Source organism: Silvimonas soli, assembly GCF_030035605.1.
GTDB lineage: Bacteria > Pseudomonadota > Gammaproteobacteria > Burkholderiales > Chitinibacteraceae > Silvimonas > Silvimonas soli.
Window position 1 is genome coordinate 3,402,672 of record NZ_CP106736.1, and the last position, 115,343, is coordinate 3,518,014.

At 57.8% G+C, this 115,343-nt stretch carries 107 protein-coding genes and 1 pseudogene; 61 read left to right on the plus strand and 47 right to left on the minus strand.

What is annotated here, in order from left to right:
* Positions 1-18 precede the first annotated feature (18 nt).
* From N7220_RS15635 to N7220_RS15720, 18 genes are all read left to right on the plus strand, one after another.
* Positions 19-1,266 (plus strand): NAD(P)/FAD-dependent oxidoreductase, encoded by a 1,248-nt coding sequence (locus N7220_RS15635; RefSeq protein ID WP_283148445.1) that lies wholly within the window; start codon positions 19-21, stop codon positions 1,264-1,266.
* Positions 1,267-1,410: 144 nt separating this feature from the next.
* Positions 1,411-2,097, plus strand: a complete 687-nt coding sequence (locus tag N7220_RS15640; RefSeq protein ID WP_308446557.1) for an ABC transporter permease — start codon at positions 1,411-1,413, stop codon at positions 2,095-2,097.
* Positions 2,094-2,807 (plus strand): ABC transporter permease, encoded by a 714-nt coding sequence (locus N7220_RS15645; protein WP_283148447.1) that lies wholly within the window; start codon positions 2,094-2,096, stop codon positions 2,805-2,807. Before N7220_RS15640 ends, N7220_RS15645 begins: the two co-directional genes overlap by 4 nt.
* An 89-nt stretch (positions 2,808-2,896) precedes the next feature.
* Positions 2,897-3,664: an ABC transporter ATP-binding protein gene (locus N7220_RS15650; protein ID WP_283148448.1), complete on the plus strand. Its 768-nt coding sequence runs from the start codon at positions 2,897-2,899 to the stop codon at positions 3,662-3,664.
* A gap of 28 nt (positions 3,665-3,692) precedes the next feature.
* Positions 3,693-4,718, plus strand: coding sequence for a GlxA family transcriptional regulator (locus tag N7220_RS15655; RefSeq protein WP_283148449.1), 1,026 nt, complete (start codon positions 3,693-3,695; stop codon positions 4,716-4,718).
* Positions 4,719-4,997: 279 nt separating this feature from the next.
* On the plus strand, positions 4,998-6,038 hold the full coding sequence (gene aruF / locus N7220_RS15660; RefSeq protein WP_283148450.1) for an arginine/ornithine succinyltransferase subunit alpha: 1,041 nt from the start codon (positions 4,998-5,000) through the stop codon (positions 6,036-6,038).
* A complete protein-coding gene (gene astA / locus N7220_RS15665; protein WP_283148451.1) occupies positions 6,035-7,066 on the plus strand; it encodes an arginine N-succinyltransferase in 1,032 nt (343 codons plus the stop codon). The genes aruF and astA overlap by 4 nt, the downstream gene beginning before the upstream one ends.
* Positions 7,067-7,068: 2 nt before the next feature.
* Complete coding sequence (gene astD, locus N7220_RS15670; RefSeq protein WP_283148452.1) at positions 7,069-8,568, plus strand: succinylglutamate-semialdehyde dehydrogenase; 1,500 nt, start codon at positions 7,069-7,071, stop codon at positions 8,566-8,568.
* Positions 8,565-9,911 carry an N-succinylarginine dihydrolase gene (astB, locus tag N7220_RS15675; protein ID WP_283148453.1) on the plus strand — a complete coding sequence of 449 codons (1,347 nt, stop codon included), beginning with the start codon at positions 8,565-8,567 and terminating at the stop codon, positions 9,909-9,911. The genes astD and astB overlap by 4 nt, the downstream gene beginning before the upstream one ends.
* Positions 9,912-10,000: 89 nt before the next feature.
* Entirely contained in the window at positions 10,001-10,975 is a 975-nt protein-coding gene (astE, locus tag N7220_RS15680; RefSeq protein WP_283148454.1) for a succinylglutamate desuccinylase, read from the plus strand.
* Positions 10,976-11,203: 228 nt separating this feature from the next.
* Entirely contained in the window at positions 11,204-11,962 is a 759-nt protein-coding gene (locus tag N7220_RS15685; protein ID WP_283148455.1) for a dienelactone hydrolase family protein, read from the plus strand.
* A 44-nt stretch (positions 11,963-12,006) separates the two neighbouring features.
* Positions 12,007-12,267: a hypothetical protein gene (locus N7220_RS15690; protein ID WP_283148456.1), complete on the plus strand. Its 261-nt coding sequence runs from the start codon at positions 12,007-12,009 to the stop codon at positions 12,265-12,267.
* Positions 12,268-12,489: 222 nt separating this feature from the next.
* The gene (locus N7220_RS15695) at positions 12,490-13,773 is read left to right on the plus strand and encodes an MASE1 domain-containing protein (RefSeq protein WP_283148457.1); all 1,284 of its coding nucleotides are present in this window, start codon (positions 12,490-12,492) and stop codon (positions 13,771-13,773) included.
* A gap of 3 nt (positions 13,774-13,776) precedes the next feature.
* Entirely contained in the window at positions 13,777-14,595 is an 819-nt protein-coding gene (locus N7220_RS15700; RefSeq protein WP_283148458.1) for an alpha/beta hydrolase, read from the plus strand.
* 684 nt (positions 14,596-15,279) lie between these two features.
* Entirely contained in the window at positions 15,280-15,996 is a 717-nt protein-coding gene (locus N7220_RS15705; protein ID WP_283148459.1) for an ABC transporter permease, read from the plus strand.
* An 81-nt stretch (positions 15,997-16,077) separates the two neighbouring features.
* Positions 16,078-17,028 carry a glycine betaine ABC transporter substrate-binding protein gene (locus N7220_RS15710; protein ID WP_283148460.1) on the plus strand — a complete coding sequence of 317 codons (951 nt, stop codon included), beginning with the start codon at positions 16,078-16,080 and terminating at the stop codon, positions 17,026-17,028.
* Between the two features lies 1 nt (position 17,029).
* Complete coding sequence (locus tag N7220_RS15715; protein WP_283148461.1) at positions 17,030-17,689, plus strand: ABC transporter permease; 660 nt, start codon at positions 17,030-17,032, stop codon at positions 17,687-17,689.
* Entirely contained in the window at positions 17,689-18,831 is a 1,143-nt protein-coding gene (locus tag N7220_RS15720; protein ID WP_283148462.1) for an osmoprotectant ABC transporter ATP-binding protein OsmV, read from the plus strand. The genes N7220_RS15715 and N7220_RS15720 overlap by 1 nt, the downstream gene beginning before the upstream one ends.
* Before the next feature lie 62 nt (positions 18,832-18,893).
* Here the strand turns inward: N7220_RS15720 and N7220_RS15725 are convergent, their stop codons facing one another.
* The 3 genes from N7220_RS15725 to N7220_RS15735 all read right to left on the minus strand — a co-directional run bounded on the left by N7220_RS15725 (position 18,894) and on the right by N7220_RS15735 (position 22,508).
* Positions 18,894-19,292, minus strand: a complete 399-nt coding sequence (locus tag N7220_RS15725; RefSeq protein WP_283148463.1) for a hypothetical protein — start codon at positions 19,290-19,292, stop codon at positions 18,894-18,896.
* 140 nt (positions 19,293-19,432) lie between these two features.
* Positions 19,433-21,472, minus strand: coding sequence for a BCCT family transporter (locus N7220_RS15730; protein WP_283148464.1), 2,040 nt, complete (start codon positions 21,470-21,472; stop codon positions 19,433-19,435).
* Positions 21,473-21,764: 292 nt separating this feature from the next.
* Positions 21,765-22,508, minus strand: a complete 744-nt coding sequence (locus N7220_RS15735) for a YoaK family protein (RefSeq protein WP_283148465.1) — start codon at positions 22,506-22,508, stop codon at positions 21,765-21,767.
* A 240-nt stretch (positions 22,509-22,748) separates the two neighbouring features.
* Here N7220_RS15735 and N7220_RS15740 point away from each other — a divergent pair, with 240 nt between their 5' ends.
* The 4 genes from N7220_RS15740 to N7220_RS15755 are packed head-to-tail and all read left to right on the plus strand — an operon-like array spanning position 22,749 to position 25,384.
* Positions 22,749-23,201 carry a MarR family winged helix-turn-helix transcriptional regulator gene (locus tag N7220_RS15740; protein ID WP_283148466.1) on the plus strand — a complete coding sequence of 151 codons (453 nt, stop codon included), beginning with the start codon at positions 22,749-22,751 and terminating at the stop codon, positions 23,199-23,201.
* A 16-nt stretch (positions 23,202-23,217) separates the two neighbouring features.
* Complete coding sequence (locus N7220_RS15745; protein ID WP_283148467.1) at positions 23,218-23,784, plus strand: isochorismatase family protein; 567 nt, start codon at positions 23,218-23,220, stop codon at positions 23,782-23,784.
* Between the two features lie 2 nt (positions 23,785-23,786).
* Complete coding sequence (locus tag N7220_RS15750) at positions 23,787-24,128, plus strand: hypothetical protein (RefSeq protein WP_283148468.1); 342 nt, start codon at positions 23,787-23,789, stop codon at positions 24,126-24,128.
* Positions 24,125-25,384, plus strand: a complete 1,260-nt coding sequence (locus N7220_RS15755) for an MFS transporter (protein ID WP_283148469.1) — start codon at positions 24,125-24,127, stop codon at positions 25,382-25,384. The genes N7220_RS15750 and N7220_RS15755 overlap by 4 nt, the downstream gene beginning before the upstream one ends.
* A 61-nt stretch (positions 25,385-25,445) precedes the next feature.
* Here N7220_RS15755 and N7220_RS15760 read toward each other — a convergent pair whose 3' ends face one another.
* The gene (locus N7220_RS15760) at positions 25,446-28,157 is read right to left on the minus strand and encodes a bifunctional diguanylate cyclase/phosphodiesterase (RefSeq protein ID WP_283148470.1); all 2,712 of its coding nucleotides are present in this window, start codon (positions 28,155-28,157) and stop codon (positions 25,446-25,448) included.
* Positions 28,158-28,359: 202 nt separating this feature from the next.
* The gene (locus N7220_RS15765; protein WP_283148471.1) at positions 28,360-28,554 is read right to left on the minus strand and encodes a hypothetical protein; all 195 of its coding nucleotides are present in this window, start codon (positions 28,552-28,554) and stop codon (positions 28,360-28,362) included.
* 391 nt (positions 28,555-28,945) lie between these two features.
* Here N7220_RS15765 and N7220_RS15770 point away from each other — a divergent pair, with 391 nt between their 5' ends.
* From N7220_RS15770 to N7220_RS15785, 4 genes are all read left to right on the plus strand, one after another.
* Entirely contained in the window at positions 28,946-29,830 is an 885-nt protein-coding gene (locus tag N7220_RS15770; protein WP_283148472.1) for an AraC family transcriptional regulator, read from the plus strand.
* Positions 29,831-29,952: 122 nt separating this feature from the next.
* Complete coding sequence (locus N7220_RS15775) at positions 29,953-30,882, plus strand: NmrA family NAD(P)-binding protein (protein WP_283148473.1); 930 nt, start codon at positions 29,953-29,955, stop codon at positions 30,880-30,882.
* A 166-nt stretch (positions 30,883-31,048) separates the two neighbouring features.
* A complete protein-coding gene (locus tag N7220_RS15780) occupies positions 31,049-31,630 on the plus strand; it encodes an NAD(P)H-dependent oxidoreductase (protein WP_283148474.1) in 582 nt (193 codons plus the stop codon).
* A gap of 45 nt (positions 31,631-31,675) precedes the next feature.
* Positions 31,676-31,984, plus strand: a complete 309-nt coding sequence (locus tag N7220_RS15785; RefSeq protein ID WP_283148475.1) for a putative quinol monooxygenase — start codon at positions 31,676-31,678, stop codon at positions 31,982-31,984.
* A gap of 60 nt (positions 31,985-32,044) precedes the next feature.
* On the opposite strand, the gene N7220_RS15790 is transcribed toward N7220_RS15785, so the two are convergent.
* Positions 32,045-32,929 carry an AraC family transcriptional regulator gene (locus N7220_RS15790; protein WP_283148476.1) on the minus strand — a complete coding sequence of 295 codons (885 nt, stop codon included), beginning with the start codon at positions 32,927-32,929 and terminating at the stop codon, positions 32,045-32,047.
* A gap of 131 nt (positions 32,930-33,060) precedes the next feature.
* Positions 33,061-33,501, minus strand: coding sequence for an SRPBCC domain-containing protein (locus N7220_RS15795; RefSeq protein ID WP_283148477.1), 441 nt, complete (start codon positions 33,499-33,501; stop codon positions 33,061-33,063).
* A gap of 203 nt (positions 33,502-33,704) precedes the next feature.
* Between N7220_RS15795 and N7220_RS15800 the strand changes: the two genes are divergently transcribed.
* Together N7220_RS15800 and poxB are read left to right on the plus strand one after the other, a co-directional pair.
* The gene (locus N7220_RS15800) at positions 33,705-34,622 is read left to right on the plus strand and encodes a LysR family transcriptional regulator (protein WP_283148478.1); all 918 of its coding nucleotides are present in this window, start codon (positions 33,705-33,707) and stop codon (positions 34,620-34,622) included.
* Between the two features lie 230 nt (positions 34,623-34,852).
* On the plus strand, positions 34,853-36,577 hold the full coding sequence (gene poxB / locus N7220_RS15805; protein ID WP_283148479.1) for a ubiquinone-dependent pyruvate dehydrogenase: 1,725 nt from the start codon (positions 34,853-34,855) through the stop codon (positions 36,575-36,577).
* Positions 36,578-36,623: 46 nt separating this feature from the next.
* Here the strand turns inward: poxB and N7220_RS15810 are convergent, their stop codons facing one another.
* Positions 36,624-38,045, minus strand: a complete 1,422-nt coding sequence (locus N7220_RS15810; protein ID WP_283148480.1) for a carotenoid oxygenase family protein — start codon at positions 38,043-38,045, stop codon at positions 36,624-36,626.
* Between the two features lie 114 nt (positions 38,046-38,159).
* Between N7220_RS15810 and N7220_RS15815 the strand changes: the two genes are divergently transcribed.
* Entirely contained in the window at positions 38,160-38,894 is a 735-nt protein-coding gene (locus tag N7220_RS15815) for a TetR/AcrR family transcriptional regulator (RefSeq protein WP_283148481.1), read from the plus strand.
* A gap of 125 nt (positions 38,895-39,019) precedes the next feature.
* Here the strand turns inward: N7220_RS15815 and N7220_RS15820 are convergent, their stop codons facing one another.
* From N7220_RS15820 to N7220_RS15830, 3 genes are all read right to left on the minus strand, one after another.
* Positions 39,020-41,560: a hypothetical protein gene (locus N7220_RS15820; protein ID WP_283148482.1), complete on the minus strand. Its 2,541-nt coding sequence runs from the start codon at positions 41,558-41,560 to the stop codon at positions 39,020-39,022.
* A gap of 650 nt (positions 41,561-42,210) precedes the next feature.
* On the minus strand, positions 42,211-43,341 hold the full coding sequence (locus N7220_RS15825) for a glycosyltransferase (RefSeq protein ID WP_283148483.1): 1,131 nt from the start codon (positions 43,339-43,341) through the stop codon (positions 42,211-42,213).
* Positions 43,338-44,090 carry a glycosyltransferase family 2 protein gene (locus N7220_RS15830; protein WP_283148484.1) on the minus strand — a complete coding sequence of 251 codons (753 nt, stop codon included), beginning with the start codon at positions 44,088-44,090 and terminating at the stop codon, positions 43,338-43,340. Before N7220_RS15830 ends, N7220_RS15825 begins: the two co-directional genes overlap by 4 nt.
* Positions 44,091-44,396: 306 nt before the next feature.
* Between N7220_RS15830 and N7220_RS15835 the strand changes: the two genes are divergently transcribed.
* The gene (locus tag N7220_RS15835; protein WP_283148485.1) at positions 44,397-45,737 is read left to right on the plus strand and encodes an ATP-binding protein; all 1,341 of its coding nucleotides are present in this window, start codon (positions 44,397-44,399) and stop codon (positions 45,735-45,737) included.
* A gap of 22 nt (positions 45,738-45,759) precedes the next feature.
* Here the strand turns inward: N7220_RS15835 and N7220_RS20845 are convergent, their stop codons facing one another.
* Positions 45,760-46,728: a helix-turn-helix transcriptional regulator gene (locus tag N7220_RS20845; protein WP_283148486.1), complete on the minus strand. Its 969-nt coding sequence runs from the start codon at positions 46,726-46,728 to the stop codon at positions 45,760-45,762.
* Positions 46,729-46,913: 185 nt separating this feature from the next.
* Between N7220_RS20845 and N7220_RS15845 the strand changes: the two genes are divergently transcribed.
* Together N7220_RS15845 and N7220_RS15850 are read left to right on the plus strand one after the other, a co-directional pair.
* The gene (locus tag N7220_RS15845) at positions 46,914-47,723 is read left to right on the plus strand and encodes a ThuA domain-containing protein (protein WP_283148487.1); all 810 of its coding nucleotides are present in this window, start codon (positions 46,914-46,916) and stop codon (positions 47,721-47,723) included.
* Complete coding sequence (locus N7220_RS15850) at positions 47,720-48,793, plus strand: Gfo/Idh/MocA family protein (RefSeq protein ID WP_283148488.1); 1,074 nt, start codon at positions 47,720-47,722, stop codon at positions 48,791-48,793. The genes N7220_RS15845 and N7220_RS15850 overlap by 4 nt, the downstream gene beginning before the upstream one ends.
* Positions 48,794-48,886: 93 nt before the next feature.
* On the opposite strand, the gene N7220_RS15855 is transcribed toward N7220_RS15850, so the two are convergent.
* The 5 genes from N7220_RS15855 to N7220_RS15875 form a co-directional block, all read right to left on the minus strand.
* The gene (locus N7220_RS15855) at positions 48,887-50,488 is read right to left on the minus strand and encodes a carbohydrate-binding protein (RefSeq protein WP_283148489.1); all 1,602 of its coding nucleotides are present in this window, start codon (positions 50,486-50,488) and stop codon (positions 48,887-48,889) included.
* Between the two features lie 253 nt (positions 50,489-50,741).
* Positions 50,742-51,569: a class I SAM-dependent methyltransferase gene (locus N7220_RS15860; RefSeq protein WP_283148490.1), complete on the minus strand. Its 828-nt coding sequence runs from the start codon at positions 51,567-51,569 to the stop codon at positions 50,742-50,744.
* 203 nt (positions 51,570-51,772) lie between these two features.
* A complete protein-coding gene (locus N7220_RS15865) occupies positions 51,773-52,054 on the minus strand; it encodes a DUF427 domain-containing protein (protein ID WP_283148491.1) in 282 nt (93 codons plus the stop codon).
* Positions 52,055-52,128: 74 nt separating this feature from the next.
* The gene (locus N7220_RS15870; protein WP_283148492.1) at positions 52,129-52,656 is read right to left on the minus strand and encodes a lipocalin family protein; all 528 of its coding nucleotides are present in this window, start codon (positions 52,654-52,656) and stop codon (positions 52,129-52,131) included.
* A gap of 42 nt (positions 52,657-52,698) precedes the next feature.
* Entirely contained in the window at positions 52,699-54,069 is a 1,371-nt protein-coding gene (locus tag N7220_RS15875) for an 8-oxoguanine deaminase (protein WP_283148493.1), read from the minus strand.
* A gap of 222 nt (positions 54,070-54,291) precedes the next feature.
* Between N7220_RS15875 and N7220_RS15880 the strand changes: the two genes are divergently transcribed.
* From N7220_RS15880 to fdhD, 5 genes and pseudogenes are all read left to right on the plus strand, one after another.
* Entirely contained in the window at positions 54,292-55,185 is an 894-nt protein-coding gene (locus N7220_RS15880) for an OmpA family protein (protein ID WP_283148494.1), read from the plus strand.
* A 365-nt stretch (positions 55,186-55,550) separates the two neighbouring features.
* Positions 55,551-56,984 (plus strand): annotated as a pseudogene (locus N7220_RS15885) (L-lactate MFS transporter).
* A gap of 177 nt (positions 56,985-57,161) precedes the next feature.
* Positions 57,162-59,435 carry an FdhF/YdeP family oxidoreductase gene (locus N7220_RS15890; protein ID WP_283148495.1) on the plus strand — a complete coding sequence of 758 codons (2,274 nt, stop codon included), beginning with the start codon at positions 57,162-57,164 and terminating at the stop codon, positions 59,433-59,435.
* Positions 59,436-59,445: 10 nt separating this feature from the next.
* The gene (locus tag N7220_RS15895; RefSeq protein WP_283148496.1) at positions 59,446-59,676 is read left to right on the plus strand and encodes a helix-turn-helix domain-containing protein; all 231 of its coding nucleotides are present in this window, start codon (positions 59,446-59,448) and stop codon (positions 59,674-59,676) included.
* A complete protein-coding gene (gene fdhD / locus N7220_RS15900) occupies positions 59,664-60,470 on the plus strand; it encodes a formate dehydrogenase accessory sulfurtransferase FdhD (RefSeq protein ID WP_283148497.1) in 807 nt (268 codons plus the stop codon). Before N7220_RS15895 ends, fdhD begins: the two co-directional genes overlap by 13 nt.
* A 130-nt stretch (positions 60,471-60,600) precedes the next feature.
* On the opposite strand, the gene N7220_RS15905 is transcribed toward fdhD, so the two are convergent.
* The 3 genes from N7220_RS15905 to N7220_RS15915 all read right to left on the minus strand — a co-directional run bounded on the left by N7220_RS15905 (position 60,601) and on the right by N7220_RS15915 (position 63,850).
* Positions 60,601-61,725 (minus strand): ABC transporter substrate-binding protein, encoded by a 1,125-nt coding sequence (locus N7220_RS15905; protein ID WP_283148498.1) that lies wholly within the window; start codon positions 61,723-61,725, stop codon positions 60,601-60,603.
* A 310-nt stretch (positions 61,726-62,035) separates the two neighbouring features.
* On the minus strand, positions 62,036-63,301 hold the full coding sequence (locus tag N7220_RS15910; RefSeq protein ID WP_283148499.1) for a DUF3443 family protein: 1,266 nt from the start codon (positions 63,299-63,301) through the stop codon (positions 62,036-62,038).
* Positions 63,302-63,361: 60 nt separating this feature from the next.
* Positions 63,362-63,850, minus strand: a complete 489-nt coding sequence (locus N7220_RS15915; RefSeq protein WP_283148500.1) for a DUF2844 domain-containing protein — start codon at positions 63,848-63,850, stop codon at positions 63,362-63,364.
* Positions 63,851-64,414: 564 nt separating this feature from the next.
* Between N7220_RS15915 and N7220_RS15920 the strand changes: the two genes are divergently transcribed.
* The 3 genes from N7220_RS15920 to N7220_RS15930 all read left to right on the plus strand — a co-directional run bounded on the left by N7220_RS15920 (position 64,415) and on the right by N7220_RS15930 (position 66,025).
* Positions 64,415-64,615: a hypothetical protein gene (locus N7220_RS15920; RefSeq protein WP_283148501.1), complete on the plus strand. Its 201-nt coding sequence runs from the start codon at positions 64,415-64,417 to the stop codon at positions 64,613-64,615.
* A gap of 131 nt (positions 64,616-64,746) precedes the next feature.
* Positions 64,747-65,253 (plus strand): YaiI/YqxD family protein, encoded by a 507-nt coding sequence (locus N7220_RS15925; protein ID WP_283148502.1) that lies wholly within the window; start codon positions 64,747-64,749, stop codon positions 65,251-65,253.
* A gap of 70 nt (positions 65,254-65,323) precedes the next feature.
* Positions 65,324-66,025 (plus strand): dienelactone hydrolase family protein, encoded by a 702-nt coding sequence (locus tag N7220_RS15930; protein ID WP_283148503.1) that lies wholly within the window; start codon positions 65,324-65,326, stop codon positions 66,023-66,025.
* 63 nt (positions 66,026-66,088) lie between these two features.
* Here N7220_RS15930 and mdtH read toward each other — a convergent pair whose 3' ends face one another.
* Positions 66,089-67,303: a multidrug efflux MFS transporter MdtH gene (gene mdtH, locus N7220_RS15935; RefSeq protein WP_283148504.1), complete on the minus strand. Its 1,215-nt coding sequence runs from the start codon at positions 67,301-67,303 to the stop codon at positions 66,089-66,091.
* Between the two features lie 88 nt (positions 67,304-67,391).
* Complete coding sequence (locus N7220_RS15940) at positions 67,392-67,808, minus strand: YybH family protein (RefSeq protein WP_283148505.1); 417 nt, start codon at positions 67,806-67,808, stop codon at positions 67,392-67,394.
* Positions 67,809-68,023: 215 nt separating this feature from the next.
* On the opposite strand from N7220_RS15940, the gene N7220_RS15945 reads away from it, so the two are divergent.
* Positions 68,024-69,421: an energy transducer TonB gene (locus N7220_RS15945; RefSeq protein WP_283148506.1), complete on the plus strand. Its 1,398-nt coding sequence runs from the start codon at positions 68,024-68,026 to the stop codon at positions 69,419-69,421.
* 437 nt (positions 69,422-69,858) lie between these two features.
* Positions 69,859-70,716 (plus strand): TonB family protein, encoded by an 858-nt coding sequence (locus tag N7220_RS15950; protein ID WP_283148507.1) that lies wholly within the window; start codon positions 69,859-69,861, stop codon positions 70,714-70,716.
* Positions 70,717-70,856: 140 nt separating this feature from the next.
* Here the strand turns inward: N7220_RS15950 and N7220_RS15955 are convergent, their stop codons facing one another.
* The 3 genes from N7220_RS15955 to N7220_RS15965 form a co-directional block, all read right to left on the minus strand.
* Positions 70,857-71,609 (minus strand): SDR family oxidoreductase, encoded by a 753-nt coding sequence (locus tag N7220_RS15955; protein WP_283148508.1) that lies wholly within the window; start codon positions 71,607-71,609, stop codon positions 70,857-70,859.
* A gap of 116 nt (positions 71,610-71,725) precedes the next feature.
* Entirely contained in the window at positions 71,726-72,796 is a 1,071-nt protein-coding gene (locus tag N7220_RS15960) for a cation diffusion facilitator family transporter (RefSeq protein WP_283148509.1), read from the minus strand.
* An 11-nt stretch (positions 72,797-72,807) separates the two neighbouring features.
* Positions 72,808-73,083: a metal-sensing transcriptional repressor gene (locus tag N7220_RS15965; RefSeq protein ID WP_283148510.1), complete on the minus strand. Its 276-nt coding sequence runs from the start codon at positions 73,081-73,083 to the stop codon at positions 72,808-72,810.
* A gap of 167 nt (positions 73,084-73,250) precedes the next feature.
* Here N7220_RS15965 and N7220_RS15970 point away from each other — a divergent pair, with 167 nt between their 5' ends.
* The 7 genes from N7220_RS15970 (at position 73,251) to N7220_RS16000 (ending at position 79,197) form a co-directional block, all read left to right on the plus strand.
* Complete coding sequence (locus N7220_RS15970) at positions 73,251-73,796, plus strand: GbsR/MarR family transcriptional regulator (RefSeq protein WP_283148511.1); 546 nt, start codon at positions 73,251-73,253, stop codon at positions 73,794-73,796.
* Between the two features lie 301 nt (positions 73,797-74,097).
* The gene (locus N7220_RS15975; RefSeq protein ID WP_283148512.1) at positions 74,098-74,331 is read left to right on the plus strand and encodes a hypothetical protein; all 234 of its coding nucleotides are present in this window, start codon (positions 74,098-74,100) and stop codon (positions 74,329-74,331) included.
* Entirely contained in the window at positions 74,315-75,892 is a 1,578-nt protein-coding gene (locus N7220_RS15980) for a cytochrome ubiquinol oxidase subunit I (RefSeq protein ID WP_283148513.1), read from the plus strand. Before N7220_RS15975 ends, N7220_RS15980 begins: the two co-directional genes overlap by 17 nt.
* Positions 75,885-77,024 carry a cytochrome d ubiquinol oxidase subunit II gene (cydB, locus tag N7220_RS15985; RefSeq protein ID WP_283148514.1) on the plus strand — a complete coding sequence of 380 codons (1,140 nt, stop codon included), beginning with the start codon at positions 75,885-75,887 and terminating at the stop codon, positions 77,022-77,024. The genes N7220_RS15980 and cydB overlap by 8 nt, the downstream gene beginning before the upstream one ends.
* Positions 77,025-77,054: 30 nt before the next feature.
* The gene (gene cydX / locus N7220_RS20800; RefSeq protein ID WP_390901509.1) at positions 77,055-77,216 is read left to right on the plus strand and encodes a cytochrome bd-I oxidase subunit CydX; all 162 of its coding nucleotides are present in this window, start codon (positions 77,055-77,057) and stop codon (positions 77,214-77,216) included.
* A gap of 147 nt (positions 77,217-77,363) precedes the next feature.
* Positions 77,364-78,197: an AraC family transcriptional regulator gene (locus N7220_RS15995; protein WP_283148515.1), complete on the plus strand. Its 834-nt coding sequence runs from the start codon at positions 77,364-77,366 to the stop codon at positions 78,195-78,197.
* Positions 78,198-78,456: 259 nt separating this feature from the next.
* Positions 78,457-79,197, plus strand: coding sequence for a substrate-binding periplasmic protein (locus N7220_RS16000; RefSeq protein WP_283148516.1), 741 nt, complete (start codon positions 78,457-78,459; stop codon positions 79,195-79,197).
* A gap of 9 nt (positions 79,198-79,206) precedes the next feature.
* Here the strand turns inward: N7220_RS16000 and N7220_RS16005 are convergent, their stop codons facing one another.
* On the minus strand, positions 79,207-80,796 hold the full coding sequence (locus tag N7220_RS16005; protein ID WP_283148517.1) for an EAL domain-containing protein: 1,590 nt from the start codon (positions 80,794-80,796) through the stop codon (positions 79,207-79,209).
* Positions 80,797-81,171: 375 nt separating this feature from the next.
* On the opposite strand from N7220_RS16005, the gene N7220_RS16010 reads away from it, so the two are divergent.
* Entirely contained in the window at positions 81,172-81,792 is a 621-nt protein-coding gene (locus N7220_RS16010) for a flavin reductase family protein (RefSeq protein WP_283148518.1), read from the plus strand.
* Positions 81,793-81,828: 36 nt separating this feature from the next.
* Here N7220_RS16010 and N7220_RS16015 read toward each other — a convergent pair whose 3' ends face one another.
* From N7220_RS16015 to N7220_RS16025, 3 genes are all read right to left on the minus strand, one after another.
* Positions 81,829-82,515: a DsbA family oxidoreductase gene (locus tag N7220_RS16015; RefSeq protein WP_283148519.1), complete on the minus strand. Its 687-nt coding sequence runs from the start codon at positions 82,513-82,515 to the stop codon at positions 81,829-81,831.
* 566 nt (positions 82,516-83,081) lie between these two features.
* Positions 83,082-83,705 carry a hypothetical protein gene (locus tag N7220_RS16020; RefSeq protein ID WP_283148520.1) on the minus strand — a complete coding sequence of 208 codons (624 nt, stop codon included), beginning with the start codon at positions 83,703-83,705 and terminating at the stop codon, positions 83,082-83,084.
* A 166-nt stretch (positions 83,706-83,871) separates the two neighbouring features.
* Complete coding sequence (locus tag N7220_RS16025; RefSeq protein WP_283148521.1) at positions 83,872-84,930, minus strand: helix-turn-helix transcriptional regulator; 1,059 nt, start codon at positions 84,928-84,930, stop codon at positions 83,872-83,874.
* A gap of 322 nt (positions 84,931-85,252) precedes the next feature.
* On the opposite strand from N7220_RS16025, the gene N7220_RS16030 reads away from it, so the two are divergent.
* Complete coding sequence (locus tag N7220_RS16030; RefSeq protein WP_283148522.1) at positions 85,253-87,274, plus strand: glycoside hydrolase family 3 protein; 2,022 nt, start codon at positions 85,253-85,255, stop codon at positions 87,272-87,274.
* Positions 87,275-87,352: 78 nt separating this feature from the next.
* Here N7220_RS16030 and ppa read toward each other — a convergent pair whose 3' ends face one another.
* A complete protein-coding gene (gene ppa / locus N7220_RS16035; protein WP_283148523.1) occupies positions 87,353-87,877 on the minus strand; it encodes an inorganic diphosphatase in 525 nt (174 codons plus the stop codon).
* Positions 87,878-88,209: 332 nt separating this feature from the next.
* Between ppa and N7220_RS16040 the strand changes: the two genes are divergently transcribed.
* A complete protein-coding gene (locus N7220_RS16040; protein ID WP_283148524.1) occupies positions 88,210-90,885 on the plus strand; it encodes a bifunctional acetate--CoA ligase family protein/GNAT family N-acetyltransferase in 2,676 nt (891 codons plus the stop codon).
* Between the two features lie 425 nt (positions 90,886-91,310).
* Here N7220_RS16040 and N7220_RS16045 read toward each other — a convergent pair whose 3' ends face one another.
* A complete protein-coding gene (locus N7220_RS16045) occupies positions 91,311-92,015 on the minus strand; it encodes a pirin family protein (RefSeq protein ID WP_283148525.1) in 705 nt (234 codons plus the stop codon).
* Positions 92,016-92,125: 110 nt separating this feature from the next.
* On the opposite strand from N7220_RS16045, the gene N7220_RS16050 reads away from it, so the two are divergent.
* Positions 92,126-93,046 carry a LysR family transcriptional regulator gene (locus N7220_RS16050; RefSeq protein WP_283148526.1) on the plus strand — a complete coding sequence of 307 codons (921 nt, stop codon included), beginning with the start codon at positions 92,126-92,128 and terminating at the stop codon, positions 93,044-93,046.
* A 93-nt stretch (positions 93,047-93,139) separates the two neighbouring features.
* On the opposite strand, the gene N7220_RS16055 is transcribed toward N7220_RS16050, so the two are convergent.
* From N7220_RS16055 to N7220_RS16065, 3 genes are all read right to left on the minus strand, one after another.
* A complete protein-coding gene (locus N7220_RS16055; RefSeq protein ID WP_283148527.1) occupies positions 93,140-93,706 on the minus strand; it encodes a YceI family protein in 567 nt (188 codons plus the stop codon).
* A gap of 135 nt (positions 93,707-93,841) precedes the next feature.
* Positions 93,842-94,411 carry a YceI family protein gene (locus tag N7220_RS16060; RefSeq protein ID WP_283148528.1) on the minus strand — a complete coding sequence of 190 codons (570 nt, stop codon included), beginning with the start codon at positions 94,409-94,411 and terminating at the stop codon, positions 93,842-93,844.
* Positions 94,412-94,489: 78 nt separating this feature from the next.
* On the minus strand, positions 94,490-95,026 hold the full coding sequence (locus tag N7220_RS16065; RefSeq protein ID WP_283148529.1) for a cytochrome b: 537 nt from the start codon (positions 95,024-95,026) through the stop codon (positions 94,490-94,492).
* 328 nt (positions 95,027-95,354) lie between these two features.
* Here N7220_RS16065 and N7220_RS16070 point away from each other — a divergent pair, with 328 nt between their 5' ends.
* Entirely contained in the window at positions 95,355-96,002 is a 648-nt protein-coding gene (locus N7220_RS16070) for a carbonic anhydrase (protein ID WP_283148530.1), read from the plus strand.
* A gap of 101 nt (positions 96,003-96,103) precedes the next feature.
* Here the strand turns inward: N7220_RS16070 and N7220_RS16075 are convergent, their stop codons facing one another.
* From N7220_RS16075 to pepN, 4 genes are all read right to left on the minus strand, one after another.
* Positions 96,104-96,907: a Cof-type HAD-IIB family hydrolase gene (locus N7220_RS16075; RefSeq protein ID WP_283148531.1), complete on the minus strand. Its 804-nt coding sequence runs from the start codon at positions 96,905-96,907 to the stop codon at positions 96,104-96,106.
* A 290-nt stretch (positions 96,908-97,197) separates the two neighbouring features.
* Positions 97,198-98,298 (minus strand): alkene reductase, encoded by a 1,101-nt coding sequence (locus N7220_RS16080; RefSeq protein WP_283148532.1) that lies wholly within the window; start codon positions 98,296-98,298, stop codon positions 97,198-97,200.
* A gap of 264 nt (positions 98,299-98,562) precedes the next feature.
* Entirely contained in the window at positions 98,563-99,147 is a 585-nt protein-coding gene (locus N7220_RS16085) for a TetR/AcrR family transcriptional regulator (RefSeq protein WP_283148533.1), read from the minus strand.
* Positions 99,148-99,417: 270 nt separating this feature from the next.
* Entirely contained in the window at positions 99,418-102,057 is a 2,640-nt protein-coding gene (gene pepN, locus N7220_RS16090) for an aminopeptidase N (protein ID WP_283148534.1), read from the minus strand.
* 328 nt (positions 102,058-102,385) lie between these two features.
* Between pepN and N7220_RS16095 the strand changes: the two genes are divergently transcribed.
* Positions 102,386-104,071, plus strand: a complete 1,686-nt coding sequence (locus N7220_RS16095) for a nitrite/sulfite reductase (RefSeq protein ID WP_283148535.1) — start codon at positions 102,386-102,388, stop codon at positions 104,069-104,071.
* On the plus strand, positions 104,064-104,570 hold the full coding sequence (locus tag N7220_RS16100) for a DUF934 domain-containing protein (protein WP_283148536.1): 507 nt from the start codon (positions 104,064-104,066) through the stop codon (positions 104,568-104,570). The genes N7220_RS16095 and N7220_RS16100 overlap by 8 nt, the downstream gene beginning before the upstream one ends.
* Before the next feature lie 201 nt (positions 104,571-104,771).
* Here N7220_RS16100 and N7220_RS16105 read toward each other — a convergent pair whose 3' ends face one another.
* Complete coding sequence (locus N7220_RS16105) at positions 104,772-105,104, minus strand: hypothetical protein (protein WP_283148537.1); 333 nt, start codon at positions 105,102-105,104, stop codon at positions 104,772-104,774.
* A gap of 134 nt (positions 105,105-105,238) precedes the next feature.
* Positions 105,239-105,388, minus strand: a complete 150-nt coding sequence (locus tag N7220_RS16110; protein WP_283148538.1) for a hypothetical protein — start codon at positions 105,386-105,388, stop codon at positions 105,239-105,241.
* 196 nt (positions 105,389-105,584) lie between these two features.
* On the opposite strand from N7220_RS16110, the gene N7220_RS16115 reads away from it, so the two are divergent.
* Together N7220_RS16115 and N7220_RS16120 are read left to right on the plus strand one after the other, a co-directional pair.
* Entirely contained in the window at positions 105,585-107,192 is a 1,608-nt protein-coding gene (locus tag N7220_RS16115; RefSeq protein ID WP_283148539.1) for an MDR family MFS transporter, read from the plus strand.
* Positions 107,185-107,640: a MarR family winged helix-turn-helix transcriptional regulator gene (locus N7220_RS16120; RefSeq protein WP_283148540.1), complete on the plus strand. Its 456-nt coding sequence runs from the start codon at positions 107,185-107,187 to the stop codon at positions 107,638-107,640. Before N7220_RS16115 ends, N7220_RS16120 begins: the two co-directional genes overlap by 8 nt.
* Before the next feature lie 53 nt (positions 107,641-107,693).
* Here the strand turns inward: N7220_RS16120 and N7220_RS16125 are convergent, their stop codons facing one another.
* From N7220_RS16125 to infA, 6 genes are all read right to left on the minus strand, one after another.
* On the minus strand, positions 107,694-108,194 hold the full coding sequence (locus N7220_RS16125) for an MgtC/SapB family protein (RefSeq protein ID WP_283148541.1): 501 nt from the start codon (positions 108,192-108,194) through the stop codon (positions 107,694-107,696).
* Between the two features lie 50 nt (positions 108,195-108,244).
* Entirely contained in the window at positions 108,245-109,105 is an 861-nt protein-coding gene (locus N7220_RS16130) for a sulfate/molybdate ABC transporter ATP-binding protein (protein ID WP_283148542.1), read from the minus strand.
* A complete protein-coding gene (modB, locus tag N7220_RS16135; protein WP_283148543.1) occupies positions 109,102-109,770 on the minus strand; it encodes a molybdate ABC transporter permease subunit in 669 nt (222 codons plus the stop codon). The genes N7220_RS16130 and modB overlap by 4 nt, the downstream gene beginning before the upstream one ends.
* Positions 109,764-110,153 (minus strand): TOBE domain-containing protein, encoded by a 390-nt coding sequence (locus N7220_RS16140; protein ID WP_283148544.1) that lies wholly within the window; start codon positions 110,151-110,153, stop codon positions 109,764-109,766. The genes modB and N7220_RS16140 overlap by 7 nt, the downstream gene beginning before the upstream one ends.
* On the minus strand, positions 110,150-110,941 hold the full coding sequence (gene modA / locus N7220_RS16145) for a molybdate ABC transporter substrate-binding protein (protein WP_283148545.1): 792 nt from the start codon (positions 110,939-110,941) through the stop codon (positions 110,150-110,152). Before modA ends, N7220_RS16140 begins: the two co-directional genes overlap by 4 nt.
* 105 nt (positions 110,942-111,046) lie before the next feature.
* Positions 111,047-111,319, minus strand: coding sequence for a translation initiation factor IF-1 (gene infA / locus N7220_RS16150; RefSeq protein WP_283148546.1), 273 nt, complete (start codon positions 111,317-111,319; stop codon positions 111,047-111,049).
* Between the two features lie 316 nt (positions 111,320-111,635).
* On the opposite strand from infA, the gene N7220_RS16155 reads away from it, so the two are divergent.
* Positions 111,636-112,118, plus strand: a complete 483-nt coding sequence (locus N7220_RS16155) for a MerR family transcriptional regulator (RefSeq protein WP_283148547.1) — start codon at positions 111,636-111,638, stop codon at positions 112,116-112,118.
* On the plus strand, positions 112,030-112,446 hold the full coding sequence (locus N7220_RS16160) for a carboxymuconolactone decarboxylase family protein (protein ID WP_283148548.1): 417 nt from the start codon (positions 112,030-112,032) through the stop codon (positions 112,444-112,446). Before N7220_RS16155 ends, N7220_RS16160 begins: the two co-directional genes overlap by 89 nt.
* Positions 112,447-113,053: 607 nt before the next feature.
* On the opposite strand, the gene N7220_RS16165 is transcribed toward N7220_RS16160, so the two are convergent.
* Positions 113,054-113,899, minus strand: a complete 846-nt coding sequence (locus N7220_RS16165) for a 23S rRNA (adenine(2030)-N(6))-methyltransferase RlmJ (protein WP_283148549.1) — start codon at positions 113,897-113,899, stop codon at positions 113,054-113,056.
* A gap of 117 nt (positions 113,900-114,016) precedes the next feature.
* On the opposite strand from N7220_RS16165, the gene aroA reads away from it, so the two are divergent.
* Complete coding sequence (gene aroA / locus N7220_RS16170; RefSeq protein ID WP_283148550.1) at positions 114,017-115,330, plus strand: 3-phosphoshikimate 1-carboxyvinyltransferase; 1,314 nt, start codon at positions 114,017-114,019, stop codon at positions 115,328-115,330.
* Positions 115,331-115,343 lie beyond the last annotated feature (13 nt).

The following is a 115,343-nucleotide window of genomic DNA, read 5'->3' on the forward strand; positions in this document are numbered from 1 at the left end:
TGCCTTTCGGGTTCAGCCATGAAAGTAGATGTCATCGTCCTTGGCGCCGGCATTGTGGGCGTCTGTACGGCGATTCACCTGCAAGATCGCGGCCGCTCGGTAGCACTGGTAGACCGGCGCGGGCCGGGTGAAGAAACCAGTCATGGCAACGCCGGGCTGATCGAACGCTCTGCCGTCGTGCCTTATGGTTTTCCGCAAGATATGGCGACGGTGCTGCGCTATGCTCGCAATACCTCGACTGAATTACGCTATCACCTGAAAGCATTGCCAGCGATGCTGCCCTGGCTGGCGCGTTACCGGGCTGAATCTACGCCCAAACGCCTGGCGCAAGCCGCTGCTGACATGCTGCCGTTGATTAACGCCAGTGTGGCCGAACACCAAGCGCTGATCGCTCGCGCCGGTGTGCAACATCTGGTGCGTGAACAAGGCTGGCTCGAGGCGTATCGCTCGGCCAATCTGTTTGCACGCGAAACGGCCAACGCTCAGCGTCTGGCCACAGAACATGGTTTAAAAATGGCGGTGCTGGATGCCTCGCAATTGCAGGCGCTGGAACCAGCCATTGGTGAAGGCTTTGTCGGTGCGTTTCACTGGCAAGACCCGACAAGCGTGAGCGATCCGGGCGCGTTAACGCAAGGTTATGCCGCGCTGTTTGCCCGCGAAGGCGGCCAGGTGTTACGCGGCGACGCTCAAAGCCTGCAGCAAACGGCAGATGGCTGGATCGTGCAGACTGACAATGGCCCGGTCACCGCCAAAGAAGTAGTGCTGGCGCTGGGGCCGTGGTCTGACCAGGTATTCAAACCGCTGGGTTACCGCATTCCCTTGCTGGCCAAGCGTGGTTATCACATGCATTACGCCGCTACCGGTCCGGTCACTTTGACGATTCCGGTGGTGGATCTGGAAGAAGGTTACGTACTGACGCCCATGCTTGGCGGCTTGCGTATTACCACCGGAGTGGAACTGGCTGCGCGTGAAGCGCCACCGAGCCCGGCGCAACTGGATCAATCCGAGCGCAAAGCGCGTGAGGTGTTTGAGTTTGGCGCCCGCACTGACGCACAGCCGTGGCTGGGTTTTCGGCCGTGTACGCCGGATATGCGGCCAGTACTGGGCGCGGCCAGCCAGCATGCCGGATTATGGTTTGCCTTTGGTCACAACCATCATGGTTTGACGCTGGGGCCGGTGACCGGGCGCTTGCTGGCGCAAATGATGACGGGCGAAACGCCGCTGACCGATCCTCGGCCCTATAGTCCGCAGCGGTTTGAGCGGTAACGAACACGCGTTGAACATCGTGGTCACATTCGCAAAGCAAGCTGGCGGGTGTAGCGAACGGATACTGCAAAAACGGTCACTGGCCAGGCCAGCGGCTGATTCGACTCCCTCAGGGAGCGTATTTTCCACCCATGGAGACGTTTGATGTTTTACGGATATGGTGGGGTATTGGCGATTGGCGTATGGCAAACCATACAGCTGGCGCTGCTGTCGTTGCTGGTCTCGGTCGTCATTGGCCTGGCTGGCGCGTCGGCCAAATTATCGAGCGCAACCGGCTTGCGGGCCATTGCGACCGCATACACCACGTTGATTCGTGGCGTACCGGATCTGGTGCTGATGCTGCTGATTTTCTACAGCATCCAGATTGGCCTGAACCACGTCACCGACGCCTTGCACTGGGATCAAATCGATATCGATCCGTTTGTTGCCGGGGTGCTGACTATTGGCTTTATCTACGGCGCGTATTTCACTGAGACCTTTCGCGGTGCGTTTATCTCGGTGCCGCGCGGCCAGCTCGAAGCGGGTGCGGCGTTTGGCATGACTGGTGGGCAAGTGTTTCGGCGGGTGTTGTTTCCGCAGATGATGCGGTTTGCGCTGCCAGGCCTGGCCAACAACTGGCAGGTTATTTTGAAAGCCACCGCGCTGGTGTCGATCATCGGTTTGTCCGATATCGTCAAAGCGGCCACGGATGCCGGTAAAGGCACTTTCAACATGTTCTATTTCATGATCTGGCTGGCGGTGATCTATCTGGTGCTGACTTCGCTCTCCAATCTGGTCCTGAACAAACTGAACAAACGCTATGCCGTTGGCGTGCGGGGAGCGCAATTGTGATCGATATCCTGCAAACCTACTGGCAAGCTTATCTGTATACCGATGGCGGGCATTTGTCTGGTCTGGCGATGACGTTGTGGCTGCTGGTGCTGTCGCTGGCGATCGGCTTTGTCATGGCGATTTTCCTCGCCATCGCGCGAGTGTCGTCTAACCCGTGGCTGTCGATTCCGGTGCGCGTTTACAGCTATGTGTTTCGCGGCACGCCGCTGTATGTGCAGTTGTTGCTGATCTATTCCGGCATTTACGGTTTGTCTTTTGTGCAGCAAACCGAAGTGCTGAACATGTTTTTCCGCAACGGGTTCAACTGTGCGGTGCTGGCGTTTGCGCTGAACACCTGTGCGTACACCACCGAGATTTTTGTTGGGGCGATTCGCAATACGCCATACGGCGAGGTTGAGGCGGCGCGGGCCTACGGGATGTCCTGGTTCACGCTGTATCGCCGCATCATCATTCCGTCGGCTTTGCGCCGGGCGCTGCCGATGTACAGCAACGAAGTGATTCTGATGCTGCACGCCACCAGCGTCGCCTTTGCCGCCACCGTGCCGGATCTGCTCAAGGTGGCGCGCGATGCCAATGCGGCCACCTATCGCTCGTTTGAAGCGTTTGGCCTGGCCGCGGTGCTTTATCTGATTGTGTCTTTTGCTCTGGTTTACGCCTTCCGCCTCGCTGAGCGACGCTGGCTGGCATTCCAGGCACCAGCGGGGCGATAACCATGAATACATCTATCCTGACTAAACCCGACCTTAACCAGACTGTCGCCACCGTTGGCGGCCAGACCCTATCTGCTGGAGCATCAGGCATGAGTACCTTGAGTGTTCAGGACATCCATAAAAGCTACGGCGATCACGAAGTACTGAAGGGTGTTTCGCTTGAAGCAAATGCGGGCGATGTGATCAGCATTATCGGTTCCAGCGGCTCGGGCAAAAGCACCTTTCTGCGCTGTATTAACTTCCTGGAACAACCCAACGCCGGCAAGATTTTTGTCGGCGGTAACGAGGTCTGTACCGTGGCGGACAAAAACGGCGCGCTCAGAGTGGCCGATCCCAAGCAATTGCAAAAGGTACGCACCAAGCTGGCCATGGTGTTCCAGAACTTCAACCTCTGGTCGCATCTGACGGTGATGGAAAACATCATTGAAGCACCGATGCACGTGCTCAAGCTGACGCGAGCCGAAGCAGAAGAGCGCGCCAAACACTATCTGGAAAAAGTCGGCCTGGCCCCGCAAGTGGAAGGCAAATACCCGGCGCATATGTCGGGCGGCCAACAACAGCGCGTGGCCATTGCCCGCGCGCTGGCGATGAAGCCAGACGTCTTATTGTTTGATGAGCCGACCTCCGCGCTTGATCCGGAACTGGTTGGCGAAGTGCTCAAGGTGATGCAAAAGCTGGCCGAAGAAGGCCGCACCATGATCGTGGTCACGCACGAGATGGGCTTTGCCCGCAATATTTCCAACCATGTCATGTTCTTGCATCAAGGCCGCACTGAAGAAGCCGGTTCGCCCGATCAGGTGTTTGGCGCACCCAAGAGCGAGCGTTTGCGCCAGTTTTTGTCTGGCAGCCTGAAATAAACCGCAATCCAGCTCAACTGGCTGCCTGATGCCGCAATCTACCGCGCCCGCCGCCATCGCAACCCCTCTTGCCACGATTCGGATCGCGCTGGTGGTGCTGGCACCGTGCTCCATACTGGCGCTGGGCGGTGTCATTGATTGCCTGCGGCTGGCCAACGAGCAAGAAGGGCGCTTGTTGTACCAGTGGCAAATCTTCGGCGCAGATGATCGCCCGCTGCGTACCAGCAGCGGTATCGATCTGCCAGTCGATGGCGGACTAACCACCACCGTGCAATGCGACACGGTGCTGGTGTTGAGCGATGAATTCCGCGCTTTTGGTGGCCACCCTTTGTTTGTCAGCACGCTGGCGTGCGTGGCGCGCAATGCGCGGCGGGTGATTGGCGTGCAGCAAGGCGTGTGGTGGCTGGCGTTGAGCGGTTTGCTGGATGGCTACCGCACCAGTATCAATTGGGAAGTCTTTACCGCGTTTGCTGAACAGTTTGAGCGCGTTATTCCTACACAGAACGTCTTCGAGATCGACCGTAACCGCGTCACCTGCGCCGGTGGTCTGGCGGTGGTGGATGCCATGCTGGCGCTGATTGGCCAGGATTACGGTGCTGATCTGGCCGAGCGCATTTCCGAGCATCTCATCGGCGGCCCGCCACGCACTACGGTAGACCGGCAACGCATTCCCTACGTCACCGGCCCGGGCGAGCGCCACCCGAAGCTGAACGATGCACTGCATCTGATGGAATCCAACATCGAAGAACCGCTCACTACCGACGATATTGCCCAACTGGTCGGCGTATCGCGGCGGCAGCTGGAGCGGATTTTTCGCCAGCATCTGGATGCCATGCCATCCAAATATTATCTGGGTTTGCGGCTGACCAAGGCGCGCACGCAATTGCAGCGTTCCAGCAAATCCGTACTGCAGATTGGCTTGGCCTGCGGCTTTACCTCCGCCGCGCATTTTTCCAACGTTTACCGCGACTTCTTTGGCGTTACGCCACGAGAGGATCGCCGCAATTATCTGAACCGTGATGCCATGCCTGAAGGTGGGCAGAGCGCCGCGTAAAGCACTACTGCAACCGTAACCCGGATGAAGCGTGCCCCTCGGGGGTAGCTGATTCCATGACCGGGAATGACGAAATGGAAGGGTTGTGCGGGCGAATAAATTTCCCCCGAAATTTGCGAAAGTTTGCGTCGTGAACAGGCAAGATCACTCAGCGCCTGCGTCCTAAAATGGGTCCTGTCGCATGGGTCGTATCGTCAGGCGAGCGGCGACAGGCCAGATCAAAGAACAACCAGGTTGGTGCCGGGTGCGGCGCTGGCCGATCACTGAACGGATGGCATCATGCTTCTGGTAAGACCTGGCAGGCTTTCTGATCTCGACCAGATCGAGGCAATGGCACGCGCGGCAAGGCCGCTGCTGCATTCGCTGCCGCCTGATCGCGCAGCACTGGAAGCGCGCATTGCGCTGTCGCAGGATTCGTTTCGCGCCGATGTTGAAACACCGGGCGAAGAGTTTTATCTGTTCGTGCTGGAAGACTCTGCCACGGGCGAGCTGCACGGCACTGCCAGTATCGTGGCCTCCGCCGGTTACAGTGAGCCGTTCTACGCCTTTCGCAACGATGCGCTGATTCACGCCTCGCGTGAGCTTAAGGTCAACCGCAAAGTGCATGCGCTGACCATCTCGCACCAGCTCACTGGTAAGAGCCGTCTTACCGGTTATTACATCGATCCACCGCTTACCACCAATCTGGCCGCGCGTTTGCTGTCGCGGGCGCGCTTGCTGTTTATTGCCCAGCACCGTGAACGCTTTGCACCAGAAATCTTTACCGTTTTGCTGGGGGTGAGCGATGAAAACGGCGATTCGCCGTTCTGGGAGGCGGTAGGCCGCAAGTTCTTCCAGCGTGATTTTGCCGAGGTAGAACTGGCCTCCGGAGGCCGCAGCCGCACTTTTATCGCCGAGATCATGCCCAACTATCCGCTCTATGTACCGCTGCTGCCGCCTGCGGCGCAACGGGCGCTGGGCGAGCCGCATCCCAATGCCGTGCTGCCGTATTCCATCCATGTGGAAGAAGGCTTCGAGCCCGATGGCTTTGTCGATATTTTCGACGCTGGTCCGGTGCTGACCGCCAACGTGGATATGTGTGAATCCGTGCGCCAGAGCCAGCGCCACATCGTCAAACGCAGTGCCGAGCCGGTCGCCACCGGCGAGCATTGGCTGGTGGCCAACACGCTGGGCGACGAGTTCCGCTGCGCCGTCGTGTCGCTGCCGTCTGATCTGGCCGAACAAGTTGAACTGACCGATGAAATTGCCGACCGGCTGGAACTGGCCAATGGCGACGAGTTTTGCTGTGTGCCGCTGGAACTGGAAGGAGGTCGTCGATGATCGTCGTGCGTAGCGTACAACCAGGCGATCTGGACGCATTGTTTACCCTGGCCAGCCAGACCGGCGAGGGCATGACCAGTTTCAAGCCTGATATCCCGGCTTTGACCGCGCGCATCGAGCGTACCCGCCGCACGGTGGACGGCACAGCGCCGCTGGCCGAGCAGGGTTATCTGTTTGTGATGCAAGACACCGAAACCCAGCGCGTGGTGGGCGTTTGCGGACTGGAAGTCGCGGTCGGGCTGACCCAGCCGTTCTACAACTACCGCGTCGGCACGGTGGTACACGCCAGCCGCGAGCTGGATGTGTGGACCAAAATGAGTCTGCTGTATATGGCGCATGACCTGACCGGCTACGCCGAGTTGTGCTCGCTGTTCCTGGAACCGGCATCGCGTGTGAATGGCAACGGCGCGCTGTTGTCCAAATCCCGCTTCATGTTTCTGGCGCAGTTTCCGGAGCGTTTTCCGGAACGCATCTGTGCCGAAATGCGCGGCCATTTTAACGAAGCGGGTGAGTCGCCATTCTGGCGCGACGTCGGCTCGCACTTTTATCAGATCGGCTTTGACGATGCGGATTATCTGAGCTCGCACGGCAAGAAATCCTTCCTGGCCGAGCTGATGCCACGCTCGCCGGTTTACGTGGATTTGCTGCCGCCAGACGTGCAGGAATCCATCGGTAAAACCCACAAAGACACGCTGCCAGCGCGTGCCTTGCTGGAAGCCGAAGGCATGCGCTTTGAAAATCACGTCGATATTTTTGACGCGGGTCCGGTACTGGAAGCGCATATCGACACTCTGCGCGCCGTGCGCGAACGCACTCTCGTGACCGCGCTGATCGATGACGCAGCGAGCAGCGAAGGCGCCAAGTTGCTGGTCTCCAACACGGCAATCAACGATTTTCGCGTGGTGTTGCTGCCGCGTTTGCCGCAAGGCGACACGCTGCGCCTCACTGTGCAAGAAGCTCAAGCACTCAATATCACTGGCGGGGCCACGCTGGGCGTGCTGCCGCTTTATCCGAAAGAGAGGAAGTAACGATGGCTAGCAACGGGAACGGACTGTTTATTGATAACCAGTGGGTCACCGGCGGCGGTGCGTCGTTTGCCTCCATCGACCCCGCCACCGGCCAGACCGTGTGGCAGGGCAACGCTGCGGCGGCGGCGGATGTCGATACCGCTGTCATCGCCGCACGCAAAGCCTTTGCTGGCTGGGCGCGCCAGCCGCTGGCAGCTCGCATCGCCATCGTGCGCCGCTTTGCAGAACTCTTGAATCAGAACAAAGAAGCGCTGGCTCGCAGTATTGGTCTGGAAACCGGCAAACCCTTGTGGGAAGCGCGCACCGAAGTGGGCGCCATGGCGGCCAAGGTTGAAATCTCGATCCAGGCGCACGCTGAACGCACTGGCGAAAAACGCGCCAGCATGGCTGACGGCACCGCCGTGTTGCGCCATCGCCCGCACGGTGTGGTGGCGGTATTTGGCCCGTATAACTTTCCGGGCCACTTGCCTAACGGCCATATCGTTCCGGCACTGATCGCCGGTAACGCGGTGGTATTCAAGCCATCCGAACTGGCTCCGCAAGTCGCGCAACACACGGTGCAATTGTGGGAGGAGGCCGGTTTGCCAGCAGGCGTGCTCAATCTGGTGCAGGGCGAGCGCAGTACCGGCGAAGCGCTGGCAGGGCATCCGGGGATTGATGGTTTGTTCTTCACCGGCAGTTCAGCCACCGGCAACTTGCTGCACAAGCAGTTTGGCGGTCGGCCAGAGATTGTGCTGGCGCTGGAAATGGGCGGCAACAACCCGCTGGTGGTAGCTGAAACCGCCAATCTGGACGCCGCCGTGCATCACACTATCCAGTCGGCGTTTTTGTCGGCAGGCCAGCGTTGCACCTGCTCGCGCCGGATTTTTGTCCCAAACACGCCGTTTGGGGACCGCTTTATCGCCCGCTTTGTTGAAGTGGCCAGCAAGATTCGCATGGGCAAATTTGACGATGCCGAGCAACCGTTTATGGGACCGGTGATCTCGCGCATCGCTGCCGCCAAGCTGGTGCAAGCGCACGATCATTTGATCGAGCAAGGCGCCAAATGCTTGTTGAAGATGACGCAACCTGATGCCGCGCTGGGTTTTGTTACGCCAGGCATTCTGGATATCTCCGCCGTCAAAAACGCGCCGGATGAAGAATACTTTGGCCCGCTGGCACAACTGATCCGCTACGATGATTTTGATGCCGCCATTGCCGGTGCCAACAACACCGCTTATGGCTTGTCCGCCGGTTTGCTGGCCGATGACCCGGCCTTGTGGGAAGCGTTTACCTTTGGCATTCGCGCAGGCGTGGTGAACTGGAATCGCCCAACCAACGGCGCATCGTCCGCCGCGCCGTTTGGGGGTGTGGGCCGCTCTGGCAATCATCGCCCCAGCGCTTACTACGCCGCTGATTACAGCGCGTACCCGATGGCGTCGGTTGAATCTGAAACCTTGTCGCTGCCAGCAGCGTTGTCGCCTGGCCTGGACTTCGGGGTTGAACAGGGAGGTCAAGCATGAGTGCGCGAGAAGCCAATTTTGATGGTCTGGTCGGCCTGACTCACAACTATTCCGGTTTGTCGTTTGGCAACGTTGCGTCGCAGAACAATGCCGCCAGCGTGGCCAATCCGCGGGCAGCGGCCAGGCAGGGCTTGCGCAAGATGAAGGCGCTGGCCGATCTGGGCTTTTTGCAAGGCGTGTTGCCGCCGCAAGAACGACCGTCGGCCAGGTTTCTGCGCGCTCAGGGTTTCACCGGTACTGACCATGAAATGATTATGCGCGCTGCCAAAGAAGCTCCGGCGATTCTGGCTGCCGCCAGCTCGGCTTCATCCATGTGGGTGGCCAATGCCGCCACGGTTAGCCCGTCCGCAGATACGCCAGATGGCCGCGTGCATTTCACGCCAGCATCTTTATCCAGCAAGCTGCATCGTGCCATTGAGGCCCCGACCACTGGCCGCGTGCTGCGGGCGGTATTTGCGGGCGATAGCCATTTTGCTTTTCATGAGCCGCTGATTGGCGCTCCGGCCATGGGTGACGAAGGCGCGGCCAATCACACCCGTTTTTGCTCTGATTATGGCGAAGCCGGCGTGGAATTCTTTGTGTATGGCCGTAGCGAGTTCGGTGGCGGCGTGGCTCCGCAACGCTACCCGGCGCGGCAAACTTTGGAAGCCAGTGCAGCCATTGCCCGCTTGCATGGCTTGGGCGAGAACGCCACCGTGTTTGCCCAGCAACATCCAGACGTGATCGACGCGGGTGTGTTCCATAACGACGTGATCGCTGTGGGTAATCGTGATCTGCTGTTCTGCCATCAGAACGCGTTTCTGAACCAGCCAGCGGTGTACGAAGAAATTCGTGCCAAGCTGGCCGCCCGCGGCGCGCAACTGCGCGTGGTGGAAGTTCCCGTTGCGGCGGTGCCGGTGGAAGACGCTGTTTCGTCTTACCTGTTTAACAGCCAGTTGCTGACCCGCGCCGACGGCAAAACCGTGTTGGTGGTGCCGCAAGAATGTCGCGATAACCCGCGTGTTTCGGCTTACCTGGATCAACTGACCGCCTCTCGTGGCCCGATTGACGAAGTGCTGGTGTTCGATCTGCGTGAAAGCATGCGCAACGGCGGCGGCCCGGCTTGCCTGCGCTTGCGCGTAGTGTTGTCTGATGCCGAACAAGCCGCCGTGAACCCGCAAGTGTGGATCAACGACGCCAGGTTTGCGCAGCTCGATAGCTGGATTGAACGCCACTACCGGGATCGGCTGGTCGACGCCGACCTGGCCGACCCAAGCCTGCTGGACGAATGCCGCACCGCGCTGGATGAACTCACCCGCATCCTCGCGCTGGGTTCGGTTTATGACTTCCAGTTGGTCAATTAACCGTAGGGTGCGCACTTGTGCGCACCATTTCCTCCGAACCAGAACGCGTTCGCATGCATTCGCATGCAAACCCTACCGGCAGATTTCCAATGCTTGATGATTTCCTCGCATTTACCTTGCGCAACCAGCCACCGGTAGCGCCCAGCGGCACCACGCCTGGTGGCATGCGCTGGCGCTGGTTGGGGCAGGGGATGCTGGAAATCATCCCGCCACGTGCGATCGATACTCACATTGTGCTGTCGGCAGGTGTGCACGGTGACGAAACCGCCCCCATCGAGATTCTACGTGATCTGGTCGCCGATATCGCGGCGGGGCGTTTGCCGCTGGCCTGTCGGTTGTTGGTTTTGCTGGGCAATGCTCCGGCGATGAGCGCGGGCAAACGCTATCTGGATGATGATCTGAACCGGCTGTTTTGCGGCGCGCATCGCAACTTGCCGGGTAGTGCCGAGTCCCCGCGTGCAGCAGCTTTGGAAGCCGCCGTGGCCGCGTTCTTTGCCAATGCAGTTGGCGCCCGCTGGCATCTCGATCTGCATACCGCGATTCGCCCGTCGGTGTTCGAGCGCTTTGCCTTGCTGCCGCAGCGCGAGGCTGGCTACGGGCCGGAGGTGTTTGCCTGGCTGGGCGCGCTGGATATCTCTGCAGTACTCAATCATCGTGAGCGCTCTAATACCTTTACGTATTTTTCCAGCAGCGAACACAACGCGCTGGCCGCCACGCTGGAACTGGGCAAAGTCATGCCCTTCGGCCAGAACGATCTGACGCGCTTTGCTGCGGTGGATGCCGGTTTGCGCCGCATGTTGACGAGTGAGGCACCAGCGCAAAGCGCTACGCAACCCAGAATCTTTGATGTAGTCGGCCAGTTGAACAAACAAAGCGACGCGTTTGTGCTGGCGGTGGGCGATACCATGGCCAACTTCACGGCTTACCCACGCGGCACCGTCATCGCCATTGATCGGGACGAGCGTTACGTGGTCAGTCACGATGAAGAGCGCATTGTTTTCCCCAATCCCAAGGTGAAGAACGGTTTGCGGGCAGGATTGATGGTGGTGGAGCGGCCGGTCTGAACCGGCGGACTGTTCCCCGTTTGTGCAAAGCGCCGCCCGGCGCTTTTTTTACGGCCATCGCCAACTATGATGATTTGTCGCCCCCAAGCCCCAGCCGGTTTCGCCTGGCGGCATTACCTCGATTCAAACCCACTGCCTTGCCCGGTATCTCATTTGTGCGCCTGAGCCCAAAGCTTGGCCAGTTCGTTTGATCCTGATGATTCCTGGTTATTTATCTGGAGCATGGTCATGTCCCATGAAATTGCACAGCAAGCCCTCGCCATTGCCGTAGCCGAAGACCAGTCTGAAATTGATTGCTGGATAGCCCGCCCCACAGCACCGGGTCGCTATCCGGCGGTGATCGTCGGCATGGAGTTATTTGGCGTGAACGAGCATATCCGTGATGTCACCGCCCGTGTTGCGCGCCTGGGTTACGTGGCGATTGCGCCCAATTTTTATCACCGCACCTTGCCCAATGATTCGTTGCCGTTTGGCGATGAAGGCCGCGACCGGGGCTTCAAGCAATTGCATGCCATGACTCGCCCCAATGTGTTGGCCGATGTCCGTGCTGTCTTGGGCTATCTGCATACCCAGCCCGATGTGAGCGAGAAGACCGGATTCATTGGTTTCAGCATGGGTGGTTACATCGCTTTCCTGGCCGCCACGCAGTTTGATATCGCTGCCTGCGCGTGCGTATATGGCGGGTGGTTACATAACCCGGATATCGCGCTGAACCAGCCGGATCTGGCCGTTACGCTGGCACCGGGCATTGCCCGCCACAATGGGAAGATCATCTACTTTGTAGGCGAACTGGATCATGCCATTCCGCCCGAACATCGCACAGAACTGGCGCGGCAGCTGGCTGCGGCAAATGTGCGCCATGAGGTGGTGGTTTATCCGGGCAAGCCGCATGGCTACTTTTGCGAGTTGCGCGATACCTTTGATGAAGAGGCTCGCGATAACACCTGGCTGCGCGTTCAGCAGTTATTTGCCGAAGAATTGGCCTGACGCCGCGCAGGTCTTGGGTTCATCCGGGAAGTGGGGGCAGTTGCATGCATACGGTTATTGTCATTGCCTCTGGCCTGATTTTGCTCGCAGTGACGTTGTTGCTGGGGCGCTGGCCAGGCAGTTCGGTGCCACTGGCGGTGCAGGTATTTATTGGCCTGTGGTTGATCATCGCCTTGGGGAACATGTGGTTCGGTGTGAGCCGCGCCGGATATTCGGTCCGCGATGAGTTGCCCATGTTCTTGCTGGTGTTCGGCGCACCGGCGTTAATTGCGGTGTGGGTCTGGTTCAAGCACACCGGTTCTTGAGCGCTCATGCTGGCGCTTGGCCATTGAATGGTTCTGCCAATGCAGCGTGACAATGCCTTGCCAAATAAAACTTCAGCATATTCATTTGGCATGGTTGGCCTTGGCATAATGGCACTCGTTGATTGGGGATTCTCCCCGCTAAAATTCATATCGAATTCATATCACCGCCAACAAAACCGACCAGCGTCTGTGACGCGTGGTCGACATTAACAGGTGCTGCCCATGCGATTTCCCCCGCTGTCCAAAATGATCCTGTTTGTGCTGGTCTTCGGCGCGCTGGCGTTGTTCAGCATGACAGTGCGTGACCCGGTCACCCACTCCACGCTTATCTGGCCAGCTGGCGGCATTTTGCTGGGTACGCTGATTCTGGCGCCGCGTTCGCAATGGCTGGCCTGGGGCGTGATCGCGGCGATTGTGCATCTGGCCGCAGGTCTGCTGATGCATCGCCCACTGGCGGTTTCGGCGTTGTTTGTCGTGGTGAATCTGCTTACCGAGGGGGCGACTGCGGCGTTGTGGCGCGTCTGCACGCGTGGCAAGGAAAGTCTGACCGATCCACGCGGCTTGCTGTGGTTTGTGCTGCTGGTGGCTGCGGGCAGTATTGGCGGATCAGTGCTGGGATGGGCCGGTTTGCAGCTCCTGGGCAACATACCAGTAGGCATCAGTGTGGAAGTGCTTACTGTTTCGCGCGCCGTTGGCGCCTTGATCGGGGCGCCGCTGGTGTTGGCGTGGGCAGGATTTCAACCGCGGCGTTCCAATGGTCGTGGACATGGAGCACAGGGCTTGATCTGGTTTATCGGGCTGGTGCTGAGCGCCGAATTGGCGTTTGACGGCTCCACCGCTCAGTTGATTCTGCATTCCACCTCCTTTGAGCTGTCTTACCTGCCGCTGGTGTTTATGGTGCTGGTGGCCGTGGCCTGGCAACAACGCGGCACCACCGCCGCCTTGCTGGTGTTGGGGGCGATTGCCTGCGTCAACACGGCAAATGGCGAAGGTCCGTTCGCACGCAGTCATGAGCTGTTCGGCAATGCCTTGCTGGAAGTTCAGTTGTATCTGGCCGTCGCTGCGCTGCTGGGGCTGCTGATGTCGGTGCTCAACGCCAGCCGCGAACAGGCTTTGCGCGATGCTGTGGCATGGAAAGTGCGTTCAGAAGGCATGCTGCTGGGTACTTGCCAACTTATGTACGAAGTCGATCCAGCTAATCACCAGATTGTGTGGGCTGGTGATCTCTCCCGGCTGTTGGCCTTGCAAGCGGCCGAACTGGCCAACCTGGCAGAATTTTTTGAGCGCGTACATCCAGACGATCGAGACCGCGTGATCGCTTACGCGGGTCAGCGACAGGCTGGCGATATCACCGCCCGCACTCAGACATTCCGCTTTCTGGCGGGCGACGGCGAATACGTGCAGTTGCAGGATATCGGCGCGCCGGTGGTTGATTTTGACGACAGCGTTTATCGCATCAGTGGCTTGTTACGGCTGGACGATTCTGTTTCCGGCGACGAGTTCTAAGCGATGGAAGAAACTGCCGTCGCCAATCGCGTCGGCGTACTGCTGGTTCATGGGCTTGGCGGTACGCAATACGACCTGGGTTCCCTGCACAAGATTCTCAAAAAAGCAGGGGTGGATACGCACACGCTGACTTTGCCGGGTCACGGCACGCAACCGGAAGACCTGCTGGATGTCGTCGCCGAAGACTGGCTGGCCGCCGTTGAAGCGCAATATCACGAACTGGCCGCGCAGTACGAAACGCTGCACGTCATGGGCATGTGTCTGGGCTCGTTGATCGCCGTAGAGGTGGTCAAGCGGGTAGGGCATACCAAAGGCAAATTGATCGCACTGGCACCGCCGGTGTTTCTGGATGGCTGGTCCACGCCGTGGTATCGCGGCTTGCGCTACCTGGTCTACAAGCTGCCCTCGCTGGCCCGCAAGATGAAGGTGGTAGAAGAAGACCCGTTCGGCATCAAGAACGATCTGGTGCGCGCCATTGTGAAAGCCAAGTTTGAGCGTGGCGACAACTTTCATTACGCGTGGGTGCCGCTGGCGTGCATCCGGCAGGTAGACCGCTTGCGTAGCTGGGTGGTGCAGGGTTTGAGCGCAATTACTTGCCCGACCCTGGTGATCCACGCACGAGAAGACGAGCTGACCAGCCCGCGTTCAGCGGAATTTCTGGTCAAGGAAATTGGTGCCGATCATGCGCAAATGATCATCGTCGAAAACAGCTACCACATGATTTGCGTGGATAACGACCGTGACCAGGTGGCGATTGAAGTGCTCAGGCATCTGGAACTGGATACCTCGGTCGTCAAGGTGCGCGAACGGCGCAGAGGCTGATCGGCGGGCTGTCGGGAATCAAGCGCGGATGGGCCAAAAACGCCCGCACTCGACTGCAAGCCGCATCCCGCCTGGCTTTGCGCTTTGGGCGGTTTGTGAATTTTTACAGACCTTCGCCCGATTTCCCGCCAGGCCCCGCTATGCCTGGAGCATAGCCAGATCACTACTGATGGTGCGAACTGTAATCGTTTGCACCGTCCGGTAACGGGATGTTATAAAAGCAGCCCTTGTCAGACGGGGTCTTACCCACAGACCCCAGCGGCCACCGTGGCCGCGTCTTCGTGCCTTGGTACTCCAGGGTGCATTCATCGTCCGGGTAGACCGGGCTTCAGTTGGCAGTAGGGAACCTCTGAACCAGTTTTTTGGGGCAGCGACGGGCCTTTGCGGGATGGATCGCACGACGTCAGCCCTTGGGCTGGCTATTGCCTCTTCAAGGGCTGCAACACAGCGAGCCGCCCGCAAAGGCCCGTCCCTTCGGGTTTGTGCGAAATCGGGTGTCTGCCGCCCCACAGCCGTACCCAAAGGCCTCGGCCTTGGGGCACAGCGTTGGGTCAACAGATCATCCCGATTTGGCGCAAACGCTGCTCCCAAAAAACTGGTTCAGAGGTTCCTTAAGTTGTCGCGATCGTTACAGCGAATAGCAGTGGTACCGGTTTTTACTGCTATTGGCCCAGGAGGACGCAGATGCACAAAAGAGCGTTTTTAAAGCGCATTGTTTTCGGTTCGGGATTGGCAGCAGCTGTGCTTGCAGCACTGTATTTCGGCATTGGCCCTTCGGTGCTGGCGCACTATCAGGAAGACCTGGTCTATCTGGGTCAGCAGCACTTGTATCTGGTGGGCGTGTCCATGGTGCTGGCCTTGCTGGTGGGTTTGCCCAGCGGCGTGTTGTTAAGCCGTCCGTGGGCCAAACGCTGGGCCGAGTCCGGTATGCAGATTTTCAATATCGGCAACACCTTGCCGCCGCTAGCCGTGCTGGCGTTGGCCATGGTGGTGATCGGCATTGGTGACAAACCAGCCATCGTGGCGCTGTTTCTGGCGTCTTTGCTGCCGATTGTGCGTAACACGTATTCCGGCCTGGCTGGCTTGTCGCCGGCCTTGCTGGAAGCCGCCGATGCGCTGGGCATGACCCGCCGCCAGCGGTTGTGGCGCGTGGAGTTACCCAATGCGCTACCGGTGATGCTCTCCGGTATCCGCATCGCCCTGGCGATCAACGTGGGCACTGCGCCACTGGCGTTCCTGATTGGCGCCAGCAGTTATGGCGAGCTGATCTTCCCCGGCATTTATCTCAATAACCACACCGCCTTGTTGCTTGGGGCAGTGGCTACCGCATTGATTGCGCTGATTCTGGACCTCACGGTCGCCAGTCTTGGCAAGCTCATGAGCCCACGCGGCGTCGCCTGACGCTGCAAGGCCATCCTGTCGTCTGCTGACCGGTCGATCTGCTGCACATCGACCAATCGGCCCCAACAAGGAGGACCCCTCATGGCGACTTTTTCGTCATTCATCAAAACATCTGGCGCCGTATTGCGCCGCGCGCTGATCGCCCTGACGCTGCTCTGTACTGCTCCGGCCTTTGCCGGTGGCACCATCAATCTGGGTAGCAAGAACTTTACCGAACAGCACGTACTGGCCGCGCTCACTGCGCAGTACCTCACCGCCAAGGGTTACACGGTGAACCAGACCAGCGACTTGGCGACCATCATCATGCGCAACGCGCTGGAGAACCAGCAGCTGGATATGGTGTGGGATTACACCGGCACTGCGTTGATCATTTACAACCACATCGACCAGCGCATGAGCGATGCCGAGGCGTATCAAACCGTTAAACGCATTGATGCCGAAAAAGGTCTGGTATGGCTGAACCCGGCGCCGCTCAATAACACATACGCGCTGGCAATGACCCGCAGCGCGGCTGAGGCCAATGGCATCAAAACAGTGTCTGACCTTGTCGCCAAAATGGATGCCGTATCCAAAGACCCTAATACCCGCAACTGGCAGCTTGGGTTCGATATGGAATTCGCCGGTCGCCCCGATGGCCTCAAACCCATGCAGGAGATGTACAAGCTGCGTCTGGCCCGCCCGCAAATCCGCCAGATGGACCCAGGTCTGGTTTACAACGCCATCCGCGATGGCTTCGTGAATGCCGGGCTGGTCTACACCACTGATGGCCGCGTCAAAGGATTTGATCTGGTGGTGCTGGAAGACGATCTGCATTACTTCCCCAGCTACGCCGCGACGCCAGTGATCCGCGCCGACATACTCGCCGCCAATCCGGGCCTGGCTGACGACATGAACAAGCTCTCGGCCTTGCTGGATAACGACACCATCTCAGCGCTGAATGCCAAGGTGGATATTGAACACCGCAATGTAGACAAAGTTGCCGCCGAGTTCCTGCGCGAGCACCAATTGATTCCGCCAGCACAAGGAGAGTGACATGGACACACTGAATGACACGCTCCAGTACGTGCTGCACAACCTGCCGTTTATCCTCGGCCTGACCCGCCAGCATCTGCAATTGGTGGGTATCGCGGTGGCACTGGCGGTGTTGCTAGGCGTACCGGTTGGCATCTTGATTGTGCGTTTCAAATGGCTGGCGGGCGTGGTACTGAGCCTGGCGACTATTGTGCTGACCATTCCGGCCATTGCCTTGTTTGGCTTGATGATTCCGCTGTTCTCAATGATCGGGCAGGGCATTGGTGCTTTTCCGGCCATTACCGCTGCATTTTTGTATTCATTGCTGCCCATCGTGCGCAACACCCACACCGCCCTGACGAACCTGGACCCAGGCGTGCGTGAAGCCGGGCGGGGTATCGGGCTGACCTTCTGGCAACGTTTGAAATGGGTAGAACTGCCACTGGCCGTGCCCATTATCTTTGGCGGTATCCGTACCGCCGTTGTACTCAATATTGGTGTGATGGCCATTGCTGCCATCGTTGGCGCTGGCGGTCTTGGCACGCTCATCCTGCATGGCATCGGCCAAAGCGATATTCGCAAGCTGATCGCCGGCGCAGTGATTGTGAGTCTGCTGGCCGTTGTGATGGACCAGGTGCTGCTGCGTTTGCAGCGTGTGTTGACCCCAAAAGGAATCCGCTGATGATCGAACTCAAAAACCTGTGCAAGACCTTCACCCAGAAAAACGGCCAATTGTTTAAAGCCGTGGATGACGTGAATCTCACCGTCAATGAAGGCGAAATCTGCGTGCTGCTGGGCCCGTCTGGCTGCGGCAAAACCACCACCATGAAAATGATCAACCGCTTGATTACGCCAACCTCTGGCCAGGTGCTGATCAACGGCGAAGACACCGCCAATATCGATACCGTGACCCTGCGCCGCAATATCGGCTACGTGATCCAGCAGATTGGTTTGTTCCCCAATATGACCATTGAGGACAACATCACCGTGGTGCCGCGCATGCTGGGCTGGGACAAAAAGCGCTGTCGTGAACGTGCCCGTGAACTGATGAGCATGGTCGCCATGGACCCGGACCGCTTCTTGCAACGCTACCCGCGTGAAATGTCGGGTGGCCAACAACAGCGTATTGGCGTGATTCGTGCGCTGGCGGCCGATGCCCCGGTGTTGCTGATGGATGAACCGTTTGGCGCGGTCGACCCGATCAATCGCGAGCAGATCCAGAATGAATTCCAGCAAATGCAGCGTCAGTTGGGCAAAACGGTATTGATGGTGAGTCATGACATCGATGAAGCCATCAAGCTGGGCGACCAGATCGCCGTGTTCCGCCAGGGCCGCATGGTTCAGTGTGCCGGTGCCGATGAAATTCTTGCCCATCCCGCCGATGAGTTCGTCGCTTCGTTTGTGGGCCAGGACCGCACGCTCAAACGTCTGCTGCTGGTACAAGCGCGAGAAGTGGCCGACATGCAGGAAACGCAAACCGCAACACTGGATACGCCGCTGGCCAGCGCCTTTGGCGTCATGGATGACAGTGATTTGCGCCATCTCACGGTGGTCGATGCCGATGGCAAACCGCTGGGCTACGTTCGCCGCAAAGAAGCCAAAGGAGTGGAGGGTGTTTGCGCAGACAAACTGCAACCGATCAGCGTGACCTCGCAAGCCGATGAAAACCTGCGTGTCGTGTTATCACGTTTGTATGAGCACAACCTGACCTGGCTGCCGGTGGTGGATACGGACGGGCGCTATAGCGGGGAGGTTTCGCAGGACTATATCGCCGGGTATCTGAACTCGGGCCGCACGCATGGGCGAGTGGCGCGGGTGAACTGACAACACAGGCAATTCGCATTGGCGCGCAAGTCGGTCATAGCCTGCCCCTGGCGCGAGCCGGTTCAACCCTTCGTATTAATAACGCTTCCCGCTTGATATGGATATTGCGTGGTTGTGCCGTTGCCGCCGGTCACGTTCAGATTTAGCTCGTTGTAATTGTTGTTGCTGACAGTCAGCGATGAATCGGACTGATCATTCGAGTTTGCCTGCGCCACTGCTGTGTAGATATCAATATTCTTCTGGGCGTTATTGGCCAGATAAAGCGTGTTCACGATCTCGTTCTGAGTATCGGTCAGCTTGGGTTGGTGCGAGGTGGTGGGCGGCGCTGTTCCGGCTGCTGGGGGCTGCGTCGGGGTAGTGGGCAACTGTTCCGGGGCCGCAGGCAGTTGCGTCGGCGTTTGCGATTGCAATACTGTGGACTGATAAGCGCCGGCGTTGCCAGTGGCGTTGACGTTAATCATCGTTGTTCTCCTGTTTACCAGCGCTCACTACCCAGCCGGTCTTGTTCAAAGCATAGCGCCAGGCTCAGGACAGGCTGAACTCAATCCCCGGTAATTTCCGCCGGATGGCATGCCAAATGGATAGGCGCGAATCACCCTTCTCAGGTATGCCCCGGCGCCTGATTCAGCAAGTGCGTGCTGCGATTGCTGCTGAGCGATAGATAACGCTCGTACTGGCGCAGGATGTCGGCAATCAGTTCTTCGCTGCGCAGATACTGCACGTCATACCCCTCGCGGCCATCTTCAAAAAAGGTGATCGGCTCGTACACGCGGGCATCCGGCTCGTCCGGGCTGGCTGATTGCGTGATCAGAAATGCCGGTAACAGGCGGCTTTGCAGGCGCACCCCATAAACAAAGTCGCGCAGTGCCTCGACCGGAATGGTCAGACTCACTTCATCGGCGGTATCCGGATTGTGATTAACGGCGGAGGTGACGCCGCGCTGCCTTAGCTCGGCGCTGACTTCCTGCATTGCTGGCAAGACGGTGGTTTGCAGAAACTGCCGGACATCGGCCTCAGTGGCCTGGTGCACGATCTGCGCCAACCGCTTGCGCCAGTGCATACCGCTCCAGAAACTGGTGGCGTGCGCGAGGTCTGGTTCGTAATGGGCGCGATCCGCCTGCAGCCCGATCCACAAGCCATAGCATAGAGCCAGCATGATGATCGTGACTGGCAACGCCGCGACCAGCGTCATCGCCTGCAAGGCTTTGAGCCCGCCCGCGATCATCAGCACGGCGGCGGTCAGCCCCAGAACTGCGGCCCAGAACAGACGCTGCCATACCGGTGAATTGGGCGCGCCGCGCGAGGCAATGGTGTCGATGACAAACGCGCCGGAGTCGGCCGAGGTGACAAAGAACACCGCAATCAGAATGATCGCCAATCCAGACAAGACCTGGGTGAGCGGGAAGTATTCGAAGAACTGGAACAGCAGGGCATCAACGTTGCCTGCGCCGCGCGACAACGCGCCCATGGCCACGTGGGTATCGAGCCAGATCGCGTTATTGCCAAATGCCGTCATCCACAACAGATTGAACGTGGCCGGCACCAGCAACACGCCCAGCACAAATTGGCGGATGGTGCGCCCGCGCGAGATGCGGGCAATGAACATGCCCACAAATGGCGACCAGGATATCCACCATGCCCAGTACAGAATGGTCCAACCGCCATACCAGCCGGGCTTGATCGTAGGCTGATAGGTGTAAGTGCGAAAAGACAGTTCCACCAGGTTGGTGAGGTAGTGGCCGACGTTTTCGCTGAAGGCTTCCAGCAAGTACACGGTGGGGCCAAATGCCACCACAAACACCAGCAGCAAGATGGCCAGCGACAGATTGATTTCGCTCAGAATCCGCACGCCTTTATCCAGCCCGGTGGCGGCCGATAAGCCGGCCAGCATCACCACCACCACAATCAGCCCCACGCGAAAGGTGGTTGAACCGGTTTCCCAGCCCAGCACCTGATGCAGACCGGCGCTCAGTTGCAGCACGCCATAACCCAAAGTGGTGGCGATACCGGCGATGGTGCCGACCAGGGCAAACGCGTCTACGCCGTGACCAATCGGCCCGTTGATGCGATCACGCAGCACCGGATACAAGCCCGAGCGCATGGTCAGCGGCAGGTTGTAGCGAAAGCCGAAATAGGCCAGCACCAGCCCCATCACGCCATACACAGCCCAGGCGTGAAAACCCCAGTGAAAGAACGTCATCAGCATGGCTTCGCGCGCCGCCAGTGGTGTGCTGCCAGCCTGCAGCGGCGGTGCCAGGTAATGCTGCATGGGCTCGCCCACGCCAAAATACATCAGCCCGATACCCATCCCGGCAGCAAACAGCATGGCTGTCCACGACACAAAGCTGAATTCGGGCTTGGCATCGTCCGGGCCGAGGCGGATATCGCCAAACCTGCTGGCTGCGACCAGCGCCAGAAACACCAGAAACCCGGTCACGCTGATGGTGTAGAACCAGTCAAAGCGGCTGGTGACCCACGCCTGGGCCTGGCCAAACAAGATATCTGCCTGTTCATGAAACAAGGCGCAGTACACCAGCAGGGCAATAACTACGACCAGCGCCGGGATTACCACAGGCGCTTGCAAGGTGGTGAGCGGTCGGCGTGGTGGGGTGGCGGGAGCAGCGGAGGCAGAGGCCGTCATGGATATTATTACCCTGTGTTCTGGACGTGAATCTCGGGATGAACCAGTTGCAGCAAGCCGTAGCGCATCAACATAAGCGCACGGCGACAGCTATCTATATAGATGAGATTTCTGAATGAGATTCGGACGGAATGTCCGCGCAGCGTGCCGGGCAGGCGGGATTAGTTCTCGCATTGGCTATCAAGAGGAGAGGCAATCTGGCTTGAAGAGGAAAACATCGAGGCTGGGTCAGCGGGTCGAATATCACAATCTGGCGCTATGATTTCGCGCCTCTCAAAACAATCTGGAACCGCTATAAATCGTTTGGCATTTGCAGCATGGGCGCGGTTTTCCTGGTCCAGTGCAGACCGCGCAAGGCCAAAGCAAGCAGGGCAAACGCGGCCATGATCATCAAATAACCGCCCAGGCGCTGATAGATGAGCACCCCGACTATGCCGCCCGCCAGGAAAGAGGCAATCGTCGCCGAGTGCAGATAGAGCCGCGAGAAATTGCCTGCGGTGGCGTCCTGCGTCGCATGTCCGCGCAGCATGTCAAACGCCATGCCAATTTCAATGCCAATGTCGGTAGCCATGCCAGATACATGGGTGGTGCGTACGCGGGCGTCGGAAATCCGGGTCACCGTGGCGTTTTGCAAACCCATCAAAAACGCCAGACCCAGCACCACCGTCGGTGTCCGCCAGACCGCCTGCACCCACAGGTCGATCGTCCCCAGAACCGTAAGCAGCAATGCTTCAAGCAGAATGCTGTAGGCATAAACGCCGGTCATTGCGCGGCGGCTGCCGGCGTTAATCAGCAAGGTAGATACCGATGAACCAAAAATGAACAGCGCGATAATGCACAGATAAAACAGCCCGGAACGCCATTGCCCGGTGGCGACATGATCAGACAGTGTTGAAACATTGCCGGTCATATTGGCCGAGAAAAAACCGACCGAATAAAACGCTGCCGCATTCAAAGCCCCGGCAATACCCGCCAGCGAGCAGGCCAGATGAAGGTTGATTCGTGTAGTTCGGCTTGTTCCTTGGTGCACCAGCATGCAGAACTCCCCCAGCGAAAGTCGGCGCCAGATGGGCAGCAGCGCACGCCATCCATTTTATCCCCGTAAGTTGCAGTTACGAAGCAAGGATTTGGGCACACGCAGGTTTCGTAGCTGCGGCTTTGTTCTTCCCTTGGTCTGTCTTATTTGACGGTGCCATTGCTTATTTGTTTATATGTATGAAGTTAAACTTCGTAGTTTGTCTTCATTGTTGTAATGATGAAGAACGGGAGCAGGCAGATGAACGAGCAAGCGGCAGATATCCAAAGCGCTGGCATTCATGCGACGGCGGTCGAGTTGCGGGTGTTGATCGGCCAGCTGAAACGCCGGCTGCGGGAAGAAGCCCGTCTGGGCGACTTCACCTGGTCGCAGTTGTCGGTACTGAGCCGACTCGATCGGGACGGTCCGGCGACTGTCTCTGCCCTGGCGCGTGCCGAAGGCGTGCGCTCGCAGTCGATGGGGGCGACTGTCGCGGTGCTGGAAGACGCCGGTCTGGTTAGTGGTGCACCGGACCCGGCCGATGGTCGCCAAACCATTCTGTCGCTGACCGAAGCCTGCCGGGAGCGCGTCAAAGCGAGCCACGCGGCGCGTGAAGACTGGCTGGTCCGGGCCATTCAGACCAAGCTGGAGCCGGCCGAGCAAGAACAACTGGCGGTGGCGCTTGAGTTACTCAAACGCCTCGCCCAATCGTAAAGCTGAGGAGAATTGCATGCCGGTAACCACGCTAGACCCAAAAACCGCGCTGGTCGTGATTGATCTGCAAAAAGGCATCGTTGCGCGCGCCGCAGAGCACGGGATTGCTGAGGTCATCCAGCATGCCAGCGCGTTGACCAACGCGTTTCGGCGGCACGCCTTGCCGGTCGTGCTGGTTAACGTGGCGGGTGGCGCACCTGGCCGGATAGAACAGACGCGTCCGCACATCCAGCTACCTGCAGACTGGGCTGATCTGGTACCGGAATTGAATGCCCAGCCGCAAGACCATCTGGTCACCAAGAAGACGTGGGGCGCTTTTAGCAATACCGATCTGGCTGCCTGGCTGCAACAGCAAGCGGTAACGCAAGTTGTGCTTGTGGGGGTGTCCACCAGCGCTGGCGTGGAGTCCACCGCCCGCCAGGCACATGAACTGGGTTTTAACGTCACGCTGGCAGTGGATGCGATGACCGACCTGAACCCGGATGCGCATAACAACAGCATCACGCGGATTTTTCCAAGACTGGGTGAAACCGGCAGCACGCAAGAGATCATTGCGTTGTTGCAGTCGAGCGGGAATGTTTGAACATGCCTTGGGCACAGTGGATTGCGTGTTTTTTCGGTGGCGTCTTTTTCACCAACGCCGTGCCGCATCTGGTACGCGGCGTGACGGGCCAACCCTTTCAAACTCCCTTTGCCAAACCGTCCGGCAAGGGCTTGTCGTCTTCTTCCGTCAATGTGGTCTGGGGCTGGTTTAACCTGGTTCTGGCGTACGCGCTGCTGTTTCGAGCGGGAGACTTTGACATCCATGCCAGCGGCCACGTTGCCGCGTTTGGTCTGGGTATCTTGCTGATGGGCTTGATGTCGGCTCATCTCTTTGGCCCGTTGCATGGCGGCAGTCGCCCGCAACAACCGGGAGCAACCGGGTGAAGGGTACTTTTCGCTCGCTCAATATCCGCAACTACCGCATCTGGGCAGGCGGCGCATTGGTATCCAATGTCGGCACCTGGATGCAACGCACCGCGCAAGACTGGATCGTGCTGACGCAGCTAACGAACCATAACGCCACTGCGGTGGGGATCGTCATGGGCTTGCAGTTCGGGCCGCAAATCCTGTTGCTGCCGGTGACTGGCTTTGCCGCTGACCATCTGGATCGCCGCAAATTGCTGATGGCCACGCAACTGGCGATGGGGCTGCTGGCGCTGGGTCTGGGTTTGCTCACCGTCACTGGCCTGGTGCAGTTGTGGCACGTGTACATGTTTGCCTTCGGCCTGGGCTGCGTGGCAGCGTTTGATGCCCCGGCGCGGCAGACTTTTGTGTCCGATCTGGTCACCGAGGCGGAATTATCCAACGCCGTAGCGCTCAATTCCACCTCGTTCAATGCCGCACGGATGATCGGCCCGGCCTGCGCCGGGTTACTGGTTGCTTCAGTGGGTTCGGGTTGGGTGTTCTTGCTCAATGCGGCGTCTTACGTGGCGGTGCTGTTTTCGCTCAGCCGCTTGCGTATCGACGAATTGCATACCCGACACAAAGTGCCACGCCAGCGCGGCAGCCTGGTCGACGGGTTTCGTTATGTCTGGCACCGCCCGGACCTGAAAGCCATCTTGCTGATGCTGTTTCTGTTTGGCACCTTCGGGCTTAATTTTCCGATTTTCATTTCCACCATGTCGGTCACGGTGTTTCATCAGGGCGCGAGCAAATATGGGTTGCTGACCTCGATCATGGCGATAGGCTCCGTCACCGGCGCTTTGCTGGCTGCGCGTCGCGAAAAACCAACCATGGCCTTGTTGTTGATGGGGGCAGGTATCTTTGGCGCCGGGCTGACTTTGGCGGCGCTCATGCCAAATTACTGGCTGTTCGGGCTGATGCTGATTGTCATTGGCGTATCGGCGCAAACCTTCACCACGTCGGCCAACAGCACCATACAACTATCGACCGAGCCCGCCATGCGCGGGCGGGTGATGGCGATTTTCATGGCCATTGCGCTGGGCGGCACGCCGCTCGGTGCGCCAATTGTGGGCTGGGTGGCGGATGGCTACGGTCCGCGCTGGGCGTTGGCAGTGGGTGCGGCAGCAGGCTTCGGCTCTGTGCTGGTCGGTTTGCACTATCTGATGAAGTATCGCAATTTGCGGGTAAAACTGGTTGAGGGCCGCCTTCATTTCAGCATTGATGCGCTGGTCCCGTGACCAGAACACAATGATCGGCGCGGGTGTTCGCGGCTAGCGAAGGGTAAAGGCGCGTGGCGTTTTATCGGCCAGGCGTCGGTACCTCTGCCACTGCGCGGCCCCAGTCTTCAATCGGCATGGGGTGGCCGAATAAAAATCCCTGATAGGTGCGACAACCCATCGCGGTCAGGAATTCCAGCTGTGCCTGGCTTTCTACGCCTTCGGCAATCACCTGCAGCCCCAGCGACTGGCTGATGGCAATCATGGCGCGAACAATGGCGACGTCGTTGGCCGATTCGGGCACATCGCGCACAAACGATCGATCAATCTTGATCTGATCCAGCGGCAGTTGCTTCAGGTAAGACAGTGAAGAAAACCCGGTGCCGAAATCATCCAGCGAAAAAGTCACACCCAGTTGCCGGATCTGCTGCATGCGGGCGACGACGTCCTCAACTTGTTCCAGTACCACGCTTTCGGTGAGTTCCAGTTGCAGTCGCGCCGGATTGGCCCCGGTGGATTGCAAAGCGCCGCGCACCTGAGCCACGAAGTCGGGCTGGTGAAACTGGCGGGCGCTGACATTCACGGCCATTTTCAGATCACGCGTTTCTGCTTTGGCTTCCCAGACTTTGAGCTGCCCACAGGCACTTTGCAGCACCCACGACCCCAGCCGCAGAATCAGCCCACTTTCTTCAGCGACCGGAATGAACAATGCGGGTGACACGGGCTTGTATTGGGTCGGAAACCAGCGCAGCAGGGCTTCGGCGCCGATCAAGCCGGTGTCCAGGCTGAACTGGGGCTGGTAATACAGTTTGAACTCGGATCGCTGCAAACCGTTGCGCAGCGCCACTTCCAGGTTCGAGCGCGAGTCAATGACATCCTGCATGGCCGGGCTGAAAAAACGGACTGCGTTACGGCCTGCGGCCTTGGCCTGATACAGCGCCACATCCGCATGTTTTAACAGGGTGTGTTCTGGCGTTTCCTCGCCAAAGAACAGCGTCACGCCAATGCTGGAGGTGCTGTGCTGTTGCAGACCATCGTCCAGGATCAGGTAGGGCTGATCAAGCAGGCTGCGGATTTCTTCGGCATAGTCTTCGGCTAGACTGGCCGCCAGCGCCTGATCCAGCCCCAGTCGCTCCAGAATAACCACATACTCATCGCCACCCAGGCGGCAAATAGTATCGGTGGCGCGCAGGCGGTTTTTGATCCGCTGCGCCACTGCGATGAGTAGCCGATCGCCAAATTCGTGGCCACGGGTGTCGTTCAGTACCTTGAAGTTGTCCAGGTCCAGAATCATCAGCGCACCAAATTGCCCGCTTTGCAGGCTGGTCTGCAAAGCCTGGCTCAGCCGCTCCATCAACAAGCGGCGATTGGGCAGACCCGTGAGCGTGTCAAAGTAGGCGAGTTGGCGAATTTGTTCTTCTGCCTGCTTGCGTTCGGTGATGTCGCGAATCACCACTTGCAGGATGGGTTTGTCATCCAGCACCAGGGCAGTCAGCAGCACTTCCGCCGGGAACAGCTTCTGGTTGTCCAGCCGCTGGTACAACCATTCAAAATGGACATTGCCCGCTTTGAGCGCGTTGGCCACGGTGTTTTGCTGCTTCTCCAGCGAGTTTTGTCCGTCTTCTTGCAGTAAGGGCCATAGATCTGTCGGCTTGCTTGCCAGCAATTGCTCGCGCGAGTTCGCTCCCATCAGCCGCACCGCCGCCGGGTTGCAGTCGATCATGTTCTCGCTGTCTCGCAGCCACACCGCATCGCTGGTGGCGTCGTGCAAGGCGCGAAAGCGCGTTTGTGAGCGCTGCAACTGGTCTTTGCTATTGCTCAGTGCCTGTATATGGCGCATGTCTGACCGCCGCACCCGCCAGGCACTGAACGCCGCCGCGCAGCTGATCAAGGTAAAAGCCAGCGCGACGGCCAGGCCTAATGCCAGCTCTTTATACCAGGAGGCGAGGTAATCCGCGTCGGCCTGACCAACAAAGAAATACAGCGATTGCCCCTCAATCTTGCGAAATGCCATGCGCCGCTTGATGCCGTCCAGCTTCACGACTGTTTCGTAAGAAAAACCAGCTGGATGCTGCTTGACCATATCAATGGTTTTCTGCGAAACAACAGCATTACCGGGGCCACTATTTTTTCCCGAATACGCTGGAACGCGTACCCAGATACGCAACTGTGCGTCACGCAGGGCAATAACGCCCTGTTTGCCAATATCCAGTTGGGTAAACAGATCGGTGAACCAGGATAGCGGAATCAGCGCAAACACGATGCCGGCAAAAGAGCCGTCCGGCCGGTTCACGCGACGGCCCATCGCCACTGACCATTCGCCGGTCACGCGGCTGATGACGGGCTCGGAGAGGATCGAGTTCTGGTTCGGCTGCGCCTTCAGTTGCTGAAATAACAAGCGGTCAGCGATATTGCGCGCCGGGCCGGGTGGGACTTTTTCGCCATACAGCACGTTGCCCATAGCGTCGCTGATGCGGATGCCTTCAGTCTCTGGAATCCGCTTGCGCTGTGCAATGGTGTAACTGGACAACAACTGTGGATCAATACCGCCAGCGGCCAGTTGGCGCTCGGTTTCGACCGCCACTGAATAGATGACGATATCGAGTTTGTTGAGCGTTCCGGCCACATTGATAGCTAGCGATTGCGCCAGATTCTGGGTCCACGAGGTGGCTTGTTGCTCGTATTGGGCGTGGCTTTGATAGAGCGCACTGGCGATCAACACATAAACAAAAGTGTTGACCAACACCACACCCGCAGCGAGTCGAACGACAAATGAGCTACGAGGCAGTGGCATGTTTTTGGTAGAAACCTATATGCGCAGGTTTTATGAGTGTTACCCCGGGTAAGCCCTCCTTTTATAGCACAGCGGCATATATCTTACGGCAGCAAAACCACTGCTGCGTGGGGTGCCAGTGACACGCTACACACTGTTGCAACGCAGCATCGGCGCCACTTGCCGCTTCATCAGTACGGCAAATGGCATCTCATGCAAAGGCCTATGCGGCCAACCAGGCTGCACCTTCGGCTTTCATGGTTTTTTCCAGATCGCTGCCGCGCGTGGCAAAGACCCGGCTTAACGGAAAGCCACTCTTTTCCAGCACATAAGCCAACGCGACGTACTCGCGCGGGTATTTGGCAACCGTGGCTTTGTCTATTTCGACCGGGCCTTGTGGAAAGGTAAATATGCCCATGTCGTACACCCTCTGGCGGCGCAGCCGTTTCCACACACCATTACGTTTTTCCACCAGATCGCGAAATAATGACCGGCCCGCAGCCTTGCGAGCAGCCAGCGTCCCGCAAGGGGTGGCGCAGGGCCGCAGAGTGGTGCTGCGAGATGATCTGGCAGCAGGCCAGCTGATCCGCCCGTTGGGGGCTGTGGTGCAAACAACGGCGCTTGCCAGTTAGGCGATACACCGGCCGGCAAGCGCCCAACCGCCGCGGGTCGTGGCCTTTCGTGACTGGTTGCCGGATCAAGCTGCCGGATATCGGCTAGCTGGCTGAAACAGCTACCGCGCATGAATAATGCAGGATGGTGCTGCGGCCCAGTTGTAGCCCATCCCGACCATTTTCATGGAATGCATCATGCGCGTCATGGCACAGACCGAGCCCGCTCAACAAAAACCGGCAGCCAGAACCATCCTGAGTAGCGAAGGGCGGGGCTGGAACGGTTTGCAGGCGGATTTTTTGCATATCTCGCCGGGCTTAACGCTAGTGCCTGGGCAGACAGCGCATCGGCTGGGCGTGCATTTTGGCCGACCGGTCAATGCCGATTGCCATTGCGATGGCCGCCAGTATCGCCGGATTCAAAAACACGGCGATATCGACGTGGTGCCAGCCGGGCTGGACGGCACGTGGCAGGACGATGCTTCTTGTCATATTTTGCGTTTGCGCATCAGCCAGCCGTTGTGGCACCAGGTTTTACTCGATCTGGGACGGCAACCGGAGCAGTCTGCGCTGACCCCGCAATTTCAGCTGCGCGATGCCCGGATCGAAGCCATTGCCTGGGCGATCAAGGCTGAACTGGAATCACCCGTTCCGGCGGACCGCTTGTACGGCGAATCTCTGGGCGTGGCGCTGGCGGTGAGTCTGGCGCAAGCAGACAAGCGTGCGGCCAATTCACCGCTGGGTAGTGGGCAAACGTTATCCACCCGGCAACGGCGAGAGTTGCTGGAATATATCCACGCCAATCTGGACGGCACATTGTCGCTGGTTGATCTGGCGGCCATCGCCGGGTTGGGTGTGTCACATCTGAAAACCTTGTTTCGCAATACCTTTGGCGCGCCGGTGCATCAGTACGTACTGCGTTGCCGGGTGGAATACGCGCACGGACTGGTGTTGGCTGGCGACTTGCCATTAAGCCAGATCGCTCTGGCCGCCGGGTTTGCGGATCAGAGCCATATGGCCAGATGCATGCGCCGTTTGCTGGGGCAGACACCTGGCGCGCTGGCACGCCTTCACTCCGCTTAAATCCGTATTAATAACGCACGCAAAGTCATCGGCCAAACGTACCAAATCCTGGCCGAATCAACGCGATCAATCCCCTTTGCAGCGGTACTTTCTCTCCAGACTTCATGCTGGAGGGAAAAGCCATGTTCGTGATTTTAGGGGCAAGTGGTAAGACAGGCGGTGCCACCGCCGCAGCGTTACGCAAAGCCGGCCGCCCGGTGCGGGCGGTGGTGCGTGATCCAGCCAGAGCCGGGGCGCTGCAGGCGCTGGGATGCGAAATAGCCATTGCCGATGTGCGCGACAAAACCGCATTGGTCAAAGCAATGGCTGGCGCAACGGCGGTGCAGGTGTTTTGCCCAACCAGTGAGCATGCGGTGGATGCAGTGGGCGATATGCGCCGGGCCATTGCCAGCGTGGGCGACGCGCTGGATCTGGCGCGTCCAGCCGCCGTGCTGGCGATCTCGGATTATGGCGCGGAACACAGTACCGGCACCGGCGTGACTGGGTTGTTCCATGAACTGGAACAGCGCATGCGGCGCATTGCTTCTGCGCATGTCGTGCTGCGTTCGGCCGAGCATATGGAAAACTGGTCCAGATTGATTCCGGTAGCAGCGCAGACCGGCATGCTGCCCAGCCTGCATCATCCGGTGACCAAGTATTTCCCGACCGTGAGTTCAGCCGATGTTGGCGTTATCGCAGCCCAACTGTTGCTGTCATCCGCCACCTTCGAGCGCTCGGGCGGGGTGATTCATGCGGAAGGCCCAAGCCGTTATACAGTCACTGACGTCGCCCAGGTTTTGGGAGATTTACTGGATAGTGCCATTAACGCGTTTGAATTATTGCGTGAGCAATGGCAGCCCACGCTGGCACGTGGTGTGGGCGAGAGTTATGCCCGCCTGGTCACCGAGATGTATGACGCGCATAACGCTGGCCACATCGGCGCGCAGGAGGGCGTGGACGATATCCGTTATGGCCAGACCAGTCTGCACGATGCGCTCAAACCCTATGTGACCGCGTTATTGGCAACGCAAGCAAGCCAAACTGGCGCGCTGGCTGGCGGCGTTTTGCGCTAAGCCGGAGTCGGCCCGAAAGAAGGGGAATTTGCCAAAATGCGTCCCCTTTTTTCGGCTCGGTTGATTTTTAGTCAACAGTCCTGTGCCAGTACTCACGTTTTTCTATCTTTCCCGGACCTTTAGAATGCCGTCTTTCAGTTACTTTGCTGCAAGGCGGTTTAGCTTTATGTCCAATATTCTTATCGTTAATGCCAAAAAGAAATTCGGCCATTCAGATGGCGCGTTGAATCAGACCCTGAGTGACTTTGCCGCCCGTTATCTGCAAGAAGCTAGCCATACTGTACAAGTCACCACGGTGGACGACGGTTACGACATTGAGGCCGAAGTGCAGAAGTATCTGTGGGCGGATGTAGTGATCTATCAGATGCCGGGCTGGTGGATGGGCGCACCGTGGATTCTCAAAAAGTATCTGGATGAAGTGTTCACCCATGGCCACGGTACGCTTTATGGCAGTGACGGTCGCAGCCGCGCGGATGCCAGCAAAAAATATGGTTCCGGCGGGCTGATTCAGGGCAAGAAATACATGATCTCCACCACCTGGAATGCGCCGGTTGAGGCCTTTACCGAGCCGGACCAGTTCTTTGAAGGTGCAGGCGTGGATGGCGTTTATTTACCTTTCCATAAAGCCAACCAGTTCCTCGGCATGGCACCATTGCCCACTTTTATGTGTAATGACGTGATCAAACAGCCGTCCATTGACGCTGATATCAATCGCTATCGGGACCATCTGACCGAGCTGTTTGCCTGACGCCAGCCGTTTTTTTACCCAGGAACTACCAAGGAACTCACGCCCATGATTACCGTTATTGCTGAAATCAAAACCCGGCCGGGCCAGCGCGCCACGGTGCTGCAGGCAATCGATAAGTTGATCCCGCTGGTATTGGCAGAAGACGGCTGCAGCGGCTATCTGCCGCTGGTTGATGTCGCTACCGAACTGCCATGGCAGCACACCGCGCCGGATTCAATTTTCATGCTCGAATACTGGGAAAGCGTGAGCCACCTGGAAAAACATCTGGCTGTGGAACATATGAAAAAGCATGCTGCAGCGGTAAAAGACATGGTGGATGGGGTCTCCATTCACGTGCTCGATAAGGCGCTTTGAACCCTTGGCAGTCTGAATGCTGTGGATATCTGGCCCAGCACCGGATATCCATAGAGTCGCTCATTGCAGCGGCAGAAAAATATCAATGACCGCCTCGTTCTCCGGCACGTCCGGAAAGAACTTGATGCGCTGGCAGTAAACTGGAAAATCCCGCAGGTCCTCGCCACTTTGCGGCAGCCATTGTGCATACAGATATCCCACCGCTTCACGCAGTCCCTCATCCGCCCCGGTGTAACGCATGACCGCACAACGTCCTGCAGGAATGCTGGCTGGCACCACGCCAGATTCGTTAGGCAGAACAGGTTGTTCTGTCGCTGCACAAAGCCCCAGTCGGTATTGCGCGGCCGGTGTGGTTTGCGGGTCGTCGTACAGCAAATTGAAGGTGGCGCTGCGGCTGGGCGGCAGGTGATTCTGCTTGCGCCACTCAATAAACCGGCGGATGGATTCTCCGATCAATTGCGGATCGCCCCGGTGTTCCAGCAACGCAACCGGGATCGCGTTCACCTGCCTGATCTCAACCGGCTCGAATGCGTTTTCGATATTCATATGCTTGGCCCTCAATACAGCTAAAGGTTGATAGATAGCGTACCAGGGGCGCCATTGCGGTTGTTTGCGAAAGTCAGAGGGAGACTGGCCGATGTTTTTTCTGAAAGCGCGGGCAAACGCTTCCGGCCCTTGGTAGCCGCAGCCCAGCGCGATATCAATGACCTGCTGTTGCGGGCGAAATACCAGCTGGAACGCGGCCCGTTTCAGGCGCCGCAATTGCACGTACTTGTAAACGCCTATCCCCAGCAACCCTGAAAACTGGCGCTGGAAGTGATACTTTGAGCACGCAGCCACTTCACACAACTGATCGAGGTCCAGATCGCCGTCGAGATTGGCGTCGATGTACTGCAATACTTTGCGAAGACGGGCGCGGTAATGCGCGGCGTTGCTGGCACTCAATCTGGTTTCTCCTGGTGATTGAGAGACTATCGCCTGTTTGCCGACAATACCTGATCAAAATTGCGCAATCGTAGAAGAATCTGGCAAAAAAACCGGTGCTGATGGCCTGACCATCAAAGGCCATCGAGGCATTAATTATCTGCGTAACCATCCAGCCACGACCGGTTGGCATCGTGATTGCGCAAATCAACGCCATGATCCACCGCCGCTTTCATGGCCATAAGCACTGAAACCCAGCCAGCGGCCATTTCCATGCGCGCGGATTCAGTGACCTCAGTGGCGACCAGCAATAGCTCGGTGCCGCCAGCGCCGTCCGGTTGCAAAGAGAACTTCACGATCGTGCCAAAGTAAGCCAGCACAAACAGCCACGGCTCTTCGCGCGCCAGCACGCGCCCGGCGAAAGGGGCGTAATTGAGCATGTGAAAGCTGATCATGCCGCGGTTTTCCGGCGCGGATTCGGCCCAGAAACGGGCGCGCCCGGCATCGGTGGTCAGCGCCGCAAACACCTTGGCGGGCGATGAAATGAAATGCATTTTCCAGCGGATCATGCCCGGTTCAGGCTGAAATGGCATTGTGTACTCCCGTGCGATCGACGAACACGCGGCATTGGCGCATGGCTGCCAACGAACTGTTTTTTTGGTATGACGGTGATATTAAAAGAAGCAGGCCAGAATGTGGCCACAAGCGCTCTGGCAGACCCGTATCGCCGCATTTGGGGCCAGTTTCTGTTGTATTGGACTAACATGAAGCGCGATCTCGTCCAAAGGAATCGAACATGTTGCAGTTGGAAGAACTGGCTTTGCTGGAGGCCATCCGTGATACCGGCAGCCTCTCGCAAGCGGCCGCACGGCTGGGGAAGGCGCCATCGACCATCTCGCACGCTGCGCGCCAGTTGGAGGCACGGTTCGATGCCTTGTTGTTTGACCGCCGCCGTTATCGGCTGCAATTGACCCCCGCAGGAAAACTGCTGGCTGATGAAGCCGCACGCGTGCAGGCAGACGTCAAGCGCACCATGCAGCGTGTGCGGCAGGTGGCTAACGGCTGGGAAGACCGGCTGTGGATCGTCACCGACGAATTGCTGGAATTTGAGACGCTGTTGCCGGTGGTGCGGGATTTCGATGAGCTTGCGTCTGGCGTGTCCTTGCGGATTACGCATGAAGTCCTCGGTGGCACTTGGGAGGCACTGCGGGACGGCCGCGCCAATCTGGTGATTGGTGCCACCAATGAGCCGCAGAAAATGCCGGGGATTAACTGGGTGGAGCTGGGCGCGCTGGATTGGGTTTTTGCGGTGTCGCCACGACATGAACTGGCGCGCGTCACCGAGCCACTGAGCCGCGACGTGATTGTCCGGCATCGGGCCATTGTAGTGGCCGATAGCTCGCGTCACAGTGAAGGCCGAGTTTACGGCGTGCTGGGCGGACAAGCCGCGCTGGCGGTGCCGGGCATGCGCGCCAAAATCATGGCGCAACGCGAAGGCTTGGGCGTGGGCTGGCTACCGCGCCAACGCGTGGTGCATCTGCTGCAACAAGGTGCGCTGGTTGAAAAACAAACCGTCCAGCCGCGCGAGCCCAACATTTTGTATGTGGCGTGGCGCGAAGAAAGCGCTGGCCGTGCGTTGCAATGGTGGCTGGAAAAACTGCGGCAGCCGCGTCTGGCGCAACGCCTGGTGCTGGGGCTGGCAGCTGCCGGGTGACTGGATCGCTCCGGCGCACATGTTCAGTTCATCGCGCTTGCCCCTTGCTGTGGAGGGTGCGCCTTTGTCCTGTCGTATCCTCCATGTACCTCCTAGAATCAAAAGCACCTTTACGCCAACGCCGTTTTCCCCGCTGAACCATTTCGCCCACTGATGACTCGCCCGTAGCATCAGGCCAGGATCGGTTCGCCACAGACGCTGTGCTTTTGCCCTCACAAGGATGTTTTCACATGACCAGACTGGTAGCCGACGTACTCATCGATACCCTTGAAGCCCTCGGCGTGTCGCAGATTTTTGGTGTGGCGGGAGACTCGCTCAATGGCATTACCGAGGCCATCCGCCGCAAACCAGACATGCGCTGGGTCCATACCCGGCACGAAGAGGTGGCGGCCTTTGCGGCAGGTGCGGCAGCGGTGGTGACGGACGGCCTGGCGGTGTGTGCTGGCAGTTGTGGGCCGGGCAATCTGCATCTTATCAACGGCTTGTTTGATTGCCAGCGCAATCACGTGCCGGTACTGGCCATTGCCGCACATATCCCCAGTGGCGAGATCGGCAGTGATTATTTTCAGGAAACCCACCCGCAAATTTTGTTCAAGGAATGCAGCGTGTACTGCGAACTGGTTGCCACGCCGGAGCAATTGCCGCGCATGCTCGGCACGGCTATTCAGGCAGCGTTGACACACAAAGGCGTGGCCGTGCTGGTGCTGTCGGGTGATGTCGCGCTGAGCGCAGCTACCGATGTGCCTGATCCGGTCTGGCCGCGCCAGGCCAAACCACGCGTGCTGCCCGCGGTGGCCGAACTGGAGCATATGGCCGCTTTGCTGAATGAGGGCAAGAACATCACCCTGTTGTGCGGCGCGGGTTGCGCCGGTGCGCATGATGAAGTGGTGAAGCTGGCCGAGGCACTGCAAGCGCCAGTCGTGCATGCCTTGCGCGGCAAGGAATATATCGAATACGACAACCCATACGACGTGGGCATGACCGGGTTGATCGGTTTTGCCAGCGGCTATTACGCCATGGAAAGTTGCGACACCTTGCTGGTGTTGGGTAGCAGCTTTCCGTACCGGCAGTTTTATCCGCAAGATGCCAAGGTAATTCAGGTCGATCTGGCCGGTGAGCGACTCGGCTTGCGGCACCCGCTGGCGTTAGGTGTCGTGGGGGACGTGGGTCAAACTATCCGCGCCTTGCTCCCGGCGCTGAAAGCGCGAGGTGACCGTACCCACCTGGATCGCGCGCTGACGCATTACGCCAAAACCCGCAAAGAGCTGGATGAACTGGCGGTGGGTCATCCGGGTCGCAAGCCTATCCATCCACAATATCTGGCACAGCGGGTCAGTGAACTGGCTGCGTTCGATGCCATTTTCACCGCCGACGTGGGCACTCCGACGTTATGGGCGGCGCGTTATCTCAAAATGAATGGCCAGCGCCGCTTGATTGGCTCGTTCAATCACGGATCAATGGCCAACGCGCTGGCGCAAGCGCTGGGTGCCAAAGCTGCGGCTCCGCACCGCCAGGTCGTGGCACTGTGCGGCGATGGCGGGCTGACCATGTTGATGGGTGATCTGATCACCGCCGTACAAGAAAAGCTGCCAGTGAAAATTGTGGTGTTCAATAACGGCGCGCTGGGTTTTGTTGAACTGGAAATGAAAGCCGCCGGTTTTCTGGAAACCGCCACCGAACTGGTTAACCCGGACTTTGGCGCGGTGGTGACCGCCATGGGCTTGTATGGCCAGCGAGTGGAAGACCCCGCCGATCTGGATGCCGCGCTGGAGCGCGCTTTTGCCCATGACGGCCCGGCGCTGATTGACGTAGTGACCAACCGGCAAGAACTGGCCATGCCGCCCAAGGTGACGTTCTCGCAAGCACGCGGCTTCAGCCTGTATGTGGCCCGCGCCATTCTGGATGGGCGTGCCGGAGAAGTGCTGGAGTTAAGCCGTACCAATCTGTGGCGTTAGGCAGGCAGCTAGCGCGCCTGGCTGATGTCATCAGCCAGGCGCGTTGTTATCCCCAGATCGCGTCAGCAGTGGCTGCGTAACAATCGGCTGGCAGCCAGTTGCCATGAAACCCGTTGGGTACGCGAACTGGCAGTTCGATGGTGGCCAGTGGCCCGCGTGCCAGTTCCTGGGCGTCCAGAATCAGCACTTCGCTCAAGCCAAAGAGCCCGCAATACACCACCACCATAATCCAGCCGTCGCCTTCAGCCGCTGTCGCTGTGCGCGGCACAAATACCGGCTCAGAGGTGAGATAACCGGCAGGTAGTTCGTAGATATCTTGCTGGCCGGTGCGCATATCCAGATGCACGATGCGGCTGAACATTTCTGTTTCGCCGTCATTTGTGCGGTGGCCGGCAAACCAGCAGTGGCGATAGGCCTTGCTGGCAAAACGATCATCAATGCGCGGAAATTCACCAGGGATGTCGCACAGCAATTGCTCGGTAAAAGTGCGGCCTGGCGTGGCTGGATCAAAGGTCCAGCGATGCAGGCGCGCGCCATCCAGCGTGCAGGGCGGGTTGCCGTCGATATCGGGAAAGAGAGGCGCGACGGGAAAGCGCATTACATCGGCATAGACCACGCCGTTGTCTTCCCACGAGTTCATGGCATGAAACACGAAGCAGCTCGGGCCCTGCCACCACTCAACTTCTGTAGTGCCTTGCGCTCGTGGCCAGATGCCAATCCGGCTTTCGCGCCCAGGTTCCCAAGCATAGGCTGGGCCGCCTTGCATCGCGCGGGTCTGGCTGGCGGTGAGCGGCATTACCGGCAAGATCACCTGCGTGGCAGTAAACATAAAGTCATGCACCATGCTGGCGAAGGGCGCCGTGAAATGTTCAAAGCGGGTGGCCTCTCCGCTGGCGTTGAGGGTGCCGTAAGTCATGCCCGCGCTCAGTCGTTCCGGATTGCCATAACCAAAGAACAGCATTTCGCCGGTATCCGGATCGATCTTGGAATGTGCGGTAAACGGCCCCGAAATCGCGCCCGCAAAATCGATACTGCCGCGCGTGGCCAGGCTGAGCGGATCAATCTCGATGGGCAAATGCGCCTCTTCCAGCGCCATTAAACGGCCACCATGCCAGACGATATGGGTGTTGGCGGTGCCATGGCTTTCTGTATCCGGTGTGGCGGGCACGAAGTCACCCTTGCTGGCCGCCCCAGCCTGATGCCGCGCCAGTTCCTGGGTACGCGTCCAGCGATTGCGGTACCACACCCCACCTTCGTGAAAACGGATGGCATGTAGCATGCCGTCGCCGGTAAACCAGTGCGCGTCTGGGGCAGGATTGACCGGGTTGGGGCCATTGCGCAGCAACGTGCCTGCCAGCCCGGCGGGAATGATGCCGTGAACGCGCAGAGGCCCGGCATCGGTTTCGACGCTGACCGGTTCATCGTTAAGGTCGCGCAATGATTCTGCGGGCGGGGTGAGGGCGGTCATGCGTTGGCTCCGTTATCTTTCCGATGGAAATTTTCCAGTGGAAAGATGATGGCGTGAGATAGTATGATCGTCAACATCATCTCCATTCCGCCTGTCAGGTGTAACCAGACCGTCATGAGCTCATCAAATCGTCGTGCCGGCAATACATCGCCCGCTGCAGAAGACATGAATCCCAACCCGGCGATAGCTACCCGCGCTGAAGACCACAAACGTCCCTTCCATCATGGCTCCTTGCCAGGTGCCTTGCTGGCGGCGGCAGAAGTGGTGTTGCTGCGCGATGGGCTAAAGGGTTTGACGTTGCGCGCGATTGCCCGCGAGGCCGGGGTTTCGCATACCGCACCCAAACATCATTTTGGCGATGTGGCTAACGTATTGAGCGAACTAGCCGCCGTGGGACATCTGCGGCTGGCGCAGCGGCTAGCGGATAGCGCTGGCGATTTGCCGCACGGGCAGGCGCGCCGCAGTGCCATTGCTCGCGGTTATGTGATGTTCGGTGTAGAAAATCCGGGCCTGTTCCGCTTGATGGATCGCAACGAAATGCTGGATTACACCCGCCCGTCGCTGCTGGCGGCATCACGTGTCTCCGCGTTGGCCTTGGCTGGCGTTTTTGAAACGCCAGATGCTGCAACCTCGCCAGACGAAGGCAAGGCATTTGCGCCGCTGAGTGCCAGTCAGGCCGTGGCGATGACTGCGGCTTGGGGCTATGTGCACGGCTTGACCAGTTTGCTGATCGATAACCGGCTGGATGCCATTGTGGGAGCTACAGCTAGTTTTACCGACGCACTCTCGCTGGTGGAAGCGGCAATCGGCCAGACGCGTATTGCGCTGGATTCCCCCACTATCGACTGACCCAGCTTTACTGTGGTCGCGGCGATCTCCTTGCAGAAAAAAAGGCCCGCATTGCTGCGGGCCTGAGGGAGTTGCCGGCATCTGCCATACCGGCGGTTGTTTCTGGTTAGCGGATCAAACCCGGTTTATGGAAAGGTCGTCAGATCAGAGACCTGATTGGCCGCGTTGGCTGTGGCGCCGGTGTTGTCGATCACGTGAGTGATTTCGCCCACGCCGCCCAGCGACACCGTGACCAGGTGCGTAAAGTTCACGCCCGGCACTTGCGGTGCTTCAAAGCCGTTGGTGAGCTTGATGGCGTTGTTGGTGTTGAAGAAGCAATACACGCCGACGCCGTATGCCTGATGGCTGGTGACTGAGTCGGCCACCTTGTAAGACGCATAGCCGTTCTCGCTGCCTGCCATCCAGTCGCTTTGCTGGGCGACGTCATACGGAGCCTCGCTCTGGTAGAAGTACACCTTGCCGCCATTGCCGTTCCACAGGGTCTGATACTGCTGGTAGTGCTCCACCGCCAGACCGTAGATGGTGACATTGGCGCCGTTGACGATTACGCCGTTGGTGGCTTTGTTCACCGTCCAGCCCACACCGCTCCCGTGGTCCGCACGCCATGCCCAGAAGTTGTCGCCGATCACGTTATTGCTGTTGATGATCAAGCTGGCATCCGCCGAAGCACCTGGCACCACACCGCCAATACGGAAGTAGATGTCATGCAGCGAGGTCGGATCCGCCGCGTGGCTCACGCCAGTGGTGGTGGCGCCAATCTTCAGCAGGGCGGGTGAATCAGCCGCACCGGCATCAAACAGCAGGCCAGCGATCTTCACACCGTCGACGTCAGAGACATCCATGGCATCCAGACCGGTATCGGGTTCCAGCGTAGCCAGACCCAGACCCAGCACCACGGTATCGGCGCGAGTCACGCGGATGGTGTCATTCAGATGGTAAATACCCGGGGTAAAGATCAGGTTTTTACCAGCTGCCAACGCGGCGTTGATGGTCTGCGCGGTATCGATGTTTTCCTTGGCAATGTAGAACTGGCTGATCGGAATCGACTGGCCCTGTGGCGTCTTGTTAAACCATGTGGTGCCCACGCTGTTGGTTTGCAGCGACGGCACAAACACGCTGTAGTTGCCCGCGGCGTCAATGGTCAGGAACGGTTTTTCCCGCGTGACCGGAGCCTGCGTCACGATGGTGTACGGCGGCGTTGGCCACGATGCCGCCGGGTTGTTCACATCACCCACGAACACCATGTTCCAGTTGCCACCAACCCAACTACCCCACTGGGTATTGCGGCTGATCCACTGCTGTTGCGAGCCCGAACTGATCTGGCCATCGATCACCGTATCGGAGATAAAGCCACCGCTAGACCAGCCGCAGTACGGCGAGCACAGCGTCACGTTGCCTTTCACGTGCATGCGGCGGAATGGTGCCGCTTGCGACACGGCCCAGCGATCGGTACCGCTGGTTGGGGTAACCGCCATGTTTTCAGCTGAACGCCAGAAGTTCTGCGTGGCGTTTTCGTTGTCCAGCCATTCCGCTTCGACGTGCACGCCACCGTTGATTTGTGTGTCATCCGGCGACATACCTAGACCCATCACATCGGTATAGAAGCCGATGTTCACGTCCAGGTTGTAAGTACCCGGCTTGAAAACGATTGCATAACGCTGCGTGCCAAACTGGTTGGTTTGCTGCTGGTTAAAGATGTTGGTCAGCTGAGTTTGAACGGTGGCGGTATTCATCGTCGGATCAAAGATCAGCACGTTCGGACCAAAATCTACCGGGCCGCTTGGAGTGGGCGCCGGTGTTGGCGTCGGAGCCGGAGTAGGCGCAGGTGTTGGCACCGGCGTAGGTGCTGGAGTCGGAGCTGGAGTTGGGACTGGCGTCGGCGCCGGGGTTGGAGCCGGCGTCGGTGTTGGCGCAGAACCGGCGTAGGTCAGTGTTTGCGTCGGCGTATCAGCCGCCGAGCCGTTCGCCTGGCCGATGGTGTACGAGTAGTTAATCACCGCGCCTGCTGGCACGCCGGTGATCTGGTAGGTGTTGTTGGTGCCGCTATTGGTCATGCGCACGTTTATCTGGCCGCCGCCATTGATCGTGTAATGGATATCAGCCCAGCTGCCGCCATTGGCATAGAACGCAACTACGCCACCCGCCAGTTGCGTGGCGCCATAGCTGGCGGCAGGCGTTGGGGCCGGGGTTGGCGCGGGCGTTGGCACCGGCGTCGGTACTGGAGTGGGAACTGGCGTAGGGACGGGAGTCGGTGCCGGAGTTGGCGTTGGTGTTGCTGCGCCGGTATAGGTGAACTGGCTCCAGGCCGTATCGCTGGCGGACCCATCGCTCTGGCCCACGGTGAACGAATAGCTCACGGTGGCGCCAGCCGGAATATTGCTCACGGTGTAGCTGTTGTTGGTGCCGCTGTTGGTCATGCGCACGTTCAACTGGCCGCCGCCATTGATCGTGTAGTGGATATCAGCCCACGTGCCACCATTGGCGTAAAACTGCACCACGCCGCCGCTTTGCTGCGTATAGCCCGTGCTGATGCTGGCCGCATGCGCGAACGGTGCCATTACCAAAACGCCCGCCGTCAAGAACGGGCCGGGAGCCGCAGCCAGGGTTGCCAGCGTTAAGGCAATCCAGCGTTTGCGGCTGTTCAGGTACTGCTTGTTGCTCTGCATTTATTGTTCTCCTCCAGATTGAAATCGACTTCATGAAATCCATTTCATCGTCGTTCCAGGCGGCAATTGACACAAGTAAATGCTTTACCCTACATGTCTTGATGGTTACGCTGTTCTGACTAATAAAATAGCCATTCAAACCGTTGTGACACCGCAAATTAATACACGTGTGCAACCGACGAACGTCATGACGTGGTGCATAACCGGTGGCCGGTTGATCCATATTGGTGCCGATAAATATGGCCCAATCCTGGCCATTCCGGCCGATACGGGAGGATGAAACCACCAAAAGACACGGGTTTTATTCCGGACGAAGGCAGTGTTTATTAAAAAAATCGATTTTTAATCAACTGCTTGATAGCCAGAACAGGTTTGTCATGAAAACCGTGGAGATTGAGACTGGGAGCCAGTGCGGACTGGTCGCGGGCGTCTGGTTACATGCACAAAATGGCCGATATATCGCCTGGTCGACGCACTGTTAACGGGCGCGAGGGAGCGAGAGCCAGACAAATTGAAATCGCTTTCATTTGTCTGTCGTTTGTTGCTGAAAGTTGAACGACTTGAGAGATCAGCCTGCTGGCTGTCAGCAATGGCGCCAGCAAAACGGCCCGGTCGCGTAGGCGGCACGGGCTGTGGGCGGGCGGGTTGGATCAGGCCTGGTTGTGTGACTCGACGGCAATGCCTGGCGTGGCCGCCGGCGCAGTGGCAATGGCGGCAGTTCGTGGACGACGGCGTTCGTTCAATAGCTGCTCAAACATCACCAGATAGGCATCGGCCATGGTGTCTAGCCGATGCGTGCGTTCGAAGTATTCAGCGGCTTTGCTGGTCATGGCACCAAGCCAGTCCGGCGCATCCAGCAACTGGCCGATATTGCGTGCCAAGCCGCCGGCGTCGCCAGGCGCGCTCATCAAGCCGCGATCGTCGGCCAGCAGTTCTTTCAAACCACCCGCGCTGGTGGAGGCGACGGGCACTCGCGCACTAAAGGCATCCAGCACACTGCTGCCCAAACCTTCTTCCCGCGAGCTCATGACAAACACATCGAATAAGCCAAACAGCGCTTCCACATTCTGTTGGTAACCGGCAAACAGGAAAGTGTCTTGCAGTTGCAAAGCGGCCACGCGAGCCCGCACTTCCGGTTCCAGGGCGCCAGCGCCAAAATGCACAAAGACAAAGTCGTTACGACGCTTTTTCAGCGCGGCAATGGCATCCACCAGCATCAGCGGGTCTTTGTCCGCGGCCAGGGCCGACGTGGTGGCAACGACTTTGCGCTGGCCGATTCCCAGTTGCCCGGCCAGCATCTGGCTGCGTGTAGCGTTTGGCGAGACCGGCAATACTGCGTCGGCAATGATGGGCACGTGCTGAATGCCCAGCGCTTGCACGCTGTTGGCGCAGGCTTCACTGATCGCAACAACCAGATCGGTCTTGCGATATTTGAAACGGGTCAACGCACCTTTCAGACGGAACGCCACCCGCCGCGAATACACCACTAGCGTGCGATGTAGCGGTTTGGTCAGCACAGCCCAAGTCAGCATATGACCGGTTTGCACATGCAAAATATCGTAGCGCTTGCCACTTAGCGCCAGAAAGCCGATCACGCCGCCGCTGCCTTTGCGCTCATGCACCACAAAACCTGCAGCACGGGCGCGTTCGCCAATCTGGCTCCCTGCACGGCACAACAAATGAACGGTGTGGCCTTCCTCGCGAAACTGCAGCATGGACAATATGGTTTGCCGCTCGCCACCGCGCCAGCCAGCTTCGAAATTCAACTGAAGAATATTCATGATTTCACTCGGGTTTGCCCAAGCTGCGCCAGTTTGGCGTAGCGATAGAAGTTGCCGATACCGGCGGTGATGGCCAACAGCAGGCCCTCTCGGCCGTCCAGAAAACCGCCCATCACGGTGTAGTGGCGAAAGAACGTCCAGAAACCGCGAAAGCAGGCGCCAGGCAGTGAAGCGCGTTTGCCTTTGGCGAATTTTTCGTGCGCGGCGTCGGTGGAATAGCGGTTGATCTTGCTGATTACGCTTTCCAGATCGGGATAGCTGTAATGCAGAAAGTGTTGCTGCAGGCGGGCGACTTTGCCGCTGCAGATCAGCCGTTCATGGACAGCCGCGTCGGTAAAACGGGCGGTGCCGCGACGGAACAGGCGCAATACGGGGTCAGGCCACCAGCCGCTGTGGCGAATGAAGCGGCCACAAAAGCTGGACAAGCGCGGAATCTCAAAGGCATCGCACTGCGCGCCATGCAGGCTCAGCAGAATCTCGTCGGCCAGTTCTGGCGTGACGCGTTCGTCGGCATCAATGGATAACACCCAATCGCCGTCGGCCAGATCCAGCGCGCGGTTCTTTTGCGGGCCAAAGCCGGGCCAGTTGGTTTCCAGGACGGTGGCGCCCAGCTCGCGAGCAAGCTGCACGGTGCCATCGGTACTGCCGGAATCAACCACAATGATTTGATCGGCAAAATGCACCGATGCCAGACAATCGCGCAGGTTGGCGATCTCATTGTGGGTAATGAGGATTACGGACAAACGCATGGTGGATTGACGGTTTTTTATATTGATTACGGATGAAAAATGGCGGCAAGGCAGAGCCGGAGAACCGCGAGCAGAGATACTTGGTGTTACTCGGGGCACCTTAAGACGCGTTCCTTAAGGTTTACTGAAGGGGTTTGGCAATATTTGCCGAATGCAAAGGATTCGCTGATTTACAACAAATAGTGCACATTAATTACGATAAAAACCCGCCAGGTGGTATCTGGCCGAGCGCTCACCCGCGGGGCATCTCGGGCTATAGTGCTGGCCACTTCCATCAACTTTTTTTTGCGTAAACGCCCACTGCCAATGTTCCATTTTCCGCGTTCCATTGCTGGCCGCCTGCTCAGCTATTGTTTGATCAGCCTGATTCTCATCGCCACGGTGGCGCTGGGTTGGGGCTATGTGATGGCGCGTAAACGCAGTGAAGGCTGGTTCGACCGGCGCCTGCAGGAAAGCGCGCAGTTACTGCTGGCGTTTGAGCTGGATGAAGCGCGCCCCAATCGGTTGCGTTCGGGCGATGCGGCGCAATTGCCGACGGGGCCGATTGCAGTACAAATCTGGGCCCCGGATGGTCGATTGTTGTTTGCCTCACCCAATGCGCCAGCATGGCCATTTACCCGCGAAGGCGGTTTTCTGCGCCGCGAGTTCGCTGGTACGGCATGGCGGGCCTATGCGCAGTGGGATCAGGACGGCGACTTTCTGGTGCGGGTGATGGAGGATTATCACGATCACGACCAGTTCATGCGTTTGCTGGTGCTGCGGCAAGTTCTCACGTTGTTGATCGGTGTGCCATGTCTGGCACTGGCGCTGGTGATCAGCATCCGTCGTGGCTTGCTGCCCTTGCAGAAACTATCGCGAGATCTGGACGAGTTTGATCCACGCAATCCTCAGCGTTTTGACTCTGAAACGCTGGTGGCCGAATTGCAAAAACCGGCGATCGCACTCAACGCATTGCTCGATCGTGTCGACGTCATGCTGGAAAAAGAACGCAATTTCACCGCAGATGCGGCCCACGAGTTACGTACGCCGTTTGCCGCATTGCTGGTGCAAGCCGAAGTGGCGCAGACCTCGAAAGACGAAGCACGGCGCTTGCATGCCTTGAAGGGATTGCAAGATGGCGCCAAGCGCGGGGCGCATGTGGTGGAGCAATTGCTGGCACTGGCCCGGCTGGATCGGGCAGAGCGCTTGCCGCGCGAACAATTTGATCTGGTCAACCTGTGCCGCAATGCGCTGGGCGAACTCGCCGGGCAAGCTGCAGCGAAAGACCAGCATTTAAGCTTTACCGCGCCGCCAGCGTTGCAAATTGAAGGTCATGCGGTGGCGTTGGTGACCGCGTTACGTAACCTGGTGGAAAACGCGATCCGCTATTGCCCCAGCCAGAGCAGTATCAACGTCAACCTGCAACGGGTGGCCGATGGCGTGCAGTTGCAGGTTGAAGATAACGGCCCGGGGATTCCCGAGCAATTGCGCGCTCGCGTGCTGGACAGGTTCTTTCGCAACGCCGACGCGGGCGAGGAGGGCTGCGGCCTGGGGTTGTCGCTGGTGGCGCAAGCCGTGGCCCTGCATGGCGGCAGCATCGTGCTCGACCAGCCACAAAATCAGCCGGGCCTGGTGGTTCGCCTTGTCCTGCCGCTCAAGCTTGGCTGAACTTCATTCGCGTGATATCGGGTCAAGCTGGTTCGACATTGCTGCTGCGCCAGTCTTTTGGCGTCATGCCAAAGTGGCTGCGAAAAGTGCGAATGAAATAGCTTTGCGTGGCGTAGCCGCACGCCCAGGCGATCTCTTTTCCCGCCAGCGTCGGGTCCCGTAATAGCCTGGCGGCGCGCTCCATGCGCAAACGCGTGATAAATGCGGCCAGATGCTCTCCGGTGGTCTGGCGGAACACATGCGAGAGATAGTCGGCGGTGCAGTTCGATTGTTCAGCCAGACCGCGCACGCTCAGTTGCTGATCACCCAACTGGTTCTTGATGAGTACGCGCGCGCGAGCTACCAGCGGTGGCTCCGGGCGGGCCTCAGTGTCGGCATCGTCCAGTGCTTGTAAAACCCCGGCTGTGGCGGCGGCAATCAAGGCGCGAGTTTGAGTATTGGCCCAGCTCGTCGTCGCGTCGGTGGCGGCAGATGTTGCGCCAGACCTGGCTGCGTCGCTCAGCCAGTTATGAATATGCGGCGCTTGCGGATGCAGCCGTGCTTCGAGGTGCAAAATGCCGGGGCGGCCGGGTTCGATTTCGTGCGCCAGATGACACGTCAGTGCGGTGCCTTCAGCGTAAATCACCACATTGCGAAACGGGCTGGCGGCGTCTTGAGACGGAATACGCTCTGCGTGCAACACTCGCGGCGGCAAGATCAGTACCTGACCGGGCTCCAGCAACAAGCTGGCATCGCCAAAGCGAAATTGCGTGCTGCCACTGACCTGCAAGAACAACTCCGGTGCCAGATGAAAATGGCCTTCGCCCCGCGCCAGCGTGTCATTACCGGCAGGTGGGCGGCGAATGACTTGTGTACCGCTCGCCAGCCGCTGCAAAAAATCCGACAGATATTGCCGCATGACCCGCCCCTGCTCGGGCGCGCTGGTGCGGGTGCTTTTGAACGGGCTGGCCGCATTGGCCAGGTTCAGACGACTATCCGGGTTTTTTAGCATTCTTTGCAGTTTTGTCGCAGCAATTCAGATTGAGAGGCACGCTGCGTGGCGGCTAATCTTGCACTACCGCTTGCCGCAACGGTGAATGGTGATCTGTTATAAATAATGGCTTATGGCCGATTTTGCGCTGAACTGATCTGAACTGTTCCGCGCTTGAATGCGCAGCATCTCACTGGAGAGTGATTGTGTCGAAAACCAGTATTTCTGTCATTGTCTGGAACGAATTTCAGCATGAACGGCAGAACCCGGCCGTGCAGGCCATTTACCCTGACGGTTTACACATGGCCATTGCCGACGCCTTGCGCCAAACGCCGGGGCTGAACCCTGGCGCTTTGCCGCTGGAAATATCCACCGCCACGCTTGATCAGGCCGAGCATGGGCTGACCCAGGATCGGCTGGACGCCTGTGACGTGCTGATCTGGTGGGGCCACAAAGCGCATGCCCAGGTCGACGATGCGATTGTGGATCGGGTGCAAAAGCGCGTGCTGGAAGGCATGGGTCTGATCGTGCTGCATTCGGGGCATTTTTCGAAGATATTCCGCCGCATGCTGGGCACCAATTGTTCGCTGAAATGGCGCGAGGCCGATGAAAAAGAGCGCTTGTGGGTAGTGGAACCGTCGCATCCCATCGCCGCTGGCCTCGGCGAATATTTTGAGCTGCCGTATGAAGAAATGTATGGCGAGCGCTTTGATATCCCGCAGCCGGATAGCATTGTGTTTATCTCCTGGTTCGAGGGTGGCGAGGTGTTCCGCTCTGGCTGTTGTTGGGAGCGTGGGCATGGGCGGATTTTTTACTTCCGCCCAGGCCACGAGGCGTATCCCACTTATTACGACGCCAACGTCCAACGTGTGCTGGCCAATGCCGTGCAGTGGGCCGCGCCTCGGGTGAATCTGGTGGATCACTGCCCCAATTCGCCTGCGCTGGAGCCCATTAGCCAGAAAGCTGTGAGTTTCTCCAAAGTAGGCATCGCGCAAGGTAAGGGAGATATTGGATGAGTATGGGTAATCAAATAGCGGCGCCGACCGGTCAACGTTTGCGGGTGGGGATTGTGGGGCTGGGTATCGGGCGCAAACACATCCAGGGCTGGCGCGAGCATCCGCAGGTTGACGTCGTCGCCATTGCCGATCCGGATGCTGCGCGGCTGGCAGCCGTTGGCGACGAATTCGCCATTGCCGGGCGCTTTGCAACTGCCGAAGAAATGTTTGCAACGGGCGAGCTGGACGTGGTCAGCATCTGCACGCCTAACAAGTTTCATAAAGCATTGACGCTGGCGGCATTGGCTGCCGGTTGCCACGTGTTGTGTGAAAAGCCAATGGCAATGAGTGCGGCGGAAGGGCGCGAAATGTTGGCCGCTGCCGAACGTACGGGCAAGCGGCTGATGATCAACTTCAGCTACCGCTTCAGTGCGCAATCCAGAGCGCTCAAGGCACAGGTGGACGCAGGCGTATTTGGTGAGTTCTACTTTGGCCGCAGCGTCTGGCATCGCCGTCGTGGCATGCCGGGCTTTGGTGGCTGGTTTGGCACCAAGGCGCTATCGGGCGGTGGGCCGCTTATCGACTTGGGCGTGCATCGGCTGGACCTGGCTCTGTGGCTGATGGGTTATCCCAAGCCCGTTTGGGTGATGGGCAATACCTACAATCCCATTGCCGGTGAACTGGCGCGCCAATCGGGCAAGACCTTTGATGTGGAAGACCTGGCCACGGCGTTTATCCGCTTTGATAACGGCGCCACGCTGGCGCTGGAGGCATCGTGGGCGGCCAATATCAAAGAGGCTGACCTGATGGAAACGCGCTTGCTGGGCACCAAAGCTGGTCTGCTGCAGCAGAACGTGAACGAAGGCTACACGTTTGACGCGCACATCTTTACCGAGCAACACGGCGCGCAACTGGATATCCACGTGCATCCACCGGTTGGGGAAGCCAATTCCGGCATGTATGAATATGCGGCGGCCATTCTGGCCAATCGGCCACATCCGGCAAGTGGGGAAGAAGGTTTGATTGTGATGGAATTGCTGGATGCCATTTACGCCAGTGCGCGTTCTGGCGAACCAGTCAAAATTGGCTGAAGGTGGCTGATGAGACTGGATTGACGTAAAAAAGCGCGCTGCCGGTGAGGACAGCGCGCTTTGTTTTACCTGCTTACCCACAAATCATTGAGATCAGATTTGCGCGGTGGTGGTGGCGTTAAATTGCACGCCCAGGCTCATTTCCAGATTGGCAATGGCGTCTTCCAGAATCGCAAAAATCTGCGCCCGGTTGGCGGTGTTGCTCAAATCCAGCGTGGTGCCCGCCGGTACGCTGTTCTGCGCCAATGCGGTGTTGAACGCGGCCTGTGCCGATGCCGCCGGGATAAACGCACCCACGCCCGAGCTGTTCACATAAGACAGCGTGGTGAACACGTTGCTGAACACGCTACCCAGCGTGGTCATGTTGAAAGCCACATGATTTTGCGGCGTAACCAGCGTGGTGGCGCTGGTGGTCGGGATCGGCAGATCGTAGAACTGGTTCAGGTAGTAACGCACCTGGTACGGATACTGTTGGTACGTATCCGACTTGCCCCAGACCGAACTCCAGTCATTCACGCTGGTGACCGTCGCCGGTGTGGCCGAAGCGCCCAGCGTGCTGTAGCTGGACATCAGCGTGCCGTAATAACCCTGGTTATAGGCCACGTTCAGCAAGACTTCGAAGAAGTTGTTCGGCAAGCTCTTGAAGTTGACCAGCGCGTTGTTAAACGCCGGTTGCCACGGCGTGGTCCAGCCACCGGTGCCGGTGCCAGTCACAATCAACGCCACGAAGTCGTTGTAGTGGAAATACCCGGTCAGCATCGGACCGTAGTATTTGTCGTTGAACGACGGCGGTGTCACCTGTTTGTACTGCGTAGAAGCAGTAGCCATGGTGTAACCAATGCTCTTTTGCAGGGCAATATAGTTGATCAGCGAGTGACCGCCTGGCGTGTAGCTGCCAGACACCATATCGGCCGCGTAGTTGTTGATCTGGTATGGGCCGCCTTGACCATTGCCCATCACGGCTTGCTGATCTGGTGACGGATCAATCAGATTGCTGGTGTTCTTGTACACCTGCGTTTCCAGGTTTTCCTGCAGCAACTGGCCCAATATCGAGCCGTACATATAGTCCTTGTTGTACTGAATGCCAGGGTAATACTCGTTCACCAGATGGCCATACATCACACCGGCGATGATGTTGGACATGATCAGGTCGGTGTAGTTATCCCCATCCAGCGTCATGCTGTCTTGTGCCGTACCCGCGCCCAGCAGCAAGTGGAAATTGATAGTGCCGGTGGTGGTGACCGACGACGGCGTCGGCGTCGGCGTCGGTGTCGGTGTCGGTGTCGGCGTCGGTACTGGCGTTGGCGTTGGGGTAGGTGCCGGGGTCGGAGTCGGAGTTGGCGTTGGCACCGGAGTAGGTGTTGGGGTTGGCGTAGGAGTCGGCGTAGGAGTCGGCGTAGGAGTCGGCGTCGCGCCGCAGCTGCCTACAATCGTCCATGGCTGGCCGGTGCCAATGACGCCATTGCTGGTGGCAGGATTGTTGCCCTGCGTCCACCAGTTGGCTTTGTAATTCACCCCGTTGTAGCTCACGGTGGCGCCTCCCACGTATGCAGTGTTTGCATTCCAGGTGGCGTAACACGCGGTTGGGGTGGGGGTAGCGGCGTAACTTTCGGTTGCCGTTGCCAACAGCGGCAGGGACACGCTAAACGTCAGCGCGCACAGGCGCGCCAAACGGCGCAGTTGCGGTTTGTTCATCACGTTCATCCTCTAACTCTGGTTTATGTTTGTTTTCTTGAGCCTTGCAGTACAAGGCAGGCAAAGTGTATCCAGGCCTTGGCAATCTGCATTTCAAACAGGGATGAACGTAGCGAACAAGCGGTCTGATGGTGGTGAAGCTTGAGTCAGGCAACGGTTCTGCGTTGGGCTGCTAACTCGTTGATTGCACTGAACAGTCGTGTATTAAATGCGGGCAGACGACCAATCGATCTGCCCGCACTTGCGGCTCGCATTACTTGGCAATTGCGCCCGGTTTGATGAACTTGAGCGTCATGCGGTCAGATTCACCGATGGCCTGATAGCGCTCATGATCCAGCGCCCCTGCGGCATAACCGGGCGGCAGAGTCCAAACGCCTTTGGGATAATCCTTGGTGTCTTTGGGATTGGCGTTGATTTCGGCTTTGGCGGCCAAGACAAAACCGGCGTCTTTCGCCAGCTTGATCACCAGTTCCTCAGTTACGTAGCCGGTTTTGATCATCTGTTCCAGGCTGGTACCTGGTGCTGCGCGGTGTTCTTCTACGCCCAAGATCCCGCCGGATTTGAGCGCGGTATAAAACGCCTTGAAGCTGTCTTGCGCGGTGCCGTCTTTCAGCCAGTTATGGATATTGCGAAACGTCACGATCAGATCGGCGCCGCCTGCCGGGCGAATATCGGTGAATTGCGGTGGGGAAAGCGTTTCCACCGCCACATTCCGATAAAGCTCATGGTCGCTGGCCAGCTTGGCTTCAAACGCGTCAATTTCGCCATTGCGTTCCGCATTGTCCGAAGGTGCGACTTGCGCGGCGTAATAACGGCCATGTTCGCGCAGATACGGCGCCAGAATCTCGGTATACCAACCGCCGCCGGGCCAGATTTCCACCACGGTTTGATCGGGTTTCAGCCCAAAGAAATTGAGTGTTTCAGCTGGGTGGCGGTACACATCGCGAGCGCGGTGCGCTTCACTGCGCTGCGGCCCGGCAATGATCTGGTCCAGCGCTGCATCGGCTTGGGCTAATGGTGGCAACACGCAGGCCAGCAACAGCAGGGCCGGGGCAAAACGTCGAAAACTGAAGCTGGGCACGGAGTTTCCTTGTAGGGCGGAGTTACAAACTGGCTTGGATAATTACGACATGGGCAGGCACAAAGCATGCCATGTGCGGCGGACCAGCAATGCATTGCCAGCCTGCCTGGCAGAGTAACCAGTGGCGTGTGCGATTTGGCGCAAAATGCGCAGCCGCTGTCGCAATCCCTACAGACTGCCAAGGCCAGGTGGGGCGAAACCGCTTACGGTTCGACCCGTACACCTTTCCAGAACGCCACGCGATTGAGAATGGATTTGGCCGCGTCTTTGGGCTCCGGGTAATACCAGACAGCATCGGGGTTGAGCTTGCCGTTTACCGATAGCGTGTAATAACTGGCTTCGCCTTTCCATGGGCAAATGGTGTGCGTGTTACTCGGGATGACGAGCGAGTGGTCCAGCGCGCCGGCGGGAAAGTAATGATTGCCTTCGACCACTACGGTATCGTCACTTTCAGCAATGACGACATCGTTCCAGATTGCTTTCATGGTTCACCTTTTGCGTAACTGGACGTGTCACAGTCCAACGTTATTTATCATAGGCGCGCTGGCGAGTCGTGCTGTCAGGGCTGGCTGTGCGGTGTGACGATCCATTGGGACATGTCATAGCCTTCGCGATGGGCAATTTGCAGCGCGGCATCGGTATCGGCTTGCGTCAGCACCGGCGTGCGCGACAGCAGCCACAGATATTTGCGATTGGGTGTGCCGACCAGCGCCCAGCGGTAATCCCGATCCAGCCCGATCACCCAATAATTGCCAGAGATCGGCCAGAAAAAAGTGACTTTCAGCTGAGCGTTGCCGCTGTTGGGTACTACCACAGCGCTACCGGTCACGACGTCCGGTTTGTGATCTTCGTGCAGGCACCGATTGGTGACGGTGATCTTGCCGTTTTCACCTTTGCCATATTCAGCGGTCGTGTCCGAAACACATTTACGCTGCCAGTACATCGGCAGACGGCCGATCTCATACCATTTGCCCAGGTAGCGATCCAGTTCGACATTGGGCACGCTGGTCACGGCTTCAGCGGCTTGTAGTAAAGGCGCGGCGGCCAGCAGCAGCGCACACAGCAGAACTTGCATGATCAGCTTCATGGCCGAGCCTCCCATGGGCAGCAAACACGTCATCGGATTACGTTAACGGCGGGTGTCACCATTGGCCAATTGCCGGGCCAAAGCGTTGTGACGCCCAATCAGGGTAGGGAGTTCCAGCGTTTGCAGCTGTCCGTCTACGATCACTGCTTGCCCATTGATCATGCTGAAACTGACGTCGGACGATGCGCACAGCAACAAGGCCGCAACCGGATCATGCAAGCCGCCGGCAAAGGACAGCGTGTTCAGGTCAAACGCGATCAAATCTGCGGCAAAGCCGGGGCGAATCTGGCCGATATCATCGCGATTCAGCACCGCCGCGCCGCCGCGAGTGGCCATTTCCAGCGCCTCGCGTGCGCTGAGAACATCCGGGCGGCAGTGATGCACGCGCTGCAATAACAAAGCCTGGCGCGCTTCGTTCAGCATATGGCCGCCGTCGTTGGAAGCGCTGCCATCCACACCAAGTCCGACCTTGACTCCGGCATCGAGCATTTGCCGGATCGGTGCCACACCCGAGGCCAGTCGCATATTGGAACATGGGCAATGCGCCACGCCGGTGCCGCTACGAGCAAAGAGGTCGATACCGTGTTGGTCCAGTTGCACGCAATGAGCATGCCAGACGTCATGACCGATCCAGCCCAAGTCCTCAACATATTCCGTCGGCGTCTTGCCGAACACTTCTTGCGAGAAAGCGATGTCTTTGTGGTTCTCTGCCAGGTGCGTATGCAGGCTCACGCCATACGCGCGCGCCAAGTCGGCTGATTCACGCATCAGGTCGGTGGTGACCGAGAACGGCGAGCATGGCGCCACCACCACGCGGGTCATGGCAAAACGGCTGGCGTCATGCCACTGCTCAATCAAGCGTTGGGTATCGCGCAGGATAAACGCTTCGTCTTCCACCACGCGATCCGGCGGCAGACCGCCTTTGCTCTCGCCCAGACTCATGGCACCACGGCTAGCATGAAAACGCATGCCAATCTGCTGTGCGGCTTCGATGGCGTCATCCAGGCGGCAACCGTTGGGGTAGATATAAAGATGATCGCTGGCCGTGGTGCAGCCCGACAGCATCAATTCGGCCATCGCGGTCTGGGTAGAGATGCGGATCATCTCCGGCGTGAGCCCGGCCCAGATCGGGTAAAGCGCTTTGAGCCAGTCGAACAACTCGCAATTTTGCGCCGCCGGAATGGCGCGGGTGAGCGACTGGTACATGTGGTGATGCGTGTTGATCAAACCCGGCAGCACCAGATGGTCAGTCATATCAACGGTGTGATCGACCACTTCATTGGCCAGATCGGCGGCGCTGCCGACGCGCACGATCTGGTTGTCATGCACCAGCACGGCGGCGTCGGTCAGCTCGCGGCGCTGGTCGTCCATGGTGACCAGAGTGTGGATGTGGTTCAGCAGCGTTTTGGCCATGTGTGTTCCTGGTCGGCTCGATAAGAGCAAGCGCAGTTGCGGTGTCAGCGCTTTTTTGAAGAGGGCGGGGATATCGTCACGATACCACTTGCCCGGAAAACTCCGATATCTGACACGAGGCATACGCTTTATGTTCTATACCGACATTTTGTCCGCCGCATTACAGCGCAGCGGCGGCTGTTGAACGGTCGGACCACACTAACCAACCCACGGACCTTGCACATGTTTTCTGAAGATCAGGATCAAAACGCCGGAGTCGCCATCGCTTTGGCAGTGGCGTTAATCGTTGCGGGCAGCGCCGCCTGGTACACCGTGCGCGGCGGCAGTGCGCCCAAGCCCATGGCCGCCAATGTGGCGTCAGCGGTAGCGGTCGCACCACAAAACGGGCAATTGGCGCTCGGTCAGGTGCAACTGACCCAGGCCGCTGGCGTCCTCACGCTCACCGGTATCGTGCCCGACGAAAAAACACATCAGCGCTTGCTCAAACCAGCCCGCGTGCTGTGGGGCGAAGACAAAGTGGTCGATCACATCACCGTGAGCGCAGATGCCGCACCGCTGTGGTGGCTGGCGCGTCCGGTGGACATCCTGGCGCGCTTGCGCCAGTTGGCGGACTTTGATCTGAAACTGGGCGATGGCGTGATTGCGCTGAATGGCACCGCCGGCAGCGAGCCGCTCAAACAAGCGATTTTGTCCGGATTGCCTGGCTGGTTTGTGAAAGACGCCAGCGTGAAGGCTAATCTGACCGTAAACGCGCAGGCCGGAGTTGCTGCACTGGCTCCATCGAACGCCTTGCTGGAAGAAACCATCGAATTTGCGACTGGCTCGGCGCAAATCCCCGGCACAGCGCAGGCGCGGCTTGTGGTGGTGGCTGATTTGCTCAAGGATGATGGCCGCAACATCCTCATCACCGGGCACACCGACAATACCGGCGATGCCACTGCCAACAAAACGCTGTCACTGGCGCGCGCCAATTCGGTGGTGGTGTTCCTGGTGGCGCATGGCGTAACTGCCGGCAATTTGCATGCGCAAGGAGCAGGGCAAGATCAGCCCATTGCCGATAACGGCAGCGAAGAAGGCCGTGCCCATAACCGGCGGATCGAGTTCAGCGTGCAGTAGCCACTGCCGCAGAAAATTGGAATGTTGCCCGGCCCGCCGTAAGCGGTGTGCTGTGACAAAAACCGCACTGCCATTGAGCGTGCGGTTTTTTTATGAGCGGCTGCACCCGCCCATTCATTACCTCCCAGTCCGGTTGTGACGCCCGTCACCAGACCATTCGTAGGAGATAAACGGATTTATTGGCTATATAATTTCATTTGCATATAAGCGCGTTATTATATGTAGACACAGTCAGCTTGCCTTGGCTGCGCGCCCGTCGCCGCACCTTTCGGGTATTCGTAAACAAAGTCTCCCATGCCTCTTGCACGCCACATTTTTGCCATGACCGGCGTGTTGGTACGGCTTAAAACTAAAAGGGGAAATAGATGAGTTTTGCCGCAACACTGGATAAAAGTCAGAGCATAGCCAAGCCGGAATTCAACCGCTGGTTGATTCCACCGGCCGCGTTAGCCATTCATTTGTCGATTGGCCAGGCCTATGCTTTTTCGGTTTTCAATTCGCCGCTCAATAAAGCCTATGGCTGGAGCATTCCGCAACTGGGCTGGATCTTCTCGCTCGCCATCGTATTCCTGGGTTTGTCTGCCGCCTTTGGTGGCAAATGGCTGGAACGGGTTGGCCCGCGTGCCACCATGTTTACTTCTGCCGTGTGCTTTGGCGGTGGTTTTCTGGTCTCCGCGTTAGGTATTTATCTGCAGCAACTGTGGATGCTGTATCTGGGCTACGGCGTGATCGGCGGTATCGGTCTGGGGCTGGGTTATGTCTCGCCGGTGTCGACCCTGATCAAGTGGTTTCCGGATCGTCGCGGCATGGCAACCGGCATGGCCATCATGGGTTTTGGTGGTGGTGCCATGATCGGCGCGCCACTGGCCGTGATGCTGATGGAAAGATTCAAAACCGATACCACTCCCGGCATTGCCGAGACCTTTGTGGTGATGGGTTTGATCTACACGCTGTCTATGCTGATTGGTGCCTTCACCGTGCGCCTGCCAGCACCGGGCTGGAAGCCAGAAGGCTTTGTTGAAAAACAAGACCCGAAAAAACTGGCCAGCAATACCTTTGTTGAAGTCGACACCGCCACCCAAACCCCGCAATTCTGGCTGCTGTGGGCCGTGCTGTGCCTGAATGTGACGGCCGGTATTGGCGTGCTGGGCCAGGCTTCGCTGATGATTCAGGAAGTGTTCAAGGGCTCGGTTTCGGCGGCCGCTGCGGCGGGTTTTGTCGGCTTGTTGTCCATCTTCAACATGGGCGGGCGCTTCTTGTGGTCCAGCGTATCTGACGTGATCGGCCGCAAGACCACCTATCTGGTGTTCTTCGTGCTGGGTGCTTTCCTGTACGCATTGGTGCCGACCGCTGGCGCTACCGGTAGCGTGGCGCTGTTTGTGGTGCTGTATGCCGTGATCCTGTCGATGTATGGCGGCGGTTTTGCCACCATCCCGGCGTATCTCTCGGACAAATTCGGCACACGTTATGTGGGCGCGATTCATGGCCGTTTGCTGACCGCATGGTCGGTGGCTGGCGTGTTGGGCCCGGTGATCGTGAACTACATGCGTGATTACCAGATCAGCCAGGGCGTGGCCAAAGCGTCGGCCTACAACACCACCATGTACGTGATGGCCGGTTTGTTGGTGCTGGGGTTCATCTGCAATGCGTTCGTCAAGAACGTTGATGCACGGTTTGTTTCGAAAGAGGATTAAGTCATGACCAAAGTAAAAGGCCTGATATTGTGGGCATATGTGCTGCTGCCGCTGGCATGGGGTGTAGTTCAGACCATCAAGAAAACTGCCGCTTTGTTTAGCTAAACCAGGTTTATCTGGTTAGCCCATCCGCCCCGTCTGGCTTGTGCCTGGCGGGGCGGCAGACTTTTGACCACAGCGTTTTGGAAATTCGGGTTTATTGCAGTTCGATTTGTTCACCAGTTCGTGCTTGAATGATGTTTCAGCCCGTTGTTGTCAGCAGTTTTGTCAGAGGTAGAGTGAATGTCCAGACAGGCAATCAAGTTATATGCAGGCCCAGCAGGCGGCTGGGGTGCATTACGCAGCGTGCTGCATCATATTCATGAGCAAGGTGTGGTCGCGCGCGGCATCACCACCTTGCTGCATTCCAACCAGCCTGATGGCTTTGATTGCCCGGGCTGCGCCTGGCCCGACAAGAATCATCATTCCACTTTCGAGTTTTGTGAAAACGGTGCCAAAGCCGTTGCCGCCGAAGCCACCGAGCGCCGGGTGACGCGCGAATTTTTTGCCGCGCACACCGTTGCCGATCTGGCGGCGCACGATGATTACTGGCTGGAAGCACAAGGCCGCCTGACCGAGCCCATGCGCTACGACAGCGCCACCGATCACTACGTACCTACCAGTTGGGATGACGCTTTTGCGCTGACGGCCAAACATTTGAACGCGCTGGCCAGCCCGGACGAAGCGCTGTTTTATACCTCGGGCCGCACCTCAAACGAAGCGGCGTTTCTGTACCAGTTGTTTATCCGCGAATACGGCACCAACAACCTGCCCGATTGTTCCAATATGTGCCACGAGCCTTCCGGCACCGCCATGAAAGAACAGATTGGCATCGGCAAAGGCACGGTCACGCTGGAAGACTTTGACCACGCTGAAGCGTTGTTCATTTTTGGCCAGAACCCCGGTACCAATCACCCGCGCATGCTGGGCACATTGCGTGAAGCGGCCAAACGCGGCTGCCGCATTGTGGTGTTCAACCCGCTGCGCGAACGCGGGCTGGAACGCTTTGCCGATCCGCAAAGCCCGCTCGACATGCTGTCTACCCACGGTACGCAGATTGCCTCCAGTTATTACCAATTACGCATCGGCGGCGATCTGGCGGTGGCGACCGGCATTGCCAAAGCAGTGCTGGAAGCGGGCGACGTGGACCTCGAGTTTATCGCGCAACATACCGATGGTTTTGATGCCTTCAAGGCCACGCTGGACGCCGAAACCTGGGCCACCATTGAAGAACAATCCGGTCTGACTGAGGCGCAGATTCGCGAGGTCGCTGCCATCTACATGGCCAGCAAAGCCACCATCTGCACGTGGGGCATGGGCATTACCCAGCACAAGCATTCGGTGGCGACCATCCAGGCGATTACCAATCTGTTGTTGCTCAAAGGCAATATCGGCAAGCCCGGTGCCGGTGCCTGCCCGGTGCGCGGACATTCCAATGTGCAGGGTGACCGCACGATGGGCATTTATGAAAAACCTTCGCCCGCGTTTCTGGCGCGTTTGGGCAAGGCGTTTGATTTTGAGCCGCCGCAACAACATGGCCACGATGTGGTTGGTGGCATTGAAGCCATGCTGGCGGGCGAGGCCAAAGTGTTCTTTGGCATGGGCGGCAACTTTGCGACCGCCACGCCTGACTCGGACCGTACTCGCCAGGGCTTGCGCCAGTGTGATCTCACCGTACACGTCACCACCAAGCTCAATCGCTCGCATCTGGAACACGGTAAAGACGCGCTGATCATGCCGTGCCTGGGGCGCACCGAAGTGGATATCCAGGCCGCTGGCGCGCAAGGGGTGACGGTCGAGGATTCGATGAGCATGGTGCATATCTCTGCAGGGATGAACGCACCGGCCTCGGAACATCTGCTATCCGAGCCCGCCATTGTGGCGCGACTTGCCGCCGCGACGCTGCAACAGAGCAAAACACCGTGGCTGTGGCTGATTGAAGATTACGACCGCATTCGCGACAAGATCGCGCAGGTGATCGACGGCTTTGAAGACTTCAACCCGCGCGTACACGTGCCGGGCGGGTTCTATCTGGGCAACTCAGCGCGTGATCGTGACTGGCGCACCGCCAGTGGCAAGGCCGGGTTTATCGCCCACGCCGTGCCCACTGATTTGCCCATCAACACCCTGCGCAAACAGCATGCCGAGCGCCGCATTTTCAACTTGATGACCGTGCGCAGCCACGACCAGTACAACACCACCATTTACGGCCTGGATGACCGCTATCGTGGGGTATTTGGGCAACGCCGCGTGTGTTTTATCAACAAGGCCGATCTGGCCGCACTGGGCTTCAGCGCCGGACAATGGGTGGATATGACTTCCGTGTGGCACGACGGCGAGCGCGTGGCCAAACGCTTCTTGCTGGTTGAGTACGATATCCCGCAAGGTTGTCTGGCCAGCTACTACCCGGAAACCAATAACCTCGTGCCGCTGGACAGCATGGCTGATCGGGCGCGCACGCCGGCATCCAAATCGGTGCCGGTGGTACTGACGTTGAGCGAGAGCGTTGCAGCATAACGAAGGAACTATGGAAGAAACGCTGGTGGCCATCGTGGCTCTGCTGGCCGAGCGCGACGGTTTGTCCGATCACCAGATTGGCAAGAAGCTGGCGCTGGGTATGAGCCAGCTTAATCGCGCGTTGACGGTACTGGCATCGGACACCCAGGCGGGCGGCATCGGTCTGGTTGAAGTTAGAACTGACGACAAACGCCGCATCGTCTGGCTGACAGCGGCGGGGAGGGCTCTGTGTCCACAATAACGCTGGCGATACCCGCCACCACGCAGCCGCTGGGCGCGATCCGTATCGATCACGGTCAGGCACAACTGCGCACGGAAATTCTCGCTGAAGAAACTGCCGTGGCGCTGGTTTACAACGGCATCTCGCATGCGGTCATGATGGCCAGCCCGCTTGATCTGGAAGACTTCGCGCTGGGGTTTTCGCTGACCGAGGGCATTATCCAGAAACCCGGTGAACTGCTGGATATCGAACTGATAACCGCTGAAAACGGCATGACCGTGGAAATCCAGATCACCGAACAACGCTTCGCCCAGCTCAAACAGGTGCGTCGCAATCTGGCGGGGCGTACCGGTTGCGGCCTGTGCGGACAAGACTCACTGGAAAGCGCAATTCGCCCAGTGGCGCAGGTGGTTAACCCGGTCAGCCTGGCGTATCAAGACGTGCTGCAAGCCATGGAGCACTTGTGCGCCCTGCAACCGCTGAACAATGCCACTGGCGCCGCCCACGCGGCCGGATGGTGGCGCGATGGGCAGATATTGGTGCGCGAAGACGTTGGCCGCCATAACGCGCTGGATAAGGTGATCGGCGCCGCCGCGCGCACGGTGGCCCGTGATGGCGTGCTGGTGATCAGCTCAAGGGCGTCGTATGAGATCGTCCACAAGGCGGCAGCTGCCGGTTTTGGCATTGTCGCCGCGATCTCGGCGCCCACTGCGCTGGCAGTGCGGCTGGCGCGGGAGGCCGGGGTGACGCTGGTGGGGTTTGTGCGAGGAGAACGCATGACGATTTACAGTCATGATGGGCGCATCGTGCGTTAAGCCGCGCAACGGCATGGAACCTGGATTTGCATGAGTGTTTGCGGGACAAACAAGGCAGGCAACGCATAGCCTGGACATAAAAAAACCGACCTCAGGGGTCGGTTTTTTTTGTCGCTGGAATACACCCGCGTTAGCTATGAATACGCCCGTCGTGATCCACCACCGTCAAATCCACAAAGCTCGAACCATTGTGATTGGTGCTGGAGAACTTGACCCGGAAACCGCCCATGTCGTAATCACCCAGGCCTTCCAGTGCCGCTACCAGTTTCTCGCGGGTCAGGGCTTTGCCGGCCCGCTTGAGGCCTTCCACCATGACGCGAGCGCCGATGTAGCCTTCCAGGCTGGGGTAGTCGACGTTGCTTACGCCAGCGGCAGTCAGCGCTTTGACGTATTCAATGGTCACTTGTTTGGTCGGGTTGTACGGTGTGGGCATGACTTGCGACACAATCACGCCGCTGCCATCGTTTTTCAGTTCCGACACCAGCGCTTCAGTACCCACAAAGCTGACGTTATAGAACGGCCCAATGTAGTTGTGGGCGCGCGCAGCGGTAATGAACGCCGCGCTGGATTTATAGGCCGTGACCATAAATACGGCGTTGGCCGGGTTCTTCACCACCAAGTCTTCCACCGCTTTTTTGACATCGGTGCTATTACGCTGCACGGTAGCCAGCGCGTTCAGCTTGATACCGTATTTGGCTGAAGCCTCTTGCATGGCCTTCAAACCAGCCTGACCATAAGCATCGTTCTGGTAGAACACGTTGATGCTCGACATGCCCATTTTTTTCATGGATTCAGCAATCTCGCCCGCTTCGTCGCGGTAGCTGGCACGCACATTGAACACGTTGTGATTCAGCGGATTGCGCAGGCTGTCGGCACCGGTGAACGGGGCAATGAACGGTATTGCGGCCTGATTGATCAGCGGCAGCGAAGCGTTGGATGTCGGGGTGCCGACATAGCCAAACAATGCAAATACCGGCTGGTCTTTGATGAAAGTCTTGGTGTTTGCAGCAGCGCGATCCGGCTCGTAGCCGTCATCCAGCGCGACCAGTTTGATCTTGCGGCCATTGACGCCGCCATGCTGGTTAACCCAGTCAAAATAAGCCTTGGCGCCACGATTGACCCCTTTACCCAGCTCCGCTGCCGGTCCGCTGAGCGCGGCTGACTGGCCCAGTACGATTTCAGAGTCGGTAATGCCCGGTTCCGCATGCGCAGAAACACAGATCAGGGCAAACAAGCCCAGCCACAACGCCTTCATGATTCTAGTTCCTTGGTGTTTTGAGTATGCATTGAGTGTAACGACGTCCGGGGTATTCAGACGCAATGCAGATGTGCAGCAAAAACAATGCCAAGCCATGTGAGCCCGGCATGTCATCTCCGCCGCATATTATATCGGCATAAAGACTGGAACGGGCCGCTTAGGCCCGGACGGCGGGAAAGTCACGACGGTCGTCGGTTTGCCAGAGACGATGGCTAAAACGTATGCAGCTTGTTTGCCCTGCACAAATAAAAACGTCGCCCCGAAATGGAGCGACGTTGTGGTTGTCACGGAACTGAATCAGAAGAGATCAGAACGCTACGAAAGGCCCGCTGCCAGCGCTGGTCGACGCACCATTAAATGCCGTGAACACGGTGCGGCCATAGTTGAACGGCATGCCCAGATCAATGCCGCCGGTGCCGTTATTGCCACCCACATTATTGAAGGCCGTAAAGCTGTTGCTGCCAAGCAGGGTTTGCGCATTGCCAATGCTCAGCCCAACGATATTGCTGGGCGTGCCGTTGATGCCGGTAACGGTCACATTGGCGGCGATCGCGTTAGTTGGGCAGAGAAAGCCGGGGAGTGTACCGGTGCATATGGCAATCCCCGTGGCTGAGGGCATGAACAACAGATTGGAACCGCTATCGAGGAAGCTGTTTGAGTAGGTCTTGCTCTGGTAGCTCATATTCAGCAAGCCATTGGCATCGATTGGATAAACCGTGGCACTGCCCAGCGCATTGTTTGACTGCGTGCCGATGCCAAAGATCAGGAACCCCGCTGCGGTACTCGCGCCCGTCGCTGGCACCGTTTGCATGGTCATTGCCACGCCATTGTTGTCGCTGGCAAACAGTGACACCGGATTCATGATCTGGGCGACCAGCGGCACGGCGGTGGCGATGCAGTTACCTGGTACCGAGCAACCGTAATAAAAGTCCTCCAGGTACGGGCTGGTGGGGCTCGTGCACAGGCTTTCGCAGTCATGGATGATATTGCCGATGCCCAGTACGCCGTTGGAACCAAAAGAGTTCACGTCGTTTTCCGGGCTACCGCCACTGCTGCAGCCGGTGGGCACCGTGTTGGCATAAGTGCTGTCGCCAATGACCTGAATGGACAGATTGCTGACCGTCTTGCCACCAAAAGTGGCATCCACGGTTTTGACTGGTCCCCAGATAAACCCGTCGGCAAACTTGTAGCACTCCACCAGCGGTGTGGTGCTGGCGCCTGGTACCGTGGCTTGCGGCAGGATGCTGTTGACGTTGCCCAGCGCACTGGCCATCAGGCGTAAACCAGTAGAGGCGGTGTCGACCAGAATGTGGTCCACAGTGACGCATTGCGCGGTACCCGGCGCGCAAATGGTCACACTCACTGTCGGCACATTCAGCGATAACGAGGACAAATTGCCCGGACCGGCGTCCACGGTCACCGCCATGACGTTATCGCCAGTCGGTATTGGCGTTGGGGCCGGAGTGGGCGTCGGCGTGGGTGTTGGAACCAGGGAGCTACCGTCGGCCGCGCCATTGCAGCCGGACAATAACAAAATGAACCCGCTGAGGCAGGCCAGAAGAAAGAGCCGCATCGTGTACCTCTTGGGGGGCTGGATATTATGCATATTCATGCTCATGGCAAAAGGCGGCGGTTAATGAATCTGGTCGATGCTGGCATCGGCCGGCAGCAAAGAGGGCACCCAGGCCCGACCGGTATAGGCGCGTGGTTTGCCGCCAGATTGCACCACCAGGTCCGGGTTGTTGACCAGGTTGGGTGTATGCCCGGCATGCGGCGTTTTGTTTGAATCAACAAACTCCGGAAAGTAAGTGCCCAGCAGAGCGCGCAGATCAGGCAGCTGCGGGCCGGCCCAGGCCACGGCAAACACCACGCCAGTTGAGGTCACGTATTCACGAATATCGGTGCCACCTGCGGTTTGCAGCGTGTTGACAGTCCACGATGTAGCGGTCGATGTGGTGATATCGGCTGCGCCGTTGCTGGCCGCAACTTTGCTGGTGGCTTTAAGGGCCTTTTGTGCAGAAGGGGAAGTCGCCGGTGCGCCACCCAACGCAGCGTGAGCCAGGCAGGGTGCGATCAGCAATGCGGCGAGCAAAGAGCGAAAGCCGCAAGATGGTGTTGTCATGAATCGTCCTCGTTGCGCAATGTCGGGGCCAAGCCGCTGGCAGTATCGAACTCAGGAAGCTGCGGCAGTTCAGTGTGTGTCACGCCGGGTCATTCTCAATATTGCTTATTTGGGCACAGAGTCCAGGTGGTTGTTGCATTACTCCGGCCCGAAGGTCGCTGTCACCCGGTAAATGGCACCGGTTTGCCATGCCGTCAAATCGGGTAGGGCGGTGACCATTATTGACCGGCATGTACACCTCAGCCTGTAAACACCGTGCCTGAACAAAACGCGCCACCATCGTCCCAGTTGACCCTGCAACACGGTTCACTGGTATCAGCGATACAGACAGATACCCGAGCGGTTGTTTTCGGGGGCCAGACTGTAATTGATGTCGGCAACTATTATGATATTTTCGTAAATCGCAGGACCCGGTACTTAAACGGGCTCGCCGGTCAGCCGTGTCAGAGCCAACAAGAGACGAGGTGTTTGCACAGGCCGGCATCAACCACAGCAAATGCCTGGGGTGGGAGTTTTGCCATGACTAGCTTGCAACAACCAGTAGTGCCGCCAGGATCTGGCGGGTTGAAAATCGACACCGTGGAAGCGGCGCTCGATTATGTCTTTTTGCAGTTTGAAAACAATCATGCTCAGGCACGTGAAATCTGGGCTGAAACTTATAACAAGCTCGCCGAGGCAGCCGATTCTGGTCTGGCTGCAGATATCGAGGTGGCACGCCGCATGTTGTTGGAAACGATCAGCCGGACCCAACTCAGGGCGGCGTGATCGGACTTTGCTGATTGGGCAATGTCTGGCTCCAATCAAAACATCCATCTGCTGTGCTGCAAGCAGATCAATGGCGGAATGACTGGCCGGGATTTACCCCGACCAGTCAGCCGCCGTTTTATACTCCCGGCATGTCTACTGCCAACTCTTCTGATTCCCCGGTTAATCCCCGCGCTGCCTGTATCTGGGTGGATGCCGATGCCTGCCCCAAAGCCATCAAGGAAATCCTGTTCCGGGCAGCGGACAGGGCGCAAATCCACATCATTCTGGTTGCCAACCAGCTCTTGCATGTACCGCCTTCGCCCTGGTTGCGCGCTGTGCAAGTGCCTGCCGGGTTCGACGTAGCCGATAACGAAATCGTTGAACGCACGCAGACAGGTGACTTGGTGATTACTGCGGATATTCCGCTGGCGGCGGCGGTGATTGCCAAAGGCGGCGCAGTGCTGGACCCGCGTGGCGAGCGTTTGAGCTTGGCCAATATTCAGGAGCGCCTGAGCATGCGCGACTTCATGCAAGGCCTGCGCGATAGCGGCGTGCAAACCGGTGGCCCGGCCAGCTTGTCGGCAGCGGACCGGCAAACCTTTGGGCGCGAGCTAGACAAGTGGCTGGCAAAAAATCGTTCGTCGATACGCTTGTAATTGACCGGTCTACGCCCAACCTGTGCGACAGCAGTTTCCATCCCCCCCTTTGTATATAACGGAGAACACGATGACTTCACGCTGGATCGATATCACAAGCACCACGGGTGAGACCTACACCGGTTATTTGTCATTGCCGCCGACAGGCAAAGGGCCTGGTCTGGTGCTGATCCAGGAAATCTGGGGCGTGAACGAGCATATCCGTACCGTGGCCGATCAGTATGCAGCCGATGGTTTTGTGGTGCTGGCACCGGATGTGTTCTGGCGTCAGTCCCCGCGCATCGAGCTCAAATATGATGATGTCGATACCCCCAAAGCCTTTGGCCATATGCAGGCGCTGGATCAACCGGCCGCCGTGAAAGATCTGGTCGGCGCGGTGAACACGCTCAAGGCGCTACCGGAAGTCACCGGCAAGATCGCAACCGTGGGCTATTGCATGGGCGGGCGCTTGTCTTATCTGACAGCGGCCAATAGCCCGGATGTGGCCGCTGGCGTGGCGTATTACCCGGGCGCCATCAATACGGTGATGGATCAAGCCGCGACGCTCACTGCGCCGGTGCAATTTCACTTCGGTGGCTTGGACACCTACATCACCCACGCCGTGCGCGAGGCGGTGATTGATACGCTGGGCGATCGTGACGAGACCGAAATTTACGTCTACGAGAACGCCGATCACGGCTTTAATTGCTGGGGCCGCGCCATGTACAACCAGAATGCCGCCTTGTTGGCGCATGGTCGTACTTTGCAATTCCTGGCCGAACATCTGGCCTGAATGTAACTGGCGATAGATAGCAGCATCGGCCAGAGCGGCGTCCCAGCCCACCGCCGATGTCTGCTATGCCCGTTGCGTCCTCACCGTCGCCGACGAGTGACCGCGCACCGGTTTCAACAGCTTCCACAAACCCAGCCACGTGATCACGCCAATGCCGGAAAGCGCAAACCACGGCAGTTTGGGCGTATGCCATTGCCGCGACAGATCATAAGCCGCTCCGGCAAACAATTGCCCCAGCGCGCCACCCAAGGCCAGACCAATCCGGCTGAAACCCATATAGCTGCCTAACATTGCGGAATCTGCCTTGCGAGCGGAGAGCATCTCGCGAGCTGGATCGGCAGTAATAGTGCCGATGTAGAACCCCGCCAGCAGCACAAAAAACACCGTCAATGACTGAGAGAAAGCTTGCAGAAACAGGCTGACGCACATCAGTGCCAGTCCGATCAGCAAGCGGCTTTCCAGTCGCACGCGATGTTCGGCGAAGTGGGCAATCGGGTACAACAAGGTGAGAGACAGCGCAGTTTCCAGGGTGTACATCCAGCCCACGGCATGGCTGTCGTGGGTTAGCTGCATCACGGCGATCGGCATCAGCATCAAGACCTGCACGGCCAGAGCGTAATAACCGGATAACGTGAGCGCGTATTTAACGTATTCGCGGTCGGCCAGTACTTTGCCGATATTCGCAAAAAACGCGCTGCGACCGCGGGCGATGCGATAGTTGGGCAACAGCAGGGCATTGCACAGGGCGCAAGTAACAAACAAGGCCGCGCCCATCCAGCCGACCCATTCAAACCCGACATTCAACAACCAGCTGCCGGTCATGGCGCCCAAGACGGCACCTGCGCTGTCCTGCATCATGATGATGGCGTAAAAACGGTTGCGCTCGCGCGGGCGTGTCAGTTTGATAATCAACGCCGAGCGCGGCGGATCAAACAACACGCCACCCAAGGCGGACAGCACGCACGACAAGATCAGCACCAGCGGCGTAGTAGCCAGCGCCATCAGGGCAAAACCGGCTGCCCGCATCAACATGCCGGTGACAATCATCGGCTTGGCGCCAAAGCGGTCGGCTACCGCGCCGCCAAAAATCCCCAGACCTTGCTGGATAAACTGGCGCACCGCCAGCGCCGTGCCGACGAGGATGGCGGCCCAGCCCATGTGATCGACAAAGTGGATACTGATCAGCGGAAAAACGACGAAAAACCCGAAAACGACCAGAAAGTTGTCCAGCAGGATGAACAACTTGCCCTGGCGGCGGGCTTTGGATGGTAACGACATGAAAATCCCCAGCGAGCCAGCCAGTGTAGGTATCTGCTAGAAATGGGGATATAGGTGAAACTGCCAGTGAGCGTGATCGCCGGGGCAGCTAGCCCACGTCAGCGCCGCTACCGGGCTGGAGCAACAAGGTATTGGCGTCGCGCGTCAGCAACCAGTGGCCACTGGGGTGGCGCGCAAACAGCGTCAGCGTGTGGCCGGAACGCGTGACGGGTTGCGCCGATGATGGCGGAGTGACCGTCACGATGAGCGCGCTGCGCGACCACGCCAGATCATCAGTACCGCCGACTTCCAGAATCTCCTGTTTTGCCACCAGCCGCATGCTGGCCGGGTTTGCTGGCAAGAGCGCGGCAAAGGCGGCTTTGCCCACAATTGGCGGCTGGCCGGGCGTGATAAACACGGCATCGTCGGCCATCAACGCCAATACGCTCGCCGTGTCGCCCGTCATTGAGGCATCCAGCCATTGCTGGCACAGCGCGCGGATTGCGGATTCATCGGCGGGTTTCATGGGCAACATCCTGGTCAAGTGGATAAACGCGTTGTGGGCGCGCTGCGCAAACACTGCCATTGTATCGGTCAGATTGCACTTGCTTACTAATGCTACGGCGCAAATTGCAAGACTAGTGTACCTTTCAGCATCCACATGCAACCACCACTCGCCCGCGTAGGCAAGGCGACGTGGCAGGTTGTTGATGATGCATTGCTTTGACCGGTGAGGATGAATTGACAAGACAGCGGCGGCTGCTCTGGATTGCGTTTGTGCTGGCGGTGCTGTTGCACCTGGCAACGTTATTGATCCCGTTCTCGTTTTCGAGTGGGGGCTCGCGCTTTTTCGCCACAAACTTGCCGTTCCAGATCAATCTGCAGCCGCAAGCGGAGCCGGTTGTGACGCCGGAACCTGAATCCGTGCCGGAGACGCCAGTACACGACCAGCAAACTGTGGAAGAGTCTGCGCCGCCTGCAGTCATTGCCGTGCCGGTACCTGAAAAACCGATGGTCTCGACGCCGGTGGCGGTGTTGAGTCGGCGTATTCATCACAAAGCGTCAGTGCCGCAACCGGAACAAGCTTCGGCGCCCGTTGTAGTCAGTGAATTGACGCCGGTGCCAACGGCTAGCCCAACGCCCGCGCCGACCCCAACCGCGACCCCGGTCCCGACGGCTACGCCAACACCCACTGCAACGCCGAGCCCGACGCCGGTGATCACGCCAGAGCCAACGCACGTGCCGACCCCGACACCAACGCCGACTGTCACACCCACAATCGCGCCGACCCCGGTCGCGACAGCTACACCTAATCCGACACCGCTGCCCACGCCTGTTCCGACCGCGGCGCCAACGGTAGTGCCGACGCCGATTGCAACGCCGGTACCCACGAAGGCACCCACGGCGGCACCGACGCACCTGCCAACACCGTTGCCGACGGCTGTTCCCACCGTTGCGCCAGTCCCCACGGCTGCGCCGACAATGGTCGCGGTGCTCCCTACCGCGGTACCGGCGGCGATTGCGCCGACCAGCGTTCCGGTAGCACTGCCAACCAGCGCGCCGGGCAAGGGCTTTGTGCCTGCTCCGCATGCAGAAAGCTCGTCGGCCGGATTGGCGCGCAACGGTACGGGTACTGGCTCAAAAGAAGCGGGCAGTGGCAATGGGCCAGATCGTTCTTCGCGTGGCACCAGCGAGCCGGCACCGCGGCTGGCCATTCATTTGTCTGATTTGCGTGCGCCTGCGGTTACGACCAGTTCATCCCGTACGCCGCAAGAAGAAGGCTGGATTCGGGCCCAACGTGATTCAGTCACACGTGCCATCTACGGTTTATGGGAAGAACAACTGCGCAAGCGCGTTGAGCGAATTGGCCAGATGAGTTTCCCGCGCAATACGCATGGTGATGCCATGTATGGTCGCGTGCGCTTGCGTTTGTTGATCAACGGCCGCGACGGCTCGCTGGTGGAAAGTGAGATCATCGCCTCGTCGGGTAACCCGGAACTGGACGATGCCGCGCTGCTGATCGTGCGCCGCGCCGCGCCGTTTGGCCCCGCCAGCAAAGACCTTTGGGATGAGAATGGCCAGATTCTCATGCTGATGTACAACAACTATCAGAAAGACCAGGTGAGCTGGACCCGCTAGCACATGATCTTTGGGTTGATAGCGATGGCGGGTGCCAGCTTCTCCAGTCGTAAAACAATTCGGATTTGCTAAAGATTCCTGTGGGGTTTGTAGACCCGGCGAGCCTCTGCTGCGTTACTTCCTCGATAAGGTCTGCCGTTCTCCGCCCCGGCATGCGCGTACCGTACATGCGCGATACACAATGCGATTGATTGCCGCCCTGGCTCAGGGTAAAACAGCGGCGGGCCAGTTCCTGCGGCAAGCTGTCGCGAGTGTCGCGAAATTGCTGGAACAGGTTACGAGATTGCAAGTGCGTGTTATGTTCCTTCCGGGATCAAGAGCGCAAAGACGATGATTTGCCTGGCTGCTAATCCAGACCTGTAAAAACCAGTAATTGCCGTTGTGATGTCGGGTTTGCCCGCTCAAGCCGAATACTAAATTTTGGAAGTTGAAGATTCTTGTCAGTCAAGTACATCTCCTTTAAAGACGGCGTCCTGACCATCCAGCTAGATTTGCTGGCGCTTGCTTTCTTGTTGGCAATATTGCTGCACCTTTCGGCGTTGCTGATTCCCAAGGGCAAGACCAAGCCGCTGGAACAGGCGCAGGCGCAGCAAATGCCTTTCCAGATGCAATTGGTTCCCAAGCAGACCAAAGCACCGCAAGTGGCTGAAATCACCGCGCCACCGGTTATGACTGCGCCAACTGCGACCGCCAAACCGGATTACGTGGCACCGCCGCCCAAGCCGCGCCGCAAAGTGGTGAAACAGGTTGCATCGGCACCCGCGCTGACCAAGCCCGACCAGGATTCGAAAGATATCCAGATGAGCGGGCTCGACGCCGCGCTCAACCACCAGCCGCAGGGGCAGGCACAGCAACAGCCGGGCAAACTGGCTATGCATTTCTCTGATCTGAAGCAGCCGATTGGTGATCCGCACGATAGCCAGGTGGATGAAGCCACCCGTTCGCTGGAGGCCGACCCGCTCACCCGCAATATCTTTGGTTTGTGGGAGCAGCAGATCAAACAGAAGGTCGAGCGTATCGGCCAGATGAATTTCCCCAAAGATAAAAACGGCAATTCCATCTTTGGTCTGCTGCAGTTCCGTATGGTGCTCAATTCTGATGGCACACTGGCGCAAGCCAAGATTGTGAACACGTCGGGGAATCCGGAGCTGGATGCGGAAGCACTGAAGATCTTGCGTTATTCTGCGCCGTTTGGGCCAGTGCCCAAAGAGCTGCTGGATGACCATCAGCAGATTACGTTGGTGCGGTATTACCAGTTTATTAATCTGGGGGATCGGACTAAGTGGAGTAGGTAGTGGTGTTAGTGGCTGCGGCACGGGTGTGAAGGGCGTTTGATAAAACTCTGCCGCCCGGATTCGCACCAATGACAATCCAAATAGAAAAAGCCCGGCAGATCCGATCCGCCGGGCTTTTTATCTGGAGCAAAACGCGTTAGCTATTTCCGGTCCCGATCAATCGCCAATCCACCAAACGATTGCCGCACCGGCATGATCTCAATGGTGTTGATGTTCACGCGATCTGGCCGTGAGGCGATCCAGTAAATGGCGTCGGCGATGTCTTCTGGCGTCAGTGGTTCGGTGCCGCTGTAAACGTTTGCTGCTTTGGCATCGTCGCCGTGAAAGCGCACGTTCGAGAACGCGGTGCCGCCGACCATGCCCGGTTCCACATCGGTAACGCGCACGCGGGTGCCTATCAGGTCGGCGCGCAGGTTGAGCGAGAACTGGCGTACAAAGGCTTTGGTTGCGCCGTAAACGTTGCCGCCGGGATATGGCCAGCGACCAGCGACTGAGCCCAGGTTCAGCACCACGCCACGATTGCGTTCCACCATGCCAGGCAAGACGGCGCGGGTTACGTACAGCAGGCCTTTGATGTTGGTATCGACCATGCGCTCCCAGTCATCCAGTTCGGCGCGTTGTGCCGGTTCCAGACCCAGAGCCAGACCGGCGTTGTTCACCAGTACATCAATCTGCGCAAACTCGGCAGGCAATTGCGCCAGAACTGCGTTAACGGCGTCGTTGTTGGTTACGTCCAGTTGCAACGGCAGAATCTGCCCCGGATGCTGTGCCGCCAAGGCGTTGATGGCGTCAACACTGCGCGACGCAGCAATCACTTTATGGCCTTCAGCCACAAAGCGCAGCACGGTGGAAGCGCCAATGCCGCCACTCGCGCCAGTTACCAGAACAATCATGAAAAACCTCCAGCGGTCAGATATCCAGACAGACCATGATCTTGCCGCAGCGCAACAGCGCTGGCTAGCTCAATCCGGCTTCAGATTGCACAGCACAGTTTGGCTTCACGCCGGGCTTAGTGGCATTGCTCGCCTTGCGGCGCGTGCTGGTGATATTGGTCAATGCAATCCGCGGTTTCCATTTGCACGGTTACGTGATCCACATTGAATTTTTCAGCCAGCCGTTGCTGGATTTTGCCGACAATGGCGGCGGGGTCCGCGTCTGGCGCAGCCACGGCGTGCAAGGTCACCATTAACTGTTCGGCGGTCATGGCCCAAGCGTGGATGTGGTGCACGTCGGTGACGCCAGCCACGTTTTGCTCCAGATCGCTTTTGATCTCGTCCAGATTGATATTGGGCGGCGTGCCTTCCAGCAGGATATGCGTGGTGGCTTTTACGATCTGCCAGGCGCTCTTGAGGATCAGCAATGCCACCAACACGGACAACAACGGGTCAATGGGCGTCCAGCCGCTGTAACGGATGACCAGCGCCGCAATAATGGCGGCTACCGAACCCAGCAAATCGCCCAGTACGTGTAGCCACGCGCTGCGCATGTTCAGGTTTTCCTGATTGCCGCCATTGAGCACAAAAAACGCCGCAATATTGGATGCCAACCCGGCAACGGCCACCCACAGCATCGGGCCGCTCAGGATCGTGACCGGATGGGCAAAGCGCACAATGGCCTCAAACAGAATCCAGCCTGCCACCACGAACAGCGCGCAACCGTTTACAAACGCAGCGAGGATTTCCAGTCGCTTGTAGCCAAAAGTCAGCTTGGCATTGGCCGGGCGTTTGCCGATATGTAATGCCAGCCAGCTAAAGCCCAGCGCGGCGGAGTCTGACACCATGTGGCCTGCGTCGGCCAGCAAGGCCAGCGAACCAGACCAGACGCCACCAATGATCTCGACGATCATGAAAGCGAAGATGATAAAGAACGCCAGCGCAATGCGGCGTTGATCGGTTACGCCGTGGGCATGGCCAAAGGTGTGATCGTGATTGTGGCCAGCATGACCATGTCCGTGATCATGAGAGTGGCCATGGCTGTGGTCGTGACCCGCGTGGTCGTGTTTACAGTCGTCACCATTCTGGTGTGCGGCCACGGCTGCTGGGGCGGGCGCGGATGCGGCGGGGCGGTAAGGAGAAGTCATCCGGGCTGGCCTTAGAGATAACGAACAATTTGTTTGAATTCATCCAGCGCTTCTCGCTGGCCGCCTTCGCCGGTTTGCACTGCGTTTTCGAGGCAGTGGTCGATATGGTCTTGCACCAGTTGGCGTTTGGCACTGGCAATGGCTTTTTCGACCGCTTGCAGTTGCTGGGCGATGTCCAGACACGCGCGCTGTTCTTCGAGCATGCGCATGATGGTTTTCAGATGCCCTTCGGCACGGCGCAAACGGTTGATGATTTCGGGGTGATCGGTGTGTTCCATACGGCGCATGGTATCCCCCTGGGGGGGATATTGCAAATGGCCCTTAGCAAAATAATTACAGATGTATATTGCGCTAGAACAACGGTAGTTTTACAATTTTCAGTAATTAGTGAAAATTCAGAAATACAAGAAATCACGAAACTTTTGATCAAATCCACTTGGCAGAACACAAAAACATGGAACTCACCCCGCTCACCGAGCGCTTTATCCTGCACTTTGGCGAAATGGGCAGCCGCTGGGGCGTGAACCGCACTGTGGGCCAGATTTACGCCGTGCTGTTTATCTCTGCCAAGCCGCTCAATGCCGATGAAATTGGCGAAACCCTTGGTTTCTCTCGCTCCAACGTCAGCATGGGTTTGAAGGAACTGCAGTCGTGGCGAATCGCCCGCATGGTTCATCAAACCGGGGATCGGCGCGAATACTTCGAAGCGCCCAAAGACGTGTGGGAGATTTTCCGCACGCTGGCCGAAGAAAAAAAGAAGCGTGAAATCGATCCGACGTTATCCATGCTGCGTGACGCCATGCTGGCCGCGCCGACCAATGACGATGAGCGTTACGCGCAAGAACGCATGCGGCAAATGCATGAACTGATTGATCTGGCCACGGGCTGGTTTGACGAGATTCACCGCTTGTCGCCAGAAACCCTGGAAAACCTGATGCGGCTGGGTTCAAAGGTCCAGAAAGTACTGGGGCTGGCGGATCGGCTACGCGGGGATAAATAGGCAGCCCGTAGCCCGGATGAAGCATTAGCGAGAATCCGGGGGCGATATCGGCAAGTACAGAGGCCGATGAGTCGTTGAAGTGTTGCCACCCCGCATTCTTGCTACCCCCTGCAGTTGTCATATGCGATATCCAGAGGTTTTGTGGGGGTACCCCCGAGGGACATGCTTCATCCGGGCTACGGGGCTGGCATTCGCACCTTGCCCAAACCAATCCCGGATTGCGCTATGTGGCATCCGGGCTACGATGGACTAGAACACGTACGCGGCGATGCTACCGACACCGCAACGGAGTAACGAAGTCATGCAGTTGTTGCGATCAAGATCATTTGACCGGCGTCTGGCGCTGGAAATCACGGCGTTGTTGATCGTCAAGGCGATCTTGCTGTGGCTGGCCTGGCACGCATGGTTTGCTCATCCCGTTGCTGAAAACATGAACGTGCCGACTGAGATGGTGCGTCAAAAAATCATGGGCGCAGCTGCGTCCGCCCCCGCTTTGCGCATCCCTGGAGAAACACCTGATGATACCCGCCGCTGATGTGGTGGAACTGTCGCGCCTGCAGTTTGGTTCTACCGCGCTGTTCCACTTTCTGTTTGTGCCACTCACGCTGGGCCTGAGCTGGATTCTGGTTATTTGCGAATCCATGTATGTGATGACTGACCAGCAGGTCTACAAGGACATGACCAAGTTCTGGGGCAAGTTGTTTGGTATCAACTTTGCCATGGGCGTCACCACGGGGATTACGCTGGAATTCCAGTTTGGCACCAACTGGGCGTATTACTCGCATTACGTGGGCGACATCTTTGGGGTGCCGCTGGCCATTGAAGGCATGATGGCGTTCTTTCTGGAATCCACCTTTGTCGGGCTGTTTTTCTTTGGCTGGGATCGCCTGTCGCGCGTGCAGCATCTGGGCGTGACTTTCCTGGTGGCACTGGGTTCCAACCTGTCGGCCTTGTGGATTCTGATTGCCAACGGCTGGATGCAAAATCCGGTCGGCGCCGATTTCAATTACGAAACCATGCGCATGGAACTCACCAGCATCGCCGACGTGTTCTTCAACCCGGTGGCGCAGGTGAAGTTTGTGCATACGGTGGCGGCGGGGTATGTGGCGGCATCGATGTTTGTACTGGGTGTGTCGTCCTGGTATCTACTCAAAGCGCGTGATACCGGCTTCGCCATTCGCTCGTTTGCGGTAGCGGCGGGGTTCGGGCTGGCGTCGGTGTTGTCAGTGATCGTGCTGGGCGATGAGTCGGGTTACACATCCGGTGAAGTACAACAGGTGAAGCTGGCGGCGATTGAAGCCGAATGGGAAACCATGCCCGCACCTGCCACGTTCACCGCCATTGGTATCCCCAATCAAAAAGAAGAGCGCACCGATTACGCCATCCGCATTCCGTACTTGTTGGGCTTGATCGCCACGCGTTCGGTAGATAAACAAGTCACCGGACTGAAAGACCTCAAGCTGCAATATGAGGATCGCATTCGCAGCGGCATGGTGGCGTATGAAGCGCTGCAAAAGCTGCTGGCGGGCGACAAGAGTGATCCGGTCAAAACCCAATTTGAAGCACACAAGAAAGACTTGGGCTTTGGCTTGTTGCTGAAGAAATACACGCCAAACGTAACTGACGCGACGCCAGAGCAAATCAAGTCGGCGGCCAATGACACCATTCCGCAAGTGCTGCCGTTGTTCTTCTCCTTCCGCATCATGGTCGGGTTGGGCATCTGGTTCCTGTTTATCTTTGCCGCGTCGTTCTGGTTCCTGGCCAAACGCAATCTGGCGCCACAGCGCTGGTTGCTGCGGCTGTGCGTGTGGTCGATTCCGTTGCCGTGGGTGGCGATTGAGCTGGGTTGGTTTGTGGCCGAGTACGGTCGGCAGCCTTGGACTATTTCCGGCATCTTGCCGACCTTCCTTTCGGCGTCGTCACTCAGTACCGGGCAACTGCACTTCAGCATGTTTGGCTTGCTGGGCATCTACTCCACGCTGTTTGTGATCGAGATGTACCTGATGATCAAGTACATCCGCCTCGGGCCGTCGTCTTTGCATACAGGCAACTACCACGGCGAGAAGAAGCTGCCACAAGGGGAACAACATGCTTGATTACGAAACACTCAAGCTGATCTGGTGGGCGCTGGTGGGCGTGTTGTTGATCGGCTTTGCGCTCACTGGCGGCTGGGATCTGGGCATTGCCGTGTTGTTACCGTTCCTCGGCAAAAACGATGATGAACGCCGGGTGCTGATCAACACCGTAGGGCCGACGTGGGAGGGCAACCAGACCTGGTTGATTACTGCTGGCGGCGCCTTGTTTGCGGCGTGGCCACTGGTGTACGCGGCGGCCTTTTCAGTGTTCTATATCGCGTTGATGCTGACGTTGTTTGCCTTGTTTTTACGCCCGGTCGGCTTTGACTATCGTAGCAAGCTGCCCAATCCGAAATGGCGTAATGGCTGGGACTGGGGCTTGTTCGTGGGCGGGCTGGTGCCGTCGATCATCTTTGGCGTGGCTTTTGGCAATCTGTTCACCGGTGTGTCTTATCAGTTTGATAACACCATGCGGGTGAGCTACGGCGATGCCAGTTTCTTTGATCTGCTGAACCCGTTAGCGCTGTTCTGCGGCGTGGTGTCGCTAGCGATGCTCACCCTGCATGGCGCGGCGTTTCTGCAATTGCGCACTGAGGGTGTGATCCAGGCGCGGGCACGGCGGGCGGTGCAGGTGGCTGGCGTCATCACAGCGGCGTTGTTTGTGCTGGGCGGGTTCTGGATATCGCAACGCGCCGGTTTGCAGATCACCCAAATGGGTTCGCCCAATGACGTGCTGCGGCCGCTGGATAAAGTCGTGGAATCGCTCCCCGGCGGCTGGCTGGCTAACTACGCGCGTTACCCGCTGACCTGGTTGTTGCCGGCGTTGGGCGTCGCCGGCGCGGTGCTGGCGGTGGTATTTGCGGGCATTCGGTTGCGCTGGTTGACGTTGCTGGCCAGTAGCGTGGCGCTGATCGGCATCATCCTCACAGCGGGCTGGTCGTTGTTCCCGTTCGTGTTGCCATCTTCGCTAGATCCGAAATCCAGCCTGACGGTGTGGGATGCGGTATCCAGCCATAAAACGCTGGGCATCATGCTGGGCGTGGCGATTGTATTCATGCCGATCATTTCGCTGTACACCGGCTGGGTTTATCGCGTGATGCGCGGCAAGGTCACGGTAGAACGCATCCGTGCCGAAACGCACACCAGTTATTAACCCCGGCTAGCGAGCAAGGAGCAATCAAGCATGTGGTATTTCACCTGGATATTGGGTTTGGGGCTGGCGCTGGCGTTTGGCATCATCAATGTGATGTGGCTGGAAAGCCATTACGCCTTCGGCACGCAGAAAGACGATGTAACCCGGCAGCGCTTTGAGCATTACCGCAATAAAAAGCGGCGCAAGGGCTAGGCTTGGTAGTGGGCTGATGTGCAGACCCAAAAAACGGCGCGGAAGATTTTCGCGCCGTTTTTACGTGCGATGACTACGCTGCGCAATAGCGATCAAATACGCCAGGATAATCCTGGTTAGATTGGCAGTACGCATTGTGAGAAAACCATGAATCCGGTAGCAAAAGCACTCTGGCTGATCGAGTCCGGGCTACAAGCCGAAGTGACACTGGAACGGCTGGCCCAGGTGTGCGGCGTGTCGCGTTTCAGCTTGCTTCGGGCGTTCGGCGCGGTCACCGGCTGTTCGGTCATGAGCTATTTACGGGCCCGCCGGCTAAGCGAAGCGGCGCGGGTTCTGGCAACTGGCGCGCCCAATATTCTGGATGTGGCACTGGACGCCGGTTATGGCTCTCACGAAGCGTTTACTCGGGCATTTCGCGAGCAATTTGGCCTCACGCCGCAAGCGCTACGTGAGCAAAGCCACCTGAATGGCATCACTTTGATGGAGCCTTTTCGCATGGACCAACAACACTTTATCGATCTGGAAGCACCGCGTTTTGAAACCAGCCAGCCCATGCTGATCGCCGGACTGGGCGAACGCTATACCTTTGACACCAATGACGGCATTCCGCGCCAGTGGCAACGTTTTAGCCCGTGGATCGGCCGCGTGCCGGGAGAAGTAAAAGGCGTGGCGTACGGGGTGTGTTGTAACGGCGACGGTAACGACAGCTTTGAGTATATCGCCGGGGTGCAGGTGGCCAGCACGAGCGGGCTGCCAGCGGATTTTCACCACGTCCAGATTCCGCAGCGACGCTACGCGGTATTCACGCATCGCAAACACATCTCGACCATTCGCGACACCATCAATGCCATCTGGAACAAATGGCTGCCGGAATCCGGGTTTCGTCATGGCAATGCACCGGACTTTGAGCGCTACGATCAAGCGTTTGATCCCGCTACCGGCAACGGTTCATTTGAAATCTGGGTGCCCATCGAGGACTGACGCCCCGGCAAATATTCTGAGATCTGCGCCAGCAGGGCCGCTGGTGCCGCCGAAATGTCTCATTCTGCAATGTGCATGGCTTGTCAGATTGCGTTGTAAGGTAGCTTGGCGGATATTCAACAGCAGTACGCAACTGTCATAACAAGCAGGTTTGCGAGATCGGCCGATGATCCCGGGGAATGGCGCGTCGTGTTTGCAGCGCATCCGGCCCGCCAAGTGGATAACATCGGCCGCCTTGTGTTGCATGAAAGGATGCCGCGTGCCCATCCGGTCCATTGTCACCGTTGTTTGCATGCTCTGGTTGCGCCAGGCTGGCGCAGCTTTGCCGACGGTTGAGATTGGCGCCGAAGACGACTGGTATCCGTACTCCGGACAGATTGCGACTGAATCCAAAGGCATGGCTGAAGATATTGTTCGCGCTTCGTTTGCGGCGGCAGGCTTCAATGTGCATTTTGTCTCGTTACCGTATGCCCGCTGCGTGCATATGGTGCTCACCGGCGAGCTAGCCGGGTGCTTTGATACCTCGCGCACCCGCGAGAACGAGCGGGATTTTCTCTGGCCCGATCAGCCCATGTTCTACAGCCGCGCGTATATCTATGCGCCAAGTGACTCGACCGAGCATGACCTTGGCCCGCGTGCGCTGGAAGGCAAACATGTGGCGGTGACTAACGGCTACGAATACGGCAGCGATTTTGACGGCGACCCGCTGGTGCAGCGTGAGGTCACCAATCAAAGTATTTACAGTTTGCGCATGCTGGCACTTGGGCGAGTGCAATATGCGCTGGCCTTTGAGAAAGTGGCCGATTACCTGATCCGCACCCACAAGAGTGAATTCGATGGCAAATTCAAAGTGGTAGGCATGACGGCGCAAACCAACATCTATTGCGTGTTTTCCCGCAGTTTCAAAGATTCCCGCGTTTATCTGGCCGCCTTTAACCACGGTTTTGCCACCATTCAGGCGAATGGCACCTATCAGGATATCGTTGCGGCCTGGCGCTAGGCTGCGCGCTTACAAGGTATCCATCTTGCGGATCACCGAGGCCATGCTTTTGAGTTTTTGTGCCAGCTCGGCGGCGGGCACCGCGCGGGAAAACAGCCAGCCTTGGGCAAATTGCACCCCGCGCTCGCGCAGGTAATCGGCTTGCTCGGCGGTCTCGACACCCTCGGCAATAACAGTCAGATTCAGCGAGCGCGCCATGGCGATAATGTGGCCCGGCACATGGCTGGCCACGGCGTCTTTGCCAATGGTATCGATAAACGATTTATCAATTTTCAGATGGTCCAGCGCCATGCTGGTCAGGTATGACAAGCTGGAATAACCAGTACCAAAATCATCAATCGCCACCCGGATGCCCAAAGTACGGATGTCATTGATCATTTGCCGGGCTTCTTCGGCGTTGATAAAACCACGCTCGGTCGCCTCGACCACCAGGTTATGCGGCGCCATGCCGGTCACTTTGATGACGCGATACAACAAAGACAAAGTGCGTTCGTTTTCCAGGTCTGCCGCCGACAGATTGACGCCAATGGCAAAGTCCGGAAAAGCCTTGAAATGATGGGATATGTCATGCGCCACCAGCGATAACACGCGCTCGGTAATCTGGGTAATCATGCCGGTGCGTTCGGCTTCCGGAATAAACACATCCGGCGGGATCACTTCACCATTCAAACGTCGCCAGCGGATCAGCGCCTCTGCCGCAACCCAGCGACCGGTGTGCAGGTCGATAACGGGTTGGTATACCAGCGAGAACTCCTGGCGCTTGAGTGCAGTGCGCATCATGGTTTGCAGTGTGGTTTGATGGCGCGCGATATAGACCAATACTGCAATTAACAGGATGGCCGTAGCCGCGCCTAACGGCACCATGAACAAAGCCAGCTTGCGCACATTTTGTGTCAGATAAACCACCGGCACAGCCGCGACGCCAACCAGGTTGTAACGCGCCGAGCGGTGCAGCGCCACCACATAATTGCCTTCCAGAAACGAAACGCTGTCGCCACTTTTTAACTGGGCGAGCCATGCCGGGTTGACGCTGCCGTTGGAGGCAATGGGCAGATCAAAACCGGTGTAAAAGACGCTCAGCAGCATGCCTTTTACATGAGTGTCGATATCTAGCGCTGCGTCTTGCGCCATGATTGCCGCGTAGCCATCCATTGAAGAAATCCGCACATCGTAATCGGCAGCAAAGGGCAATTTGACCGACTTGCGGATGGCCACGCCGCGCGGCGTGACGATGTCGGGCAGGCCAATGTAGACGCCATCGGCGTGCGGCCCGATCGACGAGCAAACCAGGCGGTTATTGGCAATGTAGGCGATCGCACGTAAATGCGATGAACTGAAGGCAAGGCGCCGCATCAGCACCATGTTTTCTTCCGAGCAAGGATTGCTCGCGCCAGCGCGCATGAGCTGGTCATGCGCCGAGAAGAATTCCTGGGCAACGCCATCGGCCCTGGCCAGAACGGTGGTGGCCAGACGTAATGCTTCATTGCGCTGATCCTGCAGCCCGCGAGTGCGGGCCAGGCTAAGCGCGGCAAATATCGGGCCGATAATAGCCGCGATGGCGATCAGGGCGATCAATCCGATCGCCAGACGCTTGTGCACAACTCCCCCTTTTGATTCTCGCCGCCTGGTGTTTGCGATTACAAACAGTCGCGGCAGAATCCGCCCTCAACCGTGGTGAAGCCTGCTCCCTGGTGTGCGGCGCAAGCGACCAAAGTCATTATTCTTTTTTGCCCTGATCACAGACCGGGCAATTATGATTCCAAGAGTATATGACATGTGCTTGTTACGGTTTTCGGCGATGAAGGCGCGGTGTTGTTTTGCCCTGACAGCGCGGCTGCCGGTTTCACCCGCCTGATCGCGGCACGGCTATTTGGAAGCGCTGTTTTTAAACATAAACCTGAGAATCAGTGACCTGCCAGAGGTGCCAGGTTCAGCGCGTTCTGTTTTTTTGAATCTGTTGGGCAAGAGGAATTTATGTCTGAGGAAGTCTGTTTTTACGAACCCGCGTTGGGGCACGGTTTGCCGCACGATCCATTCAACGCCATTGTCGGGCCACGGCCAATAGGCTGGATTTCGTCACGCGCCAGCGATGGCAAGCTCAACCTCGCGCCATACAGTTTCTTCAATGCCTTTAACTACACTCCGCCAATCATTGGCTTTGCCAGCGTCGGCGCCAAAGACAGCCTGCGTAATATCGAGCAGACCGGCGAATTTTGCTGGAATCTGGCGACCCGGCCACTGGCTGCCGCAATGAACCAGACCTGTGCCGCCGTGCCGCCAGAAGTCGATGAATTTGCCCTCGCAGGCCTGACCCCCGAATCCTCACGCCTGGTTAAAGTGCCGCGAGTAAAAGAAAGCCCGGTATCGTTTGAATGCAAACTTAGCCAGATCGTGCAGCTGCAATCCGCGGCGGGTCAGCAGGTGAATAGCTGGCTGATTCTGGGGGAGGTGGTTGGCGTGCATATCGCCACAGCGTTACTGGTAGATGGCATATACCAGACTGCGCTGGCCCAGCCCATTTTGCGCGGCGGCGGTGCGGCGGATTATTTCGAGATCACCCAGGACATGCTGTTCAAAATGGCGCGGCCAACTTGATATTGGCCGCGCCGGTTGCTGCGGATAGCTGAGCGATCAGGCCTCGGCAGCAATCTGCCGCAGCGCTTGTTCAAATACTTCCACCGGCTGACCGCCCTGGATCAGATGGCGCTCGTTGATGATCACGGCCGGTACGGCGTTGATGCCATTGCTTTGGTAGAAACGTTCCAGCTGGCGCACGTCGGCGGCGTATTCATCGGAGTCCAGAATGGCGTGGGCGCGGGTTTGATCCAGGCCGACCTCACCAGACAGGTTCACCAGCAAAGCGTGATCAGACGGATTCTGGCCATCGGTAAAATAGGCTTTGAACAGCGCCAGTTTGAGCGCGCGTTGTTTGTCGGTATCGACGGTTTCGGCCCAATGCAACAAGCGGTGCGCGTCAAACGTGTTGTAGATGCGGCCACGCTGTTCCATGTTGAAAGTGAACCCCACTGCGGCACCACGTGCACGAATCCCTTCGCGATTGGCCTGCATTTGCTCTGGCGTGGAGCCGTACTTCTCGACCAGATGCTCCAGGATATCCTGGCCTTCCGGCACCATTTGCGGGTTCAGTTCAAATGGCTGAAAGTGAATCTCGGTCTGCACTTCATCGCCCACGCGGGCAATGGCTTGTTCCAGCGACTTGAGCCCGATGGCACACCAGGGGCAGGACACATCGGAAACAAAATCGATCTTTAGTTTGGTACCCACGGTGATTACCTCGCGCACTGGTGGCAGCTGCATGGTGCAGCCTGGATGTTTGATTAGTCTCAAATGAGTGCGGGGAGGGGGAATTCAAGGAGGAATGGATTGGTTTTTGGCGTGGTGTGGTGGGTTTTGACTGGCAACTGAAAAGACAAAGGCGTGAGTGCCTTCGGCACGGGTTGAAGACGTTTGATGCCCGGTGGTGACCGGGAGCACGTTTCTTTTCTTTGCGTCGCCAAAGAAAAGAAACCAAAAGTTCCGCAGAGCGGGATAGCAAAAGGCGACCCCGCTGCCGCAAGGGGGCCCGAAGTCAAAAGCCGAAGCAAACCATTTATTGGCGAGGGCTCTCTGCGCGCATCCTGCGTTCCCTGGGTCGGCCGGAGCCCGAGGTCTCCGGTTCTCGGTCGGCGTGTTCAGTCGCTTTGTTGGCCCGGTAATATTCAAAAGCTTCGTAGCCCGGATGGAGCGTTAGCGGGAATCCGGGGGACGATGATGGTCGTTGCACATTTCGCTGGCGAGTTGGTGCTTTGCGACGCAGGATTCTCTCCAGGCTTTAGCCCGGTGCCATCAATGGCTCAACCCGCCAGCAGAAAACCGCGCTGCGCTTAAATCCCCACCAGCGTTTTCACCGCCAATACATATTGGTCAGCATGTTGCGCGGCTTTGTGTGATTGGCGCAGGCTGATGTTCCAGCGGGCGATCGCGGTTTTCAAGCTGGCGCTGTCTTTTACGGCTTCGATCTCGGCGATCAGCGGGCGTGCCATCAGGCCCAGAAACTGCTGCGCGCTTTCAATCATCAAGACTTTGACCTGATTAAGTAGCGCACTGTCGAGGGCGGGAGCGGCAGGCGTCAGTTCCACTATCGTTGCTGTAGCGGGAAGCGTTTCGGCCATCGCGGCAGGCGCTGCCGTGATGGCAACTGGGGTTGGCACTGGAATTGCAACGAGAGCCGGCGCAGGTGTCGTGGCAGCGACCCTGACCTTTTCCGCCCTGGATGCGGTTTGCACCGGGTTATAGATAAAACCCATGCTTTGCAGCTCGCCCAGCATCCGGCTCATTTCTTCGCCGGGCATCATGGCGCTGATCGCGGCTTGATCGCGGCTGCCGTCGACCAGAATCAGCGCCCGGCGCATGCGCGCAGGCAAACCGTGGGCGCGCTCGTTGATTTCGAGCAGGCCTTTGCTGGTTTTACTGAAAATGGTATCGGCTGCAGTGGCGGTCGCGGTCATGGCGTTCCTCTCCCGACAAAATGCAAAATGCGGATTTTGGGGCTGAAGAGAGGGTAGGCCGGTTGTTTTACCGAAATATTAAGAAATGCTTATACGATTGTCAGAAATGCCCGTTTCCGATCAAACCACGCAGATTTTCGATATGAGGTAACGGTGTGCACCTGTTTCAGGCCAGTTTGCGCTCGCCAGCGGTTTGCGTGTGTTGGCGGTAAGACAATGGTGGCAGCGCGTGGCGGGCCTTGAAAAAACGGGTAAATGCACTTTGCGAGGCAAACCCCAATTGCTCGCTGATCTGGGCCACGCTCAGCGCAGTCTCGGACAACAAACGTCGCGATTCGCCGGTTTTGACTTTGAGTTCCAGTTCCCGAAAATGCGTGCCTTCTTGTTGCAGCTGGCGGCGCAAGGTCCAGCGCGTGGTGTTGAGTCGCTGGCATAGCTGCTGCAGTAACGAGGCGCCACTCTGGTCGTTGGCCGGGTCGGCCAAAAATTCGCGGATCAGTGTTTCGACATTGGCGGAGAAGAGATGCAAACGCTGGATGCGGGTGAGTTCTTGCTGGGCTTGTGCTTGCAGCCACGGTTCCAGCGCCGCGTTGTGTTGTGGCACGGGTGTGTCCAGCGCCACCGAATCAAACCACAAACGATTGGCGCTCTGGGCAAAGCGCACCGGGGCGCCAAAACATTGGGCGATGCTGCTGGCAAAGGGTGGTGCAACGCCGACAAATTCGGCGTGAAACACGGTTTGTGCGCGCTGGTCGTAAGCCCGGATCAGCGCGATCAGCGACATGAAATTGGCCAGAGCCTGGAAACTCGCTTGTGGAGCGAATTCGGAGATGTATTCAAACTGAATGCGGGTGGCGGACTGTCTGCATAGTAAAAAATCGAATTCACCGATCAGGCCGCGATACGCCAGATAGTGCCCGATGGCCGTGCGCAGGGTGCGCGCGTTGATGCACAGGTTTCCCAGTACCGGATAGTCATGAAACAGATCGGTAACGTTCAGCTCCAGCATGCCACGCGGCACGCTCATGGAGGCCGCCAGTTCGACCACGCGCCGATGCCGCACGCCTTCAATACGCCCTTGCGGGTCGATCAGATCATCCAGCGCGATGCCGGTGTGCCGGACAAAGGCCTCCGGCGAGATCCCGGCTTGTACAAATGCCGGTAACGAATGCGCAATGATGCGGTTGGAAACAGTGCGAGCGAGTCCTTTTAGACGCGGAGTCATCGGGCTTCCTGTGGGTGTGCGTTGACATTTTTTTGTCATAGTAAGTCGCTACCGCCTGACACCCGCTATCAGGCAATGCCCGTACCTGCGGCGCAGCAATGAACTACATCGCAGGCCGGCCAAGGGTCCGGGCGTTGCGCGCCTTTCGTCGATTGCCCCAGCGGTGTTCTGCTTTGGTGCACCGCAAAATCGACGCTGCTCCCCAAAGGTAAAAACCTGCTCCCGCTGGTCAAAGGCTTACCTGGACGCTGCCGTACATTGAGATACGACCCGACATCGGGCCGACATAAAAACATTCCGTACCAGGCATCAGGAGCAGTCGATGAAATCTCATACTCAACACGTACTCAAAACGTCCGTCATGATGATGGCCGGAGCCTTGCTCGCCGCCGGGCTAGCCGCATGTGGCGGTAGCGATGGCGACAGTAGCAGCAGTCAGCCGCAGCAGGATTTTGGCTATACCACGCTGAGCATGGTTAGCCAGAGCGGGCTGCAGTTCAAGGACATGAACAAAGATGGCAAGCTGGAGCCTTATGAAGACTGGCGACTGAGCGCCGACGTGCGCGCTCATGATTTGCTTGGACGCATGACACTGGCAGAAAAAGCCGGTTTGATGATGCACGGCACTGCGCCCGTGCTGAACGACACCACCGGCGCTGGCACCGGTAGTGCATATGATCTGGATGCGCTCAAAGCGTTGATCAATACGCAGGACATCAACACCTTCATCACCCGCATGGGCGGCGATGCGCAAGCCATGGCCGAGCAATACAACAAGATACAGACGTTGGCGGAGCAGTCACGACTGGGTATTCCGGTGTCGATCAGTTCTGATCCGCGCAATCATTTTCAGTACGTGCTGGGCGCCAGCGCGGGTGGCAGTGGCTTCTCGCAGTGGCCAGAAACACTGGGCTTTGCCGCGATTGGCGATGCCACATTGACGCGCCGTTTTGGCGATATCGCCCGCCAGGAATATCTGGCAGTGGGTATTACCCAAGCACTCTCACCCCAAGCCGATCTGGCCACCGAACCACGTTGGGCACGTATCAATGGCACGTTTGGCGAAGATGCCGATCTGGCCAAAGCGCAAGTACAGGCTTATATCGAAGGCTTCCAGGGCGGCTCAACCGGTCTGACACCGAACAGTGTGGTCGCCGTGGTGAAGCATTGGGCGGGTTATGGTGCGTCCAAAACCGGCTTTGACGGGCATAACTACTACGGCCGCTTTATTACCTTCCCGGGCAACAACTTTGCCTATCACCTGAAGCCGTTTGAAGGCGCGTTTGCCGCGAACGTGGGTTCAGTGATGCCGACGTACGCCTTCCCGGATACTTCCGTCACGGTGGATGGCGTCACGCTGGAACAAGTCGGTGCGGGCTTTGATAAAGCCTTGCTGACCGATTTGTTGCGCGGCAAATATGGCTTCAAGGGCGTGATCTTGTCTGACTGGGGTATTACCTCGGATTGCGATACCAACTGCATCAACGGCACACCAGCTGGCGTCGCACCTTCGTTTATCGGCTTCGGTACGCCTTGGGGTATGGAAAATGCGACCAAACTGCAGCGCTACGTGAAGTCGGTGACCGCCGGGATGGACCAGTTTGGCGGCGCTACCGAGCCAGAATTCCTGATCCAGGCTGTGCAACAAGGTCTGCTGACCGAAGCGCGGCTGGATGAGTCGGTTTATCGCATCCTGCTGCAAAAATTCCAGCAAGGCTTGTTCGATCATCCTTATGTCGATGCGGCCAAGGCGAAAACCGTAGTGGGTAACGCGCAATTCCAGGCTGAAGCGCTCGACGCCCAACGCCGGGCGATGGTGTTGCTGCAAAACACCGGCAATGTTTTGCCGTTGGCTGGTGCCGGGCAAAAGGTCTGGTTGTACGGCGTTGATCCGGCCGTGGCACAAAGCTATGGCTACACCGTGGTCAGCACGCCACAAGCGGCCGACGTGGCGATTCTGCGGGTAAGCACGCCATACGAAACACTGCACCCGAACTACATGTTTGGCTCAATGCAGCACGAAGGCAGCCTGGCGTTTGTCGATGGCAACAAAGATTACGAAGCCATCAAACAAGCAGCACTGGCACCCAAGTCGATTGTCTCGGTGTACATGGACCGCCCGGCGATTCTGACCAACGTGCAAGACAAAGCCACCGCCATTCTGGCCAACTTTGGCACCAGCGACGTGGCCTTGTTTGACGTACTCACCGGCAAAGGTAAACCGCAAGGCAAGCTGCCGTTTGAACTGCCGTCATCCATGGCGGAAGTTGAAGCCCAGCTGGAAGACGTCCCGCACGACACCGCGCATCCGCTGTATCCGTTCGGGTTTGGGTTGTCATATTGAGTGCCACGTACTTGAGCTAGCCACAAAAAAAGCCAGTCGCAATGACTGGCTTTTTTCATCTACCGGCAAACGCTGCAATCAGGCTGCGCGCTTGATACCGGCCAGGATTTCAGCGTGCGCAGCTTCTTTGTCTGCCCAGCCTTGTACCTTGACCCACTTGCCTGGTTCCAGGTCTTTATAGTGTTCGAAGAAGTGTTTGACTTGTGCCAGCAACAGCGCAGGCAGGTCTTCCAGCTTCTGGATGCCCTTGGTCATTTGACAGAGCTTGTCGACCGGAACCACAACCAGCTTGGCGTCGATACCGGATTCGTCTTCCATCTGCAGCATGCCGATGGCACGGCAACGCACCACAGCGGCCGGGATCAGCGGGAACGGGGTGTACACCAGCGCGTCAACCGGATCGCCATCTTCAGCCAGGGTGTGCGGAATGTAGCCGTAGTTCATTGGGTAGAACATGCAAGTACCCATGAAACGGTCAACGAATACGGCACCCGATTCCTTGTCGTGCTCGTACTTGATCGGCGCGGCGTTGGCAGGGATTTCGATAATGACGTTGAAATCGTTCGGCACATCCTTGCCGACTGGAATCTTGCTGATATCCATGCTGAGTGATCCTGAATGTTCGTGAGTAAAAGTATGCGGCGACACTGACAAAACAGTGCGGGCGGTCGTTGTTCAACCTGCCCGTTTTGCCAGCGGCTTGATGCCAGACCCGCGTGATTATAACGGTGCGAAGGCATCTGTGCAGGTCGGGCCGATACTTTGCCCGCTGTCATCGCGCGGGAATCGGCATGAAATATGCTTCAAATAGCCGTTTTACCTGATCTCACCCGCATGGATCAGTCACTTTTTTCGCATATCATGATGCTTGCGCTTGCCGGCCTGCATTGGGCGATCCCCAACACATCGGCGCCTTGCCTGGATTCACTCAAGACATGAAACAACACTATCTCACGCCGCTGTTTGAACCCGCCTCCATTGCGGTGATTGGGGCATCGGTTACGCCTGGTGCCGTTGGCACGACCGTATTCAGCAATCTGCTGGAAGGCGGCTATGCCGGCAAGCTGTACCCGGTAAACCTCAAACATGCCACGGTGCTGGAGCACAAAGCGTTCAAAACCATCAGCAAGATTGGCAAACCGGTGGATCTGGCGATCATCACTACGCCCTCCAAAACGCTGATTGAGCTGGTAACGGAGTGCTGTAAATATGGTGTGAAAGGGCTGGTGATCATGTCTTGCGACTTTGTCGGCACGGCCGATAAGTCTCGGGATTTACTCGACAAGTTACTGGTAATTTGCCGTCAGTATGGCGTGCGTTTGTTGGGCCCCACGGTGTTTGGCCAGGCGCGGCCGGTGAGTAAACTCAACAGTGGCAATTACGCGGGCAGCATCAAATCCGGCAGCATGGCGCTGGTGTCGCAATCATCATCGGTTGCTTCGGCCATTCTGGATTGGGCGGAGTCACAAGACGTAGGTTTTTCGTCGGTGATCTCGCTGGGCTCGGCGGTGGATATGGATGTCGGCGAGACGCTGGATTACCTCGTCACGGACCCGAAAACCCGCAGCATCTTGTTGTATGTGGAAGATGTCAGCGATGCCCGTACGTTTATGTCTGCCCTGCGCGCCGCCGCGCGAACCAAGCCGGTGATGGTGCTCAAAGTGGGGCGTTATGATGGCGGCGAGAAGCTGGGGCGCACTCATTCCGAGCGTTTGATCGGTAGTGATGAAGTCTTCGACAACGCTTTGCGCCGCGCTGGCGTGCTGCGTTTGCGCTCAATCAACCAGCTGTTTATTGCCGCCCGCGTCCTGCCACGCAATTACAAAACACGCGGTCGGCGGCTGGCGGTAATTACCAACGGCATTGGCGCCGGGATGATGGCAGTGGATCGCGCGGGCGATCTACATATTCAATTGCCCAAACTCTCACAAAGCACCATCGCACGCCTTGATTCATTCCTGCCTGCGCAATCCAGTCACGATAACCCGATCGACATTCTGGGCAATGCCTCCGCCGCGCGCTTTCATGCCGCGACTGATGCGGTGCTGGCCGATGAAAACGTCGACGGCGTATTGGTGGTGTTCACCCCACAAATGGGCACCGATCACATGGCCACGGCTGAAGCGATGATCGCCTTGGCCAAAACCACAGACAAACCGATCTTGCTGGCCTGGATTGGTGGCAAGAAAGTGGTGGCCAGCCGCAAATTGCTGGCCAAACACAATATGGCGTACTTCAGCACCCCGGAGCACGCGGTGGAGGTGTTCTGGTCGCTGGCATCGTGGCAATACAACCAGCAATTGTTACTGCAAACGCCCGGCCCGCTGGGTGAATGGGATGCGCCCGATCTTGAATCCGCCCGCATGATCCTGGATAACGCACTGGCCAATGGCCGCCAAGGGCTGGATGAGCTGGAATCCAAAGCCATTCTGCGTGCGTTTCATATTCCGGTGACCACCACAGTGCGGGCGGCGTCGGCAGAAGCGGCCGTGACCGCAGCCATGGGCATGGGGCTGCCAGTGGTGCTCAAGCTGGATGTCGAAGGGTTGACGCACAAAACCGATGTGGATGGCGTGGTGCTGAACTTGACCACGCTGATGGCCGTGTCATCCGAAGCTAATCGCCTGCTCGGTCGTGCGCGCGAACGCTTTGGCGACAAGTTGCGTGGCCTGACCGTACAACCGATGATCAGCCTCAAGCATGGCCGCGAGTTGATGGTGGGCGTGGCGACCGACCCGGCGTTTGGCCCGGTGATCAGTTTTGGCGCTGGTGGCATTGCCGTCGAAGTATTTAACGATGTCGCGGTCGCGTTGCCGCCGCTGAACGAATATCTGGCCGACAACCTGATCCGCCGCACCCGCGTGAAAAACATGCTGGGCGAGTTCCGCAATCAACCGCCAGCCGACGTGCATGCCATCAAGTCAGTGCTGATGCGGGTTTCGGAAATGGTGTGTGAATTACCGCAAATCCAGCATCTGGATATCAACCCGCTGATCGTCGATGAAAACGGCGCGGTGGCGCTGGATGCACGCATTTACGTCGCCCCGATCCCGGAAAAAGCCCGCCGTTACGGGCATATGGCCATTCACCCGTATCCATCCAACCTGGTGCAGGTGACGCAGCTCAAAAACGGCTTGCCGATGACCCTCCGGCCAATCCGCCCGGAAGACGCCGAGATGATCGTGCGTTTTGTGGCGGGTTTGTCGGAAGAGACGCGTTACAACCGTTATATGAGCACGCTCAAGGCGTTATCCCAATCGCAACTGGTGCGCTTTACCCAGATCGATTACGCCCGCGAAATGGCGCTGGTTTCCACGGTACAAGGCGAAACCGGCGAGATGATCGTGGCTGTGGCGCGTTTTGTGGTGAACGTGGATTACGACAGCTGCGAGTTTGCGATTGTGATTGACGATCGGTGGCAGGGTAAGGGTTTGGGTGGCCAGTTGATGGAAGGGCTGTTTACCGCGGCTCGGGATATGCGCTTGTCGACGGTAGAGGGCGAGGTGTTGAGCAGCAATACCAATATGCTGGCATTTATGCGCAGGCTGGGGTTTGAGATTACCAGGCATCCGGAGGATGAGGGGTTGAAGTGGGTGGTGAAGCGGTTGTAGGTTTGGTTATTGTTTGGTTTGCACAAAACAGTTGCGGTTTTGGCATGGAAAGCTGTTTTGGTAGTGCCTTCGGCACGGGTGTGAAAGGCATTTGATTCCCGGTGGTGACCGGGAGCACGACACCTTTCTTTGCGTCGCCAAAGAAAGGTGTCCCAAAGTCCCGCAGAGCGGGATAGCAAAAGGCGACCCCGCTGCCGCAAGGGGGCCCGAAGTCAAAAGCTGATGCAAACCGTCTGTATGCGAGGAGTCTTTGCGTGCATCCTGCGTTGCCTCAGTCGGCGTGATTAGCTGCTTTGCTGGCCACATGTAGCCCGGATGAAGCGCAGCGAGAATCCGGGGTGGCAACGCATCTACGAGCCACCGGTATCGGTAGTTGCCAATATTGCTCCCCGGATTGCTGCGCGAATCCACGCTACGCGCCGTTGTTACTCCAGCTCCGCCACATCAAACAACAATACTTCTGCGGCGTTACCGTTACTCAAGGTAATCGCCGTTTCGGCGCGGATTTTGGCGGCGTCGCCGGTTGCCAGTTGTTGACCATTCACCGTCACCGAGCCGCGCGCCACGTGCACATATACCAGGCGCTCGGGTGACACGTTCAAGGTCGCGGTTTCGGCACCGTCGAACAGGCCGATATACAACTTGGCATCCTGGTTGACCAGCACAGAGCCTTGCTCGCCCGTCTCGCTAACCACCAAACGCAACTTGCCGCGCTTTTCGGCTTCAGGAAAGTCTTTTTCCTCGTACGACGGCTGCACGCGCTTGTTCGGGATGATCCAGATTTGCAGGAAATGCACCGGGTTGGTCGCCGATGGATTGGCTTCCGAATGCACAACACCGCTCCCGGCGCTCATGCGTTGCACGTTGCCGGGCCGGATCACCGAACCATTGCCCATGTTGTCGCCATGCTGCAGTTCACCGTCCAGCACGTAACTGATGATTTCCATGTCTTTGTGCGGGTGTGAGCCAAAGCCTTGCCCGGCAGCAACGCGGTCTTCATTAATCACCCGCAACGAACCAAAATGGACATTCTGCTGGTCCTGGTAACTTGCGAACGAGAAGCTATGCCAGCTGTCCAGCCAGCCGTGGTTGGCGTGGCCTCGGTCCTGAGCTTTGCGTAGCGTGATCATATTGCGTCTCCTTCAGTTAAATCGAACATGAGGTGTAGTATATTCCATATTGGGTAAATGATAAGTGCATGTAAAACCATATCTGTTGCGAAATTCGGGATAATTACCTCATGCTGCGACTCAATCTTGAAGCCATTGAAATACTTGATGCCATTGCCAGAAAAGGCAGTTTTGCCGCGGCAGCTGAAGAAGTGCATCGCGTTCCTTCTGCCGTAACGTATGTCATCAAAAAACTTGAAGATGAAATGAATGTGCAGTTGTTCGATCGCTCCGGACATCGGGCCAGATTAACCCCGGCCGGTGAAACATTGCTGGAACAAGGTCGGCATTTGCTGCGCGCAGCATCGGATCTGGAATACCGGGTGAAAAGAGTGGCGACGGGCTGGGAACCGGAACTGCGCATTGCGGTTGATACGTTGGTGCCGCTTTCGATATTAACGCCATGGATCAAGGCATTTGATGAACTGCACTCTGGCACCCGGTTGCGGTTTTTGCATGAAACGCTGGCCGGAATGTGGGATGGGCTGATTGATCATCGCGCTGATCTGGCGATTGGTGTGGCCATGGATAGCCCGCACAGCGGCGGTTTTGCCAGCATCGCCATGGGGCCGCTTGAGTTTGTTTTTGCTGTTGCGCCGAGTCATCCGCTGGCCGACGTGCCAGAACCCTTGCCGCCCGCGCTGATCCAGCAGTATCGGGTCATTGCCATTGCGGATAGTTCGCGCTCGCTGGTGCCGCGCACGGTGAATATCTTGCAGGGGCAGGAAACGCTGACGGTGCCAAGCGCCCAGGCCAAACTCGCGCTACAAATGCAAGGGCTCGGTTGTGGTTACTTGCCCAGATGTCTGATCCGCAAAGAGCTGCAAGCGGGCTTGTTGATTGAAAAACAGACCGAGCGCCAGCATTCCATTCCCGCTTTTCATGCGGCCTGGCGGGCAACACAACCTGGGCGCGCGCTGGCCTGGTGGGTGGATCAGTTGCGTAATGATCCATTGGTTTCTGACTGGCTGGCGTGCAAGGGCGAGATCTGATTTTATTTTGCCCGCACGCAACATTAAGCAGATAAAAAAAGCCCACGCAAAACGTGGGCTTTTTTTCGACCATCTTTCAGCCAGCAATGCAGCTTATTTCGCGCCTGCTTCAACCGGGATAACCAGTTTGACTTCGTCCGACACGGCCGGAACGAAGGTAGTCATACCGAAATCGCTGCGCTTGATGGTGGCGGTTGCTTCAGCACCGCACCAGTATTTCTTCATCATCGGGTGGTCGCCACAATGGAAGTTGGCGATGTTCAGGGTCAATGGCTTGGTCACGCCCAGCAGGGTGAAGTTACCGTTCACGGCCACCAGCTTGTCGCCATCAAACTTGAAGTCGGTGGACTTGAAAGTCATGGCCGGGAATTTTTCGACGTTGAAAAAGTCCGCAGTCTTCAGGTGCTTGTCACGGGCAGCCCAGCCGGTGGACAGGCTGGCGGTGTCGATGCTGATGTCGGCCGAGCCGGCTTTCTTGTCTAGATCAACCACAACGGTACCGGTGGCTTTTTCGAAGCGGCCCAGTTGGGTGGAGTAGCCGAAGTGGCCGATTTCAAAATACGGCTGGGTGTGCGAAGAATCCAGTTCCAGCGTTTGCGGGGCAGCAAAAGCGGCGGAGGCAACGCAAGCCAGGGCAATAGCGGCAAGTTTCAGTTTCATGGTGTTTCCCTTGGTAGATTGTGGTTTGGTGCTAATGGTTGTTGCAGTCTTTAATTTTGAAAAACGCTTCAAAGAACAAATCATTCCCGAACCACTGACCGGCGGCCGGATGCAGTGGTCGGGCAGCGCCAGCGCTTAGCCAGGTTTGCCAGCCAGTACCAGCTTGAATTTCACGGTGACTTCATCGGCCACGGTGCCGGTATCAGCCCAGTCGCCATCGCCAATCTTGTATTGCAGACGCATCATCGGAAAGCTGCCATCCACATTGAGATTGGCGCCGTCTTGTTTGGCGGTCAGGGTGGCGACGATATCGCGGCTCACGCCCTTGATGGTCAGCTTGCCGTGCGCTTCAAACTTGCCGCCGCCCAGTGCTTTGACCGAGCTGGAAACAAACGTGGCCTTGGGGGTGGTGGAGGTATTGAACCAGTCTTTGCCTTGTGTGGTCTTGTTGCCGTCCGCGCTGCCGACATCAATGCTGGTCAGGTCAACGGTAATCTGGGCCTGGGTTTTTTCGGGCTTGGCCGGATCAAAACTGACGTTGGCATCAAAGCGCTTGAAACTGCCTTCAACCGGCACGTTCATTTGTTTGAAGGCAAAGCCGATTTTGCTTTGAGCGGCAACCAGCGTTTGTGCCGCCATGCTGGATAAACTGGCCAAGCCAAGGCTGGCAGCCAGCAACAGAGAGGTCAGAGTACGTGCTTTCATAATGTGTTCCAGTGAGTTCCAGGGAGCGGATATTGGAGAGATCGCGCCGATAACGGCGTCGTTAACCAAGGTGATGAATCAGGATTTGCCCGGCAACATGCGGCGCAGAGTGTCGTCCTTGTCGATCACGTGATGTTTGATGGCGGCAGCTGCATGCAGCGCAACAATGGCGGCCAGTATCCAGGCCAGCACTTTGTGCACGGTTTCCAGCGTCTCGCCCAGATCATGGTTGACCGGCACCCAGTTAGGCAGTGGCAACACGCCAAACAGCACCACCGGCACCCCTTTGGCAGAACTCATGGCCCAGCCGACCAGGGGAATGACGATCATCAACAGATAAAGCGTATGGTGGGTGGCAGCGGCCACAGCCAATTGCCAGCGCGGCTGGCCGGGTAGCGGATCTGGCACGCCGCGTGCCGTACGCCACAGCAGACGAACCAGCACCAGAATCAACACCGAAATGCCCAGCCACTTATGATACGAATACAGGCGGAATTTCAACGGAGACAGCGGCAGGCTGCCCAGATACAGCGCCAGGCCAAATGCACAGACGATCAAAACGGCAATCAGCCAATGTAAAGCGATGTGGAAGCCGTCGTAGCTCGTGCGTTTCATCGTGTGCAGATTCCCTGTGCGTAAAATGATTGATACGAGCATGCACTATAGTGGTCGATTGGTACGCCATGCCAGCGAAAAGTTCTGCAGAAATTGTTCGAATATTTTGAACTAGTGACGATTGACTGGCCGAGTGCCGCAGCTGTGCGGGCCTGGATGATTTTTTGCTGTGGCAGGACGGGGCACTTTGCCCCATGAAATACGCTGATAAATCATCCATGTTTGAATTTTTTGCGCAATGTGTAGGCAGATTTCAAACACTACTCAGTTAAAATCGTTCATAACCACGGCTGCACCCTTGCGTGCAGAGCAGACCTACGGAGATGGCATGGACGAACTTGCAAAACTGATCGAAGGTTTTCACCGCTTCCAGGGCAAATATTTTGGTCAGGACACGAATCTTTTTGAACAACTCAAGCGCGGTCAAAGCCCGACCTCGCTGGTTATCGGCTGCTCGGATTCACGCGTCGACCCCGCACTGCTAACAGACTGCAACCCGGGCGACATGTTCGTGGTGCGCAACGTCGCCAACCTGGTACCACCGTATGAGAAAGACGGCATGTACCACGGTGTCTCATCCGCGATTGAATTTGCGGTCTGTGACCTGGAAGTAAAACGCATCATTGTGATGGGCCATTCCACTTGTGGCGGCATTGGCGCATTGCTCAAGGGTTACGCGCCCAAAACTGAAGCAAACTTTGTCGGTCGCTGGATGCGCATGGCAGAAACCGCGCGCCAGCATGTGCTTGATCACTATTCGGATAAACCGCTGGAAGTCCAGGTGCGCGCCTGTGAAATGGCGGCCATTGTGGTTTCGCTGGATAACCTGATGAGCTTCCCGTTCATTGCCCAGAAAGTCACTGAGGGCAAACTGCTGCTAGTCGGTTGGTATTTCGATATTGAACATGGCGAGTTGCATCAGTATGACGCCGGGCGTGGCGCCTTCCGTTCGCTGGTAGCACCGTTAGTAGAATGAGCACTGGCTAACCAGCCACTTCGCTGGCGTTGGGCAACAAAAAAGGCGCGGGTCGAATCCCACGCCTTTTTTGTTGCCTGCCGTTTGGCAATCGTGCCGCTTTAGTCTTCTTTCATTTCAAACAACTTGCGCAACTGATGCGCCACGCCAGCTTCGGTATTGCGGCCAATCTGTGGCACTTCGGGCAGGGCGGCCAGCAGGCGCGGGTTGGCGTTGCCCATTACAAACGGGTGGCCGGCAGTCTGCAGCAGCTGGATGTCGTTGGGGCCGTCGCCAAATGCCACACAGTCGCTGGCGGGAATGCCCAGTTCGCCAAGCACGGCGGTGAGCGCATGGCCCTTCGATACGGTCGGTGCCATCACTTCCAGGCAATCGGGCATGGAGAAGGTCACATACAACTCATCGCCAAAGCGTTCTTGCAGCTTGTCTTCAATGGTCAGCAGATGTTCGTGCTCGCCGATGTACAACACCTTGGCGATGCCTTCGCCAGAGTGTTTTTTCAGGTCAGTGACTTCATACATGAAGCCTGAGTCCTGATGCAGGTCGGCCAGCCATTCGGCATGGCTATCCGCCAGCCAGGCGTCATCCAGATAAACATTCAAGTGCGTGCCTTCCGAGAACTCCGGCTGCAGCAATTGCTGGGCGACCGAGGGTTCCAGATTTTCCGCGTACACCAGCCGGTTATCCCAGTCATGTACACGTGCGCCGTTGGAGGTCACCAGATAGGCGCGCACGCCCAGCACATCGCGAATCCCGCGCACGTCCCGATAATGGCGGCCGGTGGCAATCACAAAGTGCACGCCACGTGCTTCCAGCGCTCTGAGCGTTTCGGCGGTGTAGGCGTCAACCATGTGGTCGGCATTCAAAAGTGTGCCGTCGAGATCGGAAGCGATGACCTGGTACATTGAAGCTATCCTTGTGCGTAAAAACGGATTTTATGCCAAATGTGGCTACAGGTTCGATTGGGGATAGTGCCTGGCTTGCTAACTTTGGGGTCACACGGCTGGTGTGCGGGCACCGGCGAAGCGTTTGATGCCGGGTATTCTGTGCCAGATTGCGTAGTTTTACTCGCATTGCAGCATAAAAAAACAAACACCGTCGGGATCGGTCGCTCTGTTTGAGCGACTTCTCCGGACGGTGTTTCTAGCGGACCGGATAGTGGTCCGTCCCTATATGCTTTTAAAAGCGCTGGTGATTAGCCTAGCGTGGGGTAATCGGTATAACCCTGCTCAGCGCCACCGTAGAACGTGGTGTGATCTGGCGTATTGAGCGGCGCACCCTGGCGGAAGCGCTCAACCAGATCCGGGTTGGCAATGTATGGACGACCAAAACCGATCACATCGGCAACGCCTTCGTCCAGACGCGCTTCGGCGGACTCAGCGCTGTAACCACCGCAAGTGATGATGGTGCCACTGAACTGATTGCGCAGGCCACGGCGGAAAGTATCCGACAGCGGCGTGCCGCCAACCCAGTCTGGCTCGGCGATGTGCAGATAGGCGATATTGCGTTTGCTGAATTCGCTGGCCAGATACAGGCTCATCGGTTCAGATTCCGCATCCACAATGTCGTGGCCAGGGAAGGCGGGCGACAAACGTACGCCGACGTGATCTGCACCCAGTACCGCCACCACCGCATCCAGCACTTCCAGCAGCAGACGCGCGCGGTTTTCAAGTCCACCACCATATTGGTCGGTGCGCTGGTTGGTGCCGGTGGCCAGGAATTGGTGCAGCAGGTAACCGTTGGCGGAGTGGATTTCTACAAAGTCGAAGCCGGCGCGTTTGGCGCGGGTCGCGGCGGCCACATAGCTGGCGACAATGCCTGGCAGTTCAGCGGTTTCGAGTGCTCGTGGGGTATCGCAGGGCTCATTGGCTGGCGTGCCATCAGGCAACACCACAAAGCTCTTGGAGGTAGCGGCCTGAATGGCGCTGGCCGATACCGGCGCCTGGCCATCTTCCTGCAGCAGACGGTTGGAAATGCGGCCCACGTGCCACAGTTGCAATGACAACTTGCCACCCTTCGCATGCACGGCATCGACCACGTTTTTCCAGCCCGCTTCTTGTTCGTCAGTGTAAATGCCTGGCGTCCAGGCATAGCCTTGGCCCTGACGAGAGATTTGGGTGGCTTCAGTGACGATCAAACCGGCTGTGGCGCGCTGCGCGTAATACGTGGCGTTCAGTTCGGTGGGTGCATCGCCCGGTTTGCTGGCGCGCGAACGGGTCAGCGGGGCCATGGACAGTCGGTTGTTCAGGGTGAGATGGCCGACTTTGACCGGGGTAAGGAGTTTGTCGATGGGCATGTTGGTCCTGTGAGTGGTTAGATGAGGCAGAGTTATTTTGGCGTTCGTCTGTAGATAGGCGTGCCGCCCTGGATTATCAATTAGACCAGTCAATTATTTTTTTAGGTGGGCGACTGGATTGAAAGCCTGGCGAACAGAGCAACGTTTGCCAAAAGGTGGGGCAGTCGCACGGTTTTTTGTGGCGGAAGGTGGGGGGCGATAACAACAACGCCAGCCGAAATGCCAGCTGGCGTTGCGAATGGGGCTGGAACTGACTTGTTCAACTCACGGCGTGAGCAATTGCCGCGTAACGGCCATAGCGGTTTCCAGTGGTACGCGGTCACGTCGCAGTTTGGTCATCAAACTGGCACCGAGCCACAATTCGTACAGCGCCAAAGCCGTTACCTCTGGTGCTTGTGCCTTACTGACCGTGCCTGCCTCCTGGCCGCGCGCTACGGTGCGCTCCAGTGCCGCCACAATGTGGTTACAGCCGCTTTGCAGCGCCGCACGCATGGTGTCAGACAGATCGGCCACTTCTGCGGCCAGTTTTACCACCAGACAGGGCACGGTGTTACCGCACGATTTGCCCTGCCAGTTATCGAAATAATCAATCAGATGATCGTGAGCAGAGCCTTGCGGGGCATTCAGACGCATTTTTGCGTCTTCGAGATAGTTGGCGAAATAGCGCTCAAGCAGGCCCACACCGTATGCTTCTTTTGAAGCGAAATAGTGATAGAACGAGCCCTTGGGGACATCGGCCGTGGCCAGGATTTCTGCCAGACCCACTGCAGCAAAACCTTTCCCCAGAATGATGTGTTCACCGATGGCGAGCAAATGCTCGCGGGTGTCTTCAAAGCGCTTTTTTACCATGACGCGGAATGTTTCCGGTTGAATTCAATAACTTGTATCTTGTTGATGTTTATGCAAAAAAGCAAAACTTACGGCCGGGTGGTACGTTCGTTTTAAAATGCTTTTGGCATCCGCCGGTGATTCAAAATATCTGGTTTGCCCGCTGGTGTGAAATTTTGCTTACAACGTGCCAGCACTGTGTTGTATGTACGCCTGGCTGGCGAAGGGTTCCCCGCGCCAGCCAGGTAAATAGATCACTAACCCGATCACTTGAAACCCGACGCCATGTGCTTACTTGCCCGCTTGCAGCGCCTTGGACACAATTTCAAAGGTGTCAGGTGACAAGCCGGGCTGGCGCGCCACGCGTTCCAGTTCGGCGCGCATCATGGCGCGACGGCTTGGCTCGACGCGAGTCCAGCGATTGAAACACGCCGCCAGCCGCGCAGCGATTTGCGGATTGATTTTGTCCAGTTCCAGTACGCGGTCAGCAGCAAAAGCGTAACCGTAGCCATCCACTGCATGAAAATGCGCCATATTGCGCGAGCAGAACGTGGTGATCAGCGAGCGCACCTTGTTCGGATTGGTCATGGCAAAGGCTGGATGGCTCATCAATTGCTGCACGCGAGCCAGCGCACCGGGGCGATCCGACAGCGCTTGCAGGCCGAACCACTTGTCCATCACCAACGCGTCGTCTTGCCACATGCTGGCAAAGTCCGCTAGATATTGATCGCCACCTTCGCGCTGGTTGAACGCGGCCAGAGCAGCCAGGCGATCAGTCATGTTGTCGGCGTGGCGATACTGGTTGGTCAGCAGTTCGGTAATGCGCGGTTCGTCCAGTTCGGCCAGGTAATCCAGTGCCACGTTCTTCAGGCTGCGACGACCGGCTTGTTCGGCGTTGTACTGGTAAGGCTCGGTGCTGTGCAGTTTCTGGTACACCGCAATCAGGGGCGCACGCAGTTCTTTGGCCAGCGATTGCTTGAGCGCCTGGCGCACTTGATGCAGACGAGTCGGGTCGACTTCGTTGAGCGCTTCAAACAGGAATTGTTCGCTCGGCAGTTGCAGCATCAGTGCCACTAGCGCCGGGTCAATCCGGTCTTGTGTCAGCAGCTTTTCAAACGCCGCTACCAGTTGTGCCGGGGCTGCCGCATGGCCAGCTTCTTGCTGATAACGCTGCAACAACAAGCGTGTCAGATAAGTATTGGCCGCTTCCCAGCGCGCAAACGGATCGCTGTCGTGGGCGATCAAGAACACCAGTTCTTCATCAGCGTATGGGTAATCCAGCTTCACCGGCGCGGAGAAATCGCGCAGCAGCGAAGGCACCGGATGGCTGTGGATGCCGGTAAATACAAAGCGCTCTTTGGCTTGCTTCAGTTGCAGTACCCGGCTGGTTACGCCGGTATCGCTTTCGCCAGCCAGCACCAGCGGCAGTTCTGCGCCGCTGCGATCCAGCAGACCTAGCGCCAGCGGGATCAGGTACGGTTGCTTTTCTGACTGCCCCGGTGTGGCCGGGCAGTGTTGTTCCACGGTCAGGGTAAAGGTCTTGGCGTCCTGGTCGTACACACCTTCAACCGTCACGCGCGGCGTGCCGGACTGGCTGTACCAGCGTTTGAACTGGGTCAGGTCGATATCGTTGGCATCGGCCATGGCCGCGACGAAATCATCGCAGGTCACGGCTTGGCCATCGTGGCGCTTGAAGTACAGATCGGTGCCCTTACGGAAACCATCGTGGCCAACCAGGGTGTAGATCATCCGCACCACTTCCGAGCCTTTTTCGTACACGGTGGCGGTATAGAAATTGTTGATTTCCAGATATGAGTCTGGCCGTACCGGGTGTGCTTGCGGGCCAGCGTCTTCCGGGAACTGATACTCGCGCAGCGTGCGCACATTGCCAATGCGTTGCACGGCACGGCTGCCGATATCGCTGGAGAACTCCTGATCGCGGAATACGGTCAGGCCTTCCTTGAGCGACAACTGGAACCAGTCGCGGCAAGTTACGCGGTTGCCGGTCCAGTTGTGGAAGTACTCGTGCGCCACGACCGATTCAATGCCGTCAAAGTCCACGTCGGTGGCAGTTTCCGGGCGGGCCAGCACGTACTTGGTGTTGAAAATGTTCAACCCCTTGTTTTCCATGGCGCCCATATTGAAGTCCGAGACCGCTACGATCATGTAGGTATCCAGATCGTATTCGAGGCCGAAGCGCTCTTCATCCCATGCCATGGCGGCTTTGGCCGAGGCCAGCGCGTGGTGGCATTTCTCCACATCGCCCGGCTCAACCCAGATTTCCACATTCACGTTCTTGCCGCTGCCAGTGGTGTAACGGTCGGCCAGCACTACCAGCTTGCCCGCGACCAGCGCAAACAGATAAGACGGCTTCTTGAACGGATCAACCCATTTTACCCAGTGGCGATTGCGGTCCAGCACACCCTGGTCGACGCGATTGCCGTTGCCCAGCAATACCGGGTAGCGGGTTTTGTCGGCGATGATGGTGGTGGTGAACTTGGCCATGACATCCGGGCGATCCAGATACCAGGTAATGCGCCGGAAGCCTTCGGCCTCACATTGGGTAAAGAAATTGCCATTGGAAACATACAGGCCGGACAACGTGGTGTTGGTCAGCGGGTTGATGCGCGTGGCGATTTCCAGAATGCATTCATCGGGCAACTGGGCGATGGTCAATGTGTCGTCACCCAGCTCGTAGTCGTCCTGTGCCAGTTGCTTGCCGTCCAGCTTGATGCTTTCCAGTGCCAGTTCTTCGCCATCCAGCACCAGCGGCGCGGTGGCGTTAGGGTGGGCCGGATTGCGTTTGAGTACCAGGCGCGACAGCACGCGGGTGTTGGTTTCTTCCAGTTCAAAGGTCAGGTCGACGCGATCAATCAGGAATGGCGGCGGGGTGTAATCAAGGCGCTGAATGGGTTGGCGTTGTTCTTGCATGACAAAAGCGTACCTGGAATGAGTTAGCGGGGAGAGGCTGCAGCCGGGGTATGCACGGCAACAGCATTGTTGAAATTCTGGGGCGGCAATGCCCGATATTTCGCACGCGGCGCGCGCGCGCGTTATTTCACTTGTTTACTGGACCTATATGCGAGCAATGCTACCCAAAATCAAGCCGCTGCGGCATCAGGGCTGGCCCGCATTATCGCAAAAACGCCAATTGTTATATTCCAGCTCACACTTTTGATAGTCGAAATGGTTCTGCCGTGCGGCTTATGGCGCTGGTATAGTACGCGATTGGCTTAAACCCTTATTGGCTGTGGCTTGCATGTACGTTTACGACGACTTTGACCAGAAAATTGTGGATCAGCGCGTGGCGCAGTTTCGCGATCAAACCAGCCGTTACCTGGCCGGCACGCTTACCGAAGATGAGTTCCGCCCGCTGCGTTTGCAGAACGGACTCTATATCCAGCGCCATGCGCCGATGCTGCGCGTGGCGGTGCCCTATGGCGAGCTGAACAGCAAGCAAGTGCGCATGCTGGCGCATATCGCCCGCAAATATGATCGTGGTTACGGCCACTTCACCACGCGCCAGAACATCCAGTTCAACTGGCCGGCGCTGGAAAATGTGCCGGATATCCTGGCCGATCTGTCCACCGTGCAGATGCATGCCATTCAGACTTCGGGCAACTGCATTCGCAATACCACCAGCGACCAGTTTGCTGGCGTGGCACACGACGAGCTGGTTGATCCGCGCCCGTGGTGCGAAATCATCCGCCAGTGGTCGACCTTCCACCCGGAATTCGCCCACCTGCCGCGCAAGTTCAAGATTGCCGTGAACGGTGCCGTGGAAGATCGCGCAGCCATTCTGGTGCACGACATCGGTATTACCGTGCAGAAGAATGAGGCCGGTGAAATTGGCTTTGCCGTGTACGTCGGTGGCGGCCTTGGTCGCACGCCGGTGATTGGTGCGCTGATCAAGCCGTGGCTGGAACAACACCATTTGCTGTCGTATCTGGATGCCGTACTGCGCGTATACAACCGCTACGGCCGCCGCGACAACAAATACAAAGCCCGCATCAAGATTCTGGTGAAAGCCATGACGCCAGAAGCTTTCGGTGCCAAGGTTGAACAAGAATGGGCGCATACCAAAAACGGCCCGATGACGCTGACCGATGCGGAAATCCATCGCGTCGCCAAATTCTTTGTCGACCCGGCGTATGAAATACTGCCGGGCGATGACGCTGGCTACCTGCAAGCTCGCGCCACCAAGCCGGCGTTTGCGCGCTGGGTGGAGCGCAACGTGTTTGGTCACAAGCAAGCAGGCTATGCCGCTGTGACGCTGTCTCTGAAGAAAACCGGCGTGCCGCCAGGTGATGCTACCGACGCGCAGCTGGACGCCGTGGCAGATTTGTCCGACCAGTACAGCTTGGGTGAAATTCGCGTTTCGCACGAACAGAATCTTATCCTGCCGTACGTAAAACAGGCCGATCTGTTTGCGGTGTGGGAACAAGCCAAAGCCATTGGTTTTGCCACGCCGAACATCGGCCTGCTGACCGATATCGTGTGCTGCCCGGGCGGTGATTTCTGCTCGCTGGCTAACGCCAAGTCGATCCCGATTGCTGAAGGCATCCAGCAAAAATTTGATGATCTGGATTACCTGTTTGACCTGGGTGAACTGGATATCAATATCTCGGGCTGTATGAACTCCTGTGGGCACCACCACGTCGGCCACATCGGCATTCTGGGCGTGGATAAGAGTGGCAGCGAGTGGTACCAGATTTCGCTGGGCGGCCGTCAAGGCAAGCAGGCCAGCTTGGGTAAGGTCATTGGACCGTCGTTTGCCCAAGACGATGTGCCGGGCGTGATCGAGCAGATCATCAAGGTCTTTGTTGAAGCACGCGAAGCCGACGAACACTTTGTGGAAGTGTTTGATCGTCTGGGTATGGAACCCTTCAAAACGCGCGTTTACGGCAACAAGACCAAAGCCGTAGCGGAGGCGACCCATGACTAAGATCATCAAAGGCCGCCAGATTGTTGAAGATGACGCCACACTGTTGCGTCTGGCTGAAGACGGCAGTTTTGAGAGTGTTCCTGCCACTGGCCGGATCATCGTTCCGCTCAAACAATGGCAAGCGCAGCGCGACAGCCTGATTACCCGCGGCGATGTGGGTGTATGGCTGGCATCCGATGAAGAAGTGGAAGACATCGCGAGCGATCTGGCGCACTTTGCGCTGATTGCGCTGGACTTCCCGGCCTTTATCGACGGCCGCAGTTATTCCAATGCGCGTTTGCTGCGTGACCGTTTCGGCTGGAAGGGCGAGCTGCGGGCGATTGGCGATGTGTTCAAGGATGTGATCCTGTTCCAGCATCGTTGCGGTTTTGATGCCTTTGCCGTGCGCGCGGATAAAGACATTAACGAAGCGCTCAAGGGTCTGGAGGATTTCACCGAGTTCTATCAAGGTGCCACCGACCAGCCATTGCCGCTGTTCCGCCGCCGTACGCCGGTGTGATTGCTAGCTTGAGTCAGATTGAGCCAATAAAAAAAGGAACCGTTTGGTTCCTTTTTTTATTCACGTAGCCCGGATGGAGCGAGGCGGGAATCCGGGGGAAATGCATCAATCGGCCACCGCATTTAACTTGCGAATATGGCATCCGGGATTCTCGCCTGCGGCTTCATCCGGACTACAGCGTCGTTGAAGCGGTAAGGGTAATCAATTCACAACTACCTGATAGCCGTGTTTCCTGGCCGCCGCACGCAGGCGTACCAGAAACTCGCTGTTGTCTTCATCCGCCGCTGGCCACGGTTCATCCAGCAACTCGGATGACAGCGTGTTGCAGACATCCTCTGCCGCTGCGGCATCATCCATGCCCCACTCAATGATGTTCTCGCGCACATGCACCCAGTCGGCCAGCAGCTCGGCCATTTGCGCCTGCGTCAGACGAACCCCGGCGGTGGCTTCGATGTAGTCGATGGCGGCTTGGGCTTCGCCTTCAGACAGCAGTGTATCGTCGTCATTTTTGGTGGGGTGCAGGGGGTCGATCATGATTCAGTTCCTGTGGTGAATATCCTGCCCAAGGCAGGAAAAGGGGGGCGATATTACCACTTTGGCCGCTGCCGTCGGCGAAGGTTCGTGCCACAGCGACCATTCACCCACTGGTATTTACGCTCTTGCGCAGTTTAAGCAAAACCGGCAAACGGCGGGGACCAGGCGGGCTGCTCCCCGGAATACCCGGCCAGCGGCACAAACACCGATGGCGGTTGTACAAAGTCGGTGACACCCGGCCAGCGCAGCAGGGCTTCAACGCCGCAAACGCGCCCGGTGGTCATGGCAATTTGCGGTTGGTACTAGACCTCCAGCCATTGCAACGCGTTGCGATTCAGAGAGGGTAGAGGCATTGGGTCCCGAGGCGAGATGGGCTGGTTATGTCATTCAATTGTGTGTGCTGATTTCAAAAATAGACAAGTAAGGTCAATTACTGCAAAATAATTGACTTGGCAACGATTGATACGGCAATAGATTTTCATGCAAGCCCAGACACCTGCAGTAACCCCCGAAATTCCGAATCCCAAACAGGCCTTTCGCCAGCGTTTATTCGCCATGCTGGGCCTGTGTTTTGTGTTGATCATGGTGGCGCTGGACCAAACCGTGGTCGGCACCGCGCTGCCGACGGTTGTCGCTGAACTGAAAGGCTTCAGCCTGTACGCCTGGGTTGGCACGTCTTATCTGTTGACCTCGGTCATTACCATTCCCATCTTTGGTCGGCTGGGGGATGACCATGGCCGCAAACCGTTTGTGCTGGCGGCGATTGTGCTGTTTACCGTGGCCTCAATGCTGTGCGGGATGGCGCAAAGCATGATCCAGCTGGTGCTGGCGCGGGCGTTGCAAGGAGTTGGTGGCGGCATGCTGGTGGCCACTACCTTTGCCTCGGTGCCCGATTTATTTCCCGACGCGCATGAGCGTTTGCGCTGGCAGGTGTTGTTCAGCAGCGCGTTCGGCTTGGCCAACGCCATTGGCCCGTCGCTGGGTGGCTTTTTGACTGAATACTGCGGCTGGCGCTGGGTGTTTTTTGTAAACCTGCCCGTAGGCTTGATCAGTGTGTGGTTTGTCTGGCGCTATCTACCGCGCATTCGCCATGCCGATCACACACCGTCACGGCTGGATTGGCTGGGCGCTGCACTGATTGCAGTGGCGCTGGGCGGCATGCAGCTGCTGGTGGAGTGGTTGCCGCAGCGCAAGCCGCCGTTGCTGCTGGCGCTGCTGGCCGTAGTGGCGATTGGCTCGGTGGTGCTGCTGTTGTGGTGGGAACGCCGCTGCGCCAATCCGATTTTGCCGCTGGATATGTTCACGCATCGCAGCTTGCAGCCGTTGTTCATATTGTCAGTGCTGATGGGCTTTTGCCTGTTTGCAGTGATGTACTACGCGCCGTTGATGTTCCAGGGCGGCTTCGGACTATCGCCTAATCAGGCCGGTCTGCTAGTCACGCCGCTGGTGGTGTTCATTACCGTGGGCAGCATTATCAATGGCCGCATCATTACGCGCGTGCCCAAGCCCAACATCATGCTGTACGTCGGCTTTGCCTTTTTCTGGGTGGCCGCCTTCGGCCTGACGCAGACCCACTTGGGCACACCGCATTGGGTCATTGTGCTGGTGATGATGATGGGCGGACTGGGCTTGGGTTTGTTGATGCCTAATCTGACCATCTTTGCCCAGGAAACCGCACCGCGTACGCAACTGGGCATCGCCACCGCCATGCTGCAATCCACCCGCATGATTGGCGGGATGCTGGGCACGGCGTTGATCGGCACCTTTGTGACACATCGCTATACCGCAGGGGTTGAGGACTTTTTGCAAAATCAGGCGCCGGGCAGCATGCAATGGGCGCACTGGCTGGATGACCCGCAGATTCTGGTTAATCACAGCGTCGCGCAACAGTTTAGCCAGGCCGCCGGGCAGGCTGGCGTACAGGCTGGCGCCTTGCTGGACGGTGCCCGGGTGGCGCTGGTGAACGCCATTCACGGTGGGCAATGGACTGTGGTAGGCGTGATGGTGCTGGCGCTGTTGATTGTGCGCCGCGTGCCGCCGCTGAGGCTGCAACGCCGTGTGACTAAAGTCGAGGCATCACATGAGTGAGCAAGACCGCAATCTGCTGCAACAAATGGCGCGCACTGCGCGGGCCATGTACGCGGCATTTGAGGGCGAAGTCGGGCACGCCCTGCCGCGCTGGCGCATCCTGCAGGCCTTGGCCGACATGCCGGAAGCAACGCAAAAACAGCTGGTCACACGTTTGATCATGGATGCCGGTGCCCTGACTCGCCAAATGAAAGCCCTGGAACATGACGGGCTGGTTACCCGCAGTGCCGATCCGCAAGACAATCGCATTACGCGCGTGGCGTTAACCGCTTCGGGCAAGCAATTGATTGCGGCGGCACAACCGCAGCGCCATGCTTTCTTTGAAAAAGCACTGGATGGTCTGGCGCCGGAGCGCATTGCCATCGCCCAAGCGGTGCTGCACGAGGTGGAAGAGAACCTGCGCAGGATGAGCTGTTTGCGCGGCGGGGCAGCTGGCAAGCCGGATTAACGGACTAATTGGACTAATTAAATTAATAAACTGGCTTGATTTGCAGCGCGGTGTCAGTCGCCTTCGCCGTGTTCGCTCTCTGGCGTTTTGGGTGGCTTGGTTGGGTGCGGTGGATTAATCAGTATGGTCACCGCTTTTTCGAAATGCCCGCCAAATACCAGAATGACCAGCGCAAACAGTAGCGCGGCCCCGGCAATCTGCCATTCGCCGCTGCCACAAGCCAGGCCTAACATGGCGGCCAGCCAGATCGAGGCGGCAGTGGTCAAACCTTCCACGCGCTCTTTCTCCCCCCGATGAATGATCACCCCGGCGCCGATAAAGCCGATGCCGGTAATTGCGCCTTGCATCACCCGGCTGACATCACTCGATGTTGCGCCGGTGATCCGCGCTACGGTCAGTGCGGCCAGCGCGGTACCCAACGCCACCATGCAATGCGTACGCAAACCAGCGGGCTTGCGATGCAGCTGGCGATTCAAACCCAGCACCGCGCCATACAAAGTGGCCATACCCAAGTTGATCAGGGCATCGGGCATTGCGATAAAAACAGTCGACATGGTGAGCGGTTTATCCCTGCGCTGGAATCGGTAACATTGTTAACAGTTGTTTATGCGGCGCTAACCATGGCGCTGGCGCCATTAAGCGCCACATTGACCCGCTGCCCCACATGCAGGGCTGCAGCTTCTGCATGATTGACCAGAGTGGTTAACGTTTCCTGGCCAATGGCGATGACCACACGTGCCTGCACGCCAGCGGGTTCAACCAGCAATACCTGACCGGCCAGCGCATAGCGCCCCAGAGTATTGGTATTGAGCAGTACCTCGCGCGGCGTGCCGTAACGAGTGGGCGCGTCGGGTTGCAAATACGCTACCTGACTAGCCAGTCTAAACACTTCGCCCGGATCATGGCTGACCAGCACTGTGGTGAGTTGCGTTTCGCTCAGGATATCGGCCAGCGCCTGTTGCAAGTTGCTGCGCAAACTGCCATCCAGCGCTGATAGTGCTTCATCAAGCAACAGCAGCTGCGGCTCGCTGGCCAGCGCCCGGGCCAGGGCGACGCGCTGCAATTGCCCACCCGACAGTTCTCGCGGGTAACGGCGGCCGTACTCGGTCATGCCGGTTAACTCAAGCCAGTGACCGCGGCGCGTGGCGTCGGGTTTGGGTTGGGCAAAGGCCAGATTGCCATCCACCGTCATGTTGGGGAACAACGCGAAATCCTGAAAGACAAAACCCACGCGACGCGAACGGGTTGGCGTCTGTTCATGACTGGTCGCATCAAACCAGGTTTGCCCATTAAAACGGACCATGCCTGATTCCGGTTGCGCCAAGCCCGCCAGTATCCGCAGTAGCGTGGTTTTACCAACGCCAGATGGGCCGTACAGCGCCAGGCAACCGCCTTGCGGAACATCCACCTGCATGGTCAGCGCTCGTCCAGGTAGCGCCAGCGTGACGTCCATAAACAGACTCATGCGCGCCGCCTTTGTACCCGTTGCAGCGCCAGCAATACCAGGAACGAGAACACCACCAGAATCGCCGCATAGGTATGCGCGGCCGGGTAGTTGAGGGCTTCCATTTCCTGGTACAAAGCAATTGAGGCCACGCGAGTTTGATCCGGGATATTGCCGCCCAGCATCAGTACGACACCAAACTCGCCTACCGTATGGGCGAACGCCAGAATGGCCCCGGCAAATACGCCGTGTCGGGCGTGCGGCAACCAGACTCGCCAGAGAATGGTGGGTTCATGCTTGCCCAGGGTACGCGCAGCATCCAGCAAGTTGACCGGCGTCTGGCGTAATGCCGCGAGTAGGGGTTGCACCATGAATGGCAAACTGAATAGTACGGACCCCAGCACCAGCCCGTTAAAGCTGAAAACGAGGCGCAGCGACAAAGTGCGTTCCAGCCAGCCGCCCAGCCAGGAGGCCGGGCTGAAGGTAATCAGCAAATAAAAACCCAGCGCGGTGGGAGGCAATACCAGCGGCAGGCTGATGAGGACTTCTACCAGTGACCGAGCCCGGCCATGCCCGCGAGCCAGCCAGGCGCACAGCGGTACCGCCAGCACCAGCAAAATACCGGTGGTGAGCGTGGCTAGTTTGAGCGTGAGCAGCAGCGGTTGCGGGTCAACGGTGTTCAGCACTCAATACCCATTTCGTTGGCTTTGACCAGCCATTCCACTTGCGCGTCTACGTGCAAAGCCATGCGTTCTGCCGAGCCGGTGGTAATGACCGCATAAACCGGGACACCCGCGAAATCCATCTCGACTCGCGTGAGCAATTTGCCGCTTTCCAGGTTGCTGATCCGGGCGGGAACACGATTGCGCAGGCTGATCTGCCCGCCCAGATTGCGGGCGATGGCGACTTCGGTTTCTTTGAATACCAGCGTGATGGCGGCGCCCGGAGATAGATCAGGTTGATCGCCCACCAGCATTGCCGAAAACGAATGACCACTGGCCTGGGCATCAATCAGCGTCACGCCATTCTCATGCTCCAGTTGTACGAGTATGGCTGGAATGCGATTCATGGTGCACGGTATCCATTTTGTTCAAAGATGGTTTTGGCGGCAGGGGAAGAGATAAAGCGGTAAAACGCTTGAGCCGCAGCCAGGTCATGGTCTTTGGCGTATTTGAGCAAGGCAGCACCTTGCTCGATTGGCGAATACGCTGTGGCTGGGACATCAACCCAGTGGCCTTTGCCGCGGGCTTCGGGTGAAAGCACCAGCGATTTGGCGGTAAAGCCGAAGTCTGCTGCTCCGGTGGTAATGAATTGCGTGGCTTGCGAAATATTGTCGCCGTACACCAGCTTGGGCTTGGCGGCATCGGCCAGCTTGAAGGTGGTCAGGGCATGGATGGCTTCTCGGCCATAGGGGGCGGTTTGCGGATTGGCCACGGCGATATGGCTGACTGACGGGTCGTTGACCAGCTTTTGCCAGCCTTCAATTTTCAGATCACGCGTGGTCCAGACCACCAATGAGCCCAAAGCATAAGGTTTGGGTGCTTCCAGTGTTTGCCCGGCATCCTGCAGCTTTTGCGGGAAATCCATATCCGCAGACATGAACACCTGAAAAGGCGCGCCTTGGGTAATCTGGGTATAGAACTTGCCCGAAGCGCCGAAAGAAGGTTTGACTTCAATCCCGGTGGTTTTGGTGAAGCTGCTGGCAAGCTCGGTAAAGACGTATTGCAAATTTGCTGCGACGGCGACGTTTAAAGTTTCAGCATGAACTGCTGCCGAAACAAACATCAATCCGCCAAGGATGGCGGTTTGCAGCGAAGCGAAAGAAACGCGGGAGGGAAGCAAACGGGGCCTGAGCATCAACTACTCCATGTTGTCTGGATTATCGCAATCGCCACCAGTATAACGAGGCAATTTGACAATACCATAGGCCAACAGGAGTAGCCGTGCCCGGCGCCGTGCGCTTTAGCGGCGGCGGAATTGTGGGCGGTTGCCGCCAGGACTAGTAGGTGCGCGCTCGTCTTTGTGACGGAAGCTCACGCGGCCCTTGGTCAGGTCATACGGAGACATTTCAACAGTCACGCGATCACCTTCCAGTACACGGATACGATTCTTTTGCATCTTGCCCGATGCATAGGCGATCACTTCAACACCATTGGTCAGAACCACTTTAAAACGCGATTCCGGAAATACTTCTGCGACAGTACCTTCCATTTCAATAAGATCTTCTTTAGCCATTGTTGCTCCAGTTAGGGGTAAACCAAAAACCAGTGCCGCAAGACGCAGCCCATCTGAACGGGCCACGCGCGCACGCCGGTTTTGCTAGTGTTTTGGTGCTTCTGGCCACCCGAAACTGCCCAATCTGCTTGGGGTAATACGAGCGGCAAAAATGGATTGATGCCGGATTTCGACATTAAGCGTTGATAATTATACGCCTTTTTGCAGTTTTGCTCCTGACCGGTTGACGGTAAATGCTGATTGGGCATTTGACCCGCTGCGTGCCGCGATCAAAAATGCTTGACCTGGAGCGCACTCTAACTTGCAGGATGGATTCATGGAACCGTTTCTTCAGATCGAACAGATGTCCCAACGTACCGGCTTGTCGGCCCACACCCTGCGCTATTACGAGCGCATCGGGCTGATCGAACCGGTACACCGTGCCCCGGGCGGGCAACGGCTGTATACGGAAACTGATCTGCGCTGGATCGAGTTCCTGCTGCGTTTGCGCAATACCGGCATGCCGATCCGGCAAATGCTGGCTTATGCCGCGCTACGCAGCCAGGGGGATGACACGCTGGTTGAGCGCCGCCATCTGCTGCAAAGCCATTTGGGTGAGATCGAAACCCAACTGCTTGAATTGCAGCAAACCGCAGATTATTTGCGGGAAAAGATTGCGATTTATCACCAGCAGGAATCCCGGCATGCCATATCTGCACAGGGAAACAGCCATGAACACCACCAAGCAACAAGCAGCGAACAACGAAACTCAGACACCCTCTCGCTACCAGCGCGGCCTGGAACGGCTGAGCGAAATTGATGGTCGTGCTGGTGAACAAGTAGTCCAGCGTCTGGCGGCCATTGCGCCGGATTTTGCGAAGTATCTGGTTGAGTATCCGTTTGGCGATATCTACAACCGGCCTGGTTTGTCGCTGCGGGATCGCGAAATCGCCGTGGTCGCCGCGTTGACCGTATTGGGTTATGCCACGCCGCAATTGAAAGTGCACGTGAATGCGGCGCTGAACGTGGGCGTGACGCGGGAAGAGGTCACCGAGATTTTGATGATGATGTCGGTGTACGCGGGGTTTCCGGCGGCATTGAATGGCTTGTTTGCGGCGCAGGAGGTGTTTGAGGAACGCGGGGTTTGAAGATGGTGTGCTGGCGATTTTGGTGTTAGACGATGTAGGGAGGGGGCGACCCGCCTTGCTGTTACGACTAGAGCCTTAAAAGCTTTTATGTTAGTGCCTGCGGCACGGTTGTGAAAAGCTTTTGATACCCCGCTGCCGCAAGGGGGCCCGAAGTCAAAAGCCAAAACGAACCGTTTGTTTGCCAAGGGTCTTTGCGCGCCTCCGTCGTCCCCTCGGTCGGCGGGGTTTGCTGCGTGGGATGTCGGTGATGGCAGTAGAAGCAACAGCCGTTATTACATCGTCATTCCCGCGCGGGTCGTTGGCAGACGAGATAGGAACCAACAGTGACGGCTCGCCAACAGACGGTGTGCTTTTCAAATTCCCTGACGCCACTGCCGAGGGAGTGGAGGGAGACCTTGGGCTCCCGACCGACCGAGGGAACCCCGGAGGGGCATCAGCGTGGGGTCGCCTTTCTTTTGGTTACTTTTCTTTGGCGAAGCAAAGAAAAGTAACGTGCTCCCCGGCACCCCGGGGTATCAAATGCCTTTAGCCGTGCCGGTAGGCATAAACAATAACTTGTAGTCGGGATGACAGGAAACGGACTCGGGCTCAACTCCAAACAGCGTCATCAATTCTCATGCGCTTCCAGCGTAAATCGCGCCCCGGCATCCAGCCCCAACTTGTCCACCAACAGCGGCATGATCTCTGCCAAGGTGGCGCGCAAAGTCCACGGCGGGTTGAGAATGAACATACCGCTGCCATACATGCCAAACCCGTCGGCAGATGGCGATTGCACGCTCAGCGCCACATGCAGCCAGCTTTTCACTGGCAGCGTTTTCAGTTTGGCGGGTAGGGTACGGCTTTCTTCGCGTTGTAATTGCGGATACCAGATGGCGTAGGTGCCAGTGGCAAAGCGCTTCAGACCTTCCTGCAAGCCATCGATCACATGGCGGTAATCGTTTTTGTCTTCATACGGTGGATCAATCAGCACAAGACCACGGCGGGATGCTGGCGGCAGAGCCGCTTTGATGCCGGTGAACCCATCGCCCGCGTCAATTTGCACCTGACGGCCATAGTGTTCCATGGCCTGCACCAGCAGTTTGCTGTCGCTTGAATGCAGTTCGAACAACCGCGCTTTGTCATGCTCGCGCAGCACTTCCAGCGCGCAAGCGGGCGAGCCGGGGTACAGCTTGAGCTTGCCATCCGGATTGAAGGCGCGGATCACCTTGATGTAATCGGCCAGTGCCTCGGGCAGATTCTTTTCATCCCACAAGCGGGCGATGCCGCTTTCAAACTCGGCGTTTTTGGTGGCGTAACCTTCCACCAGCGAATAAATGCCCGCGCCGGCGTGGGTGTCCACGTAGGTGTATGGTTTGTCTTTCTGGTTCAGATAACGCAGCAGGGCGATCTGAACGGTGTGTTTAAGAACGTCGGCATGGTTGCCGGCGTGAAAGGCGTGGCGATAGCTGAGCATGGCGTGCGGCTCGAATGGCAATCGCCCATTGTACCGGATCGCGCCCAGGCGCCGCGTATGGCGTCATGCCAGTGTTATCATTGGTGCTTTCCCGAATCTACCCTGCGCGCTCCCATCATGAAACCAGCAGAACATCTCGAATACCTCGACCTTGCCCCCATTGCCCGGGTGAATGGCACCGTGATCCTGCCCGGCTCCAAGAGCATTTCTAATCGCACACTATTGCTGGCGGCGCTGGCCAGTGGCCGCACCGAAGTCAAAGGCTTGCTGGCGAGTGACGATATCGAGCGCATGCTGGAGGCACTGACCTCGCTGGGCGTGAAGTGGATGCAAACCGCAGGCACGCGTGATTTTGTAGTGGAAGGCGTGGGCGGTGTGTTTCCAGTCAAAGACGCCGATTTGTTTCTGGGTAACGCCGGTACTGCGTTCCGGCCACTGACCGCCGCGCTGGCGCTGGCTGGTGGCACCTACAAGCTGCATGGCGTGCCTCGCATGCACGAGCGCCCGATTGGTGATCTGGTCGACGCATTGCGGGTGGTCGGTGCCGATGTGGAATATCTGGGTAACGACGGCTTTCCGCCGTTGCAGCTGCGCCCGGCCAGTATCACGGCAGGCCGTCGCGTGCCGGTGAAAGGCAATGTGTCCAGCCAGTTTCTAACGGCGCTGCTGATGGCGCTGCCGCTGACCGGTGAAGATGTCACGATTGAGGTGGTCGGCGAACTGATCTCCAAACCGTATATCGAAATTACGCTCAATCTGATGGCTAAATTTGGCGTGAAGGTCGAGCGCCGTGACTGGAGCGAGTTCTTTATCCCCGGCGGCCAGGTGTATCAAAGCCCCGGCACAATTCATGTAGAAGGCGATGCCTCAAGTGCGTCGTACTTCCTTGCTGCTGGCGCCATTGGTGGTGGCGTGGTGCGTGTGGAAGGTGTGGGCAGCGAGAGCATTCAGGGTGACAAACGCTTTGCCGAAGTGCTGGAACTGATGGGCGCGCAAATTACCTGGGCTGCTAATCACATCGAAGCCGCACCAGCCATTGGCGGCAAGCTCAAGGCACTGAATATCGACCTCAACCATATCCCCGATGCTGCCATGACCATCGCCGTGGCCGCTCTGTTTGCTGAAGGCACCACTACCATTCGCAATATCGAAAGCTGGCGCGTGAAGGAAACCGACCGCCTGAGCGCGATGGCAACCGAATTGCGCAAGATTGGCGCGGCAGTGGAAGAGGGCCAGGACTATATCCGCGTGACCCCGCCTGCTATGTTTATCCCCAATGCCCAGATCGATACCTACGACGATCACCGCATGGCGATGTGCTTCTCGCTGGTAGCGCTCGGCGGCGTGCCGGTGCGCATCAACGATCCGAAATGTACCGCCAAGACCTTCCCGACCTACTTTGAAGAGCTGGCGCGGATTAACGCCCGCTGAGCGTCAAGCGGGC

Bases quoted from the DNA above. Each gene is read 5' to 3' on its own strand.
- N7220_RS16010 (WP_283148518.1), top strand. From the start codon at position 81,172: ATGTCTGAGGAAGTCTGTTTTTACGAACCCGCGTTGGGGCACGGTTTG.
- N7220_RS15685 (WP_283148455.1), top strand. From the start codon at position 11,204: ATGTCCCATGAAATTGCACAGCAAGCCCTCGCCATTGCCGTAGCCGAA.
- N7220_RS15730 (WP_283148464.1), bottom strand. From the start codon at position 21,472: ATGACGGCCTCTGCCTCCGCTGCTCCCGCCACCCCACCACGCCGACCG.
- N7220_RS15765 (WP_283148471.1), bottom strand. From the start codon at position 28,554: ATGGGCATATTTACCTTTCCACAAGGCCCGGTCGAAATAGACAAAGCC.
- N7220_RS15640 (WP_308446557.1), top strand. From the start codon at position 1,411: ATGTTTTACGGATATGGTGGGGTATTGGCGATTGGCGTATGGCAAACC.
- N7220_RS15795 (WP_283148477.1), bottom strand. From the start codon at position 33,501: ATGCCATTTCAGCCTGAACCGGGCATGATCCGCTGGAAAATGCATTTC.
- N7220_RS15810 (WP_283148480.1), bottom strand. From the start codon at position 38,045: ATGACCGCCCTCACCCCGCCCGCAGAATCATTGCGCGACCTTAACGAT.
- aroA (WP_283148550.1), top strand. From the start codon at position 114,017: ATGAAACCAGCAGAACATCTCGAATACCTCGACCTTGCCCCCATTGCC.
- N7220_RS16100 (WP_283148536.1), top strand. From the start codon at position 104,064: ATGACTAAGATCATCAAAGGCCGCCAGATTGTTGAAGATGACGCCACA.
- N7220_RS16045 (WP_283148525.1), bottom strand. From the start codon at position 92,015: ATGATCACGCTACGCAAAGCTCAGGACCGAGGCCACGCCAACCACGGC.
- N7220_RS15870 (WP_283148492.1), bottom strand. From the start codon at position 52,656: ATGAAGCTGATCATGCAAGTTCTGCTGTGTGCGCTGCTGCTGGCCGCC.
- N7220_RS16075 (WP_283148531.1), bottom strand. From the start codon at position 96,907: ATGTACCAGGTCATCGCTTCCGATCTCGACGGCACACTTTTGAATGCC.
- N7220_RS16030 (WP_283148522.1), top strand. From the start codon at position 85,253: ATGAAATCTCATACTCAACACGTACTCAAAACGTCCGTCATGATGATG.
- N7220_RS15875 (WP_283148493.1), bottom strand. From the start codon at position 54,069: ATGGCCAAAACGCTGCTGAACCACATCCACACTCTGGTCACCATGGAC.
- N7220_RS16080 (WP_283148532.1), bottom strand. From the start codon at position 98,298: ATGCCCATCGACAAACTCCTTACCCCGGTCAAAGTCGGCCATCTCACC.
- N7220_RS15770 (WP_283148472.1), top strand. From the start codon at position 28,946: ATGCGCGTCATGGCACAGACCGAGCCCGCTCAACAAAAACCGGCAGCC.
- aruF (WP_283148450.1), top strand. From the start codon at position 4,998: ATGCTTCTGGTAAGACCTGGCAGGCTTTCTGATCTCGACCAGATCGAG.
- N7220_RS15830 (WP_283148484.1), bottom strand. From the start codon at position 44,090: ATGCGTTTGTCCGTAATCCTCATTACCCACAATGAGATCGCCAACCTG.
- N7220_RS15850 (WP_283148488.1), top strand. From the start codon at position 47,720: ATGAGTATGGGTAATCAAATAGCGGCGCCGACCGGTCAACGTTTGCGG.
- N7220_RS16055 (WP_283148527.1), bottom strand. From the start codon at position 93,706: ATGAAACTGAAACTTGCCGCTATTGCCCTGGCTTGCGTTGCCTCCGCC.
- poxB (WP_283148479.1), top strand. From the start codon at position 34,853: ATGACCAGACTGGTAGCCGACGTACTCATCGATACCCTTGAAGCCCTC.
- cydX (WP_390901509.1), top strand. From the start codon at position 77,055: ATGTGGTATTTCACCTGGATATTGGGTTTGGGGCTGGCGCTGGCGTTT.
- N7220_RS15695 (WP_283148457.1), top strand. From the start codon at position 12,490: ATGCGATTTCCCCCGCTGTCCAAAATGATCCTGTTTGTGCTGGTCTTC.
- modA (WP_283148545.1), bottom strand. From the start codon at position 110,941: ATGCTCAGGCCCCGTTTGCTTCCCTCCCGCGTTTCTTTCGCTTCGCTG.
- N7220_RS16140 (WP_283148544.1), bottom strand. From the start codon at position 110,153: ATGAATCGCATTCCAGCCATACTCGTACAACTGGAGCATGAGAATGGC.
- N7220_RS15915 (WP_283148500.1), bottom strand. From the start codon at position 63,850: ATGACAACACCATCTTGCGGCTTTCGCTCTTTGCTCGCCGCATTGCTG.
- N7220_RS15975 (WP_283148512.1), top strand. From the start codon at position 74,098: ATGCAGTTGTTGCGATCAAGATCATTTGACCGGCGTCTGGCGCTGGAA.
- N7220_RS16020 (WP_283148520.1), bottom strand. From the start codon at position 83,705: ATGACCGCGACCGCCACTGCAGCCGATACCATTTTCAGTAAAACCAGC.
- N7220_RS16095 (WP_283148535.1), top strand. From the start codon at position 102,386: ATGTACGTTTACGACGACTTTGACCAGAAAATTGTGGATCAGCGCGTG.
- N7220_RS16070 (WP_283148530.1), top strand. From the start codon at position 95,355: ATGGACGAACTTGCAAAACTGATCGAAGGTTTTCACCGCTTCCAGGGC.
- N7220_RS16015 (WP_283148519.1), bottom strand. From the start codon at position 82,515: ATGCAGCTGCCACCAGTGCGCGAGGTAATCACCGTGGGTACCAAACTA.
- N7220_RS16130 (WP_283148542.1), bottom strand. From the start codon at position 109,105: ATGAGTCTGTTTATGGACGTCACGCTGGCGCTACCTGGACGAGCGCTG.
- N7220_RS15820 (WP_283148482.1), bottom strand. From the start codon at position 41,560: ATGCAGAGCAACAAGCAGTACCTGAACAGCCGCAAACGCTGGATTGCC.
- N7220_RS16050 (WP_283148526.1), top strand. From the start codon at position 92,126: ATGCTGCGACTCAATCTTGAAGCCATTGAAATACTTGATGCCATTGCC.
- N7220_RS15715 (WP_283148461.1), top strand. From the start codon at position 17,030: ATGGACACACTGAATGACACGCTCCAGTACGTGCTGCACAACCTGCCG.
- N7220_RS16160 (WP_283148548.1), top strand. From the start codon at position 112,030: ATGAACACCACCAAGCAACAAGCAGCGAACAACGAAACTCAGACACCC.
- N7220_RS15760 (WP_283148470.1), bottom strand. From the start codon at position 28,157: ATGCCACTGCCTCGTAGCTCATTTGTCGTTCGACTCGCTGCGGGTGTG.
- N7220_RS15825 (WP_283148483.1), bottom strand. From the start codon at position 43,341: ATGAATATTCTTCAGTTGAATTTCGAAGCTGGCTGGCGCGGTGGCGAG.
- N7220_RS15740 (WP_283148466.1), top strand. From the start codon at position 22,749: ATGAACGAGCAAGCGGCAGATATCCAAAGCGCTGGCATTCATGCGACG.
- N7220_RS15650 (WP_283148448.1), top strand. From the start codon at position 2,897: ATGAGTACCTTGAGTGTTCAGGACATCCATAAAAGCTACGGCGATCAC.
- N7220_RS15965 (WP_283148510.1), bottom strand. From the start codon at position 73,083: ATGCGCCGTATGGAACACACCGATCACCCCGAAATCATCAACCGTTTG.
- N7220_RS15815 (WP_283148481.1), top strand. From the start codon at position 38,160: ATGAGCTCATCAAATCGTCGTGCCGGCAATACATCGCCCGCTGCAGAA.
- N7220_RS15655 (WP_283148449.1), top strand. From the start codon at position 3,693: ATGCCGCAATCTACCGCGCCCGCCGCCATCGCAACCCCTCTTGCCACG.
- N7220_RS15710 (WP_283148460.1), top strand. From the start codon at position 16,078: ATGGCGACTTTTTCGTCATTCATCAAAACATCTGGCGCCGTATTGCGC.
- mdtH (WP_283148504.1), bottom strand. From the start codon at position 67,303: ATGTCGTTACCATCCAAAGCCCGCCGCCAGGGCAAGTTGTTCATCCTG.
- N7220_RS16065 (WP_283148529.1), bottom strand. From the start codon at position 95,026: ATGAAACGCACGAGCTACGACGGCTTCCACATCGCTTTACATTGGCTG.
- N7220_RS15895 (WP_283148496.1), top strand. From the start codon at position 59,446: ATGGAAGAAACGCTGGTGGCCATCGTGGCTCTGCTGGCCGAGCGCGAC.
- astA (WP_283148451.1), top strand. From the start codon at position 6,035: ATGATCGTCGTGCGTAGCGTACAACCAGGCGATCTGGACGCATTGTTT.
- N7220_RS15960 (WP_283148509.1), bottom strand. From the start codon at position 72,796: ATGACTTCTCCTTACCGCCCCGCCGCATCCGCGCCCGCCCCAGCAGCC.
- N7220_RS15905 (WP_283148498.1), bottom strand. From the start codon at position 61,725: ATGAAGGCGTTGTGGCTGGGCTTGTTTGCCCTGATCTGTGTTTCTGCG.
- pepN (WP_283148534.1), bottom strand. From the start codon at position 102,057: ATGCAAGAACAACGCCAACCCATTCAGCGCCTTGATTACACCCCGCCG.
- N7220_RS15970 (WP_283148511.1), top strand. From the start codon at position 73,251: ATGGAACTCACCCCGCTCACCGAGCGCTTTATCCTGCACTTTGGCGAA.
- N7220_RS15775 (WP_283148473.1), top strand. From the start codon at position 29,953: ATGTTCGTGATTTTAGGGGCAAGTGGTAAGACAGGCGGTGCCACCGCC.
- astB (WP_283148453.1), top strand. From the start codon at position 8,565: ATGAGTGCGCGAGAAGCCAATTTTGATGGTCTGGTCGGCCTGACTCAC.
- N7220_RS15995 (WP_283148515.1), top strand. From the start codon at position 77,364: ATGAATCCGGTAGCAAAAGCACTCTGGCTGATCGAGTCCGGGCTACAA.
- infA (WP_283148546.1), bottom strand. From the start codon at position 111,319: ATGGCTAAAGAAGATCTTATTGAAATGGAAGGTACTGTCGCAGAAGTA.
- N7220_RS15835 (WP_283148485.1), top strand. From the start codon at position 44,397: ATGTTCCATTTTCCGCGTTCCATTGCTGGCCGCCTGCTCAGCTATTGT.
- N7220_RS15785 (WP_283148475.1), top strand. From the start codon at position 31,676: ATGATTACCGTTATTGCTGAAATCAAAACCCGGCCGGGCCAGCGCGCC.
- N7220_RS15980 (WP_283148513.1), top strand. From the start codon at position 74,315: ATGATACCCGCCGCTGATGTGGTGGAACTGTCGCGCCTGCAGTTTGGT.
- N7220_RS16040 (WP_283148524.1), top strand. From the start codon at position 88,210: ATGAAACAACACTATCTCACGCCGCTGTTTGAACCCGCCTCCATTGCG.
- N7220_RS16125 (WP_283148541.1), bottom strand. From the start codon at position 108,194: ATGTCGACTGTTTTTATCGCAATGCCCGATGCCCTGATCAACTTGGGT.
- N7220_RS16025 (WP_283148521.1), bottom strand. From the start codon at position 84,930: ATGACTCCGCGTCTAAAAGGACTCGCTCGCACTGTTTCCAACCGCATC.
- N7220_RS16155 (WP_283148547.1), top strand. From the start codon at position 111,636: ATGGAACCGTTTCTTCAGATCGAACAGATGTCCCAACGTACCGGCTTG.
- N7220_RS16060 (WP_283148528.1), bottom strand. From the start codon at position 94,411: ATGAAAGCACGTACTCTGACCTCTCTGTTGCTGGCTGCCAGCCTTGGC.
- N7220_RS15955 (WP_283148508.1), bottom strand. From the start codon at position 71,609: ATGATTGTTCTGGTAACTGGCGCGAGTGGCGGCATTGGCGCTTCCACC.
- N7220_RS15890 (WP_283148495.1), top strand. From the start codon at position 57,162: ATGTCCAGACAGGCAATCAAGTTATATGCAGGCCCAGCAGGCGGCTGG.
- N7220_RS15700 (WP_283148458.1), top strand. From the start codon at position 13,777: ATGGAAGAAACTGCCGTCGCCAATCGCGTCGGCGTACTGCTGGTTCAT.
- N7220_RS15865 (WP_283148491.1), bottom strand. From the start codon at position 52,054: ATGAAAGCAATCTGGAACGATGTCGTCATTGCTGAAAGTGACGATACC.
- N7220_RS15725 (WP_283148463.1), bottom strand. From the start codon at position 19,292: ATGATTAACGTCAACGCCACTGGCAACGCCGGCGCTTATCAGTCCACA.
- N7220_RS16165 (WP_283148549.1), bottom strand. From the start codon at position 113,899: ATGCTCAGCTATCGCCACGCCTTTCACGCCGGCAACCATGCCGACGTT.
- N7220_RS15705 (WP_283148459.1), top strand. From the start codon at position 15,280: ATGCACAAAAGAGCGTTTTTAAAGCGCATTGTTTTCGGTTCGGGATTG.
- N7220_RS15930 (WP_283148503.1), top strand. From the start codon at position 65,324: ATGACTTCACGCTGGATCGATATCACAAGCACCACGGGTGAGACCTAC.
- N7220_RS16120 (WP_283148540.1), top strand. From the start codon at position 107,185: ATGAGTGAGCAAGACCGCAATCTGCTGCAACAAATGGCGCGCACTGCG.
- astD (WP_283148452.1), top strand. From the start codon at position 7,069: ATGGCTAGCAACGGGAACGGACTGTTTATTGATAACCAGTGGGTCACC.
- N7220_RS15880 (WP_283148494.1), top strand. From the start codon at position 54,292: ATGTTTTCTGAAGATCAGGATCAAAACGCCGGAGTCGCCATCGCTTTG.
- N7220_RS15855 (WP_283148489.1), bottom strand. From the start codon at position 50,488: ATGAACAAACCGCAACTGCGCCGTTTGGCGCGCCTGTGCGCGCTGACG.
- N7220_RS15940 (WP_283148505.1), bottom strand. From the start codon at position 67,808: ATGAAACCCGCCGATGAATCCGCAATCCGCGCGCTGTGCCAGCAATGG.
- N7220_RS20845 (WP_283148486.1), bottom strand. From the start codon at position 46,728: ATGCTAAAAAACCCGGATAGTCGTCTGAACCTGGCCAATGCGGCCAGC.
- N7220_RS15720 (WP_283148462.1), top strand. From the start codon at position 17,689: ATGATCGAACTCAAAAACCTGTGCAAGACCTTCACCCAGAAAAACGGC.
- N7220_RS16085 (WP_283148533.1), bottom strand. From the start codon at position 99,147: ATGGTAAAAAAGCGCTTTGAAGACACCCGCGAGCATTTGCTCGCCATC.
- N7220_RS16110 (WP_283148538.1), bottom strand. From the start codon at position 105,388: ATGACCACCGGGCGCGTTTGCGGCGTTGAAGCCCTGCTGCGCTGGCCG.
- N7220_RS15780 (WP_283148474.1), top strand. From the start codon at position 31,049: ATGTCCAATATTCTTATCGTTAATGCCAAAAAGAAATTCGGCCATTCA.
- N7220_RS16105 (WP_283148537.1), bottom strand. From the start codon at position 105,104: ATGATCGACCCCCTGCACCCCACCAAAAATGACGACGATACACTGCTG.
- cydB (WP_283148514.1), top strand. From the start codon at position 75,885: ATGCTTGATTACGAAACACTCAAGCTGATCTGGTGGGCGCTGGTGGGC.
- N7220_RS15750 (WP_283148468.1), top strand. From the start codon at position 23,787: ATGCCTTGGGCACAGTGGATTGCGTGTTTTTTCGGTGGCGTCTTTTTC.
- N7220_RS15910 (WP_283148499.1), bottom strand. From the start codon at position 63,301: ATGCGGCTCTTTCTTCTGGCCTGCCTCAGCGGGTTCATTTTGTTATTG.
- N7220_RS15735 (WP_283148465.1), bottom strand. From the start codon at position 22,508: ATGCTGGTGCACCAAGGAACAAGCCGAACTACACGAATCAACCTTCAT.
- ppa (WP_283148523.1), bottom strand. From the start codon at position 87,877: ATGGATATCAGCAAGATTCCAGTCGGCAAGGATGTGCCGAACGATTTC.
- N7220_RS15690 (WP_283148456.1), top strand. From the start codon at position 12,007: ATGCATACGGTTATTGTCATTGCCTCTGGCCTGATTTTGCTCGCAGTG.
- N7220_RS15635 (WP_283148445.1), top strand. From the start codon at position 19: ATGAAAGTAGATGTCATCGTCCTTGGCGCCGGCATTGTGGGCGTCTGT.
- astE (WP_283148454.1), top strand. From the start codon at position 10,001: ATGCTTGATGATTTCCTCGCATTTACCTTGCGCAACCAGCCACCGGTA.
- N7220_RS16115 (WP_283148539.1), top strand. From the start codon at position 105,585: ATGCAAGCCCAGACACCTGCAGTAACCCCCGAAATTCCGAATCCCAAA.
- N7220_RS15800 (WP_283148478.1), top strand. From the start codon at position 33,705: ATGTTGCAGTTGGAAGAACTGGCTTTGCTGGAGGCCATCCGTGATACC.
- N7220_RS15925 (WP_283148502.1), top strand. From the start codon at position 64,747: ATGTCTACTGCCAACTCTTCTGATTCCCCGGTTAATCCCCGCGCTGCC.
- N7220_RS15745 (WP_283148467.1), top strand. From the start codon at position 23,218: ATGCCGGTAACCACGCTAGACCCAAAAACCGCGCTGGTCGTGATTGAT.